A 112,725-nucleotide genomic window follows, 5' to 3' on the forward strand; every position below is an offset into this window, starting at 1 on the left:
GCAGTCGCCGACGGCGTAGACGTCCGGCACCGAGGTGCGCAGGCGGTCGTCGGCCAGGACCTCGCGGTGCGGGCCGAGCTCGACGCCGGAGCCGGCGAGCCAGCCGGTGGCGGGGCGGGCGCCGATGCCGACCACGACGGCGCCCGCGGGCACGTGTGTGCCGTCGTCGAGGACGACCGCGCCGGGCTCGACGCGCGCCACGCGCGCGTGTGTGCGCAGCTCGACGCCGGCGTCGCCGTACCAGGCGGCCATGGGCTCGGCCACCTCGGCGGGCAGCGCGCCCGCGAGGGGCCGGTCCGCGGCCTCGACGACGGTCACGGCGCAGCCCGCCTCGCGCGCGGCCGTGGCGAACTCGGCGCCGATCCAGCCCGCGCCGACGACCACGATGTCGTGCTGCCGGGCGAGCACGGGCCGCAGTCGCTCGGCGTCGTCCAGGGTGCGCAGCAGGTGCACGCCGGGCACGCCCTCGGCGCCCGGCAGCATGACGGGTTCGGCTCCGGTGGCGAGGACCAGGACGTCGTACGGGACGGGCCCGGTCTCGGTGTCCAGCCGGTGCTCCTCGGGGCGCACGCCCAGCACCTCGCGCCCCAGCCGCAGTTCGATGCCGAGTGCCTCGAAGTCGACGTCGAAGGCGGAGCCCTCGGACTTGCCGAGCAGGACGGCCTTGGACAGCGGCGGCCGGTCGTACGGCTGGTGGGGCTCGGCGCCGATCAGCGTGACGGTGCCGGTGAAGCCCTGTTCGCGCAGTGCGACCGCGGTCTGCACACCGGCCATGCCGGCGCCGACCACGACCACCCGCCGCTGCGACTGCGTCGTCTGCTCGCTCACCTGATCACCATAGACACTGACTACTCGTCAGTCAGGGGTCGTGCTCCGTGAGCTGTTCCACACCGTCGGTGAGCGACGGCGGCGGCCGGAGGCTCCCTTACCGAGGCGTGAGGGGTCGGGCTAGGGTGGCCCCCGTACACGCACTCGCGGGAGCCCGGACGCACCGGGCTGAGAGGGAGGCTGGCGGCCTCCGACCGTACGAACCTGATCCGGGTCATGCCGGCGAAGGGAGGGGCTGGACGCCCATGTCGTCACGTACGTCAGACGTCCTCGTCATCGGGGGCGGGATCATCGGCCTGGTCACGGCCTGGCGGGCCGCGCAGCGCGGTCTCGCGACAGCCGTGGTCGATCCGGAGCCGGGCGGCGGCGCCGCCCAGGTGGCCGCCGGGATGCTGGCCGCCGTCACGGAGCTGCACTACGGCGAGCAGACCCTGCTGGGCCTCAACCTGGCCTCGGCCCGCCGCTACCCGGACTTCGCGGCCGAGCTCACCGAGACCACCGGTCACGACCTCGGCTACCGCCGGTGCGGCACGCTCGCCGTCGCGCTCGACGCCGACGACCGCGCCCATCTGCGCGAACTGCACGTTCTGCAGCGGCAGTCGGGCCTGGAGTCCGAGTGGTTGTCCGGGCGCGACTGCCGGCGCCTGGAGCCGATGCTCGCGCCGGGCGTGCGCGGGGGGCTCCGGGTCGACGGCGACCACCAGATCGATCCGCGGCGGCTGGCGCGGGCGCTGGTGGCCGCGTGCGAGCGGGCCGGCGTGGTCTTCCACCGGGTGTGGGCCGAGAGCTTCCGGGTCGTGCGGGACCGGGCCGCCGGCGTCGTCACGGCCGACGGCAGCGAGCTGTCCGCCGGGCAGGTGGTGCTGGCGGCCGGCAGCCTCAGCGGGCGGCTGCCGGGCGTGCCGGACGACGTGCTGCCGCCGGTACGGCCGGTGAAGGGGCAGGTGCTGAGGCTGACCGTGCCGAAGCGGTACGCGCCGTTCCTGAGCCGTACCGTGCGCGCGATGGTGCGCGGCAGCCATGTCTACCTGGTGCCCCGCGAGAACGGCGAGCTGGTCGTCGGCGCCACCAGCGAGGAGCTGGGCTGGGACACGACGGTCACCGCCGGCGGGGTGTACGAGCTGCTGCGCGACGCGCACGAGCTGGTCCCCGGGATCACCGAACTGCCGCTGACGGAGACGCGGGCGGGTCTGCGCCCGGGCTCCCCCGACAACGCGCCGCTGCTCGGCCCGACCGAGCTGCCCGGCCTCCTGCTGGCCACCGGCCACTACCGCAACGGCGTGCTGCTGACGCCGGTCACCGGCGACGCCATGGCGCATGTCCTGGCCACCGGTGAACTCCCCGAAGAGGCCCTCCCGTTCACCCCGAAGCGCTTCGCGCGCGTGGAGCAGCACGCATGAACGTCTCCGTCAACGGGGAGCGGCGCGAGTTCGCTCCCGGTACGGCCCTGGACGCCGTCGTACGCACTCTGACCCCGGCCCCCTCCGGGGTGGCCGCCGCCCTGAACGAGACCGTCGTCCCGCGCGCGCAGTGGCCGTCGACGCCCCTCTCCGAGGGGGACCGCGTCGAGGTCCTCACCGCCGTCCAAGGAGGCTGACCCATGGCCGACGACCCCTTTGTCCTCGGCGGTACGTCCTTCACGTCCCGCCTGATCATGGGCACCGGAGGTGCCCCCAGCCTGGAGGTCCTCGAGCGCGCGCTGGTGGCGTCCGGCACGGAGCTGACGACGGTCGCGATGCGGCGGGTGGACCCGTCGGTGCACGGCTCGGTTCTGTCGGTGCTGAACCGGCTGGGCATCCGCGTCCTGCCGAACACGGCCGGCTGTTTCACGGCGCAGGAGGCCGTGCTGACCGCCCGCCTGGCGCGCGAGGCGCTCGGCACCGACCTGGTCAAGCTCGAGGTGATCGCCGACGAGCGCACTCTCCTGCCCGACCCGATCGAACTGCTGGACGCCGCAGAGACGCTGGTCGACGACGGCTTCACCGTGCTGCCGTACACCAACGACGACCCGGTTCTCGCGCGTCGGCTGGAGGACGTCGGATGCGCGGCGATCATGCCGCTCGGCTCGCCCATCGGCTCCGGGCTCGGCATCCGCAATCCGCACAACTTCCAGCTGATTACCGAGCACGCGCGCGTGCCGGTGATCCTGGACGCGGGCGCCGGTACGGCGTCGGACGCGGCGCTCGCGATGGAGCTGGGGTGCGCGGGCGTGATGCTCGCCTCGGCGGTGACGCGGGCGCAGGAGCCGCAGCTGATGGCCGAGGCGATGCGGCACGCGGTGGAGGCGGGCCGGCTGGCGTTCCGGGCGGGGCGCATTCCGCGCCGGCACTTCGCGGAGGCGTCCTCGCCGCAGGAGGGGCGCGCGCGCCTCGATCCGGAGCGCCCCGCGTTCTGAACGCCTGTTCGATCAGATCCGGACGGCGGTGCGAGGTCCGTCACAGCTCGGCTGCAGTACCGCCCCGATCTCACCCGAACCCACGGCCCTGTCAGTCTCGGCTCGTACACTCACCTGCGTGGATACGACCCTTCAGGACCCTCTGGTCGGGCAGGTGCTCGACGGCCGCTATCGCGTGGACGCGCGGATCGCGGTCGGCGGGATGGCCACGGTCTACCGGGCCCTGGACACCCGCCTCGACCGTGTGCTCGCGCTGAAGGTGATGCACCCCTCGCTCGCGGCCGACGGCTCCTTCGTCGAGCGGTTCATCCGTGAGGCGAAGTCGGTCGCCCGCCTCGCCCACCCGAACGTGGTGCAGGTCTTCGACCAGGGCACCGACGGGTCGTACGTCTACCTCGCCATGGAGTACGTCGCCGGGTGCACCCTGCGCGATGTGCTGCGCGAGCGCGGGGCGCTGCAGCCGCGCGCCGCCCTGGACATCCTGGAACCGGTGCTCGCCGCGCTCGGCGCCGCGCACCGGGCCGGGTTCGTGCACCGGGACATGAAGCCGGAGAACGTCCTGATAGGGGACGACGGCCGGGTGAAGGTGGCGGACTTCGGGCTCGTGCGCTCCGTGGACACGGTCACCAACACCACCGGGACCGTGCTCGGCACCGTCTCCTACCTCGCGCCTGAGCAGATCGAGCTCGGCACGGCCGACCCCCGGGTCGACGTGTACGCGTGCGGTGTCGTCCTGTACGAGATGCTCACCGGCGACCGTCCGCACGAGGGGGACTCCCCCGCCACGGTCCTCTACAAGCACCTCCACGAGGACGTCCCGCCCCCGTCGGCGGTCGTCCCGGGGCTGCCGTACGAGCTGGACGAACTGGTCGCGTCGGCGACCGCCCGGACCCCCGACATCCGCCCGTACGACGCGGTGGCGCTGCTCGCACAGACGCGTCAGGTGCGTGCCGCGCTCGGCGAGGACCAGCTGGACGCGGTGCCGCCGCGGGCGGTCGCGGCGGAGCACCGGGACATCTCCGAGGACCGTACGAGCGTCATCCCGCGCGCGCTGACCACGCCCCGGCCGCTGCCGGTGAACGACGAGCCCGCGCTGCACCGTACCAGCCGGCTGGAGTCTCCCCCGCCGCTGCCGCCGCGCCCGCGCGACGGGCGCTCCCGGCGCGGGCCGCTGGCGATCGTCGTCGCGGTGCTGCTGATCCTCGGTGTCGGCACGGGCGTGTGGTACATCAACTCCGGCCAGTTCACCAAGGTCCCGCCCGTGCTGGCGAAGACCCGGACGCAGGCCGAGAAGCAGCTGAGCGACGCGGGGCTGGACCTGGGGTCGGTCAGGCACGCCTACAGCGACACGGTGGCCCGGGGCACGATCATCAGCTCCGACCCCGAGCCCGGCACCCGGGTCCGGGACAACGCCTCCGTGTCGATCACCCTCTCCGACGGCCCCGAGACCGTGAAGGTGCCCGACGTGCAGGGGGGGACCCTGGCCGAGGCCAGGGCGCAGCTGAAGAAGAGCGGGCTCGAGGCGGGCATGGTGACCCGGGAGTTCTCCGACAGCGTCGAGCGGGGCTCGGTGATCTCCACGGAACCGGGGACGGGCGTGCGGCGGCACGCGGGCTCGGCGGTCGCGCTGACCGTCAGCAAGGGCAGCCCGGTGGACGTCCCGGACGTCACCGGCGAGGATCTCGACTCCGCGAGGTCCGACCTGGAGGACGCCGGCCTCACGGTGAAGGTCGCCGCCGAGCGGATCAACTCCGACTTCGACAAGGGGCAGGTCGCCGCCCAGACCCCGCGGGGCGACGGCCAGGCCGCCGAGGGCGACACGGTGACGCTGACGCTGTCCAAAGGCCCGGTGATGGTCGAGGTGCCGGACGTCACCGGCGACAGCGTCGACGACGCGCACACGGCCCTGGAGGGCGCCGGATTCAAGGTCGACGAGGACCGCGGTCTGCTCGGTCTGTTCGGCGACACGGTCAAGGCGCAGTCCGTGAAGGGCGGCCGGACGGCGCCGAAGGGCTCGACGATCACCATCAAGATCCGGTGACGGAGGGCCGCCACGGGCATGACACCCTGAACGGGTGAAAAGCCGGTACCCCTCCCTCCCCCGCAACCCCGTCGGCGGCCACGTCCCCGTGGCCGGCGGCCTGAACTCCGTCGGTCTGACCTACGCCCGCGACCTCGGGGCCGAGACCGTGCAGGTCTTCGTCGCCAACCCGCGTGGCTGGGCCACGCCCTTCGGCAATCCGCGGCAGGACGAGGAGTTCCGCGCCGCCTGCGCGGCCGAGGCGATTCCGGCGTACGTCCACGCTCCTTACCTGATCAACTTCGGCTCGCACACCGAGGCGACGGTCGAGAGGTCGGTGGAGTCGCTGCGGCATTCGCTGCGGCGCGGGCGGGAGATCGGGGCGCTCGGCGTGGTCGTCCACACGGGCAGCGCGACCGGCGGCCGGGAGCGGTCCGTTGCCCTCAAGCAGGTGCGCGAGCACCTGCTTCCGCTGCTCGACGAGCTGACCGCCGACGACCCGTTCCTGCTCCTGGAGTCGACCGCCGGCCAGGGCGCCTCCCTCTGCTCGCGCACCTGGGACTTCGGCCCGTACTTCGAGGCGCTGGACGCCCATCCGAAGCTCGGGGTCTGCCTGGACACCTGCCACATCTTCGCCGCCGGGCACGACCTGACCGGGCCCAGCGGCATGCACCAGACGCTCGACCTGCTGGTGGACACGGTCGGCGAGGGCCGGCTGAAGCTGATCCACGCCAACGACTCCAAGGACGTCGTCGGCGCCCACAAGGACCGGCACGAGAACATCGGCGCCGGCCACATCGGCGAGGACCCGTTCCGCGCCCTGATGACCCACCCCGCCACCGACGGCGTCCCGCTGATCATCGAGACCCCCGGCGGCAAGGAGGGGCATGCGGCGGACGTGGAGCGGCTGAAGAAACTCCGGGATTCCTGACCCGTTCCGGAATACCCCCAGGGGGTATACGGTTCCTGTCCGGTACAGGAACCGTCATCCGGCATTGGGGGCACTCATGCAGCACGAGGCGCACACCGAACACATCCACCGGCACGAGGGCCACGCCACCGACGGACACGGCCCCGCGAGCTGGTCCATGGCCGCGCAGGCCACCCTCCACTGCCTCACTGGCTGCGCCATCGGCGAGGTGCTGGGCATGGTGATCGGCACCGCGCTCGGCTGGGGCAACCTCCCGACGATGATCCTGGCGATCGCCCTCGCCTTCTTCTTCGGCTACTCGCTCACCCTGCGCGGGGTCCTGAAGGCCGGCGTCGGCTTCCGCACCGCCTTCCGGGTGGCGCTGGCCGCGGACACCCTGTCGATCGCCGTGATGGAGCTCATCGACAACGGCGTGATCGTGCTGTGGCCGGACGCGATGGACGCCGGGCTCGGCGACACGCTCTTCTGGATCTCGCTGGCGATCTCCCTGGTGATCGCGTTCCTGGTCACCACACCCGTCAACAAGTGGATGATCGGGCGGGGCAAGGGGCACGCGGTGGTGCACCAGCACCACTGAGGGGTACCGGGAGTCAGAGCTCGGGGCCCTCCCCGGGCTCCTCCTGGTAGGAGTAGCGCTGCTCCTTCCACGGATCGCCGATGTTGTGGTAGCCGCGCTCCTCCCAGAAGCCGCGGCGGTCGGCGGTCATGTACTCGACGCCGCGCACCCACTTCGGGCCCTTCCAGGCGTACAGGTGCGGGACGACCAGGCGCAGCGGGAAACCGTGTTCCGCCGTCAGCAGCTCGCCGTCCTTGTGGGTGGCGAAGAGGGTGCGGTCGGACGCGAAGTCGTCGAGGCGGAGGTTGGAGCTGAAGCCGTACTCGGCCCAGACCATCACATGGGTGACGGCGGGGGCGGGCGGGGCGATCTCCAGGATCGCGGAGGCGGGGATGCCGCCCCACTCGGCGCCGAGCATGCTGAACTTCGTCACGCAGTGCAGATCGGCGACGACCGAGGTGTAGGGCAGCGCCGTGAACTCCTCGTGGCTCCAGCAGTGCTTCTCACCGTTCGCGGTGGCGCCGAAGACCCTGAACTCCCAGCGCTCGGGCCGGAACTTGGGAACTGGCCCGTAGTGCGTGACCGGCCAGCCGCGCTGCAGGCGCTGGCCGGGGGGAAGCCCCGGGTGCACGGAATCTCCGGTTTCTCCTGATGCGCGTTCCACCGGTTGACCCATGCCTCCATCCTGACAGACCCGCGGCGATGCCCATGACCGGCCTCCGCCCGATTCGGGCAACTCCTACTAAGCGTGAACTTACTGGACGGCCTCGCACGCCGGTGCAATCATGCGGCGCAACCTGCCCGTTCCCCCCGGTCGGAAGGAGCCTCTGCGATGCAGGGCGACCCCGAGGTCATCGAATTCCTCAACGAGCAGCTCACCGGCGAGCTGACCGCGATCAACCAGTACTTCCTGCACGCGAAGATGCAGGAGAACTTCGGCTGGACGAAACTCGCGAAGTACACCCGGCACGAGTCGTTCGACGAGATGAAGCACGCCGAAGTGCTCACCGACCGGATTCTCTTCCTGGAAGGGCTGCCCAACTATCAGCGGCTCTTCCACGTACGGGTGGGCCAGACCGTCCAGGAGATGTTCGAGGCCGACCGGCAGATCGAGGTCGAGGCGATCGACCGTCTCAGGCGCGGGATCAAGGTGATGCGCGACAAGGGCGACATCACGTCCGCGAACATCTTCGAGTCGATCCTCGAGGACGAGGAGCACCACATCGACTACCTCGACACCCAGCTGGAACTGGTGGAGAAGCTCGGCGAGGCGCTGTACATCGCCCAGCTGATCGAACAGCCGGAGAGCTGACTAGGCCGCTTCGTCGAGGTCGGCGATCTCGGCGAGGACCGGTCGGCCCTGGTCCGCCGCCTCCCGCCGCGGGCAGGCGCCCCGGCCGAGGATCGCCTGGATGCGGCGCACGCACCCGCCGCAGTCCGTGCCCGCCTTGCAGGCGGAGGCTATCTGGCGGGGAGTGCAGGCACCGTCGTCCGCATGCTGCTGGACCTGCGCCTCGGTCACGCCGAAGCAGCTGCACACGTACACGCGGACTCACCTCCCACCTAGATCGATAAGGCTAACCTAACCTTACCCGGCGCCCGAAGACCGCAAAAGTGGGATGGGGCGCGGATCGTATGTGATCCGCGCCCCACTTCATGCCCTGGTGACAGGTGCCGCCGTCACTGATCCCGGTACATCTCGGCGACGAGGAAGGCCAGGTCCAGCGACTGGCTGCGGTTCAGCCGCGGGTCGCAGGCCGTCTCGTAGCGCTGGTGCAGGTCGTCGACGAAGATCTCGTCGCCGCCGCCCACGCACTCGGTGACGTCGTCGCCGGTGAGCTCGACGTGGATGCCGCCCGGGTGGGTGCCGAGGGCCTTGTGGACCTCGAAGAAGCCCTTGACCTCGTCGAGCACGTCGTCGAAGCGGCGGGTCTTGTGACCGGAGGCCGCCTCGTAGGTGTTGCCGTGCATCGGGTCGGTGATCCAGGCGACGGTCGCGCCGGAGGCGGTGACCTTCTCGACCAGCTCGGGCAGCTTGTCGCGGACCTTGTCGGCACCCATGCGCACGATGAAGGTCAGCCGGCCCGGCTCACGGTCCGGGTCGAGGCGCTCGATGTACTGCAGCGCCTCCTCGGCCGTGGTCGTCGGGCCCAGCTTGATGCCGATCGGGTTGCGGATCTTCGAGGCGAACTCGATGTGCGCGTGGTCCAGCTGCCGGGTGCGCTCGCCGATCCACACCATGTGCGCGGAGACGTCGTACAGCCGGCCGGTGCGCGAGTCGACGCGGGTCAGCGCCGACTCGTAGTCGAGCAGCAGCGCCTCGTGCGAGGAGTAGAACTCGACGGTCTTGAACTCCTCCGGGTCGGTGCCGCAGGCCCGCATGAAGTTCAGCGCGTTGTCGATCTCCCGCGCGAGCTGCTCGTAGCGCTGACCGGAGGGGGACGACTTCACGAAGTCCTGGTTCCAGGCGTGCACCTGGCGCAGGTCGGCGTAGCCGCCGGTGGTGAAGGCGCGCACCAGGTTCAGCGTCGAGGCCGACGCGTGGTACATCCGCTTCAGCCGCTCGGGGTCCGGGATGCGGGCGGCCTCGGTGAAGTCGAAGCCGTTGACGGAGTCGCCGCGGTAGGTCGGCAGGGTCGCGCCGTCGCGGGTCTCGGTCGGCTTGGAGCGCGGCTTGGAGTACTGGCCGGCGATGCGGCCGACCTTGACGACCGGCACCGAGGCGGCGTACGTCAGGACGGCGCCCATCTGCAGCAGCGTCTTGAGCTTGTTGCGGATGTGGTCCGCGGACACGGCGTCGAAGGCCTCGGCGCAGTCGCCGCCCTGGAGGAGGAACGCCTCTCCCTTGGCGACGGCCGCCATTCGGGCACGCAGCTGATCGCACTCGCCCGCGAAGACGAGCGGCGGATACGACTCGAGGTCCGCAACGACTGCGCGCAGAGCCTCAAGGTCGGGGTACTCGGGCTGCTGCGCCGCGGGCAGATCTCGCCAGGTGTTGCCAGCGCTCGCGCTGGTCTTAGCGTTCACGGTCACCCCCCAAACATTACGGGGTCGTGTCGGGGCTCCAGGACCATGCCCAACAAATGAGACACCCCGTACGCGGTACGGACATGGGGTAGGGTGCGTCGCATGTTCGCGCACTCGATCCAGAACTGGTGGTGGACCGCTCATCCGGCGGCCCACTGACTGCGCGTACGCAAGACTTCGCGAAGGCCGCCCGAGGGGCGGCCTTCGGCGTTTCCCGGGGGTCCGTTCCTCTCCAGCGAGAAGGAAAACGGACTCATGCATCTGGTCGACCTGCTCGACGATCCCCGACCGTTCGCCCTGCTGCGCCGCCGCACGCCGGGCCACGACGAGAACACCGTGGAGGTGCTGCTCGGCCCGGTCCACACGTGCGACCGGCTCGCCGACCTCCCGGACGAGGGCCTCGCGCTCGTCCCCTTCCGGCAGATCCGCGAGCGCGGCTTCGACGTGCGGGACGACGGCACACCGCTGCTGGTGCTGACGCCCGAGGTGGTGTGTGACATGCCACTGGACGAGGCGCTCGCCGCCCTCCCCTCCCACGACGTCCGCGTCGACCGCGGCGGCTTCGACGTGGACGACGAGGAGTACGCCGAGATCGTCGGGCGCGTGCTGCGCGAGGAGATCGGACAGGGCGAGGGCGCCAACTTCGTCGTCCGGCGGACGTACGAGGGGGAGATCGCGGGGTTCTCCCGCGCCGACGCCCTGGCGCTGTTCCGGCGACTGCTGGAGGGCGAGCGGGGCGCGTACTGGACGTTCGTCGTGCACACCGGGGAGCGCACCCTGGTGGGGGCCAGCCCGGAGGTGCACGTCCGGATGTCCGGCGGCACGGTCGTGATGAACCCGATCAGCGGGACGTACCGCTATCCCGCCGAGGGCCCCACCCCGGAGCACCTGCTCGGCTTCCTCGCCGACTCCAAGGAGATCGAGGAGCTGTCGATGGTCGTCGACGAGGAACTCAAGATGATGTGCACCGTCGGTGACATGGGCGGGGTCGTGATCGGGCCGCGGCTGAAGGAGATGGCTCACCTCGCCCACACGGAGTACGAGTTGCGCGGGAAGTCCACGCTGGACGTGCGCGAGGTGCTCAGGGAGACCATGTTCGCGGCGACCGTGACCGGCTCGCCCGTGCAGAACGCATGCCGGGTCATCGAACGGCACGAGGTCGGGGGGCGCGGCTACTACGCGGGCGCGCTGGCCCTGCTCGGCCGTGACTCCGGCGGCGCCCAGACCCTCGACTCCCCCATCCTCATCCGTACCGCCGACATCGGCGCCGACGGCCGGCTGCGGGTGCCGGTCGGCGCCACCCTCGTACGGGGTTCGGACCCGGCGGGCGAGGTGGCGGAGACCCACGCGAAGGCGGCGGGAGTGCTGGCGGCGCTGGGCGTACGTCCCTCCCGGCCGCGTGCGGAGCACACGCGCGTACGTCTCGCCGACGACCCACGCGTGCGTGCCGCGCTCGACGGGCGCCGGGCCTCGCTCGCCCCCTTCTGGCTGCGGATGCAGCAGCAGGCCGACGAGCCGGCCGGGCACGCCCTGGTCGTCGACGCCGAGGACACCTTCACGGCGATGCTCGCGCACATGCTGCGCGCCGGCGGGTTGGACGTGACGGTCCGGCGCTACGACGAGCCGGGGCTGAGGGAGGCCGCTCTCGGGCACGCGGGGCCCGTCGTACTCGGGCCCGGCCCCGGCGACCCCCGCGACCTGGACGACCCGAAGATGCGGTTCCTGCGCGGGCTGACCGCCGAGGTGATCCGCACCCACCCGCACGGTGTGCTCGGCGTCTGCCTCGGGCACGAGCTGATCGCGGCCGAACTGGGGCTGGAGATCGTCCGCAAGGAGGTGCCGTACCAGGGCGCGCAGACGGCGATCGACCTGTTCGGGCGGGAGGAGACGGTCGGCTTCTACAACAGCTTCGTGGCGCACTGTGCCGACGAGGCGGCCGAGGAGCTGGCCGCGCACGGCGTCGAGGTGGCCCGGGCCGGCAACGGCGAGGTGCACGCCCTGCGCGGGCCGGGCTTCGCGGGCGTGCAGTTCCACCCGGAGTCGGTGCTGACGCTGAGCGGCGCCTCGGTCGTGCGTGACCTCGTCGCTCAGGTGCGCGGCACGAGCACGTTCTCCGAGCGGCGGCCCGCCCGGTAGTCGAGGACGTTCTGCACGGTCGCCTCGATGATCTGGCCGACGGCGTCCCGGGTGTAGTACGCCTGGTGCGAGGTGACCAGGACGTTGGGGAAGGTGACCAGGCGGGCCAGGGTGTCGTCCTCGATCGCCTCCAGGGAGCGGTCGACGAAGAACAGGCCCGCCTCCGCCTCGTACACGTCGAGGCCGACGCCCGTGAAGCGGCCCTCGCGCAGTTCGGCGACGAGGGCCGCGGTGTCGATGAGGCCGCCGCGGCTGGAGTTGACCAGGATCGCGTCGTCCTTCATCCCCTTGAGCGCGTCGGCGTCGATGAGGTGCTGCGTCTGCGGCATCAGCGGCACGTGCAGGGTGATCAGGTCCGATTCGGCGAGGAGTTGCTCCTTGGGGACGTACTCCATGCCGAGTGCCACGCAGGCGGGGTTCTCGGCGACGTCCCAGCCCAGCAGCCGCATGCCGAAGCCGTGGGCGATCCGGGCGAACGCCTCGCCGATCTTGCCGGTGCCGAGGACGCCCGCGGTGCGGCCGTGCATGTCGCGGCCCATCAGCCCGTCGAGGCGGAAGTCGAAGTCACGCGTGCGCGTGGAGGCGCGCACGATGCGGCGGTTGACCGCCATGGCGAGCGTCCAGGCGAACTCGGCGACGGCGTAGGGCGAGTAGTAAGAGACGCGGGCCACGGTCATGCCGAGCCGCTCGGCGACCTTGAGGTCGATGTTGTTGAAGCCGGTGGAGCGCTGGGCGATCATCTGCGTGCCGCCGACCGTGAGGGTCTGCAGGACGCGGTTGCCCAGGCCGCAGTTGACGCTGGTGCAGACGATCTCGTAGCCGGCCGCGATCGGGGCGGTGTCCTCGTTGAGGAAGACGTCGAGACACCGGACCTCGTGATGCCCCTCGAAGGCCCGCTCGATCAGGGGCTTCTCGTCCGCCTGGACACCGAAGGCAAGAATCTCCACGATCCGCTCCCGTTTGCGATGGGTTATGGGCCGAATATACGGCCCACAACCCCAGGGTGCCGGTTCAGCCGAAGAAGACGCCGACCTCCTCGTACAGCTTCGGGTCCACCGTCTTCAGCCTGGCCGTGGCGTCCCCGATCGGCACGCGGACGATGTCGGTGCCGCGCAGCGCGACCATCTTGCCGAAGTCGCCGTCGCGGACCGCGTCGATGGCGTGCAGACCGAAGCGGGTGGCGAGCCAGCGGTCGAAGGCGCTCGGGGTGCCGCCGCGCTGGATGTGCCCGAGGACCGTCGTGCGGGCCTCCTTGCCGGTGCGCTTCTCGATCTCCTTGGCGAGCCACTCGCCGACGCCGGACAGCCGGACGTGCCCGAAGGAGTCCAGTGACTCGTCCTTGAGCACCAGGTGGCCGTCCTTGGGCATGGCGCCCTCGGCGACGACCACGATCGGGGCGTAGGAGGACTTGAAGCGGGAGGTGATCCAGGCGCAGACCTGGTCGAGGTCGAAGCGCTGCTCGGGGATGAGGATGACGTTGGCGCCGCCGGCGAGGCCGGAGTGCAGGGCGATCCAGCCGGCGTGACGGCCCATCACCTCGCAGACCAGCACGCGCATGTGGGACTCGGCGGTGGTGTGCAGACGGTCGATGGCCTCCGTGGCGATGCCGACCGCGGTGTCGAAGCCGAAGGTGTAGTCGGTGGCGGACAGATCGTTGTCGATGGTCTTCGGCACGCCGACGCACGGCACGCCGTACTCGTCGGACAGCTTCGCGGCGACACCGAGGGTGTCCTCGCCGCCGATGGTGATGAGCGCCTCGACCTCCTGCTTGGCGAGGTTCTCCTTGATCCGCCGGATGCCGTTGTCCTGCTTGAGCGGATTGGTGCGCGAGGAGCCGAGGACGGTGCCGCCGCGGGGCAGGATGCCGCGCACCGCGGGGATGTCGAGGGGAACGGTGTCGCCTTCGAGCGGACCGCGCCAGCCGTCCCGGTAGCCGACGAAGTCGTAGCCGTACTCCTGTACGCCCTTGCGAACGATGCCCCGGATGACGGCGTTGAGCCCGGGGCAGTCGCCGCCTCCGGTCAGTACTCCGATACGCATGGAAATGTCCCTTCGCCGCGGTTGCCTGGTGCAGCCACGCTAATGGTGATCCAGGTCACACAGGGATGGGTCGGAGCGGCAATTCCGGTGAATCACCGGGCGGTTGGTTTACTCGTCGTCAAGTCCGCGTTCTATGGCGTACCGGACGAGTTCCACCCGGTTGTGCAGTTGCAGCTTGCCGAGGGTGTTCTGCACGTGGTTCTGGACCGTGCGGTGGGAGATCACCAGGCGCTCGGCGACCTGCTTGTAGCTCAGGCCCTTGGCGACCAGGCGCAGCACCTCGGTCTCGCGGTCGGTGAGCTGCGGGGCCCCCGGCTCGTCGGTGCCCGGGGCCGGGCCGGGCTCGGAGGCGAGGCGGCGGTACTCGCCGAGGACGAGTCCGGCCAGGCCCGGTGTGAAGACCGGGTCGCCGACGGCCGTACGCCGGACCGCGTCCAGCAGTTCCTCCGTGGACGCCGACTTCAGCAGATAGCCGGTCGCGCCCGACTTCACGGCCTCCAGCACGTCGGCGTGCTCACCGCTCGCGGACAGGACCAGGACACGCAGGGCGGGGTTGTGGCCGACGAGTTCCTTGCAGACCTGGACGCCGGGCTTGAGCGGCAGGTTGAGGTCCAGGACGAGGACGTCGGGGCCGGCGGCCCTGGCGCGGCGCACGGCCTGCTCGCCGTCGCCCGCGGTGGCGACCACGTCGAAGCCGGACTCGGTCAGGTCGCGGGCGACGGCGTCGCGCCACATGGGGTGGTCGTCGACCACCATGACCCTGATCGGGCCCTGCTGCTCACTCATCTGTGCCCTGCCTTCGCGTTCTTGGGTACCTTCAGCTCGACCTCCGTGCCCTGCCCCGGAGTCGAGATCAGCTCGGCGCTGCCGCCGAGGTCGCGCAGCCGGCCCCGGATCGACAGGGCGACCCCGAGCCGCCCCTCCCCCTCGGCCTGGGCGAGCCGCCCTTCGGGGATGCCGGGCCCGTCGTCCCGTACGGTCACCACGACCTCGTCGGGTTCGTCCTCCACGAGGATCCACGCGCGCGCGTCCTCGCCGGCGTGCCTGCCGACGTTGTCCAGGGCGGCACCGACGGCCGCGGCCAGCTCCTTCGCGGCGGGCGCCGGCAGCAGCACCGGAGCGCCGGGTTCGACGAGGGCGACCTTCGCGGCGGCGTGCGGGGCGAGCAGCGCCCGCAGGTCGACCGGGCCCTCCTCGTCGTACGACGGCTCGTCGACGGCCCGTACGACCGCGCCCTCGGCCGCGTCCTCCGAGACCCGCGACACCGGCAGCAGGCCGCCGGAGACCAGGGTGCGCAGGGCGACCTCCTGCTCGCCGGCCATCCGGCCGAGCTCGGCCGCCTCGCCGCCGAGGACCGCGCCGCGGCGCTGCACCATGGCCAGCACCTGAAGGACGCCGTCGTGGATGTCCCGGGCGAGCCGCTCCCGCTCGCGCGTGGCGGCCTCGATCTCCAGGGCGCGGGCGAGGGTGCGCTCGGAGGCGCGGGCGACCTCGACGACGTAGCCGATGGCGATGGAGGCGACCCAGACGAGGATCACGTTGTGGACGGTGTCGCGGGCCGGGGCGCCGCGCTCGACGAGGTTGGCGACGGCGACCGGCGTGGAGGCGAAGGCCGCCCAGCGCCAGCCGCCCTTGATGGCGTAGGCGAGGACCGACCCGGCGGTCCATATCGACGGCAGGGTGGGGCCGCCGTTGTGGATGTGGTGGTCGTTGACGGCGATCGGGGTCAGCAGGATGCCGGTGAGGGCGATGGCGAGGTCGACGGCGAGGAAACGCTTGGTGCAGGCGGCCGCGTTCTGCACGCGGGGCAGGGTCGCGAGCGTCCAGACGAACAGCACGGCGTAGTAGCCGACGGCGACGCCCGCGTGGTCGTACTCGTCGTAGGCGGTGGCGAACAGGCCGACCGCGTACAGCATCGTCAGCACCCGGTACGCGGTGAGCGCACGCCACAGCGGCTGCTCGACCGACATGCGCATGACGCGCACACGCTTGGTCACGTCCCCACCCCCCTGTAACGACCGAAAGCCTAGGCCCCGGGCTTCTCCTCGTCGGCCGATTCCTTGGGCTGCTCCTTGGCCTGTTCCTTCTCGGCCTTCGCCGCCTCCGCGATCTGCCGCTTGGCGGCCGTCGCGTACATGTCGACGTACTCCTGGCCGGAGAGCTTCATGATCTCGTACATGACCTCGTCGGTCACCGCGCGCAGCACGAACCGGTCGTGCTCCATGCCCTGGTAGCGGCTGAAGTCCAGGGCCTTGCCGATGCGGATGCCGGGCCGCATGAGCTTGGGCATGACCTTGCCCGGCGGCTGGATCTTCTCCGTGTCGATCATGGCGACCGGGATGACCGGGGCGCCGGAGGCGAGCGCCACGCGCGCGAGGCCGCCGGGCTTGCCGCGGTAGAGCCGGCCGTCGGGCGAGCGCGTGCCCTCGGGGTAGATCCCGAACAGCTCACCGCGCTCCAGGACCTCCAGGCCGCTGCGGATCGCCGCCTCGCCCGCGCCGCGCGCGCCGGAGCGGTCCACCGGCAGCTGGCCGACGCCCTTGAAGAAGGCGGCCGTCAGGCGGCCCTTCACACCGGGCGTGGTGAAGTACTCGGCCTTGGCGATGAAGGTGACCTTGCGGTCGAGCACCGCCGGCAGGAAGAACGAGTCCGAGAAGGACAGGTGGTTGCTCGCCAGGATCGCGGCCCCCTCGGCGGGGATGTTCTCCAGGCCTTCCACCCAGGGCCTGAAGGTGACCTTGAGCGGTCCCCCGATAGCGACCTTCATCGCGCCGTACAACACCCGTGTGCCTCCAGTTTCCGTCGATCAGACCTTAACCCGGCCCGCCGTCAAAGGCGCCGACGGCCCTGGTCGGTGTCAGTGCGGTCGCGTACGGTGAAGCACAACCTGGACTTCACGCCACTTCCCTGAACCGTCCCTCTCATGAACAGGAGACCGATGGTGCCGGTCCTTCCTGGAGCCGAGCCGTTCCGCCACGAAGGCGGCGAGGTCGGTGTCCTCCTCTGCCACGGCTTCACCGGTTCACCCCAGTCGCTGCGCCCCTGGGCGGAGTATCTGGCCGAGCGCGGCCTGACGGTCTCGCTGCCTCTGCTGCCGGGCCACGGCACCCGCTGGGAGGACATGCAGCTCACCGGCTGGCAGGACTGGTACGCGGAGGTGGACCGCGAGCTGCGCGCCCTCGTCGAGCGCTGCGAGCAGGTCTTCGTGGCCGGCCTGTCCATGGGCGGCGCGCTGGCGCTGCGGCTGGCCGCGAAGCACGGGGACGCCGTCAGCGGCGTCGTGGTCGTCAACCCGGCGAACAAGGTGCACGGCCTGTCCGCGTACGCCCTTCCGGTGGCCCGGCACCTCGTGCGGACGACGAAGGGGATCGCCAGCGACATCGCCAAGGAGGGCAGCACCGAGCTGGGTTACGACAAGGTGCCCCTGCACGCGGCCCACTCCCTGCGCAACTTCTTCCGGCTGGTCGACTCCGAGCTGCCGCAGGTCACCCAGCCGCTGCTGCTCCTGCACAGCCCGCAGGACCACGTGGTGCCGCCGGCCGACTCCGCGCGCATCCTCGGCCGGGTCTCCTCCCGGGACGTGCGCGAGATCCTGCTGGAACAGAGCTACCACGTCGCGACGTTGGACCATGACGCGGACCGGATCTTCGAGGAGAGCCTCGCGTTCATCGGCCGGCTCGCAACCGGTGTCGGCAAGGAAGGGACGGCCGCAGGTGGCTGAGCACGACTCGGACCGCGAGGACCGCGAGCCGGAGGAGCAGGGCGTCCCCTTCGACGAGGAAGCGGCCTGGGCGGCGATCGTCGCGGGGTACGGCGAGGAGCCGAAGGACCCGCCGGGCACGAAGCCGTTCAAGTCGGTGGAGGACCTGGCGCTGCTGGAGCCCGAGCCGAACGACTCCGGGGCCGCGGCGGCTCCGAAGCCGGAGAAGCCCGTGAAGCCGCTCGGCGGCTCGGTGTCCTTCGCGCCCGGCGTCGGCCCGCGGGACCACTCGGCGCCCGAGCCGTCCGAGGACGACTTCGACGAGGACGACGAGGGCCACTTCGAGCCGCCGGAGCCGCCGCCGCTGCCGACGGCCGACGCGACCGCCAAGTTCGCCTGGCTCGGTGTGGTCGGCGGGCCGGTGCTGCTCCTGCTGGCGGTGGTCCTCGGCTGGGACATGACGTGGTGGCTGGCCACGCTCGGCGTCGGCGGCTTCCTCGGTGGTTTCGCCACGCTGGTGATGAGGATGCGCACGGACGAGGAGGACGACGGCGACCCGGGGCGGGGAGCCGTCGTCTGACGCGGTCCGCACAGGAGGCGACAGGGCCCGTCCGGAGATGCTCCGGACGGGCCCTTTCACGTCCGGACGAGCCACGGGCGCCGAAAGGGAACTCGACCGCGCCGATCGGCGAAGGAGGGGTGAACACCCTGAACGAGCCCAAGCCTTCGAGACGTTCGGACGAACGAAAGGAGCCCCGATGGCCGTCGGACCACCGGGCACCGGCACCCGCGAGAAGGATCGCGAGGACAGCGACGCCCGCGTGATCGCGCGGTCCCGGGACGAGCCCGAGCAGTTCGCCGCGCTCTACGACCGGCACGCCCACGCCGTACACCGTTACGCGGCGCGGCGGCTCGGTCCCGAGGCGGCGGAGGATCTGATGGCGGACACCTTCGTGACCGCCTTCCAGCGACGCCATACGTACGACCTCACGCGTGCCGACGCCCGCCCGTGGCTGTTCGGCATCGCGACCAACCTCGTGGGCCGGCACCGCCGGGCCGAGGCACGCCGCTACAAGGCGCTCGCCCGGCTGCCGGAGCCGGTGGAGCACGAGGAGCCGGTCGCGGATCGCGCGGTCGCCAGGGCCGGTGCCACGGGGGTGCGCCGGGAACTGGCGGCCGCGCTGGCCGGGCTGTCCGCCCGGCACCGCGACGTCGTACTGCTGGTGGCCTGGGCCGGCCTCGACTACGAGGAGGCCGCCGAGGCCCTCGGCGTCCCGGTCGGCACGATCAGATCCCGGCTGCACCGGGCTCGCAGCAGATTGCGCGAAGCACTGGGCGGAACCGATCCCACGGCTTTCCGAGAGGCAGACGCCCATGCGTGACACCGACGAACTGCGCGAACTGCGCGACTTCGACGCGGGGACTCCCCCGCTCGACGAGGAGACCCGGCGCCGGGTGCGCTCGCGCCTGGCCGCCGCGATGAGCGACCCCGCTCCGGCCGTCCGGCCGCGCCGCCGGCCCGTCCTGCGCATCGCCCTGACCGGCGCGCTCGCCATCGCGGTGGCCGCCGGTGTCCTGGTGGCGGTGCGCCACGACGACGGCACCGGCGCGCACCGCACGGCCAACCCGCCGGCCACCAGCGCGCCCGCCACCGACGCGCCGCCCATGCGGAACGTGAGCGCGCAGCTGGTGCTCAACAAGGCCGCCGCGTACGAGCGCGAGCACGAGCGGACGGTCACCCCGCGCGACGACCAGTTCATCTACACCAAGGAGATCATCAAGGAGACGAACCAGAAGACCGGCGCCACGAAGAGCTACGTCGACGAGAACTGGCGCTCGGTGGACGGCTCCCAGCGGTCCTGGATCATGGAGATCGGCAAGGGCTGGTGGTCGCCGCCGCTGAAGGCGGACGAGAGCGTCTGGCCGCCGCAGGACTGGGGCACGCTGCGCAAGCTGCCGACGGACCCGGAGAAGCTGATCCTCGCGATCGAGAACAGGTTCTTCGGCGGACGCGTCAAGTCCCTGGATGACATCGGCGACCAGGAGTGGTCGGAGATCCACTTCAGTCTCGCCGGGCTGCTCAAGCTCGTCCCGGTGATGCCGGAAGGGCTGCGGCCGGCGGCCTATGAGGCGCTCGGCATGGTGCCCGGGGTGAAGGCCGTCCCGCACCAGAAGGACGCCAAGGGCCGCGTCGGCGTGGCCATCACCTACGACGACCCGACACGGCCGAAGGGCGCCGCCGGCTTCGGCGGCTACTTCATCTTCGACCCGGACACCTATCGCTTCCTCGGCTTCCGCGACACCCGTACGTCGGGTGACGGGCCGGCCATGAAGACGTACACCCAGCTGTCGTACCTGGACAGCTGGGCCGTCGTGGACAGGGCGAAGCAGCGGCCGTGACTAGGCGGCGGGGACCCTGAGGGCGGCCAGGACCGGGAGGTGGTCCGTGGCCGCCCTCAGGTCCGTCTCCGTCACGCCGGGGACGCCCAGGGGGACGCCGCAGCCGAGGACCTCGACGCCCTTGGTCGCGAAGATCGCGTCGATGCGCTGGAAGGGCGCGGCGGGCGCGAAGGTGAACTCGCCGCCCCAGGGGGCGGTGGCCCAGCAGTCCTGCAGGCCCTCGGTGAGGCGGGTGAAGGCGCGTCCGGTGGGCCGGTCGTTCACGTCGCCCCCGGCGATCGCGTGGTCGACGCCCAGGCCCGCGAGCCGGTCCAGGAGCATGCCGGCCTGCTCGTGGCGCTCGTCCTGCTGCAGGGAGAGGTGGCAGCTCAGTACGCCGACGCGGGCCGCGCCGAACCGGACGACGGCGGTGGCGAAGCCCCGGCGGTGCTGGCCCGGGGTGAGGGGCAGGAGCACGTCCTCGGTGCGCTCGACAGTGGCGCGCAGATGGCACAGGATCGCCGGTCCCGCGGCCGTGGCACCCCCGGTGAGGACGACCTGCCCGGAGGCGGCCGCGAGGCGGGCCAGCTTCTTGCGCCAGCGGAAGAACCGCGGGGCCTCCTGGACGAGGACCAGGTCGGGGGCGCAGGCGCCGATCACCCGGGCGAGGGCGTCGGTGTCGTCGCGCATCGAGCGGATGTTGTAGCTCAGGACCCTGATGACGGCCGAACCGTCCGGCTCGGTGTGGGAGTTGGGCAGCTGCTCGCTCGTCTCCATGAGATCAACATACGACGATGCCCGCCGTCCCGAGGCGGGGCGCGGCGGGCTCATCACATACGTGGTCCGGTCGGCTACATGATCGGGTCGGGTTCCCGGGCCAGGTCCGCCGCACCCACCAGGCCCGCCTCGTTGCCGAGCCGGGCCGCGATGACGTCGGCCACCGGGCGCCAGTTGCCGCCCACCAGCCAGCGCTTGTAGGACTTGCGGATCGGGTCGAGGACCAGTTCGCCCTCGTCGGAGAGGCCGCCGCCGACGATGAACGCGGAGGGGTCGAACAGGGAGGCGAGGTCGGCGAGGCCGGCGCCGACCCAGCGGGCCAGCTCGCGGTAGGAGTCGACGGCGACCGGGTCGCCCTGGCGGGCGGCGATGGAGATGTGCTTGCCCTCGATGCCGTCGGGGGTGCCGTCGCCGAGGGCGAGGAGGGTGTCGGCGCGTTCGGGGGTGGCGTTGGCGCGCTGCTTGGCGTACCGGACGAGGGCGCGACCGGAGGCGTACTGCTCCCAGCAGCCCTGCGAGCCGCAGCCGCACAGCAGGCCGTCCGGGACCATCCGGATGTGGCCGAACTCGGCGGCCACGCCGAAGTGTCCGCGGCGCAGCTTGTTGCCGATGATGATGCCGCCGCCCAGGCCGGTGCCGAGGGTGATGCAGATGACGTTGCGGTGGCCCTTGCCGGCGCCGAACCTGTACTCGCCCCAGGCGGCCGCGTTGGCGTCGTTCTCGACCACGACGGGCAGGCCGACGCGGGCCTCGACCTTCTCCTTCAGCGGCTCCTGGCGCCAGTCGATGTTCGGTGCGAAGTAGACGGTGGAGCGCTGCCGATTGACGTAACCGGCCGCCCCGATGCCGACACCGACGATCTCGTGCCCGGCGCGCGCGCCCTCCACGGCGGAGGCGATGGCGTCCACGATCGCCTCGGGCGTGCCCGGGGTCGGCACCTTGTGCGTGGAGAGGATGTTGCCTTCCTCGTCGACCACGCCGGCCGCGATCTTGGTACCGCCGATGTCGACGCCGATGGTGAGTCCCATGAATCCCTCAGTTCGGTCGAGCCCCGCTACGGCCAACCGTACCCGAGGCCCCGGTGCCGGGGTTCCAGCCGTCCGCCGGGCGGACAGGCCGTGGGACGCCCGGGGCGTCAGTCCAGGTCGATGCGCTGGCCGGGGCCGGTGCCCTCGTCGCCCCCGCGGTTGTCGTCCAGGTCCTTGTGCAGGTCGGTCGGGCGGCTGGTCCAGCGCCGTTCCTGGGCCTGGACCGCGGAGCGGTAGGCGGCGAGGAGTTCGCCGCCGGCGGCGGCCAGGTGGTCGAAGACGTCGGGGTTGCGCTCCATGACGGGTTCGACGGCGGCCTTGGCCTGCTGGACGACCTGCTTCACCACTTCCTGGGCGGCCGGCCCCGCGACCGCGCCGAGCAGCGGCGACTGGATCGACGACAGCTTCTCCGACACCACGTCGACGAGCTTGCGCAGTTCCTCGGCGGCCGACACCGGCGGCCGGCCGTGCTCGGCCCGGCGGCGGGCCTTCTCCGCGGCGAGGTCCTCGGCGCACGCCGTCGCCCAGGCGTCGGCGTCGGTCGCCCGCACCTCGTCGACGGCATCCTTCTCACCGGCATCCGACGGGGGGAGCTCTTCGCTCATGACGGACTCCTGACTACGGTTCGTCCCTACGACGTTACCCGAACGGGCGTATGTCGTTCACTTCCTCCCGGGCCACAGAGCCGGGTCCGGCGCGAAACGGATCCGCAGCTCGCCCTCGCGCAGCGCGGCCCCGTCGACAGTGCAGCGGCGCAGGGCGGAGGGCAGGGGCACGATGCGGCGGAAGGTGGCCGCGGTGACGACGAGTTCGTCGCCGCGCCGGATCAGGTCCAGGTCACCGCGTATCGCGCCGGGCAGCGGGATGTGCCAGACGAGCACTCCGTCGGCGGCGAGCCGGTCCACGACCGGCCACTCGACGGTGGAGGTCGTGTCGTTGACGCCGGGCACGGGCAGCGCGGCAAGGTCGTCGGTGCCGCGCGGATCGCGGCCGAGGTGGTGGACCGGCCGTACGTCGTACGACTCCCGCCACTCCTCCAGGGCCTTGCGCTGCTGGGCGAGGGGCCCGGCCAGCCAGCCGTCCGCCGCGGACTCGGGCAGCACCCGGTTGGCGACCAGGGCGTCGGCCCGCAGGCCGCGCAGGGCGAGGGCGAGGGTGGCGCTGCGTACGGCGTCGGCACCGGCCGGTCCGGGCTCGGCGACCAGCCGTACGACGGTGCCGCGGTCGGCGAGCACGGCCTCGACGGCGCCCAGCTCCATGTCCCACCGGGCGGCGGTCTCGTACAGCCACTCCGAGGGCATGGGGACACCGGCCAGCCTGCCGAGCATGGGCCGCAGGGCGCGGGCCGCCTGCCGCTCGGGCGGCAGCAGCCGGCGCAGATAGCGGCGCAGTTCCTCCGGCAGGGAGAGCAGGGCGAGGGCCTGCGCGGTGGCGGGGAGGTCGACGACCAGCAGGTCGTGCGCCTCGGCGAGCGCCGCGTCGCGCAGCGCCCGCAGCAGGGTCAGCTCCTCGGCCCCGGGCAGGGGCGTGACCTCCTCGGCGTCCAGCCGGGAGGCGCCGAGCAGGTCCAGGACGTTGGCCGCGCGTTCCTGGAAACCGGTGAGGTCGTCCCGGAACCCGGCGGTGGCGTCGGGACGCCAGGCGGTGAGGTTCGGGGCGACGGTCGTGGGGGCCGGGCCGGTGGTCGCGCCGAGGGCCGTGCCCAGGGCGTCGGTGCGGTCGGCACTGAGCACCAGGGTGCGGGTGCCCTCGCGGGCGGCGGCCAGGGCGGTGGCGGCCGCGATGGTGCTGCGACCGCTGCCGCCAGGGCCGGTGATCAGGATGGTGCGCATGATGGTGAACGGTACCTGCGCGCGCCCCGGGCGAACCGCCGCGCCTACTTCTCCCCGGCCTCGACGCGCTTCTTCAGACCGGCCAGCGCCCGGTCGATGATGACCTTCTCGGCCTTGCGCTTGATCATGCCCAGCATGGGGATCTTCACGTCGACCGTCAGCCGGTAGGTGACCTCGGTCGCGCCGGCGCCCGCCGGCCTGAGGATGTACGAGCCGTCGAGCGAGCGCAGCATCTGGGACTTCACCAGCGTCCAGGAGACCTCGTTCTGCCCGGTCCACGTGTAGGCGAGCACCTGGTCGTCCTTGATGGCGCCCGCGTCCATCACGAGACGGACCTGCTCGGCACGCCCCTGGGCGTCGGTCTGCAGCACCTCCGCCTCCTTCACCTCGCCGGTCCAGTCGGGGTAGCGCGCGAAGTCGGCGATCACCCCCATGACGTCGGCCGGTGCCGCCTCGATCGTGATGCTCGAGCTGGTGTGTTCCGCCATCGCCGTGGCTCCTCCAGATGCGGGCCGGTAAAGAGGTCTTTCGTGCGCACGTGTGTGCAGCGTGAAGGCTACCGCGCACGTGAGCGCCCGAGTTCACCCCCTGCCCGCGTTCACCGGCCATTCCAGCGCCCAGGGCCTGCCGGTCCCCGCGAAGTGCCCTACGTTCACGCACTCGGTGACGCCGATCCGCATGCGCCGCACCAGTGGCTGGTGAACGTGGCCGAACAGGGCGTAGCGGGGCCGGGTCCTCCTGATCGCCTCCAGCAGGGCCACGCTCCCCCGCTCGAAGCGCCGGGCCACCGTGTCGTAGACGAGTTCGGGCACCTCCGGCGGGATGTGCGTGCACAGCACGTCCACCTCGCCGACGGCCTCGATCTTCGCCGCGTACTCCTCGTCGTCGATCTCGTACGGCGTGCGCATCGCGGTGCGCAGGCCGCCGCCGACGAAGCCGAACGTCCAGCCGCCGATCTCGACGCGTTCGCCGTCGAGCACGGTCGTTCCCGGCCGGGCGTACTCCGGCCAGAGGGCCGGCATATCGACATTGCCGTACGTGGCGTACGTCGGCACCGGAAGGGCCGCGAACATCTCGGCGTACTGCTTGCGCACCGCCTTCTCGATCGCGGTGCGCCGGTCCGTGTCGATGCCCGCCCAGAGCCGGGCACCGAACTCGCGCGCCTCCTCGAAGCGGCGGGCGGTGCGCAGTTCGACGATGCGGTCGGCGTTCTCCGTGCCGAACAGGTCGGGGAAGATGCCGCGCGAGTGGTCGGCGTAGTCCAGGAAGAGGACCAGGTCACCGAGGCAGATCAGGGCGTCCGCGCCCTCGCCGGCCCGGGCCAGGTCGCGGGCGTTGCCGTGCACGTCGCTCACCACGTGGACGCGTGTCGTGCGCCTGCCGGCCGGTGTGGATGCCATGACGATCAAGGGTAGGCGTGTGCGGTGTACGTGAACAGTGGCGGGCCGCCCTGCGGTTACTGGCCAGTCAGTTAGCGGGTGGACTACCGTACGCGAAGGAACACCAAACCGTGTGACGCAGCGAACATCTCGTCGGACCCCCCTGTCGAAGAAGCCATACCGGCGGGTAACGTCCGGGCAGTCCACAGTCGTGCCCAGGTTTTCAACCATTGATCGTCTGAGCACCTGCCCGAGCCTTGGACCGACCGTCGCATCACACAACGTCGTGGCGCCGGCGCCCTATGAGGAGCAGCAGTCTTGCGCGAGTTCAGCCTTCCGGCTTTGTACGAGGTCCCTGCGGACGGCAATCTCACCGACATCGTCCGTAGAAACGCCGCGCAGCATCCCGATGTCGCCGTCATCGCCCGCAAGGTGGACGGTGTCTGGCAGGACGTGACGGCCACGGCCTTCCAGGCCGAGGTGCGCGCGGCCGCGAAGGGCCTCATCGCCTCGGGCGTCCAGCCCGGCGACCGGGTGGGCCTGATGTCGCGCACGCGCTACGAGTGGACGCTGCTCGACTTCGCCATCTGGAGCGCGGGCGCCATCACCGTGCCGGTGTACGAGACCAGCTCACCGGAGCAGGTGCAGTGGATCCTGTCGGACTCGGGCGCCACCGCGGTCGTCGTCGAGCTGGACAGCCACGCGGCCGCGGTCGAGTCGGTACACGACCGGCTGCCCGCCCTCAAGCACGTCTGGCAGATCGAGGCCGGCGCGGTCGAGGAGCTGGGCGACCTCGGCAAGGGCGTCACGGACGCGATGGTCGAGGACCGCAGCTCGCTGGCGAGAGCCGACGACCCGGCGACGATCGTCTACACCTCGGGCACCACCGGCCGCCCCAAGGGCTGTGTGCTGACCCACCGCAGTTTCTTCGCCGAGTGCGGCAACATCGTCGAGCGCCTGCGGCCGCTGTTCCGCACCGGCGAGTGCTCGGTGCTGCTGTTCCTGCCCCTCGCGCACGTCTTCGGCCGCCTGGTCCAGATCGCCCCGATGATGGCGCCGATCAAGCTCGGCTGCGTCCCGGACATCAAGAACCTCACCGACGAACTGGCCTCCTTCCGGCCGACGTTGATCCTCGGCGTCCCGCGCGTCTTCGAGAAGGTCTACAACTCGGCGCGCGCCAAGGCGCAGGCGGACGGCAAGGGCAAGATCTTCGACAAGGCCGCGGACACCGCGATCGCGTACAGCAAGGCGCTGGACACCCCGTCGGGTCCGTCGCTCGGTCTGAAGATCAAGCACAAGACGTTCGACAAGCTGGTCTACAGCAAGCTGCGGGCGGTGCTGGGCGGTCGTGGCGAGTACGCGATCTCCGGCGGCGCCCCGCTGGGCGAGCGGCTGGGCCACTTCTTCCGCGGCATCGGCTTCACGGTCCTGGAGGGCTACGGCCTGACCGAGTCCTGTGCGGCGACCGCCTTCAACCCCTGGGACCGTACGAAGATCGGCACCGTCGGGCAGCCGCTGCCGGGCTCGGTGATCCGGATCGCGGACGACGGCGAGGTGCTGCTGCACGGCGAGCACCTGTTCAAGGGGTACTGGAACAACGAGGCCGCCACGGCCGAGGCGCTGACCGACGGCTGGTTCCACACCGGTGACATCGGCACCCTCGACGAGGACGGCTACCTGAGGATCACCGGCCGCAAGAAGGAGATCATCGTGACCGCGGGCGGCAAGAACGTCGCCCCGGCCGTGATCGAGGACCGCATCCGGGCGCACGCGCTGGTCGCGGAGTGCATGGTGGTGGGCGACGGGCGGCCGTTCGTGGGCGCGCTGGTCACCATCGACGAGGAGTTCCTGGGCCGTTGGGCCGCCGAGCACGGCAAGCCCGAGGGGGTGACCGCGGCGTCGCTGCGCGAGGACCCGGATCTGCTCGCGGCGATCCAGGACGCTGTCGACGACGGCAACGCCGCGGTGTCGAAGGCGGAATCGGTGCGGAAGTTCCGCATTCTGTCCTCCCAGTTCACGGAGGAGTCGGGCCACCTGACGCCCTCGCTGAAGCTGAAGCGGAACGTGGTGGCGAAGGACTACGCGGGCGAGATCGAGGCGATCTACGCGAAGTAGAGCGCCGGCCGGTTCAGGTGTCCTCGGCGAGGACCCGTGCCATCGTGCGCTCGGCCAGCGCGGTGATGGTGACGAACGGGTTCACGCCGATGTTGCCCGGCACGAGCGAGCCGTCGGTGACGTACAGTTTCGAATATCCCTTCACCCGCCCGTAGTCGTCGGTGGCCCTGCCGAGCACGCAGCCGCCGAGCGGGTGGTAGCAGAAGTCGTCGGCGAAGACCTTGCTGGTCGAGCCGAACAGGTCGTAGCGGTAGATGGTCGCGTTGGCCGCGTTGATCCGGTCGAACAGCTTCTTGGCCATGGCGACCGAGACGGCGCTCTGTGCCGCCGTCCAGCCCAGCTTCACCCCGCCGCTCGCGGAGTCGTAGGTGAAGCTCGCCCGCTCCGGGTTCTTGGTGATCGCCAGGTAGAGGCTGACCCAGGTCTCCATGCCCGTGGGCAGCGGGGCGATCTCGGCGAAGACGGGATTGTCGGCGTTGGCCCAGTCGTCGATGCCCATGACGGGCATGGTCGACTGGTTGGCGCCGGTGGTGTCCCAGAGGTGGTTGGCGCGGCCCACCATGGTGTTGCCGTTGGGTCCCCAGCCGGCGCCGACGCTCGAGTTCAGCGCGGGCAGCGCCCCGGTGTCCCGGGCCCGGACGAGGAGTTCGGTGGTGCCGAGGCTGCCGCCGCCGAGGAAGAGGTACGTGCAGCCGTACTGCTTGGTCTCCACGACCGCGCCGGTCAGGTCGATGCGGTCGGCGGTCAGCACCCAGCCGCCGTCGCTCGCCCGGCTGATGGAGCGCACCTTCTCCAGGGTGTTGATGGTGACGTTCCCGGTGCCGAGCGCGGCGGCGAGATACGTCTTGTCCAGGCTGCGCTTGCCGTAGTTGTTGCCGTAGATGACCTCCTGTCCGAGCGCGGACTTGGTGGCCGTGCCGGCCGCCTCGCGCTGCATGTAGGCGAAGTCGTAGACGCTGGGCACGAAGGTGGTCCGCAGACCGGTGTTCTGGGCGTGCTTGCGGGACACGCGCGTGAACCGGTACCACTCCGTCGACTCGAACCACGCGGGGTCGACGGTGTTGACGCCGAGCATGGAGTTGGCGCGCGGGTAGTACGTGCGGTACATCTCGTCCGCGTCGACGGTGGGGAACTGCTCCGCGAAGTACGACTTCATGGGCGTCACGGCCATCGAGCCGTTGACCAGGGAGCCGCCGCCGACCCCCCGGCCGACGTAGACGGACATGTTGTCGTAGTGCACGCGGTCCAGGGCGCCGGGGTAGGGGCTGATGTTCTTGTTGACGACGTCCAGCCACAGGAAGGTGGCCAGCGGGGCCTCGGTGCGGCTGCGGAACCACATGGAGCGCTGGTCCGGGTTGGCGGTGGAGCAGAACACCTTGCCGTCGGAGCCGGGGGTGTTCCACAGGCGGCCCATCTCCAGCACCAGGGTGCGGATGCCGGCCTGGGCGAGGCGGAGGGCGGCCACGGCGCCGCCGTAGCCCGAACCGATCACGATGGCGGGCGCGTTGTCGACGGCCGCCGCCTCCTCGGCGGCCTGCGCGGACTGCAGGCCGATGCGGGTGAGTCCGGCCGCGGCGGCGGCCTGCAGGGCTGCCATGCCCAGTATGTGACGTCTCGTCAGCTGACGCTGCATCAGTTTTACTGTCATGCGCGCAGCATGGGCGGATTATGCGGTTCCGGCTAGGCCTCTATAGCAGCGTCTTCAACTTTTCCGCCAGCAGGTCCCAGCGCCACTTCTCCTCCACCCACTCGCGCCCCCGCTCTCCCATCCGGCGCCTGAGTTCCGCGTCCCCGAGCAGGACGACGATCCGCTCGGCCGCCTCCTCCGCGGAGCCGCCGCGCACCACCCAGCCGGTCTCGCCGTCCAGCACGGCGTCGGGGGCGCCGCCCGAGTCGCCGGCGACCACCGGCAGCCCGGTCGCCGACGCCTCCAGGTAGACGATGCCGAGACCCTCGACGTCGAGGCCGCCGCGTCGCGTCCGGCACGGCATGGCGAACACGTCGCCCGCACCGTAGTGCGCGGGCAGCTCGGACCAGGGCACGGCGCCCGTGAACCGTACGGAGCCGGCGACGCCGGTCTCCTCGGCCAGCTTGCGCAGGTCCTTCTCGTAGGGCCCGCCGCCGACGATCAGCAGGACCGCGTCCGGCTCGGCGGCCAGGATGCGCGGCATCGCGAGAATGAGGGTGTCCTGGCCCTTGCGCGGCACCAGCCGGGACACGCACACGACCACCGGCCGGTCGGTCAGCCCCAGCCGCGCCCGCACGGCGTCGCCGCCCGAGGCGGGGTGGAACACCTTCTCGTCGACGCCCGGCGGCAGCTGGACCATCCGCCCGGCCGCCGCGGGCGTCAGGGCGGAGGCGATCCGCGAGCGCGTGTACTCGCCGAGGTAGGTGACGGTGTCCGTCGCCTCGCCGATCCGGCGCAGCAGCTGCCGCGCGGCGGGAAGCTGGGCCCATCCCGCCTCGTGCCCGTGGGTGGTGGCCACCAGCCGCTCGGCACCGGCCTTCCTGAGCGCCGGCGCCATCAGCCCGAGCGGCGCCGCCGCCCCGAACCACACCGACGTACAGCCGTGCTCCCGCAGCAGCCCGACCGCCGTACGCGTCGCCGCCGGCGTCGGCAGCAGCATCGTCGTACGGTCGCGTACGACCGTGAAGGGCTGCTCGGCGTCGAAGGCGGCTGTCGCCTCGACGCCCTCCCTGCCGCGCTTCCAGGTGGAGGCGTGGACGACGAGCCGCTCGGGGTCGAGCCGCAGCGCCATGTTGTGCAGGAACGCCTGGATGCCGCCGGGGCGGGGTGGGAAGTCGTTCGTCACGATCAGGGTCTTGCGCACGCCGACGACCCTATCCAAACGCCACGGCGCCGGCCGGTCCGGGCCGTCCGCACGGCCGGGTCCGGCCACGTTTATGGCAAGCACACAGCCGGGCAGGACATCATGTTCCCCTCAAGACGGTTGCGGACAGGCAGGGGCTCAGGTGGACGGTGCGGGTGCGAGGCGGTCTTTCACGGGCCTGCTGATGACCTGGGGTCTGACCAGGCTGGTGCTGCTGCTGTGGGTGTTCAAGGTGTGGGTCTTCCCGGGCCCCGACGTCACGAGCGATGTCTCGGTGATCTACCAGGGCTGGTACGACGTCCTGCGCACCGGAACGTTCCCGCTGGGCGACGTCACCTGGCAGTACCCGCCCGCCGCCGCCCTGGCCGTCCTCTCCCCGGCGCTGCTGCCGTTCCTGCAGTACGCGCAGGCCTTCTTCGTCCTGGCCTGTCTCGCCGACCTGGTGGTCCTGTCCCTGCTGACGTACGCGGGCGTGCGTACCGGCAGGACGCTGCGCGGGGCCTGGGTGTGGGTGGTGGGCGTGCCGCTCCTCGGGCCGACCGTGTACGCCCGCTACGACGTGATGGTGACCGCGGTGGCCGTGGCCGGGCTGCTCGCCGCGGCCCGGCATCCGCGGGCGGCGGGCGTGCTGGTGGGCGTCGGGGCGATGCTGAAGGTGTGGCCGGCGGTGCTGCTGCTCGGCGTCCGCAGGCGCAGCACCTGGGGCTGGGCCGCGGGGACCGTCGCCGTGGTGGCGGGGCTGTTCGCGATGTTCATGCCGGGCGCGTTCGAGTTCCTGACCTTCCAGAAGAACCGGGGCACCGAGGTCGAGTCGCTCGGCTCGCTGGTCATCCACGTCGCCCGCCACTTCGGTGCCTGGGACGGGCAAGTGCTGCTCAACTACGGCTCCATCGAGTTCCTCGGCCCGTGGGTCACCGCCGTCAGCACGGGCGCGCTGTTCCTCACCGGCGTCGCGTTCGGCTGGCTGGTGCTGTGGCGGCTGATGGCCACCCGCTTCCTGCCGAACACCCTCGCCGACGCGGCCTTCGTAGCGGTGCTGATGTTCACCGTCACCAGCCGGGTGATCAGCCCCCAGTACATGGTGTGGGTGGTCGGCACGGCCGCCGTCTGCCTGTGCTTCCGCGGCAGCCGGATGCGGGCGCCCGCCTGTCTCGCGCTCGCCGCGTGCTTCGTGACGGTGCTGGAGTTCCCGCTGTGGTTCCAGCACGTCGTCGCGAGCGACACCCGGGGCATCACCCTGCTGCTGCTGCGCAACGGCCTGCTGGTCGTGGCCGCCGTGCTGGGCGCGCGGGAGCTGTGGCGCTCCACGGTCTCCCGCGAGCCCGTACCCGCCCTGCCGATTCAGGCGACCCACGCGAAGGAACCGTCGACCCCCGCCTGACGCGCGCCCGGCCGACGGATCGGCGCACGGCCCCGGCACGCTCTCGCGCCGCGGTCACAGCCGCCTCCGTCACGCGGCGGCGCCACGCGAGGGTGCCGTCGGCTCCCCCGCTTCGACCCGGCCGAAAGAGGGCACTCGCAGTCGCCCGGATCCCCCGTCGAGACGCCGTGCGGCCCGTGCGAACAGGGTCCCGGCCACCGCGCACTGCACCGCCATCGCGAGGGCCAGGGCCAGGCACACCCCGGGCAGGCCGAGGCCCGACAGGGCGTAGGCGAGCGGGAGTTGCAGTGCCGTGCCCAGCAGCGTCACGCGCAGGAGCAGCGGTGCTCCCCCGCTGCCCTCGAAGACCCCGCCCAGCGCGATGAAGCAGGCCATCAGCAGCAGGTACGGCCCGACGCAGCGCAGGAACAGCACCCCGGCGTGCGCGACCTCGGGTCCGGCGCCGAAGGCGGCCATGACCCAGGGCCCGGCGACGCCCAGCAGCGCGACGGCCGCCACCGCGACCGCCCCGGACAGCAGCACGGCCTCCCGGCCGATGGCCCGCCGTTCGTCCCGGCCCGCTCCCCGCGTGTGGGCGGTGTGGATCGACGCCGCCTGCCGCACGGAGTAGAACGCCATGGTGGCGACGTACATGATCTTGTACGCGATCGCGTAGGCGGCCACCGCCGTCACCCCGAGCCGGGCGACGATGGCGACCAGCACCAGCGCCCCGCCCTGCCGGACGGTGAAGTCGGCGGACATCGGCAGCCCGGTGGTGAGCGTCCGGCGCAGCGCCCTGCCGGTGCCCTCGGCGGTCCGGGCCGTCACGGACTCGTGCAGCAGGGGGTTGCGCCGCAGCACGACCAGCCCCGCCCCCAGCGCCACGCACCGGCACAGCACCGTCGAGGCGGCGGCGCCCCGCACCCCGTACAGGTGGATCAGGAACGGGTCGCAGACCAGGATCAGCCCGTTGGCGAGCAGCGCGAGCCGCATCGGGGTCCTGGTGTCCCCGGCGCCCTTGAGGATGCCGTCGAGGAGGTTCTGTGCGAAGAAGACGGCGATGCCCGGCAGGGAGATCGCGAAGTAGGCCACGGCGAGCGGGACGGCCGCGCCGTCGCCCCCGCCCAGCACCAGCCGGGCCAGCGGCTCGCGCAGCAGCAGCCCGGCCGCCACGACCGCCGGCGTCACCACCGCGCACAGCGCCCAGCCGCCGCGCACGGCGGCCCGCACCGCCCCCGGGTCCCGGGCTCCCCTGGCGTGGGCGACCAGCACGGTCGTACCGGAGGCGAACACCATCGAGACACCGAGCAGCACGTTCTCGGTGTTGGTCGCGACGGCCACGGCGGCCACGGCCGCGCCGCCGAGCCGGGAGACCCAGACCGTGTTGATGATCCCGGCGGCGACCGTGGCGAGGAGCGAGCAGTAGACCGGGCGGGCGAGCGTGACGAGCTGCCGGCGATGAGCGTTCATGAGACGGACGACCCCCTCGATGCGAGCTACCTCGATTAGAGGTAGCTCGATAAGAGGTACCATGGCGTCATCACGCCCGCAAGGAGGGACAAGACGTTGCTGGAGCTGTCGATCCTCGGCTTCCTGGCCGAACAGCCGCTGCACGGCTACGAGTTGAAGGAGCGCATCAAGGCGCTCAGCGGCCACGTCCGCCCGGTCAGCGACGGCGCCCTCTATCCCGCCCTCACCCGCCTGGTCGCCGCCGGCAAGCTCGACCAGCACACCGAGCCGGGCGCGAGCGCGGCCCCGCGTCGCATGCTCTCCCTCACCGGGAAGGGCCGTGAGGATCTGCTGGAACGCCTGCGCCACCCCAAGCAGGCGGAGATCACCGACCACGTCCGTTTCAACACGGTCCTGGCGTTCCTGCGCCACCTGCCCGACCGGCACGAGCAGGCGGCCGTCCTGCGCCGCCGGCTGGAGTTCCTCGAGACACCGTCCAGCTTCTTCTACGACGGCGACAGACCGGTGCGCGCGGAGGAGTCGGGCGACCTCTTCCGAGAGGGCATGCTGCGGGTGGCGCGGGCCACCGGCGAGGCGGAGCGGGCCTGGCTGCGGGAGGCCATCGGCCGCCTGGAGCAGGGCGGTTGAGGCGGCCCCGGCTCAGCCGAGTTCGACCCGCAGATAGTCCCGCCACTGCTCGGTGAACTTCTCCGGAGTCGTCCCGAGCACCTTCTTCATCGCGCCCTCGACCGACCCCTCCCGCACCTTGTGGTCACCGACCGCCCGGTAGAACTGCCCGAGCCGCGCCTCGCCCCACCGGGCGGCGATCAGCCGGCAGGCCAGCCAGCCGCCCTCGTAGGCCTGGGCGAGCTTCGTCGCGTCGCCGCTGAAGCCGAAGTCCTTGTCGGCCGGCAGCGCCGACGGCAGCCGCCCGTCGTCGACCGCGTGCGCCAGCTCGGGCGCCGCCTGGGCCGGGGTGCGGCCGGTGCCGAGGTAGCCGATCCAGTCGGCGTACCCCTCGGACAGCCACAGCGGCGTGGCGGGGGTGGTGTGGGCGCGGGTGGCCACATGGGTGGTCTCGTGGGTGAGCACGACCTGCTTGCCGAGCGGGCCGAGGAGGGCGTACGCGTCCGGGTTGACGATGACGCGGTCCGCGGGCGCGCTCGGCGGACCGCCCACCTCGCCCGTGGTGACCGCCGCGATCCCCCGGTACTGGGAGGCGGGCGAGCCGAGCAGCCCCGCCATGCCCTGCAGCGACTTCGGCGCCTCGACGACGACGTGCCGGGTCCAGTCGGTGCCCCACGCCCCCGACACCGCCGGTACGGCGTGGTCCGCGAGGTCCGCGTACATGTGCAGTTGCTCGCTGGACCGGCCGGTGCCCAGGACGAGGCTGCGCTTTCCCCGTACGACGGTCACCGCGCCCTGGTCCCACAGCTGCTGGGGGGCCTTCGCGGCGGGCACGTCCGCTCTCACGGACCACTGCCCGCCCGGCCGCCGGGACAGGGTGAGGGTGCGGCCCACGGTGACGGGGGCGTTGTCGTAGCCGAGGATCCGGTAGCGCAACTCGGCGTCGGCGGTGGCGTCGTCGCCACTGCGGTGCAGGCCGGTCACCCGGTACGACCAGGAGGCCAGCGGCACCCCGCGCAGGTTCTCGAACCAGCCGAGCGCGCCGGTCCTGAGGAAGGCCGCGCGGTCGCGGTCCAGGACGGCGGTGGAGCGCCGGTCGAGGACGCGCTGCAGGTCGGCCCGGCCGCTGTCGCCGGCCGACCGCCCCGCGCAGGCCGCCAGCCACACGAGCAGCAGCACGAGCGCCACCGCCCGCCACCTCGACACCCGCCCACGACCAGCCACTTCCCGATCGTAAGGCGGATTCGGCGCCGAGGTCAGACCCTGGTGACGGACGACACCGGCATCATGTTGACGGGGTCGTAGCGCACGGGGGCGCCCGGGTAGGGCGCGTGGATCACCTGGCCGTTGCCCACGTACATCGCCACATGGCTGGCGTCGGACCGGTAGACGACCAGGTCACCGGGCTGTGCCTGGGAGAGCGGGACCTGGTGTCCGGCGTACCGCTGCTCCTGCGAGGTGCGCGGCAGATGGACCCCGGCGTGCGCGTACGACCACTGCATCAAGCCCGAGCAGTCGAACGCTGAGGGGCCGGTGGCGCCCCAGACGTAGGGCTTGCCCAGTGCGGAGCGGGCCGCGGCGATGGCGGCGGCCGCCCGGCCGTCGGGCGGGACGACACCGCTGAGGTCGGGGATGTCGTCACGGCCGGAGCGGGAGGCCCGGTCGTAGGCGGCGCGCTCCGCGTACGGCAGGGAGTTGAGCAGTTCGCGGGCCCTGGCGAGCTTGTGCTCGACCGTCCTCTTGTGCGAGATGACCGCCTTGCGGCCGCGCTCCAGTTCGGCGAGCTTGCCGGCGGCCTCCGCGCGCTCCTGGGCGAGTTCGCGCATCGCGGACTGCAGGTCCTTGAACCGGCCGGCCTGGCGGGCGCCGACCCGGTCGAGGACGGAGGCCTTGTCGAGGTAGTCGGCCGGGTCGTCGGAGAAGAGCAGGGCGACGGTGGGGTCGATGCCGCCGGAGCGGTACTGAGCTCCGGCCAGCGAACCGAGCGTGTCCCGCATGGAGTTGACGCGCAGCTGGCGGCGGGCGATCTGGTCCTGGGCGTCGCGCACCTCGCGGCGCAGGCTGTCGACGGTCTCGTCGGCCTTGTCGTAGGCCTGGGTGGCCTTCTCGGCCTCCTCGTAGAGACGGTCCACCTCGGCCTTGGTGTCGCCGTGCGGCGCGGCGTTCGCCGGCACGGCCCCGAGGGCGGCGGCCGCTGCGGACAGCACAGACAGGGCGGCGCCGGCGCCCCGGTTGAACCCGGACGACGGTGCAAGGCGGCGATGGGACCCCACGCGACCCGCGCTCCTTCCGTTGGCGACAGGAACTGTCTCTCCGCCGTGGCGGGGAAACGCGGCAGACAGTAGCCGTGCGGAAGGGCCCCGGCCAAAGACCTCCACGGCCACACACAGTGACGCCCCGCCTCAGACGCAGGTCATCAGCGGGGCGTGGGGTCAGCGCGAGTTGTCGTAATTCGCCCGTTCGGGGGTCGTGTTGTGACCGGGGCGACCGGGTACCGGCGTCAGATCCGGACGCCGAACTGGAAGGGCATGTTGCCGATCGACTCGTAGCGCACGTTGGTGCCGGTGCGCGGGGCGTGCAGCACCATGCCGTTGCCGGCGTAGAGGCCGACGTGGTGCTGGTCGCTGTAGAAGATCACGAGGTCGCCGACCTTGAGCTGGCTCTGGCTGTAGATCCTCGTGCCCGCGTTCGCCTGTTCCTGGGACGTGCGGGGGATGGTGACGCCGGCCTGGGCGTAGGCCCAGGAGGTCAGGCCCGAGCAGTCGTAGGCGGCGGTACCGGTGGCGCCGTAGGAGTACGGCTTGCCGATCTGGGTCTGGGCGGCGTGGAAGGCGGCGAGGGCCCGGCTGGAGGAGGCCGTCGTGTCGCCGAGGTCCACCCGCTCGCTCGCGCTGCGGCTGGCCCGCTGGTCCGCGGCGGCGAGGGCGGCGCGCTCGGCGGCGGTCAGGGAGTTGAGCAGCTTCTGCGCCTGGGCGAGCTTGCCCTGGACGTCCTTCTTCTGCGCGGCGAACGCGGCACGGGTGGCGGCGAGGTCCTTGAGCTTGTCGGAGGCCTCGGAGCGCTGCTGCGCGAGTTCGCGCTGCTTCTCCTGGATCTTCTTCAGCGCCTCGACCTGCTGGGCGCTGAGCTGGTCCATGGTGGACGCCTTGTCCAGGTAGTCGTCGGGGTTCGACGACAGGAACAGCTGGACGGAGGAGTCGATGGAGCCGGTGCGGTACTGCGCGGCGGCCGCCAGGCCTATGGAGTCGCGGAGCTCGTTGAGCTCCTCCTGGCCGCGTGCCACGTTGTCCTGGATGGTGGAGATCTCCTTCTGGAGCTTCTCCTGCTTCTCCTTGGCGCCGTTCAGCTTCTCGGTGGCCTGCTCGGCCTGCTCGTAGAGCTTGTCGACCTTCGCCTTGACCTCGTCCTTGGAGGGCTTCTCGCTCGGTGCCGCGCTGGCGGCGTTGGCGCTGAAGGCTACGGCTGCAGCGGCTGCGGTAGTGAGCACGGTCACACGTGCTCGGCTCGGCTGCTTGGGTCGACGGTGGGACGCCACGGAGGTGAACTCCTTCTTTTGAGTGATCACCCGCTCGGAGGTTCGAGGCCAGACCCTAGTGACCTACTCGTGATCAGTTCAAATCCTCAGGAGCAAAATCTCGTCACGGCATGCATTCTTTACACACAACTCACATGCAGTGATGCGCGGTTGACACTACGTTGCGTGACGATACCGCCAATTCGGTCATTGAGCCCGCAACTTCGACCTTCAGGACAGCCGCCGCAGAAGCATGGCAGACGCGACCGGCCGGGCGCCCGCCCGGGCCACCCCGTCGGCGACCTCCCGGTCGGTGGAGGCGACGATGACCGGCCGCCCCGGCGGTTCGGCGCGCACCAGCTGCCGGATCAACTCGTCGGCGGTGACGCCCGGTTTGGAGAACAGCACCCGCACGCCCCGCGGCGGCGCGAGCAGCACGGGAGCGGCCAGCTCGGCCCCATCGAAGACGCAGGTCACCTCGGCGCCGGTCTGCGCGGCGAGCTGCGAGAGCTGCCCCAGCAGCCGCAGGCGCTGCTTCTCCAGCGGCATCTGGGGATAGCCGGTCTTGGTCACGTTGTAGCCGTCGACCACCAAGTGCGCCTGCGGCAGGGCCAGCAGCTGGTCGAGAACGGCCGGATCGTGCTCGGACAGGGCGCGCGCGGCGATGTCCTTCGGGGTCATTCGTCCCGGTTCCACCGCATCCACGGTTTCTGCGGGCCTCACGGACACGGGAGGCAGGGCCAGTTCGCGCCTGAGCCCCTGCGCCGCATCGAGAACGGTGTCAAGAAGCAGACGGACGCGCATGTCCCCGACACTGCGCCCCTCCCGCGCTGCTTTGCGCGTGGCCTCCAGGGCCGCCTCCGCCTCCCCGAGCCGCGCCTTGAGCCGCCGGCTCTCGGTCTCGGCGAGGGACACCTGCGCCTGCCCCTCGGCGCGCACGGCCTCGATCTCGCTCTGGACCTTGCGCAGGGCGGCCTCGCCGCGCTTGACGTCGCTGAGGGCGGCGCGCAGCTTGCGGTGAAGCGATTCCGCTTCCTTCTTGGCGGAGTCCAGCTCCAGGCGCAGCCGCTCGGTCTCGGCGCGCGTCTGGTCGCGGGCGGCGGCGAGCTCCTCGCGCAGCCGCTCCAGCTCGGCCCGGCTCTCCTCGTCGGCGCGCTCGGCGTCGGCCCGCTGGGCCTCCTCGCCGGCCGCGGTCACCAGCTTCACCCAGCCCGTGGGGCGCAGAACATAGGCCGCGGCCGCCACGTCGAGCGGATCCGCGGCCGGGGGCGGCGAGCCTGAGTCGAGGGCGCCGGCGAGCTCCGGCTGGACCTCTCTCAGCTTCTCCCCGATGCGCTGCCGGAACAGCGGATCGGTCTCCAGCGCGGCCGCCATGGCGTTGCCCGCGAACTTGGCCCGCCGGTTCGGGGCGAACCGGGCGTACTGCCTGAGCTGGGCGGGCAGTTCCGCGACGGTCAGCGAGCCGAACCCGTCGGAGACGATCTGTACGACTCTGCGGCGCACACCGTCGGGCAGCGGACGGTCGAGCACCTCGGCGGCGCCGTCGCCCGGCCCCCCGCCTTGTGTCTCCACCATCCGTCACACCCCATCACCTGTGCGGGGCCGCTCCGTCAGGAGTCGGCGCCCGGCCTGTCCACGAGTTCCACCTGATCCACGGCGTTGCACCAGCGGCAGCGCACCGACTCGATGGTCTCACTGACCACCTCGCGCTCCTCGACCTTCGGCTCACCGGCGAGGTCGAGGTGGACGTACTCGACGACCTTCGACGAGCGGGTCACGTCGAAACGCGTGAGGTTGCCGCAGAGGGTGCAGCGCCACCGCGTCGTGGCGGTCGGCAGGGGAACCGTCATCGTGACTGTGCTCTTCCTTCTAGTGTCCGTGACGCGCCAGCTTCCCTGGAGCGTGTGGCCGTAACCCTACGGCCTGGCGGCAACCTGCCGCTGGTCCGTCCACGGCGGCGAGGCGGTCTGTGCGGCTGCGTCCGGTTACGTCATGCTCTGTGTTCATGATCGGCACCTGGAGCGCGACCCTCGGCAGATCGATGCGGCGTCCCTCGGCGCCCGTGACATACGCGCTGATCGCGCTGTGCTGCCTGGTCTTCGTGACCGGTCCGGCGGCGGGCCTGAATCCCGCCTACGGCTCCGGCGACGCGCTGCTCGCCGCGCAGCGCGCCTACTTCCACCGCTGGGGCGTGGTGCCCGCCGAGCTCTTCGCGGGCTCTCCGCGGGCCGCGCTGACTCCCGCGACGGCTCTCTTCGTGCACGGCAGCTGGGTGCACCTGCTGGGCAACATGCTCTTCCTGTTCGTCTTCGGAGTGATGACCGAGGAACGCATGGGCCGCGTGCGGTTCACCGTCTTCTACGTCGGCTGCGGCTACCTGGCCCTGCTGGGGTACGCCGCGGCCAATTCCACGTCCGGGCAGTCGCTGGTCGGCGCGTCCGGGGCGGTCTCGGCGGTCCTGGGCGCCTTTCTGTACCTCTTCCCCGGGGCCAGGGTCACAAGCCTGCTCCCGTTCCTCTTCTTCCTCCCCCTGCGCTTCCCCGCGTGGGTCGTGCTGCCGTTCTGGGCGAGCCTGCAGTGGCTGGCGGCGGGGCGGGCGCCGCAGGGGCCGGGAGTGGCCTATCTGGCCCACCTGGTGGGCTTCGGACTGGGCTTCGTCTGCGCGTGGGCGGGTTTGCGCCGTACGACTAAAGTGAAGGCCGCCCCAGCTCCGGCACCCGAGGGAGAGAACCAGCCGTGATCACCGCGATCGTCCTGATCAAGACCAGTGTGGACCGGATCCCCGAGATCGCGGAGCGGATCGCCGCGCTGGACTCCGTCAGCGAGGTCTTCTCCGTGACCGGCACCTACGACCTGATCGCGATGGTCCGGGTGCGGCAGCACGAGGACCTGGCGGAGGTCATCCCGGGTTCGATCAGCAAGATCCCCGGGGTCGAGGCCACGGACACGCACGTGGCGTTCCGCACCTACTCCCAGCACGACCTGGAGGCGGCGTTCGCGATCGGCCTCGACTCCTGACCGCCGCCTCCCGACCCCGTCCGGTCAGACCGCCGGCACGCAGCGGCCGTCCTGCGTGCGGTACGTCCACTTCGCGCCGGCGCTCACCAGTTCCCTGACGGCGCCGACGAAGCGCTCGACGTGCTCGTCCGGGGTGCCCGCGCCGAAGCTGACCCGGATCGCGTTCAGGGACTTCTCGCCGGGCGCGGCCTCAGGGGCGCCGCACTCGCCCTGGGTCTGGGGTGCGGAGCCGAGCAGGGTGCGGACCAGGGGGTGGGCGCAGAAGAGGCCGTCGCGGACGCCGATGCCGTACTCGGCGGAGAGGGCCGCGGCGAAGTGGGAGCTGTTCCAGCCCTCGACGACGAAGGAGATGACGCCGACCCGGTCGGCGTCGTCGCCGAAGAGGGACAGCACCTTCACCTGCGGGACCTCGGCCAGCCCCGCCCGTACCTTGCCGATCAGGTACCGCTCGCGGGCCACCAGGGTGTCGAAGCCGGCCTCCGTGAGGGCCTTGCAGGCCGACGCGACGGCGTAGGCGCCGATGACGTTCGGGGAGCCGGCCTCGTGGCGGGCCGCGCTCTCGTGCCACTCCACGTCCACTCCCCCGTCCTCGCGGCGGGTGACCTTGCGGCTGGCGCCGCCGCCCGCGAGGTAGGGGTCGGCCTCGCGCAGCCAGTCGGCGCGACCGGCCAGCACGCCGGCCCCGAAGGGGGCGTACAGCTTGTGGCCGGAGAAGGCGACCCAGTCGACGTCCAGGTCGCGGACGGAGACGGGGTGGTGCGGGGCGAGCTGGGCGGCGTCCAGGACGATGCGGGCGCCGTGCGCGTGGGCCGCCGCGGCCAGCTCACGCACCGGCCACCGCTCGCCGGTGACGTTCGAGGCGCCGGTGACGCAGACCAGGGCCGGGCCGTAGGGGTCGCGCCCGGCGAGGGCGCGCTCCAGCGTCTCCACGGCCTGTGCCGGGGTGCGCGGGGCGTCGAGGTAGGTGACGTGGGCGTCCTGCCAGGGCAGCAGGCTCGCGTGGTGCTCGGTCTCGAAGACGAAGACCTGGCAGCCGGCCGGCAGGGCGCGGGCGAGGAGGTTGAGGGAGTCCGTCGTCGAGCGGGTGAAGACCAGCTGGTCCTCGGCACGGCAGTCGAGGAACTCGGCGACCGTCCTGCGGGCGTTCTCGAAGAGGTCGGTGGACAGCTGGGAGAGGTAGCCGGCACCGCGGTGGACGCTGCCGTAGTACGGGGCGTAGGCCGCGACGTCGTCCCAGACGCGCTGCAGGGCGGGCGCGCTGGCCGCGCAGTCGAGCGCCGCGTAGGTCACCTCGCCACCGGTGACGAGCGGGACGGTGACATCCCCGCCCAGAACGGGCAGAGGGGCACAAACGGTCTGGGTGGAGGCAGCGGTGGAGACAGACATGGGGGAACTCCCGTGAAAGGGCACGCGCGTGCGGGCCGGAAAGAGAAGAGGGGTGCGCGGAGGGGGGCTCTGCGGCCCTATCGCATTCGCTTGCTCACGGAAGACTCCTCGACGACCAGGATCCCCGGTTCGTGAGGGATCCGCGCTTGCCGCAGACCTCGCTGCCTACGGCCTGGTCTTCACCCGGGGCACCCCGCCACGGACGGAGGGTTGCCGGACAGTCGGCCGGGGCCTCATGACTGTCACTCATGACCTGGTACAGGAACGTACGTGAAGTGATCGCGGTCCCGCAACCCGAGTCCGGATGACGGGACCGCGCGCTGCACACGCCCTACGCGTTGCTGGCGGCCACCCAGCGCTCCAGCGCCCGCTTGGCCGCACCGGAGTCGATGGACTCGGCGGCCTTCGCCATGCCCGCCCCCAACTGATCGGCCAGAGAGGCCTCCGTCGGCTGCAGGGCCACCAGGGCGGCCGCCGAGTTCAGCAGGACGGCGTCCCGCACGGGACCCGTCTCGCCGTCCAGGAGCCGCCGGGCGACCTCCGCGTTGTACGACGGGTCCCCGCCCCGCAGCGCCTCCACCGGCACCAGGTCCAGGCCGACGTCACGGGGGTCGAAGGTCTCCTCGGTGACCTTGCCGTCCCGGACGATCCAGACGCGCGACGTGGCCGTCGTCGTCAGCTCGTCGAGGCCGTCGTCGCCGCGGAAGACCAGGGAGGAGTTGCCGCGCTCGGCGAAGACTCCGGCCACGATCGGCGCCATGCGCGGATCGGCCACACCCACCGCCTGCGCCCGCACCTTGGCGGGGTTGGTCAGCGGGCCGAGCGCGTTGAAGACCGTACGGATGCCCAACTGGCCTCGGGCGGCGCCCACATGACGCAGCGCCGGATGGAACTTGATGGCGAAGCAGAAGGTGATCCCGGCCTCCTGGGCCACCTCGGGGACCCGCTTCACGGGCAGCTCCAGGTTGACGCCCAGCTTCTCCAGGACGTCGGACGCCCCGGACGCCGAGGACGCGGCCCGGTTGCCGTGCTTGACCACCCGCGCACCCGTGCCCGCGACGACGATCGACGACATCGTGGAGATGTTCACCGTCTTCGCGCCGTCGCCCCCGGTGCCGACGATGTCCACGGTCGGGCCCGGCACCTCGATGACGTTCGCGTGCTCGTACATCGTGCGGACCAGGCCGTTGATCTCCTCGACCGTCTCGCCCTTGGCCCGCATCGCCACCACGAAGCCGGCGATCTGGGCGTCGGTCGCCTCGCCGCGCATCATGAGGTCCATCGCCCAGGCCGTGTCGTCGGTGGACAGGTCCTTGCCGCTCAGCAGGCCGTTCAGCAGCAGGGGCCAGGAACGGCCCGCCGCGGTGTCGCCTCCAGCGGGGGTCACAGCGCTCATGGGGCCGCTCCTGATGGTCGTAGACGTGTCGTGGGCGTAACGCAGTGTGTGCCCACCCTATCCAGGCACGGGCATCGCGAAGGGCCCCCGTCCGGAGAACGGACGGGGGCCCTTGGTGCGCGTGGCGAGCGCAGCGATCAGTGGTGGCCGTGGCCGCTCGTGATCTCCTTGTACTCCTCGACGGTCGGCTTCGGGATCTGGGACTCCTCGCCGAAGTACGCCTCGCTGAGCTTGGCGCGCAGCTTGTGGGAGCCCTTCACCTTGCGCTCGACGCCGTTCTCGTCGACCGTCGGGCCGAGTTCGAGCGGCTTGTACTGGTCGTGCGCCGTGAGGGTGTGCAGCGCCTCCTGGCTGAGCGGCTCGTGCACCTCGATGAACTCACCGTGCGGCAGGCGCTTGATGATGCCGGACTCGCGACCGTGCAGCACCTTGTCCTTGTCCCGGCGCTGCAGGCCGAGGCAGATCCGCTTGGTGGCGACGAAGGTGAGCACCGGCACGACGAAGAAGCCGACGCGCACGAACCAGGTGATCGCGTTGATCGACAGCTGGAAGTGCGTGGCCCACAGGTCGTTGCCGCCACCGATCATCAGCACGAAGTACCAGGAGATCCACGCGGCACCGAACGCGGTACGCGTCGGGGCGTTGCGCGGACGGTCCAGGATGTGGTGCTCGCGCTTGTCGCCGGTGACCCAGGACTCGATGAACGGGTAGACCGCGATCGCGACCAGGACGAGCGGGAAGATCACCAGCGGGATGAACACGCCCAGGACGAGCGTGTGGCCCCAGAGGTTGATCTCCCAGCCCGGCATCGTACGGATCAGGCCCTCGGAGAAGCCCATGTACCAGTCGGGCTGGGCGCCGGTGGACACCTGGTCCGGACGGTAGGGGCCCATGGCCCAGATCGGGTTGATCGAGGCGATCGCCGCGATGGCCGTGATGACACCGAAGACCAGGAAGAAGAAGCCGCCGGCCTTCGCCATGTACACCGGCAGCAGCGGCATGCCGACGACGTTGTTGTTCGTCTTTCCGGGACCCGCGAACTGCGTGTGCTTGTGGTAGAAGACCAGGATCAGGTGGCCCACCATCAGGCCCAGCATGAGGCCCGGCAGCAGCAGGATGTGGACCGAGTAGAACCGGGCCACGAAGTCGCCGCCCGGGAACTCGCCGCCGAACAGGAACATCGACAGGTACGTGCCGACGACCGGCACGGACAGGATCGCGCCCTCCATGAAGCGGACACCGGTGCCGGAGAGCAGGTCGTCCGGGAGCGAGTAACCGGTGAAGCCGGTGAACATGCCCAGGACGAGCAGCAGGAAACCGAACAGCCAGTTGACCTCACGCGGCTTGCGGAACGCACCGGTGAAGAACACGCGCATCATGTGCACGAACATGCCGGCGAGGAAGATCAGCGCGGCCCAGTGGTGGATCTGCCGGATCAGCAGACCACCGCGCACGTCGAAGGAGATGTGCAGGGTCGAGTTAAACGCCTCGGACATCATCTGACCCTGCAGCGGGATGTAGCTGCCGTGGTACTCCACCTCGTTCATCGACGGGTGGAAGAACAGCGTCAGGTACACACCCGTGAGGATGAGGATGATGAAGCTGTACATGCACACTTCGCCCAACATGAACGACCAGTGGTCGGGGAAGATCTTGCGCATGTTGGTCTTGGCGAGGGAGTAGATCCCCAGCCGGCCGTCGGCCCAGTCGGCGACGCGCTCGCCGGCCGGCGCTTTGCCGCGCCGGGCCTCGGTGTTGTGGTTGGTGCTCATCCGCGCTCCCAGAAGGCAGGACCGACGGGCTCCTCGAAGTCGCCGAGCGCTTCGAGGTAACCGTCACTGTTCACGCCGATGCGCAGCTGCGGCAGGGCGTGACCGGCGGGGCCGAAGATCACCCGGGCACCGTCGGAGAGGTCGAAGGTGGACTGGTGGCAGGGGCACAGCACGTGGTGCGTCTGCTGCTCGTACAGGGAGATCGGGCAACCGACGTGGGTGCAGATCTTCGAGTACGCGACGATGCCCTGGTAGGACCAGTCGAGCTCCTGCTTGTCCTTGATGTTCTCCGGCTGGAGCCGGACGATCATCAGGGCCGCCTTGGCGATCTCGGTCTGGAAGTTCTCGTCCTTCTCCTCCAGGCCCTCGGGCTTGGCGAAGGTCAGCGAGCCGACCGCGACGTCGGAGGGACGCAGCGGCTCGTTGGTGTTCATGTTGACGAGAAGCTTGCCCTTGGACCAGAGCGTGTGGCGGAGCTTGGTGCCCGGCAGCGGACCGAGGTCGCGCAGCAGCATGACGCCGGAGAGCGGGAACAGGGCCAGCGCGCCGAACATCGTGTTGCGGATCAGCTTGCGGCGACCGAGCGCGGACTCCTTGGCGCCCTGCTTGAAGTCGGCCATGACCTTGGCCTTGACCTCGGGCGAGGCCTCGATCGGGTGCCGCTCGTCCGCGACCTCCACGTCGGACATCAGGGTGCGGGCCCAGTGGACCGCGCCCGCGCCGATCGCGAACAGGGCCAGACCGAGGGTCAGGCCGAGCGCGAAGTTCAGCGCGTTGATGTGGCCGATCGGGAAGACGTAGATGGCCTTGTCGTGCGGGATCGCCACGTAGGAGGCGATGAAGCCGATCGTGGCCAGCATCGAGACCGTGAACAGCATGGCCACCGTGCGCTCGGACCGCCTGGCGGCCCGCTCGTCGATGTCCTGGATCCGGTGCTCGTGGGGCGGCAGACCGGGGTCGGCGAACGGGTCCTTCTCGTCCGCGATCCCTACGGCGCCGTGCACGTCCTGCTCAGCGGGCAGGTTCTCTTCTGGAATGTCTTGGCTACTCATGACTTCTTGGCCTTTGCGGTCCGAGCGGCGACCCAGACGGCGACCGCGATCAGCGCGCCGAGTCCGAAGATCCAGGCGAACAGGCCCTCGGAGACCGGGCCCAGACCGCCCAGCTCAAGGCCGCCGGGGCTCTCGGTGTCGTCTCCGTTGACCGCGTTCAGGTACGCGATGATGTCCTTCTTGTTCTGCTCCGACAGCGTGGTGTCGGGGAACGACGGCATGTTCTGCGGGCCGGTCTGCATGGCCTCGTAGATGTGCTTCGGCGCGACACCCTCGAGGTTCGGCGCGAACTTGCCGTGCGTGAGCGCACCGCCCTTGCCGGTGAAGTTGTGGCACTGCGCGCAGTTGGTGCGGAACAGCTCGCCGCCCTTGGCGATGTCGGCACCGTCGGGGCCGTACTGCGCCTTCGTCGGGACGGACGGGCCGGCGCCCAGGGAGGAGATGTACGCGGCGAGCTGGTCGATCTCGGCCTGCGTGTAGATGACCTTCTTCTTCGGGACCTGCGCGCCCGGCTGCTGGGCCGGCATACGGCCGGTGCCGACCTGGAAGTCGACGGCCGCGGCGCCCACACCCACCAGGCTCGGACCGTCGGTGGTGCCCTGACCGCCGGTTCCGTGGCAGGTTGCGCAGCCCACGGAGTAGAGCTTCTTGCCCTCGTCGATGGCAAGGGACTGGGCGGTGTCATCGGCCTGCGCCTTGCTCGCGGGTGCGAACACGGCGTACAGCCCCCCGGTGCATGCCAGCGCGAGGAGTAGGACGACGAGCGCCGCCATCGGATGGCGTCGTCGTGCGGAGAGCTTTTTCACGGATTACCCCGGTGTCAGGATCTTCTGCGTCGATGCTTTTGGGTTGTGCGCCGCGCGGGCGCACGCGGGACGGGCCCCGCTACTTGATCAGGTAGATCGTGGCGAAGAGGCCGATCCACACGACATCGACGAAGTGCCAGTAGTAGGACACGACGATGGCCGCGGTCGCCTGCTCGTGGGTGAACCTCTTGGCCGCGTAGGTGCGGCCGAGGACGAACAGGAAGGCGATGAGGCCGCCTGTCACGTGCATGCCGTGGAAGCCGGTGGTCAGGTAGAACACCGAGCCGTACGGGTCGGAGGACAGGGAGAGCCCGTCCTTCTTCACCAGCTCCGTGTACTCGTAGATCTGACCGCCGATGAAGATCGCACCCATGACGAAGGTGATGATGAACCAGCCCCGGAGCTTCTTCACGTCCCCGCGCTCGGCGGCGAAGACGCCGAGCTGACAGGTGAGTGAGGAGAGCACCAGGATCGTGGTGTTCGTCGCGGAGAACGGAAGGTTGAGATGGCTCGCCATCTCCTTCCAGTGATCCGGACCGGTCACCGATCGAAGGGTGAAGTACATCGCGAAGAGGGCCGCGAAGAACATCAGCTCGGAACTCAGCCAGATGATGGTTCCGACGCTGGTGAGGTTCGGCCGGTTGACCGACGGGTGCGCGTGCCCGGTTTCTACTGTCGTTGCTGTCGCCACGACCGACATTATGTCGGTCGCTTATCCCGCCCTCACTCCGGGGGGTGCCGTTCGGAGTGTTGCTCCCTTCGATACCGGTGTTGACGTGGTGTTGAACGGAGTAACATCCGCCGCAACGGGCCTTTCCGTACGACGCAGACGTCTCGGAGGAACAATGCAGCCGACCGCCACCGTGCTGGTCTACAGCGACGACTCCAACACTCGCGAGCAGGTTCGGCTGGCGACCGGGCGCAGGCCCGCGCCGGACGTCCCGGTGGTGGAGTTCGTGGAGTGCGCGACTCCGGCCGCCGTCATCAAGGAGCTGGACAAGGGCGGCATCGACGTCTGCGTCCTGGACGGCGAGGCCGTGCCGATGGGCGGCATGGGCCTGTGCCGGCAGCTCAAGGACGAGGTCTTCGACTGCCCGCCGGTGCTGCTGCTGATCGGCCGGCCGCAGGACGCCTGGCTGGCCACGTGGAGCCGTGCGGACGCCGCGGTGACGCTGCCGGTGGATCCCGTGGAGTTCGCCTCGGCCCTGGCCTCCCTGATGCGCGCCAGGAGCCTTCGGCAGAGCGCGTAGGGACCCCGTCCTCCTCAGACGTTCTCCGGCCGCAGCCGGGCCCGCTCGGCCGGGCTCGGCCCGTCCAGTGTCCCGGCGACCAGCGCGCTGCCCTTGCGCCAGTTCGTCCAGGGCAGGTTCCAGTCGCCGAAGCCGTTGCCGAAGGGCTCCATCGTGTTGCCCTGGGAGTTGACGACCTTGACGACGTCGCCCTGGCGGACGTGGTCGAAGAACCACTCGGCGTTGTCGGTGCTCATGCCGGTGCAGCCGTGGGAGACGTTCGCGTAGCCCTGGGAGCCCACCGACCAGGGGGCGGCGTGGACGTACTCACCGCTCCAGGTGACGCGGGTGGCGTAGTACACGGGCAGGTCGTACGAGTCCGCCGAGCCCTCGGCGATGCCCACGGTGGTACCGCGCATACGTACGTACTGTTGCTTCTCCAGTACCACCTTGACGCCGTTGCGGGTGTCGAAGCCGGGCTTGCCGGTGGTGACCGGGATCTGCTTGACCACCTCGTCGTTCTTGTAGAACGTCAGGGAGTGCGACGAGGCGTCCGTGACGGCGATGACGCGGTCGCCGATGGTGAGCTTCAGGGGCTTGGACTTCGCGCCCCACAGCCGGTCGCCGATCTTGACGCCGTCGAGGTCGCTGCGGACCGAGACGGTCGCGTGGGCGGGCCAGTACTCCTTGGGGCGGTAGTGGAGCTCCTTGTCGTCCACCCAGTGCCAGGCGCCCTGCACGGCGGGCACGGAGTCGACCCTGAGGGCCCGTTCGACGACTGCCCGCTGCGCCTTGTCCGCGACCGGGTTGCTCAGCTTGGCGGTGACGGGCTGGCCCACCCCGTACGTGCCCGAGTCCGGGCCGAAGGTGACCGTCAGCCGCTTCTTGGTGGTGGGCTTGCTGGTGTCGAAGGCCAGGACCTTGCGGCCGGGCGCCCCGTCGCCGTCCTCGGTGCTCACGCGGAGCGTGTAGTGGGCGTTGGCGGCCAGCGGGGAGGTGCTGTGCCACCGGGTGCCGTCGGCGGAGAGTTCGCCCGTCACGTAGCGCCCTGTGGCGTCCACGGCGGTGACGTCGGTGATGCGGCCGTCGCCGTCCCGGGCGGTGACCTCCAGGGGCTTGTCCGGGTCGGCCTTCTTCCGGTCGCCGGAGGGCCCGTTGAAGGAGATCTGGTCCGACGCGTCGTACGGCTTCGAGGTCAGCGGGTTGCCGCCGCTGCCGCAAGCGGTGACGCCCGCGCCGAGGGCGATCACCAGCAGCGTGCAGCTGACGACGGTGCGGGTGCGCGGAGATGTGTTCATGACCTCGACGCTAGGGAGCGGGGTCGAGCACGGCGCGCCGGATGAGGCGTACGGGGGAACGGTACTGCTGCAAACGAGGGAGCCCGGACCCTCCTGACGGAGTGTCCGGGCTCCTGACGCGTCCTTCGCGTGCTACTGGGTGCGGTTCTCACCGCGGTAGTACTCGAAGACCCAGCCGTACAGGCCGACCAGGATGACCGGCGCCGAGAAGTACAGCAGCCACCAGCCGATCGCGACCGACAGGAAGGCCAGCGCACCGCCCACGCCGAGAGCCAGCGGCTGCCAGCTGTGCGGGCTGAAGAACCCGACCTCGCCGGCGTCGTCCGCGACGTCGGCATCCCTGTTGTCCTGCGCGCCCACGTCGACCCGCCGGGCGGTGAAGCCCAGGTAGAAGCCGACCATGATGCTCAGACCGAAGGCCAGGAAAAGGGCCGTGGTGCCGGCCGGCTCCTTCGACCACACGCCATAGACGACCGCCATGACGAGCAGGAAGACGCTCAGCCACATGAACATCTTGCCCTGGATCTTCACTTGCCGGCCTCCTTGCCACCAGCCAGAGCCTTCTCACCGTGAGGCGCGTTCTCGAGCTGGTCGAGAGCGGCGATCTCCGGGTGGTGAAGGTCGAACGCCGGGGATTCACTGCGGATCCGCGGCAGCGTGAGGAAGTTGTGCCGCGGGGGCGGGCAAGAGGTCGCCCACTCCAGCGAACGGCCGTAGCCCCACGGGTCGTCGACGCCGACCGGCTTGCCGTACTTGGCGGTCTTCCACACGTTGTAGAGGAACGGCAGGATCGACATGCCGAGCAGGAACGAGCCGATCGTCGAGACCGTGTTCAGGGCCGTGAAGCCGTCGGCCGCCAGATAGTCGGCGTAACGACGGGGCATGCCCTCCGCGCCCAGCCAGTGCTGCACCAGGAACGTGGTGTGGAAGCCGATGAACAGCGTCCAGAACGTGATCTTGCCGAGGCGCTCGTCGAGCATCTTGCCGGTCATCTTCGGCCACCAGAAGTGGAAGCCGGAGAACATGGCGAAGACGACGGTGCCGAAGACGACGTAGTGGAAGTGCGCCACCACGAAGTACGAGTCGGACACGTGGAAGTCCATCGGCGGCGACGCCAGGATGACGCCGGTCAGTCCGCCGAAGGTGAAGGTGATGAGGAAGCCGGTCGCCCACAGCATCGGGGTCTCGAAACTCAGCGACCCCTTCCACATCGTGCCGATCCAGTTGAAGAACTTCACACCGGTCGGAACCGCGATGAGGAACGTCATGAAGGAGAAGAACGGCAGCAGCACACCGCCGGTGACGTACATGTGGTGCGCCCACACCGTCACGGACAGACCCGCGATCGCGATGGTCGCGCCGATCAGGCCCATGTAGCCGAACATCGGCTTGCGGGAGAAGACCGGGATGACCTCGGAGATGATGCCGAAGAACGGCAGCGCGATGATGTACACCTCTGGATGGCCGAAGAACCAGAAGAGGTGCTGCCAGAGCAATGCTCCGCCGTTGGCCGAGTCGAAGACGTGTGCCCCGAATTTCCGATCCGCCTCCAGCGCGAACAGCGCGGCGGCAAGGACGGGGAAGGCGAGCAGGACCAGCACCGCGGTCAGCAGCACGTTCCACACGAAGATCGGCATACGGAACATCGTCATGCCCGGCGCGCGCATGCAGATGATCGTGGTGATGAAGTTGACCGCGCCGAGGATGGTGCCGAAGCCGGAGAAGGCCAGACCCATGATCCACATGTCGGCGCCGACACCCGGGGAGCGGACCGCGTCCGACAGCGGGGAGTAGGCGAACCAGCCGAAGTCGGCCGCGCCCTGCGGGGTCAGGAAGCCGCCCACCGCGATCGTCGAGCCGAACAGGTACAGCCAGTAGGCGAACATGTTCAGCCGGGGGAAGGCCACGTCCGGGGCGCCGATCTGCAGCGGCATGATCCAGTTCGTGAAACCGGCGAACAGCGGCGTCGCGAACATCAGCAGCATGATCGTGCCGTGCATCGTGAACGCCTGGTTGAACTGCTCGTTCGTCATGATCTGCAGACCGGGACGGGCGAGCTCGGCGCGCATCAGCAGCGCCATCACACCGCCGATCAGGAAGAACGCGAACGACGTGACCAGGTACAGCGTGCCGATCGTCTTGTGGTCAGTGGTCGTCAGCCACTTGATCACGACACCGCCGCGGTTCTGGCGCCGGACCGGCAGCTCGTCCGTGTAGTGGGACCCTGCTGCCGCGGCACCCTGGGGTTCGTTGAGGATGCTCACAGGTTGTTCGTCTCCCGGTTCTTCTCGTGGCTCGTCTGCGCGATGCCGGCGGGAACGTAACCGGTCTGCCCCTTCTTGGCGAGTTCCTTGAGGTGCTGCTCGTAGCGGTCCGGGGAGACGACCTTCACGTTGAACAGCATCCGGGAGTGGTCGACGCCGCACAGCTCGGCGCACTTGCCCAGGAAGGTGCCCTCCTTGTTGGGGGTCACCTGGAAGGAGTTGGTGTGGCCGGGGATGACGTCCATCTTCATCAGGAACGGCACCACCCAGAAGGAGTGGATGACGTCACGCGAGGTGAGGACGAAGCGGACCGTCTTGCCCTTGGGCAGCCACAGCGTCGGACCCGGGTTGTTGGTCTGCGGGTTCCGCGTGGCGGGCGTACCGACGTCGTAGACGCCACCCGCGTTCGCCGGGAATTCCTTCTTGAACCGGTCCGGGATGGCGGCCAGGTTCTTGTCGGTCTTCGCGTCGCCGGTGACACCGCTGACGGGCGTGATGTAGTTGAAGCCCCAGCTCCACTGGTAGCCGACGACGTTGACCGTCACGTCGGGCTTCTTGTCCGTGAGGCTGAGGAGCTTCGACTCGTCACGGGCCGTGAAGTAGAAGAGCACCGAGACGATGATGAGCGGGACGACCGTGTACAGCGCCTCGATCGGCATGTTGTACCGGGTCTGCGGGGGAACCTCGACCTTGGTCCGGCTGCGCCGGTGGAAGATCGCGCTCCAGATGATCAGACCCCACACCAGCACGCCGACGGCGAGCGCGGCAGCCCAGGAGCCCTGCCACAGCGAGAGGATCCGCGGAGCCTCTTCGGTGGTCGGGGTGGGCATACCAAGGCGGGGGAAGTCCTTGTATGTGCAACCGGTGGCGGTCGCCAGGACCAGGCCCGCGGTCATTGCCTGCAGCAGCTTCCGCCGCATCGGGCGCCGCGGCGAGCGGTCGGAGCCGTTGGGACTCACGTAGCGCCTTCCCGAGAGTCTCGCCCGCGCGTGTTGGCTGCGGCCTGCCTTCTTCGGTGGTCGGTCGCCGCCCTGCGTCGGGCAGGGGTTTGGATGTTTATGCGGACCAAACCCTAGCCGACGCTCTCCGGGGGTTCGCGGGGAGGGGTGCCTAGTGGGCGGGGCGGTTCGCTGGATTGGCGGCTGCGGGTGGGATTGTGGCTTGTCGCGCAGTTCCCCGCACCCCTGGGACGCTGCTCCGAGGGACGTCTTAGCGTGTGCGTATGCCCTACTTCGACGCCGCTTCCAGTGCTCCGCTCCATCCCGTTGCCCGTCAGGCGCTGTTGGCCTCGCTCGACGAGGGGTGGGCCGACCCCTCCCGGCTCTACCGGGAAGGACGCCGGGCGCGGCTGCTGCTGGACGCGGCGCGGGAGGCCGCCGCCGAGGCCGTGGGGTGCCGGGCGGACGAGCTGGTCTTCACCTCCTCCGGTACGGCGGCCGTACACACCGGCGTCGCGGGCGCGTTGGCGGGCCGGCGGCGGGTCGGACGTCACCTGATCGTGTCCGCCGTCGAACATTCCTCGGTGCTCCACGCCGCCGACACGCACGAGGCCGGCGGCGGGACTGTCACCCACATGGCGGTGGACCGAGCGGGGGCGGTGGATCCGTCGGCCTACCCCGCCGCGCTCCGGCCGGACACCGCGCTGGCCTGTCTGCAGTCGGCCAACCACGAGGTGGGGACCGTGCAGCCGGTGGCGGAGGTGGCCGAGGCGTGCCGGGCGGCCGGGGTGCCACTGCTGGTGGACGCGGCGCAGTCGCTGGGGTGGGGGGCCGTCGAGGGCGACTGGTCGCTGCTGACCGCGAGCGCCCACAAATGGGGCGGGCCGGCCGGAGTCGGACTGCTGGCCGTCCGCAAGGGGGTGCGGTTCGCCGTTCAAGGGCCCGCCGACGAGCGGGAGTCCGGGCGGGCCGCCGGGTTCGAGAACCTTCCGGCGATCGTGGCGGCGGCCGCCTCGCTGCGGGCGGTGCGGGACGAGGCGGCGCAGGAGGCGGTACGGCTGCGGGAGCTGACGGAGCGGATCCGGGTGCGGGTGCCCGAACGGGTCCCGGACGTGGAGGTGGTGGGCGATGCCGTACGGCGCCTGCCGGGGATCGTCACCTTCTCCTGTCTCTATGTCGACGGGGAGACATTGCTGCACGAGCTGGACCGGGAGGGTTTCTCCGTCTCGTCCGGATCGTCCTGCACGAGCAGCACGCTGACGCCCAGCCATGTGCTGAAGGCGATGGGCGTGCTGAGTGAGGGGAATGTGCGGGTTTCCCTGCCGCCGGGGACGGCGGCGGAGGACGTGGAGCGGTTCCTGGAGGTGCTGCCGCGGGCGGTGGCGGCGGTGCGGGAGAAGCTGGGGGCGCCGACGCCCACGACCGTGCGGCACCGGGACGCCCTGGTCGTGGACGCCCTGGGCAAGCTGTGCCCGCTGCCCGTCATCGAGCTGGCCAAGGTCATCGGCGAGGTCCCGGTCGGCGGCACGGTACGGGTCCTGGCCGACGACGAGGCGGCCCGGCTGGACATCCCGGCGTGGTGCGAGATGCGCGGGCAGGAGTATGTCGGCGAGGAGCCGGCGGACCACGGTGCCGCCTATGTGGTCCGCCGGGTGTCGTAGTCAGGCCAGGTGCTTGCGGACCTCGGTGGCGGCGTCGTCGCCGTAGGCCTTGGTGAAGCGGTCCATGAAGTGGGCGCGGCGCAGCTGGTACTCCTGGGTGCCGACCGTCTCGATGACGAGGGTGGCGAGCATGCAGCCGACCTGGGCGGCGCGCTCCAGGGAGACGCCCCAGGCGAGGCCGGAGAGGAAGCCGGCGCGGAAGGCGTCGCCGACGCCCGTGGGGTCGGCCTTGCGCTCCTCGTCCGGGCAGCCGACCTCGATCGGGTCCTCGCCGGCCCGCTCGATACGGACGCCGCGCGCGCCGAGGGTGGTGACGCGGTGGCCGACCTTGCCCAGGATCTCGGCGTCGGACCAGCCCGTCTTGGTCTCGATGAGCCCCTTCTCGTACTCGTTGGAGAAGAGGTACGTGGCGCCGTCCAGCAGTATCCGGATCTCGTCGCCGTTCATGCGGGCGATCTGCTGGGAGAAGTCGGCTGCGAAGGGGATGGACCGGGAGCGGCACTCCTCGGTGTGGCGGAGCATCGCCTCGGGGTCGTCGGCGCCGATCAGCACGAGGTCGAGGCCGCCCACGCGGTCCGCGACGGTCTTCAGCTCGATCTGGCGGGCCTCGCTCATCGCGCCGGTGTAGAAGGAGCCGATCTGGTTGTGGTCGGCGTCCGTGGTGCACACGAAGCGGGCGGTGTGCAGGGTCTCGGAGATGCGGACCGAGTCGGTGTCGACGCCGTGCCGGTCCAGCCAGGCCCGGTACTCGTCGAAGTCGAAGCCGGCGGCGCCGACCAGGATCGGGGTCGTGCCGAGCTGCCCCATGCCGAAGGCGATGTTCGCGCCGACGCCGCCCCGACGTACGTCCAGGTTGTCGACCAGGAAGGAGAGCGAGACCGTGTGCAGCTGGTCCGCGACGAACTGGTCGGCGAAGCGGCCGGGGAAGGTCATGAGGTGGTCGGTGGCGATGGAGCCGGTGACTGCGATGCGCACGGCGTTGACTCTCCTGTGGGGAGACGATTTGACGCTTCACGCTACCGGGTCGTAGCCGAGCTCTCCAGCGGGCCGGGATCCGGCTGCGAAGTGGCCAAATCTACCCGATAGTAGATCTTTCTCGACGGGCGGATCGGTGCTTACGGTTCCGGTATGACGAACCTCAAGGTCCACGCCCCGGCCCCGGTCGACCTCGAAGGCGACATGGCGTCGCTGTGGGGCGACTGCGCCCGGATGGTCCCCCACTGGGCCGCTCCCGACCGGGCCCTTCCGCTTCCGGTCTCCCCCTCCCGCATCCACGGTGTCACCGTGCCCTCCACGTCGGCCAGGCTGCTGGAGGCGATGTCCGACTACGGCGACTGAGCCGGCGCGGCGGGTCCGGATGCCGGCGCGGTGGCCCGGATCGGCGCGCGCGAGGGAACCGTGCGCTCCCCCGGTGCGTCCCATCGCCGTCCCCCGTAGAGGGGATGCGCGATACGACCCTTCTCCGGCCGTTTTGACAGGGTCGGGTCAGGGTTATGGGACAGCACGTGAAGGAGCGATGCGGTGACTAGGGAGCGACCCGACAAGGACGCCGAGGAGCAGGGCGCTGGTACTCCGGACGCCGCTTCTGAGGAAACGGGGGCGGCGGAGCCTGCGGAAGGCGCCACCGAGGCGGCCGAGGAGCAGGAGGCCGCCGAGGAGACCGAGGCCGGCGCGGCTGAGGGAGGCAACGGGGGCGACGACGAGGTGCCGGACGATGAGGTGGTACCGGACGCCACCCCCGATCCCGGTGCCGAGCACCCGCGTCCGTCCCGGCGCCGCTCCCCCGCGCTCGTCGCCTCCGTCGCCGCCGCCGTGCTGCTGGTCGGCGGTGGCGGGGCCTACCTCGCGGCGTCGGCCGCCGGCGGATCCGGTGGCCGTGCGGGCTCCGGGGCCTCCGGGGACGGCACCACTCCCCCGCCGCTCGCCCTCGACGGCTACGGCGACAGCGGCTCGAACGGGATCGCGCCCGGGGAGCCCAACCCGTACGGGGCGACGTACGAAGTCGTCGGCAGCCTGCCCGGCGGGCCGGGCTCGGCGCCCGTGTACCGGGCGGGCGGCGAGGTCACCGAGGCCGAGGTCGCCGAGCTGGCGAAGGCGCTCGGGCTCGACGGGACGCCGGTGGCGCAGGGGCAGGCCTGGCGGGTGGGGCCCGGCAAGGACCCGTCCGGGCCGGGCCTGGTCGTCGACAAGCAGGCGCCCGGAACGTGGACCTACCACCGGTACGCCGCCGGGACCGACGACTGCCGCGACGTCACCGTGTGCCACAAGGACCCGGCCAATCCGGCCGTCGGCACCGTGAGCGAGGCGGCCGCCAAGAAGGCGGCGGCGCCGGTTCTCAAGGCGGCGGGTCAGGACGACGCGAAGGTGGACGCGAGCCAGGTGATGGGCGCCCAGCGGATGGTGAACGCCGATCCGGTGGTCGGCGGACTGCCCACCTACGGCTGGACCACCGCGCTGACGGTGAGCGCGCAGGGCGAGGTGGTCGGCGGCAGTGGCCGGCTGAAGGCCCCGGTGAAGGGGGACACGTACCCGGTCCTGGGCGCGCGCCGGACGCTGGACCTGATGAACTCGGCGCCCGTCACCGATCACCGCATGGGCATCGGCGGCTGCGCCAGTCCCGTACCGCTGAAGGACCGGCTGGAGGCGCCCTGCGGGCAGGGGTCGCCGGGCGCGACGGCGACGCCGGCGAAGCCCACGCTCACCGTGGAGAAGGCGGTCTTCGGGCTGGCCACGCACACCGTGGCCGGGCGGCCGGCGCTGGTGCCGTCCTGGCTGTTCGAGGTGCGGGCGGCGGGCGCGCAGGACCCGTTCACGGTGACGTATCCGGCGATCGACCCGAAGTACCTGGGCTCGGGGGCCTCCTCCGGACAGCCGACCCCGTCCTCGACGTCCGCTCCGGCAACCCGGGACGTGAAGGTCGAGGGCTACATCGCCGAGGGCACGGCGCTGACCGTGTCCTTCATGGGCGGGGTGTGCGGCGACTACGCGGCGACGGCGAGCGAGAGCTCCGACAAGGTGACCGTGACGGTGACCGAGACGCCGTACAAGAACCGGGTCTGCATCCTGATCGCCAAGGAGATGGTGAGGACGGTGCAGCTCAAGGAGCCGCTGGGCGACCGGAAGGTCGTGGGCTCGCACGGCGAGGAGATCCCGCAGGCGAAGCCCGGTGCGCGGCTGCCGCGGACGTCGGGCGGGGTGCGGTAGGGCGGAGCCCTGCGCGGTGGAGCGGAAAAGCGCCGCGGGAGCGCGGACGCGCGAAGGCGGCGGCCCGGTCGGAGGGGGCCGCCGCCTTCGCGGTGTTCGTCTGCCGTGCGCGGCGGCTCAGCTGAAGGAGTCGCCGCAGGCGCAGGAACCCGTCGCGTTCGGGTTGTCGATCGTGAAGCCCTGCTTCTCGATGGTGTCGACGAAATCGATGGACGCGCCGCCCAGGTACGGGGCGCTCATCCGGTCGGTGACGACCTTGACGCCGTCGAAGTCCTTGACGACGTCGCCGTCGAGGGACCGCTCGTCGAAGAACAGCTGGTAACGCAGGCCTGAGCAGCCACCGGGCTGAACGGCGACGCGCAGGGCCAGGTCGTCACGGCCTTCCTGGTCGAGCAGGGCCTTGACCTTCGCCGCGGCGGCGTCGGACAGGATGATGCCGTCGGTGACGGTGCCGGTCTCGTCCGATACGGACATCTACATCTCTCCCGGGTTGTACGGAGACTGCTTGCCGACGGTGTCAACCGCCGGGGCCGCGGATTCATTCCGGGCCGAGCGACTACTTCGTTTTCGCCCTGTCCTTTCATGCTCGCACACCCGCGAGGAAGCGAACAGCGACCCGAAGTCCCCGCGCCGTTGTGGCACCGGGATTCATGTCACATCGACGCAATGACCATCGTCAAAGTGACGTGAACCGGGTTATGATAGATAGCGTCAGTTCGACGAAAAGCACTCCCGCAGAGAACATCCGCAGAACAGAAAGGGTGCGTGTCGTGACCACCGCCCAGACCCCGGAGCTCGACGTACAGCCGACTCCGCTCGCCCTGCTGCTCCTCGGCCGTGAGGCCGACCCGAGGAGCGAGCGGGGCGTCGAGTGCCCCGGCGACCTCCCCTCGCCCTCCGACCCCGACCTGGTGGAGCGCGCCCGCGCGGCCAAGGAGAAGCTCGGCGACAAGGTCTTCGTGCTCGGCCACCACTACCAGCGCGACGAGGTCATCCAGTTCGCGGACGTCACGGGCGACTCCTTCAAGCTGGCCCGGGACGCGGCCGCCCGCCCGGAGGCCGAGTACATCGTCTTCTGCGGTGTGCACTTCATGGCCGAGTCGGCCGACATCCTGACCTCCGACGACCAGAAGGTGGTCCTGCCCGACCTCGCGGCCGGCTGCTCGATGGCCGACATGGCGACCGCCGAGCAGGTCGCCGAGTGCTGGGACGTGCTGACCGAGGCCGGCGTCGCCGAGCAGGTCGTACCGGTGTCGTACATGAACTCCTCCGCGGACATCAAGGCGTTCACCGGCAGGCACGGCGGCACGATCTGCACCTCCTCCAACGCCCAGCGGGCCCTGGAGTGGGCCTTCCAGCAGGGCGAGAAGGTCCTGTTCCTGCCCGACCAGCACCTGGGCCGCAACACCGCCGTCCGGGACATGGGCATGTCCCTGGACGACTGCGTCGTCTACAACCCGCACAAGCCGAACGGCGGGCTGACCGCCGAGGAGCTGCGCGCCGCGAAGATGATCCTGTGGCGCGGGCACTGCTCGGTGCACGGCCGGTTCTCGCTGGACTCGGTGAACGACGTGCGCGAGCGCATCCCGGGCGTGAACGTCCTGGTGCACCCGGAGTGCCGGCACGAGGTCGTCGCCGCCGCCGACTTCGTCGGTTCGACGGAGTACATCATCAAGGCGCTGGAGGCCGCCCCGGCCGGTTCCAAGTGGGCCATCGGCACGGAGCTGAACCTGGTCCGCCGCCTCGCGAACCGTTTCGCCCCCGAGGGCAAGGAGATCGTCTTCCTCGACAGGACGGTCTGCTTCTGCTCGACCATGAACCGCATCGACCTCCCCCACCTGGTCTGGACCCTGGAGTCCCTGGCCGAGGGCAAGCTGGTCAACCGGATCGAGGTCGACAAGGAGACCGAGAAGTTCGCGAAGCTGGCGCTGGAGCGGATGCTGGCGCTGCCGTAGAAAGCACCTTCCGTGTCACCCCGAGACGGGCTTCCGCTCGGGGTGCGCGGGGTCGAGGGTGACGAGGGTGCCGTCGGGGGTCGACACCAGCAGGGCGCCCCGGTGCGGGACCGGGTCAGCGAGCAAGCCGCTCATGCTGTTCACTCGGCCCGCACGCGGGTACGACTCCCACAGCAGCGTCCCCGCGCGGGCGTCCAGGGCGGCGACCCGTCCGCTGGCGCTGGCGACGAACAGGCTGCGGCGCCCGTCGAAGGTCGGCCGACCCGGCTGCTCCAGCGTCGTCGCGGTGCTCCACAGGGGCTTGCCGGTCAGCGGCGAGACGGCCGCCAGCCGGCCGTTGGAGGTGACGAAGCACAGCACCCCCTGCGCCAGACCGACGTCCCCGTCCTGCTGCTGGGTCAGTTCGACGGTACGGGACCGGCCTCCTGCGGGGTCGATCAGCACCACCCGGACGAAGGCGTTGTCCTCCGTGTTCGGATCGGAGCTGCGCCGTTCGACGAACACCGGGCGTCCGTCCAGCGTCCCGGCGTAGGCCGCGGTGACCGAGAGTCCGGAACCGAGCCGTCGTAGCCCGCCGTCGGCGGGGTCGAGGGCGAACAGCCGCCGCTGGGCGCCGGACGGGGTGTGGTAGTCGACGCAGTCCGTGAAGGCCCGGTCCCCGTCGAGGACGAACGTGCAGTTGTAGCCGGAGGGCAGCGGCATGCTCCACCGTGCGGCGCCGTCCCGCGGGGAGCGGGCGGTGACGCCGGAGCCGTCCGGGACGAGGACCAGGCCGCCGACGAGTGCCGTGTCGACGGACTGGTTCGGCACCTGCCTGGACCACAGCCGCCTGCCGCTGTCCGCGGCGAGGGCGGCGACGGTGATCGTCTCGTCGTCGCCGGCGGCGTTCCCGATGGTCTCCCGCACGAGCAGCACGCCGTCGCGCACGCCGAGGACCCGGGCCCCGTAGCGGTCGAGCGGGGTGTTCCCGGGCCGGGCCGCGGCCCGCCAGAGGGTGCGGCCGGTCGCGGCGTCCAGGCGGACCGGCAGGGCGTTCTGACCCGCGCAGTAGAAGGACGTACCGCCAGGCACACACGTCGGATGCGGCCCGGAGCCGAAGCCGCTCATCTCCGGCGCTCGGCTCTTCTTCACTCCCTGGGCGGCGTCCGCGTACACGGTCGTGCGCCAGGGCCGCCAGCCGGCCGGGTAGGCGGCCCAGCGGGTGGCGGAGGGACTGGGCGAGGCACCCTCCTGGACCGTGCCGCCGCCCCCCTTGAACGGTCCCAGCAGATAGGCGGTGAGCGCGACAGCCAGTACACCGGCCACCGCGACCGGCACCCGCAGCCGGCGGTTGCCGGCACTCCGCGAGCGCGGCGCGGCCTGCGCCTCGACGGGAGGCGCGGAGCCGGTTTCCGGCGGCAGCGTCGGCTGCGGATCCGGCCTGCGATGGGGCACCGTGGGCATCTCGCCCGGCGCCACCTCCGGCAGGGCGGTGGTGAAGGCGTGGGAGAGCTCGTCCAGTCCGGGGCGGTCGCCCGGCTCCTTGACCAGACAGCGGGAGACGACCTCGCGCAGCGGCGGGGATACGTCGTCCAGCGCCGGCTCCTCGCTCATCACGCGGTACGCCGTCAGATAGGGGCTGTCGGTGTCGAAGGGGCCGCGGCCGGTGGCGGCGAACACCACGAGGGAGCCGAGCGAGAAGACGTCCGATGCCGGTCCCACCGAGCGCGCGTCCGAGAGCTGTTCGGGGGACATGAAGGGCGGGGTGCCCATCATGTGCCCGGTCTCGGTCAGTGTCTGGTTCTCCGCCGCGCGCGAGATGCCGAAGTCGATGACCCGGGGGCCGTCCTCGGCCATCAGAACGTTGGCCGGTTTCAGATCGCGGTGCACGACCCCGGTGCGGTGGATGTCGCGCAGCGCCTCCACCAGTCCGAGGACCAGGTTCCGCAGCTGCGCGCCGGCCATCGGACCGTGTGCCCGCAGGTGGTCGGCGAGCGAGTGCCCGGGCACGTACTGCGTTGCCATCCAGGGCAGTTCGGCCTCCGGGTCCGCGTCCACGACCGGTGCGGTGAAGGCTCCGCTGACCTTGCGGACGGCCGCGATCTCCTGCCGGAAGCGGGCACGGAACACCGGGTCCGCGGCGTACTGGGCGTGCACCACCTTGACGGCGACCTCGCGTCCGGACCGGGACCTGGCCCGGTAGACGACGCCCATACCACCGGCCCCCAGCCGGTCGACGATCCGGTACTCACCCAGCGCCCCGGGATCGCCCTCGCGCAGTGCCACCGCTCTGTTCCTCTCCCCCGAAGAGCAGTTCGAGGTCACAGGATACGGAAAGGGTCGGAGGCGCCCCGGGGCACCGGCCTGCCGCCGTCCTTGTCCGAAACGCGAAGGCCGGGCATCTCCTGGACCCGACCCACTGGCAGAATCGATCATTCTGGCGATGACCGACTGGCTGTACTACGGGGGCTGAAGTGGAAGCCGACGAACTGCGACCGCGGCCGGCGGATCCGGCGACGCCCCGGCCCGGGGACCTGCGGCGGGCCGTAGGGCGGTTCCGGCGCAGTGAGGTGCTCGTTCCGGTCGTGGACGACTCGGTGCTGTCGGTCGAAGCCGGCGGAATCCGCTGGCTGTTCGCGTTCACCGACGACGCGGCCCTGGAGCGTTTCGCGCGGGCGCGCGGTGAGGCGGTGCCCGAGCGAGTGCCGGTGTTCGGGGCGCGGTTGCTGGATCAGGTGATCCCGCGGGTGGGCGGGCCGGCCGGGATCGCGGTGGACGCGGGCAGCCCGGCGGGGATGGTGCTGCCGCCGGTGCGAGGAATCGTTCCGGACGAGGTGGCCGTGGACGCCGCGGAGGTGACGGCGTGAGCGAGGGCGGCGGCTACCAGGTCGATCCGGAGGCGCTTCAGCGGATCACCAAGGGCATCGACCAGGCGATGGACGAACTGAAGACGCAGGGCTTCGACGTCGAGGCGAATCTCGGGCGCGGCTTCGACGACTTGGAGCTGGACGGTCTGGAAGTGGGGGACGGCAGTCTGCGGCAGGTGTTTGCGGACTTCTGCGAACGATGGAGCTGGGGCGTGCGGTCGCTGATGCAGGACGCCAACGACTTCGCGTACGGCCTGGGCCTGTCGGCGGGGCTCTACCACGACCAGGAGCAGTACGTCTCCGGCCTCCTGAAGAACGTGTGGACGGCTGCCGCGGGCAATCCGAACCTGACCGAGGAGCAGGCCCGACAGCGTTCCTGGTCCCAGACGTTCGAGGACAACAACTACTCCGACGCCGCGAACGCGGACTACAGCATGGGGTCCTTCGTCGAGGGCGACCGGGAGGTGGCGGCGGCCTGGGCGCAGACGGGGAAGGACCTGGACACCTCGACGGTGACACCGGACGCCCTGTTCGATCCGCGCACCGAATGGCAGTGGGGCGGGCCGCCTCCGGCCGGCCCGGAGTCCGGCGAGGGTGAGGGCTGATGGGCATCGGGGGGTTCGTCGACGATCTCGGAGACGGTCTGGAGAGCGCCGCCGGCAGTGTGAAGCGGGGCGTCGGCGAGGCCGTCAACTGGGGCTCGGACCAGGCGGCGGACGGCCTGTCGGCCCTCGGCGCGGACGGCATGGCCGAAGGGGTGCGCGACTTCGGCGAGGGCGTGAACAACCGGCTGGGCGGCGAGGTCGCCGAGCGGCGCCTGGGCGAGACCGAGGATCCCAAGGAGCTGGTCCACGGCAGTCCGGCGGCGCTGGAGGAGCGGGCCGGTCATCTGGGGAAGTTCTCCCGGGCGTTCGAGAACGTCGGGCAGGGGCTGCGGTCCCTGGACGCCGGCAGCTGGCGTGGCCAGGCCGCGGACGCCTTCCGCGCGAAGTTCGAGCCGCACCCCAAGCAGTGGCTGACGGCGGCCGACGCATGCGAGACAGCGGCCAAGGCCCTGGAGGCATACGCGAGCACGGTGCGCTGGGCCCAGCAGCAGGCGCAGCTGGCGATCGACGCCTGGCGGGATGCGCAGAGGCTCAGCAAGCAGGCGGCGGACGCGTACAACGCCGAGGTGAGGGCGTACAACCAGGCGGCCGAGCAGTACAACGCGAAGGCGCTCAACGGGCAGGGCCCCGGGCAGAGGCCGACCGAGCCGGGCGAGTTCGACGACCCCGGAGCGGCGGGCCGCTCGACGGCCGAGAGCATCCTGGCGGAGGCCCGCCGTCAGCGCACCGACGCGGCACGCGACGCGCAGCGGCTGGTCGCGGCCGCTCTGGAACAGGCCCCGGCGAGGCCGGAGTTCACCGACCGGATGGGCGCCGACGCCAAGGACGCCCTGGCCGGCACCGAACTCAACATGCTGCACAGCATGGGAGGTCTCGTCAGGGGCGGCGTGGACGCGGTGAAGCTGGCCCGCTCGGTCAACCCCATGGACCCCTACAACGTCACCCACCCGGCCCAGTTCATGGCGAACAGCAACATGCTGCTGGCCGGCCTGGTGGGCACCGCCGCCCACCCCGAGCGCCTGCCGAAGGCGATCCTGGGCAGCGGCTGGAGCAGCGATCCGGCCGACGCGGGCGGGTACCTGATCTCCAACCTGGTCGGCGGCAAGGGTGCCGGTGGGTTGGAGAGGGGCGCGATCGGGGCCGGCAGCCGAGCGGCCGCGAGGGACGCCATGACGGCGACGGCACGGCGGAGCGTGAGCGAGCGGCTCGCGGACACCGCCCGGAGCATCAAGTGCAAGGTGTTCGGCGGCGACCCCGTCGACATGGCAACCGGCCGTGTGTCGCTGCCCCAGACGGACGTGACGCTCCCCGCCAAGCTGCCTCTGCTGTTCACCCGGCAGTTCGAGTCGTCGTACCGGGCGGGCCGCTGGTTCGGCCCGGCGTGGACCTCGACGGCCGACCAGCGGCTGGAGATCGACGCCGAGGGCGTCGTCTTCGTCCGCGAGGACGGCTCGCTGCTCGCCTACCCGCATCCGGCTCCGGGTGTTCCGGTCCTGCCCCTGGCCGGCGACGGCCACCCGCTGACGGTCGACACCTGGGGCGACTACACCGTCGACGACCCGGCCTCGGGCCGCACTTGGTTCTTCGCCGCACCGGGTGGCGACGGTGACGGCATCGCGCTCCTGGCCCAGATCTCCGACCGGTCGGGCCAGTGGCTCTCCTTCGAGTACGACGACCGGGCCGCCCCGACCGCGATCGTCCACTCGGCCGGCTACCGCCTCGGCATCGAGCACGCCGGGAACCGCATCACCGCTCTGCGCCTGGCGGACCGCGGCCAGGACATCGAGTTGGTCCGCTTCGGCTACGACGCTCACGGCCACCTCGCCACGGTCACGAACTCCTCCGGCATCCCGACCCGGTTCACGAACGACGCCATGGGCCGGATCACCGCCTGGACGGACACCAACGACTCGTCGTACACGTACGTCTACGACGACCAGGACCGCTGCGTCTCCCAGTCGGGCGAGGCCGGCCACCTGCGCAACACCTTCGCCTACGGCGACCCCGGTCCGGACACCGGTGACCGAACCGTCTCGGTCACCAACTCCCTCGGGCAGACCACGCGTTACCAGGTCAACCGTGACCTGCAGGTGGTGGCGGTGACGGCCCCGGACGGCGCCGTCACCCGCACCACGTACGACCGGCACGACCGCCCGCTGACCGAGACGGACCCACTGGGCCGGACGGTGAGCCACGCCTACGACGACGCCGGCCGTGTGGTGATGGCCGTACGCCCGGACGGCGCTTACACCAGCGTCGGCTACGACGATCGCGGCCTGCCCGTCTCGATCCGCGGCGCCGACGGGACGTACACCAGCCAGCGGTTCGACGAGTTCGGCAACCGCATCGCGGTGACGGACACCTCCGGTGCGACGACCCGCTTCGCCTACGACGCCCTGGGCAACCTCGCGGCGATCACGGACGCGCTGGGCGCGACCACCACGGTCCGCTGCAACGCCGCGGGCCTGCCGCTTGAGGTCACGGACCCGCTGGGCGCGGTCACCCGCTACGCACGCGACGCCTTCGGCCGCCCGACGACGATCACCGACCCGCTCGGAGCCGCCACCCGGCTGGTGTGGACGGTCGAGGGCCGGCTGTCCCGCCGTACCGCCCCGGACGGCACGACGGAGGCGTGGACGTACGACGGCGAGGGCAACTGCACCAGCCACACCGACCCGTTGGGCGCGGTCACCCGGTACGAGTACACGCACTTCGACCTGATGTCGGCCCGCACGGGCCCGGACGGCGTGCGGTACGAGTTCGACCACGACACGGAACTGCGCCTGACGAAGGTCAGCAATCCGCAGGGTCTGACGTGGAGTTACGAGTACGACCGGGCCGGCCGGCTGGTCGCGGAGACGGACTTCGACGACCGTGCGGTGACGTACGCCCATGACGCGGCGGGCCAGTTGACCGCCACCACGACGGCTTCCGGCGAGGTCCTCCGCTTCGAGCGGGACGTGCTGGGCCGTGTGGTGCGCAAGGACGCGGCGGGCACGGTCACGACGTACGCGTACGACATGACGGGCGGCCTGGCCCGGGCGGCCAACCCGGACGCGGTCCTGGAACTCCGGCGGGACGCATCGGGACGCCTGATCTCCGAGACGGTCGACGGCCGCACCGTCACCCACGCCTACGACGTTCTGGGCCGCCGCACGAGCCGGACGACGCCGACCGGGGCGAGGAGCGTGTGGTCGTACGACGCGGCGGGCAACCGCACCGCGCTGACCACCGCCGGCCAGACCCTGACCTTCACCCATGACGCGGCCGGCCGCGAAGTGACCCGGCACATCGGCGAACTGGCCACCCTGGAGCACACCTTCGACCCGCTGGGCCGCCTGACGAAACAGGAACTCACCGGCCCGGCCGACCGGCGCCTGCAGCACCGCGCCTACACCTACCGGGCCGACGGCCACCTGATCGGCGTCGACGACGACCTGAACGGCAGCCGCCGTTTCACCCTGGACGCGGCCGGCCGGGTCACGGCGGTCCGGGCGGCCGACTGGACGGAGTCCTACGCCTACGACGCCGCGGGCAACCAGACCCACGCGACCTGGCCGGCCTCCATGCCGGGCCAGGAGGCCACGGGCGAGCGCGCCTACACGGGCACGCGCATCACCCGCGCGGGGAGCGTCCGCTACGAACACGACGCCGCGGGGCGCGTCACTCTGCGCCGGAAGACGCGCCTGTCCCGCAAGCCGGACACGTGGCGCTACACCTGGGACGCCGAGGACCGCCTCACCTCGGTGATCACCCCGGACGGCACGACCTGGCGCTACCGCTACGACCCCCTCGGCCGCCGCACGGCCAAACAACGCGTGGCCGCGGACGGCGAGACGGTCCTGGAACAGGTGGACTTCACCTGGGACGGCACCACACTGGCCGAACAGGCCACGCATGTCCCGGGCACCACCGAGCCCGCCTCGACTCTCACCTGGGACCACGACGGCCTCCGTCCCCTGACGCAGACCGAACGCAATTTCCTCCCGGACGCGCCCCAGGAGGAGATCGACTCCCGCTTCTACGCGATCGTCACCGACCTGATCGGCACCCCCACGGAACTGGTCGACGAGGCCGGCGCGATCGCCGGGCACGCCCGGACCACCCTCTGGGGCACGACGACCTGGCACAACACACCCACCCCCCTCCGCTTCCCGGGCCAGTACGCCGACCCAGAAACAGGCCTCCACTACAACTACTTCCGCCACTACGACCCAGAATCAGCCCGCTACCTCACACAGGACCCGCTGGGACTGGCGCCCAGCCCAAACCCGGCTTCCTATGTACCCAACCCGCACATCCGATCCGATTCGCTCGGCCTTGCTCCAAATTGCCCGCTTGGCAGTAATGCTCGGGGACCCTTCGACTTCAGAGAGCCGAACCCCAATTTCCCTCCAAACGAAAAAGCGGCCGAAGTCATGCGGTCAGCTCCGACCGGCGGAAATATCGACTGTTCAGAGGTAGCCGAATACATCCTGCGACGAACGGGCGGGCAAGGGAAAATTATAAATTTCACCCTACACGACGACCCAATTATCAACATTCCTGAAAGTTCAGGCCAAGTTGTGACGGAATACCGCTACCACGACGTCTACACAGACGGCCGATACGTGTACGATCCGGTAATGGCATCAGACCCGATTCCGTACGGTGACTTCGAGCGAGCCATTCGACTGTTGAACCCGGGCAAGAAGCTCCTCGTCCACGACGGTGGGTACTCAGGTCCGCTCTGGTGATACGTGGAGGATCTCGCCGTGTCGGCACGCAGTGAGCAGGCAATCCAGGCACTCCTCAGGTTCGGGGATCTCGCCTGGTTCTCCTTGCCTGCGGAGACTCATCCTGTGCACGGATATCGTCAGGTGCCATACATGGGGTTCAGATACAAGTCGCCACGGGAAAAGGTTGCACGGCTCATAGAAGAGGTCACGAGGGATTGGCGGACCGAAGTCGCGTGGACGCTCGACAGGACCAGGAGAAATTGGGTCCTGGTGCCGTCCCGCATCCTGAGCGAAGCGCAAGGGCTTGACAATCCCGCGTTCGCCGACGTCGTCCACTCCGTCAACGTGCAGGATCCGCTGTTCTGCGCCAAAGCGCTGTCGGATCTCGAGCTGATCATCCAGCGCCTGCAAGAAGTCCCCGTTCCTGAGGATCTTTCGGATTAGGAGCGAGCGCGGAACTGTGCGCTCACCGCTTCTGATCGGCCATACGCCCGCGAAGGGCACCGCCTTCTGGCTCAGCCTTCCGCCCTCGGGCGTACCAGGCCCGACTCGTAGGCGATGACGACCAGTTGGGCTCTGTCGCGGGCGCCCAGTTTGGACATGGCTCTGTTGACGTGGGTTTTGACCGTCAACGGGCTTACTTCCAGGCGGTCGGCGATCTCGTCGTTGGAGTGGCCGGCGGCGACCTGGACGAGGACCTCGCGTTCGCGGACGGTGAGGGCGTCCAGGCGTTCGGCGCGGGCCGGGTCGTGGTCGTCGTCGCCCGGTTCGCCCTGGGCGAGGAAGCGGGCGATCAGGCCCTTGGTGGCGGCCGGGGAGAGCAGGGCCTCGCCGCCCGCCGCGACGCGGATGGCGGCGAGCAGTTCCTCGGGTTCACTGCCCTTGCCAAGGAACCCGGAGGCCCCGGCGCGCAGCGACTGCACGACGTAGTCGTCGACCTCGAAGGTCGTGAGGATGACGATGCGGACGTGGGCGAGGGAGGGGTCGGTGCTGATCATGCGGGTGGCGGCCAGCCCGTCGGTGCCCGGCATGCGGATGTCCATGAGAACGACGTCGGCGCGCTGCTCCTTCGCCAGCCGTACCGCCTCCGCGCCGTCGGACGCCTCGCCGACGACCTCCATGTCGGGCTCGGAGTCGACGAGCACCCGGAAGGCGCTGCGCAGCAGGGCCTGGTCGTCGGCGAGCAGGACACGGATCGTCATGCACTTCCCCCGGTGGCGGCGGTACGGGTCTTGACCGGCAGGATCGCATGGACGCGGAAGCCGCCGCCGTAGCGGGGGCCGGTGGTGAGGGTGCCGCGCAGGGCGGTGACGCGTTCGCGCATGCCGAGCAGTCCGTGGCCGCCGCCGTCGGCGGGGTCCTGGTCCTCTCCGCTGCCGTTGTCGAGGACCGTGATCTCGATGTTCGGGCCCACGCGGACCACGCTGACCTCGGCCTTCGCCTCGCCACCCGCGTGCTTGCGGACGTTGGTGAGGGCTTCCTGGATGACGCGGTAGGCGGCGAGGTCGACGGCCGCGGGAAGGGTGGTGCCGTGGTCGGCGCGGGCGACCTCGACGTGCAGCCCCGCGCTGCGGAAGGTGCCGACGAGTTCGTCGAGGCGGTCCAGGCCCGGGGCCGGTTCGGTGGGGGCCTCGGGGTCGCCGGACTGCCGCAGCAGGCCGACGGTGGCGCGGAGTTCGTTGAGCGCGGAGCGGCTCGCCTCGCGTACGTGGGCCAGGGCCTCCTTGGCCTGGTCGGGCCGTTTGTCCATGACGTGCGCGGCGACGCCCGCCTGGACGTTGACCAGGGCGATGTGGTGGGCGACGACGTCGTGCAGGTCGCGGGCGATACGGAGGCGTTCCTCGGCGACCCGGCGGCGGGCCTCCTCCTCGCGGGTGCGTTCGGCCCGCTCGGCGCGGTCGCGGATGGCCTGGACGACGGCTCTGCGGCTGCGTACGGCGTCGCCGGCGGTCGCGCCGATGCCGGTCCAGGCGAAGATCGCGAGGTTCTCCTGGGCGTACCAGGGCAGCGGGCCGCCGAGCATCGCGGCGCCGGTCAGGACGGTCATGGTGAGCAGGCCCAGGCGCCAGGTGGTGGGGCGGTCGGTGGTGGAGGCGACGGTGTACAGGGCGATGACCGCGGACATGGCGACGGGGGCGCGGGGGTCGTCGACGACGCACTCGATCACGGAGACGGTGCCCGTGAGGGCGAGGACCGTCCTGGGGGCGCGGCGGCGGAAGACCAGGGCGAGGGCGCCGAGGGTCATCAGGACCAGGGCGAGCGGGTCGGGGGTGCGCACGCCCCAGGTGACGCCGTTCTCGCCGTGCGGGTCGACGAAGGAGCCGACGACCATGCAGGCCAGTACGCCGGCCGCGAGGGCCGCGTCCAGCGCGAGGGGGTGCGCCGCCAGCCGGCATCGGGTTCGTTCCAGGGTGCCCACGTCTTGAACAGTACGGGTGCGTGCTCTGGGCCGGAACCGAAGGTGGCCGTAGCTCCGGGGGGCCTGCGGCCCCAGGCCCCCGCTGTCGGTTCTTCGGGCCTCGTCCTCGAACGCCGGACGGTCTGAGTCGGGGAACCCTCAGCCGGGAATCAACCCGTCGTCGCTCAGCAACTCCCGCACTTCCTCCAGCGTCGCGTCCGGGGAAGGGAGGATCAGTTCGGAGGGTTCCAGGGAGTCGTCGGGCAGGGGGGTGCCCAGCTCCCTGACCTTGGACAGCAGAGCCTGCAGGGTGGCGCGGAAGCCCGGGCCGTCGCCGTTCTGCATTTCCCGCAGGAGTTCGTCGTCCAGTTTGTCGAGCTCGGTGAGGTGGCTGTCCGCCAGCCTCACCTGGCCCTCCCCCATGATCCGTACGACCATGTCGCCCATGTAGGCCTCCTGGATGTGGCCCCTACTGCTTGTCGAAGCGCGGGGTGTCCTGCGGCTGCTGCTGGGACTGCGGCTGGCCCGTGCCGCCCTCGATCGCCTGCTGGGGCGAACCTCCGGCGAGCTCGGCCTTCATGCGCTGCAGTTCCAGCTCTACATCCGTACCACCGGAGATCCGGTCCAGCTCGGCGGCGATGTCGTCCTTGTGCATCCCGGACTGGTCGTCCAGTGCGCCGGAGGCGAGGAGTTCGTCGATGGCGCCGGCGCGTGCCTGGAGCTGTGCCGTCTTGTCCTCGGCGCGCTGGATGGCCAGGCCGACGTCGCCCATCTCCTCCGAGATGCCGGAGAAGGCCTCGCCGATGCGGGTCTGGGCCTGGGCGGCCGTGTAGGTGGCCTTGATGGTCTCCTTCTTCGTACGGAAGGCGTCGACCTTGGCCTGCAGCCGCTGGGCCGCCAGAGTGAGCTTCTCCTCCTCGCCCTGGAGCGTCGCGTGCTGCGTCTCCAGGTCCGTCACCTGCTGCTGGAGGGCGGCCTTGCGGGACAGCGCCTCGCGGGCCAGGTCCTCACGGCCCAGCGCGAGCGCCTTGCGGCCCTGGTCCTCCAGCTTGGACGACTGCTGCTGCAGCTGGTTCAGCTGGAGTTCGAGGCGCTTGCGGGAGGTCGCCACGTCGGCGACGCCACGGCGGACCTTCTGAAGCAGCTCCAGCTGCTTCTGGTACGAGTAATCGAGGGTTTCGCGCGGGTCCTCGGCCCGGTCAAGGGCCTTGTTCGCCTTCGCGCGGAAGATCATCCCCATACGCTTCATGACACCGCTCATGGGCTTCGCGCGCCCCCTTCTGACGGACTTCCAGCTCCAGCTCTGCGACAGAACCCACAGTACGGGCCCTGCATCCATTGACGCACTGTTCGGGGACGGATGCGCTCATCCCCAAGGACGACTGCTTCCCCTCCCGCTCCGGCGTAGGGAGTAGGTGTCCCCCTGGGGAAACTGCCCCCTCTGTCCCTTACATGACGACTGGTGTTGCCGGATCGTTCCCCACGGGGCTGGGGTCCAACCCCGGGCACCCCGTACCCTTGGGTTTTGTGTTCCGTAGCCGCGCCAAGGAAGAGAAGGCCCCCGCCGACAAGGTGGGCTTGACCGACTCCAAGCAGACCCGTGATCCGCAGGCCCCGAAGGGCCGCCCCACGCCCAAGCGCAGTGAGGCCCAGTCCCAGCGCCGCAGCGTGGCCAACACGTCGACGTCGCGCAAGGACGCCACCAAGCGCCAGCGCGAGGACCGTCGTGCCGCGCTGGAGCGGCAGCGCCAGGCGCTGGCCGGCGGCGACGAGCGGTACCTGCCGGCCCGTGACAAGGGCCCGGTCCGCAAGTTCGCGCGCGACTGGATCGACTCGCGGTTCAACGTGGCGGAGTTCTTCCTGCCCATGGCCGTGGTCATCCTCGTGCTGAGCGTGGTGCGGGTTGCCTCGCTGCAGAACATCGCGCTGCTGCTGTGGCTGGTCGTGATCGTGCTCATCGTGCTCGACTCCTTCGTCAGCGGCTTCCGGCTGCGCAAGGCGCTCGGCGAGCGGTTCCCGGACCACAACCGCAGGGGCGCCGTCGCCTACGGCCTCATGCGCTCCCTGCAGATGCGCCGGCTCCGGCTGCCCAAGCCGCAGGTCAAGCGCGGAGAGCGGCCCTGAGCACGGAGGCGTTCACCGGCGGTGCGGCGGATGCCTGGCTGAGCAGGCTGGGCGGGCTGCGTGACGTGGTACGGCAGGAGCTGGTGGCCCGGCAGCTCGACGAGCAGATAGCCGGGCGGTTCCCGGTCGGGCAGCGGCTGCGGGTGCTCGACGTCGGGATGGGCCAGGGCACCCAGGCGCTGCGGCTGGCCCGGGCCGGGCACCAGGTGACCGGTCTGGAGCAGGACCCCACGATGGTCGCCGCCGCCCGTGCGGCGCTGGCCGCCGAGCCGGAGGGCATCCGGGAACGGGTGCGGATCATCGAGGGTGACGGCCGGGACACCGGGGTGCACTTCCTGCCGGGCAGCTTCGACGTGGTGCTGTGCCACGGCGTGCTCATGTACGTGGAGGAGCCGGACGCGCTGCTGGCGGGGGTGGCGCGGATGCTGGCCCACGGCGGACTGCTGTCGCTGCTCGTGCGCAACGGCGACGCGCTGGCGATGCGGCCGGGGCTGTACGGCGACTGGGGCGGGGCGCTGGCCGCCTTCGACACCGTGGCGTACCGCAACCGGCTGGGGCTGGATGTGCGGGCCGACCGGCTTCAGACCCTGACCGCGACGCTCGCCGGGATCGGGGCGCCGCTGCACACCTGGTACGGGGTGCGGGTGTTCACCGACACGGCGGCGGACGACGCGGAAGCGCCGGCGGACCTGGAGACGCTGCTGGCGGTGGAGGAGCGGGCCGGCCGGACGGACCCCTATCGCCGGGTGGCGGCGCTGCTGCACCTGTGCGGAGTGCGTGACTGAACGCGTCCGCGGCCATCAACCCCGGCAACAGCGGCGGCGCACTGGTGGACCTGAACAGCAAGGTCATCGGCATCCCGACGCTGGCCGCGGTCGACCCGAGCTTCGGCAACAGCGCGGCGCCCGGCATCGGGTTCGCCATCCCCGCCTCGATGGTGAAGACGGTCGCCGACCAGATCATCGAGAGCGGCAAGGTCACCGACTCGGGCCGGGCCGCGCTCGGCATCACGGGCCGAACGGTCGTGAACGACGATCTGCAGCCCGCGGGGGTCGCCGTGGTCGACGTGAAGAGCGGTGGGGCGGCCGACAAGGCCGGGATCGAGCCGGGCGACGTCATCACCCGGTTCGGTGACACGGACATCACCACCATCGCGTCCCTGACCGAGGCGCTGGCGGCACAGAAACCGGGCGACAGGACGTCGGTGACCTTCACCCGGAACGGAAGTGAGAAGAAGGCCGACGTGACCCTGGGCGAGCAGTGACGGCAGGGGGCGGCCGTCGGCGAGGAGCGGGCCGCCCCCTGCCCGCGGAGGCCTAGGCCTCCGCGGAGTGCAGGCTCATCGGGCCGTAGATCTCCGTCGAGTCCTCGAACAGCCGGACCTGGTCCGCGCCGCCCTCCAGGAGCGCCTTCCAGTGCTCCCCGATCCAGGACTCGGCGTCTCCCTGCGTGGTGAACTCCTCGGGCTGCACCGCGGGCTGGACCTCCCCGCCGTCGGCCTTCTCGAACCGCCACGTCCATGCCACCATGTACGCCTCCGTCTCCGATCACCTGCAAAGCAGGAGCCGGATCTTGGTCCGGCTCCAGCCAGAAGCCTAGTCGGACGGGCAGCACCTGCGCAGACACGCGAAAATCACTTCTGTGGAAGTGACTTTGCTCGGTACCGGCGCCCCCGCGGGACTCCCCCGCCCGAACTGCCCTTGTGCCGCCTGCGCGGTGGCCCTCGGCGAGAACGCGCGGGCGGCCACCGCCGTGCTGGTGGACGGCGCCCTGCTGCTCGACCTGACGCCCGGCGCCGCGTTCGCCGCGGCACGGGCCGGGCATTCGCTCGGCGGGGTACGGCAGGTCCTGCTGTCGCATCCGCACGACGGGCCGCCCGTGGAGGTGCCCGCGGGGCTGCCGCAGCCGGGGCGGGTGCCGGACGGGCGGGAGTCGACGCTGCCGACCGGGCACCGGGTGCGGGCGGTGGCGCTGGACGCGCCGGGGACCGGGTACGCGGTGACCGGGCCGCAGGGGCAGCGGCTGCTGTACCTGCCGCCCGGGGGGTCACCGGCCGGGCTGGAGAACGGGACGGCGGAGTCGTACGACATGGTGCTCGCCGATGTCGTGGGCCGGCCGGACGCGCTGGCCAGGCTGCGCGCGGTCGGCGCCGTCGGGCCGACCACCGACGTCGTGGCCGTGCACCTCGACCACGACGTGCCGCCCGGCGCCGAGTCGGTGCGGCGGCTGGCGGCGGCGGGGGCGCGGGCCGTGCCGGACGGGGCGACGCTGACGGTGGGGGTGTACGAGGACGTGCCCGACGTGCCGCGGCGGACGCTGGTGCTGGGCGGGGCGCGCTCGGGCAAGTCGGTGGAGGCCGAGCGGCGACTGGAGGCCTTCCCGGACGTGCTGTACGTGGCGACCGGCGGGACGCGCGGCGGGGACTCCGAGTGGGCGTCGCGGGTCGCCGCGCACCGGGAGCGGCGGCCGGGTTCGTGGCGTACGGCGGAGACGTGCGACCTGGTGCCGCTGCTGGCCGGGGACGGGGCGCCGTTGCTGATCGACTGTCTGTCGCTGTGGCTGACGGACGCGATGGACTCCGTCGGGGCGTGGGACGACGCGGTGTGGTCGGACGCCGGTGAGCGGGATCTGCGGGAGCGGGTGCGGGAGTTGGTGGAGGCGGTGCGGGGGACCCGGCGGACGGTGGTCGCCGTGTCCAACGAGGTGGGGTCCGGGATCGTGCCCGCCACGGCGTCGGGGCGGCGGTACCGGGACGAGCTCGGGCGGCTGAACGCGGCGTTCGCGGGCGAGTGCGAGCAGGTGGTGCTGGTGGTGGCCGGGCAGGCTGTGGTGCTCCGCGGGTGAGGACCGGCCCTGCGGAGCGGCGTTCAGGGTCTCCCGGAGGGGCGGCGGGCGATCAGGCGGTGGGCGTTGGTGGCGAAGCGGTCCAGGACCAGGCGGGTCGACGCGGCGATCTCGCAGCCGTACGACTCCAGTTCGGCGCGCAGGGCCTCGCTCAGCGGGTGCGGGACCTCCAGGAGGAGCAGGCCCGCGGGGCGCAGGAGGGTGAGGGCCGCGTGGAGTTCCTCGCGGGAGTCGGGGGCGCGGAGCAGGGTGACGACGTCGTAGCGGGAACGCAGGGGCACCGCGACATGAGGGTCCGTCAGGGTGCCGACGTACGCCTCCTCCAGGCGCTCGACCGCGCGGGCCCACAGGACGCGGGGGTCGGGGTCGACGCCGTCGAAGGCGGTGTACGGGAACAGTTCCCGCGCGGTGCCGGGGAAGTGCGCCTCGCCCGTCCCGACGTCCAGCCAGCTCTCCGGTTCGGGGTGCAGGCGGAAGACGGCGCGGGCGGTGGAGCGGTGGCGTCGATGTCGGTCGAGGTCGCTGACGCGGGTACGCAGGCGGTTCACGGCGGCTCCCGAAGACGTGCGGCAATTCCCCATAAAAGGGACACAACAGGGAACGTAGGGGATCCCGTTCCGGGGGGCAACGACGTCGGGGGCTCGTGGTGGCCATGTGGCGCCGTCCTGTTCGAGCGGTGCCGGTACTGTTCGGCGAATGAGCTCGCTTAATCTCGACGACTTCACCGATCTGATCGAGCGCCCCGACGGCGGGGTGCGCCGCGACGCCGAGGCGCGCCGGGAGCGTCAGATCGTGCCGCCCGGGTCGCTGGGCCGCCTCGACGACCTGGGTGAGTGGCTGTCCGCGGCGCAGTCCGCGGTGCCGGTGCGGCCGATCGAACGGCCGCGGGTGGTGCTCTTCGCCGGTGACCACGGGATCGCCGAGCTGGGCGTGTCGGCGCGGCCCGCGGGCGGTGCCGAGCGGCTGGTGCGGGACGTCCTGGAGGGCGGCCGGCCGGTGTCGGTGCTGGCCCGGCGGCTCGGCGTGCCGGTGCGGATCGTCGACATGGCGCTGGACTGCGACCCCAAGTCCCTTCCCGACGAGGTGGTCGGGCACCGGGTGCGGCGCGGCAGCGGACGTATCGACATCGAGGACGCGCTGACCCTGGAGGAGGCCGAGGCGGCCTTCCGCGCGGGGATCGCGGTGGCCGACGAGGAGGCCGACTCCGGTACGGACCTGGTGGTGCTCGGCGACGTGAGCGTCGGCGGGACGACGGTGGCGGGCGTGCTGGTCGCGGCGCTGTGCGGGACCGACGCCTCGGTGGTGACCGGGCGGGGCGGCGAGGCGATCGACGACCTGGCGTGGATGCGCAAGTGCGCCGCGATCCGGGACGCGCTGCGGCGGGCCCGGCCGGTGCTGGGCGACCAGTTGCAGCTGCTGGCGACGGTGGGTGGGGCCGACCTCGCCGCGATCACCGGGTTCCTGCTGCAGAGCGCGGTGCGCAAGCTGCCGGTGATCCTGGACGGGGTCGTGGTGGCCGCGTGCGCGCTGGTGGCGCAGCGGGTCGCGTTCCGGGCGCCGGACTGGTGGCTGGCCGCGCACGACAGCGGGGAGCCGGGACAGGCGAAGGCGCTGGACCGGATGGCCCTGGAGCCGCTGCTGAAGCACGGGGTGACGGTGGGCGAGGGAACGGGCGCGCTGCTGGCACTGCCCCTGGTCCAGGCCGCGGCGGCGCTGGCCGCCGAACTGCCGGAGAAGCCGGAGGGCTTGGAGACGGCGGAGGAAAAGCCGGAGTAGCGGGTTGGGTCCGGCCCGGTTACGAAAGTGGGTTCGGGAGCAGTCGAAAGTTGTGCCGTCGCAGACCAAGGTTGGACGATTGTGGCGGACATCGCCCATATGATCCTCGTCCATGGGAGATGCCCGAATTGCCTCGCGGCGGGCAGCCGCTTTCGCCGTCTGGTACCTGCGGGCCGTCGCGTTCGTCAATTTCCTCAGTGCCGTATGGGTCTCCCTGGGGCAGGACGTGCGGCGGCACAACCAGGAGAACTTCTTCACGCCCTACCTGCTGACCGCCGGCTTCGCCTCCGGTGTCTTCACGGCGTTCCTCGCCATCACCATGCGGCGCCGCAAGCGCGCCGCGTGGATCCTCAACCTGGCGCTGGCCGGGCCGTTCCTGGCGCTGTTCTCGTTCGCCCTGACCTTCGCGGAGATCCGCCAGTACGCCCAGAACTGGATCTCCCTGGCCCTCACCGCCGCCTTCGTGGCCGCGCTGCTGGTGGGGCGCGGGGAGTTCTACGCCAAGGGCGACCGGTCGAACCCGAGGCTCGCCGTCGCCGTGGCCGTGGGCGGCACCCTGGTCGCCTCGCTGCTCGCCGGGCTGCTGGTGACGGTCACCAACCAGGCACCGGACGCGGCGCGTTCGACGTTCCTGGAGCGCTGGCACTACGGCACGTTCCGGCTGATCTCCGTCGCCGTGGACGAGTCCCGCTTCCCCGGCGTCGACGTCCCGAACTGGGTGAACGTCGCCATCAACGTGCTCAGCACGGTCCTCGTCCTCGCCGTGCTCTACGCCGCCTTCCGCTCCCGGCGCGCCGTCGACCCGCTCACCGAGGACGACGAGAAGCGGCTGCGGGAACTGCTCGACCGGCACGGCGAGCGGGACTCGCTCGGGTACTTCGCGCTGCGCCGGGAGAAGAGCGTGGTCTGGTCGCCGAGCGGGAAGGCGGCCGTGGCCTACCGGGTGGTGGGCGGCGTCTCACTGGCCTCCGGGGACCCGATCGGCGATCCCGAGGCGTGGCCCGGCGCCATCGAGCCCTGGCTCGCCGAGGCCCGCGCGCACGGGTGGATCCCGGCGGTGATGGGCGCGAGCGAGGAGGCCGGGTGCGTGTACGCGCGGCACGGGCTGGACGCGCTGGAGCTCGGGGACGAGGCCCTGGTCGAGGTCGCCGACTTCACCCTGGAGGGGCGGGCCATGCGGACGGTGCGGCAGGCCTACAACCGGGTGAAGCGGGCCGGGTACAGCGTCCGCGTCCGGCGGCACGAGGAGATTCCCGCCGACGAGATGACGTACCTGCTCAAGCGGGCCGACGACTGGCGTGACGGGGCGACCGAGCGCGGTTTCAGCATGGCGCTGGGGCGGCTCGGGGACCCCGAGGACGGGCGCTGCGTGATGCTCGAGTGCACCGACGGCGACGGGGAGCTGCGGGCCCTGCTCTCCTTCGTGCCGTGGGGGCCGCACGGGCTCTCCCTGGACCTGATGCGGCGCGACCGGGACTCCGACAACGGGCTGATGGAGTTCATGGTGCTCGAACTCCTGCGCCGCGCCGGGGAGATCGGGGTTACCCAGGTCTCGCTGAACTTCGCGATGTTCCGCTCGGTCTTCGAACGCGGCGCGCGCCTGGGCGCCGGGCCGGTGCTGCGGCTGTGGCGGTCGCTGCTCAGCTTCTTCTCTCGCTGGTGGCAGATCGAGTCGCTGTACCGCGCCAACGCCAAGTACCGGCCGATCTGGGAGCCGCGCTTCCTGCTCTTCGAGAAGAGCGCCGACCTGCTCCGCATCGGTGTCGCGTCGGCACGGGCCGAGGGCTTCCTGGAGGCGCCGGGGCTGCCGAAGTGGATGCATCGCAAACATCTGGAAACACATAGATAAGCACCGGTAACCGCACAGATGAGGACCATCCGGATGAACAGGCTCGCCCGCTGGGCCCGTGCCGAATGGGGGCTCCTGTACGTCACGGTGCGCGACGCGCTGGTCGGGCGGCGCCTGCGGGCGATCCCGATGACCCTCGGGGCGGTGGCGCTGACGGCGGTCGTGCAGGTCGTGCAGAACCAGTCCTGGGGCTATGGGCCGGTGCAGTACCTCGGGGGCGTGCGGGCCGAGGATCCGCTCCTGCCCGCGCTGCTGCGCACTCCGCTGTCGCTGTTCGTGCCGGCGCTGGATCTGCCCGTGTGGGGCGCCCTGATCCAGATCCTCTTCGTGTTCGGCATCGCGGAGATCTGCCTCGGCCGTCCGCTCACCCTCGTCATCGCCTACGTCGCGACCCTCACCGGGACGCTGTACGCGCGCGCGGGCACCGGGCTGGGCTTCGACAGTCCGCTCGGGCTGCCCGCCTCGGACGCCGGCGTCGTGGACACCGGCCCGTCGGCGGCCGTGGTGGGCCTCGCCGTGTTCCTCGGCTGGCGCTACGGCGCCCGCCGCACGGCCGGTGCGGTGGCCGCGGCGATGGCGGTGGAGGTGATGCTCAAGGGCAACCTCGCGGGCAAGGAGCACCTCGCGGCGATCGCGGCGGTGGCCGCGCTGATCGCCGTCTCGCGCCTACGACGGTCCCGTCGCCGTCGCCCGAGCCCACTGGCGGTTCCGGGTGGTTGCTCCTCCGCCCCCGACCCGCACCGTTCGGCGCCGGTCCCGGTGACCGCTCGCGCCAGGCGCTGACGCGTCCCGGCCTCAGTGCGGCGGCAGCGCCTGGGGGTCGGGTTTTCCGCCGATCAGGTCCTGGAACCTGCGGCGGGGGCCCGCCCAGCGGCGGTCGTGGCGGTAGGCGCGCAGGGTGGCTCTGGCCCGGGCCTTGGGGCGACGCCGGTAGAAGCGGCGAGCCCAGGGGGAACCGGGGCGGGCCAGGCGGACGAGGCCGATCAGGCCGACGAGCGGCACGATCACGCTGAAGATCGCCATGCGGGCCTTGCCCTTGCTCAGGACGGCGAGCGCGAACAGGAAGTTGACGGCGACCGTCGAGATGACGCCGCCGCGGTCGTGCAGTTCCTGCCGGCTCATGTCGTTGACCCCGAACGGCGAGAAGCCGGCGAGGACCAGTCCGACCAGGGCCGCCGTGAGGGCCACGATCTCGACGCTCTTGCGGCCCTCCTCGGTCCAGTAGACGTCGTCGAGGTGCAGGATCAGCGCGAACTCGTCGAGGACCAGCCCGGCGCCGACGCCGAACAGCACCGCGCAGACGGCCGTGCCGAACCCGTGCCGGTCGCTGGCGACCGCGCCGAAGCCGCCGACGATGGTGAGCACGACCCCGGGGACGACGTGGTGGATGTGCACCCCGCCCGCCTTGACGTTGCCGAAAGGGCCCTTGCCCGCCCGGATGAGGCGGGTGATGACGCGGGTGACGAGGAACGTCAGCACGAAAGCCGTGAGCGCGAGAAGCAGCGGCAGTTTGCCCGGCTCGATGATGTTGCGCTGCAACCAATGTCCCATATGTGCACTTTATTCGCAGGTGCCTCGGCCGCCCTCCCGACCGCCGGGTAACCTGCGCCGGTGCCCAAGACCCCACCCCTCGACGGCCTCCGCTTCGCCTTCGGCACCCTCACCGTGCTCCCGGTGAAGGTGACCCGCTGGGACCGCGAGGCGGCCCGCGCCGGCATGCTGTGCGCCCCGGTGGCCGGCCTGGTCGTCGGCGGCTGCGCGGCCCTGGCCGGCCTCCTGCTGCTGGTGCTCGGCGCGGGGGCGCTGCTCGCCGCCGTCGCCTCCGCCGCCGTACCCGCCGTACTGACCCGGGGGCTGCACCTCGACGGGCTCGCGGACACCGCGGACGGCCTCGGCAGCGGCAAGCCGGCGGAGGACGCGCTGCGCATCATGAAGCAGTCCGACATCGGGCCCTTCGGGGTCATCACCCTCGTCTTCGTGCTGCTCGCCCAAGTGGCCGCGCTGGCCCAGGCCTACGGCGGTTCGTGGGGGCGGGGCGCGCTGGCCGCCGTCGTCTCGGCGGCCGCGGCCCGGCTGGCGCTCACCCTGGCGGCGCGGACCGGGGTGCCGGCCGCGCGCCCGGAGGGGCTGGGCGCGGCGGTCGCGGGCGTGGTGCCGGTGCGGGGCGCGGCGGCGGTGGCGGCGGCCGTGACCGTGGCGGCGGCCGCGGGGGCGCTGCTCGGGTCGTACGACGCGGTGCGCGCGGCGGCCGCGGTGCTCGCCGCGCTCGCCGTCGCCGAAGTCCTCCTGCGGCACTGCACGCGCCGCTTCGGCGGTGTGACCGGCGATGTGTTCGGAGGGCTGGCCGAGACGGCGGCGACGGTGTCGCTGCTGGTGCTGTCGCTGGGGCAGTAGTCTCTTCCGCCGTACACGGACAAGAGATCGTGATCGGGGGGCGTTCGTGCCGAAGCTTCGTCGTGCCGTGGCCTGGTTCATCGACTTTTCGCTGGTGCTGGCGCTGGCGACCGGGCTGGCGGTCCTCACCTTCCACCGTTTGACCGCGCTCGTCACCGACGTGCCCGATCTGGCCACCCACGGCGGCCTCGACCTGCTGACCTCGCGCGGCGACGTCATCGGCGCCTCGGAGCACCTCGGTCTGTCGCTGTGGAACCAGGCGGTCCTCGACGTGGAGGAGGCCTTCGGGGCGCTGATCCTGGCGACCTTCCTCTACCAGTGGGGCTGTCTCGCACTGGCCGGCCGGACCGTCGGCAAGGGACTGCTCGGGCTGCGGATCGCCCCGGTCGCCGCGCGGCACGCCGCGGTCCGCGCCGCCGTCACCACGGCCGCGGACATCGCGATCTACGCCGTGGCCTGCGTGCTGCTGGTCGAGGGGTACTTCGTGGCCTCGGTAATGGTGTGGGCGCTCGCGGTCATCGTGTTCCTCCTCAACGCCCTTCCCGTGCTCGCCCCCACGCGGCGCTCCATCGCCGACCGCGTCGCCGGCACGACGGTGACCGGGCTGGGGATCAGCACGCCCGCCGCCACACCCCCAGTTCGTACTTCTTGAGCATCGAGCTCAGTCGCAGGCGGCGGGACTGCGCGCAGAACCGGCTGGTCGGCAGTTCGTACTCCACGTGGAAGACGGCCTTGTCCGCCTCGACGAAGGGCTTGAGGGCCGCGCACTCGCCGTACTGGGCGCACTGTTCGTTGACCGCGAAGTCGAAGTCCTTCACCAGCCGCGGGATCTGGTCGAGGTCGTTCTTCAACCCGACGGCCATGCCCCGGTCGTGGGCCAGCCTCGCGAGCAGCCGGTTGTAGCGGAGCTGGTCGGCGGCGGTGAGGCGGAAGCCGGTGGTGTTGCGGTAGCCGTCCATGTTGTCCGGCTCCACCGCGTCGAAGCCCTTGTCGCGGCACATGTCGAGACGGGCCGCAATGAGCGGCTCCAGGACCTTCGTGCGGCGGATGTCGAGCCAGCGCTCGCCCTTCCAGCCGTTGCCCCTGCCGATCACCGAGCGGGGGAACTTCTTCGCGTCGGGCCGCCAGTCCTCCCAGGCGCCGGTGGACAGGTAGCAGATGACCTTGCGGCCCTTGCGGTGCAGGGCGGCGACCGTGGCCGCGGACTGGTCGAAGCCGTCGATGTCGTAGACCGGGGCGTCGACGGAGGTGTCGATCCGGCCGCTGAGCTGCCACTGCCAGGCCACCCCGGGGTGCGGCCGCCAACGCGGGGCGGACGCCACGGAGTCGGAGTCGGTGGTGCAGCCCGCCAGCAGCAGGAGCAGGGCGAGCAGCAGGGTCGGTCGTCTCAACGGACTGGCTCCAGGGTGGGGGACGGCGTCCCCCAAGGATGAACACCCCAGGAATGACGCGGGCGATGGGGTGCCAGGACCGGGAAATGACCACGGCGCGGCCCACAGGTGAATGCGCCCGGGCATGAGCGAACGCGCGCCACGCGCGTAGGCTCGTCCGCAGTGTTCGACGCACCGGGGAAGGCCCCGCGGAAACCGCACCCTGCCGCCGCATCTAGGGTCGGCTGTCGGGCCCGGTCGACCCACACGTATCGGCCACTGGAACTTCACATCGGAAGCGAGATTTCACCACCGTGACTGCTCTCACTCTCAGCACCGCCGCGGCGCCCGGCCTGCGGGCCGACGCGATCGTCGTCGGTGTCGCCAAGGGCGCCGCCTCCAGGTCCGGGGACCTCGTCGTCGCACCCGGCGCCGAGGCCGTGGACAAGGCCTACGACGGCAGGCTCGCCGGCGTCCTGGAAACCCTCGGTGCCTCCGGCGCCGAGGGCGAGGTGACGAAGCTGCCCGCACCGTCCGGCTTCAAGGCCCCGCTGGTCGTGGCGGTCGGCCTGGGCGCCGAGCCCGAGAAGGACGCCGGCTACGACGGGGAGGCCCTGCGCAAGGCCGCCGGCGCCGCCGCCCGTGCGCTGGCCGGCACCAAGAAGGCCGCCTTCGCGCTGCCGGTCGGCGACGCATCCGACCTCGGCGCGATCGGCGAGGGCGTACTGCTGGGCGCGTACTCCTTCGACTCCTACAAGGAGAACGGCAAGCCCGCCAAGGACAAGAACGGCAAGGCGCCGCTCGCCGAGGCCACACTGCTCGGCGGCAAGCCGCGGGACGCCGCGCACAAGGCGGCGCTCGCCCGTGCCGTCGCCGTCTCCGAGGAGCTCAACCGCGCCCGTGACCTGATCAACACCCCGCCCAACGACCTCAACCCCGAGTCGTTCGCCGCGATCGCGCAGGCGGCGGCCAAGGAGCACGGCATCAAGGTGCAGGTGCTCGACGTGAAGGCGCTGGAGAAGGGCGGCTACGGCGGCATCCTCGGCGTCGGCGTCGGCTCCGCCGCGGGGCCGCGGCTGGTGAAGCTGTCGTACACCTCCTCCAAGGCGAAGAAGCACCTGGCGCTCGTCGGCAAGGGCATCACCTACGACTCGGGCGGCATCTCGCTGAAGCCGGCCGGTCACAACGAGACCATGAAGTGCGACATGAGCGGTGCGGCTGCGGTCTTCGCGGCCGTGGTCGCGGCCGCGCGTCTGGGCCTCGAGGTGAACGTCACCGGCTGGCTGGCGCTGGCCGAGAACATGCCTTCGGGTTCCGCCACCCGCCCCGGTGACGTGCTGCGCATGTTCAGCGGCAAGACGGTGGAGGTCCTCAACACCGACGCCGAGGGCCGCCTGGTCCTCGCCGACGCGCTGTGGGCGGCCTCGCAGGAGAAGCCGGACGCCATCGTGGACGTCGCGACCCTCACCGGCGCGATGGTGCTGGCGCTGGGCAGCCGGACCTTCGGGATCATGGCGAACGACGACGCCTTCCGCACGGCGGTGCACGAGGCCGCCGAGGAGGTCGGCGAGCCGGCGTGGCCGATGCCGCTGCCCGAGCACCTGCGCAAGGGCATGGACTCCCCCACCGCCGACATCGCCAACATGGGCGAGCGGATGGGCGGCGGCCTGGTCGCCGGTCTGTTCCTGCGCGAGTTCGTGGGCGAGGGCATCACCTGGGCCCACCTGGACATCGCGGGCCCGGCCTTCAACGAGGGCGGCCCGTTCGGGTACACGCCGAAGGGCGGTACGGGTACGGCGGTTCGCACGCTGGTCCGGCTCGCGGAGCTGACGGCCTCCGGCGACCTGGGCTGATGTCGCGGTGAGGGAAGGGGGCTCCGCGCGCGGGTAGGGCGGAGCCCCCTTTTCCACGGTTGCTCAAACGAACGTGGGACGTCTCACACACCGGCCCGGCGTCTCGTTCACCTCCGACAAGTGCGAAGATGGGCCACGGCAGGACAGGGCCCCCACCACAGGGCCGAAGAAAGAGCGGCCGGACACCAGCCGCCGCCCGGTCAGGGTTGACCGGCGTACGGCGCACATGCATGGAGGACGTGACGTGGCGAACGACGCCAGCACCGTTTTCGACCTAGTGATCCTCGGCGGTGGTAGTGGCGGTTACGCCGCGGCCCTGCGCGGGGCGCAGCTGGGCCTGGACGTCGCCCTGATCGAGAAGGACAAGGTCGGCGGTACCTGCCTGCACCGGGGTTGCATCCCCACCAAGGCCCTGCTGCACGCGGGCGAGATCGCCGACCAGGCCCGCGAGAGCGAGCAGTTCGGCGTCAAGGCCACCTTCGAGGGCATCGACGTCCCCGCCGTCCACAAGTACAAGGACGGTGTCGTCGCCGGCCTGTACAAGGGCCTGCAGGGACTCATCGCCTCCCGGAAGGTGACGTACATCGAGGGCGAGGGCCGCCTGTCCTCCCCCACCTCCGTCGACGTCAACGGCCGGCGCGTCCAGGGCCGCCACGTCCTGCTGGCGACCGGCTCCGTGCCGAAGTCGCTGCCGGGTCTGGAGATCGACGGCAACCGGATCATCTCCTCCGACCACGCCCTCGTCCTGGACCGCGTGCCGAAGTCCGCGATCATCCTGGGCGGCGGTGTCATCGGCGTCGAGTTCGCCTCCGCGTGGAAGTCCTTCGGGGCTGACGTCACCGTCATCGAGGGCCTCAAGCACCTCGTCCCGGTCGAGGACGAGAACTCTTCGAAGCTTCTTGAGCGCGCGTTCCGCAAGCGCGGCATCAAGTTCAACCTCGGCACCTTCTTCCAGAAGGCCGAGTACACCCAGGACGGCGTCAAGGTCACCCTCGCCGACGGCAAGGAGTTCGAGGCCGAGTACCTGCTCGTCGCCGTCGGCCGCGGCCCGGTCTCGCAGGGCCTCGGCTACGAGGAGCAGGGCGTCGCGATGGACCGCGGCTACGTCCTGGTCGACGAGTACATGCGCACCAACGTCCCGACGATCTCCGCCGTCGGTGACCTCGTCCCGACGCTCCAGCTCGCGCACGTGGGCTTCGCCGAGGGCATCCTGGTGGCGGAGCGTCTGGCCGGTCTGAAGACCGTCCCGATCGACTACGACGGTGTCCCTCGCGTCACCTACTGCCACCCGGAGGTCGCCTCCGTGGGCATCACCGAGGCCAAGGCCAAGGAGATCTACGGTGCGGACAAGGTCGTCGCTCTGAAGTACAACCTGGCGGGCAACGGCAAGAGCAAGATCCTGAACACCGCGGGCGAGATCAAGCTCGTCCAGGTCAAGGACGGTGCCGTGGTCGGCGTCCACATGGTCGGCGACCGCATGGGCGAGCAGGTCGGCGAGGCCCAGCTGATCTACAACTGGGAGGCGCTGCCGGCCGAGGTCGCGCAGCTCATCCACGCCCACCCGACGCAGAACGAGGCGATGGGCGAGGCCCACCTGGCCCTGGCCGGCAAGCCCCTGCACTCGCACGACTGACCCTCGGTCGACGAAGCGACGACTCAGACTTCCGCAATTCGTAAGGAGCAACCGAAACCATGGCGGTTTCCGTAACCCTTCCGGCGCTCGGCGAGAGCGTCACCGAGGGCACTGTCACCCGGTGGCTGAAGGCCGAGGGTGAGCGTGTCGAGGCCGACGAGCCGCTGCTCGAGGTCTCGACCGACAAGGTCGACACCGAGATCCCCTCGCCCGCCGCCGGTGTGCTGGCCTCCATCAAGGTCGCCGAGGACGAGACCGTCGAGGTCGGCGCCGAGCTGGCCGTCATCGACGACGGCACCGGCGCACCCGCCGCCGCCCCGGCCCCGGCCGCCGAGCCCGCCGCGGCTCCGGAGCCGGCCGCTGCCGCCCCGTCCACCGAGCAGGCCGCCCCGGCTCCGGCGCCCACCGCCGAGGCCGCGTCCGGCGGCGGTTCCGCCGAGGGCACGGACGTCGTCCTGCCCGCGCTCGGCGAGTCCGTCACCGAGGGCACCGTCACCCGCTGGCTGAAGTCGGTCGGCGACTCCGTCGAGGCCGACGAGCCGCTGCTCGAGGTCTCCACGGACAAGGTCGACACCGAGATCCCGGCGCCCACCTCCGGTGTGCTGCTGGAGATCGTGGTCGGCGAGGACGAGACCGCCGAGGTCGGCGCCAAGCTCGCCGTCATCGGCGCCCCGGGTGCGGCTCCGGCCGCTGCCCCGGCCCCCGCCGCACCGGCTCCCGCCGCCGCTCCGGCTCCGGCCGCCCCCGCGGCTCCGGCGCCCGCTCCGGCCGCCCCGGCGCCGCAGGCCCCGACGGCTCCGGCTCCGCAGCAGGTCACGACCCCGGCCCCCGAGCCGGTCCCGGCCGCTCCGGCGCCCGCCCCGGCTCCGGCTCCCGCCCCGGCCGCGGCGTCCGCCGCCGCTCCGGCCGCCGCCCAGGCGACCGACGAGGGCGCCTACGTCACCCCGCTGGTGCGCAAGCTCGCGTCCGAGCACGGCGTCGACCTGGCCGGCGTCAAGGGCACCGGCGTCGGCGGCCGCATCCGCAAGCAGGACGTCATGGCCGCAGCCGAGGCCGCCAAGGCCGCCGCCGCGGCTCCGGCGCCCGCCGCCGCTGCCGCCCCGGCCGCCGCCAAGAAGGCGCCGTCCCTGGAGGCCTCCCCCCTGCGTGGCCAGACCGTCAAGATGCCGCGCATCCGCAAGGTCATCGGCGACAACATGGTCAAGGCGCTGCACGAGCAGGCGCAGCTGTCCTCGGTCGTCGAGGTCGACGTCACGCGTCTGATGAAGCTGCGCGCCCGGGCCAAGGACGCGTTCGCGGCTCGCGAGGGCGTCAAGCTCTCCCCGATGCCGTTCTTCGTCAAGGCCGCGGCCCAGGCGCTGAAGGCACACGCCCCGATCAACGCCAAGATCAACGAGGCCGAGGGCACGATCACCTACTTCGACACCGAGAACATCGGTATCGCGGTGGACTCCGAGAAGGGCCTGATGACCCCGGTCATCAAGCACGCCGGCGACCTCAACATCGCGGGCATCGCCAAGGCCACGGCGGAGCTGGCGGGCAAGGTCCGCGGCAACAAGATCACCCCGGACGAGCTGTCCGGCGCGACCTTCACCATCTCCAACACCGGTTCGCGCGGCGCGCTCTTCGACACGATCATCGTGCCGCCGGGCCAGGTCGCGATTCTCGGCATCGGTGCCACGGTCAAGCGCCCGGCGGTCATCGAGACCGAGGAGGGCACGGTCATCGGCGTCCGCGACATGACCTACCTGACCCTCTCCTACGACCACCGTCTGGTGGACGGCGCCGACGCGGCCCGTTACCTGACCGCGGTCAAGGCGATCCTGGAGGCCGGCGAGTTCGAGGTCGAGCTCGGGCTGTAAGGCACAGGGTTCGTACGACGGCGCCCCCGCCCGGAGCTCTCCGGGCGGGGGCGCCGTCGTACCGGCGGAGCGCCACCGCGCGACAGCCCTTCCGGCAAGGCGTGTAAGTCTCGTCTCACCTGCACGAAAGCGCCCCCGTGCGCCTCTCCCGAAAGCGCTCACGGCCTTATTGTCTAAACGTCGAACGCCCTTAAGGAGCTCTCATGACCGCGCCCGTCGTCCACTCGCTGCGCGAACAGATCCGCGAGCACATCGTGGAGGGGATCGTCAGCGGGCGCTGGAAGCCGGGCGAGCGGATCGTGGAACGCCGTATCGCCACCGAGCTGGAGGTCAGCCAGACGCCGGTGCGGGAGGCGCTGCGCGAGCTGGAGTCGCTGCGGCTGATCGAGTCCGCGCCGAACAAGGGCGTCCGGGTGCGGAATCTGACGGCGGCCGACCTGGAGGAGAGCTACCCGGTCCGGGCCGGCCTGGAGGCGATCGCGGCGGAGCTGGCGGCGGAGAAGCTGGCGCAGGACTGCTCGGCGCTGGAGCCACACGTGGCCGCGCTGTACGAGGCGGACCGCGCGGCGGACGGCACGGGCCAGGTGCGGCACACGGTGGCCTTCCACCGCGAGCTGGTGCGGGCGGCGGGCAACTCCGTGCTGCTGCACACCTGGGAGGGCCTGGGCATCGAGGTCTTCACGGCACTGTCGATCCGCTGGCTGGGGACCGTTCAGCAGTCGTACGCGGAGGAGCACGAGGAGCTGGTGCAGGCGTTCCGCAGGCGGGACCCGAGGATCGCGGAACTCGTCAAGGCACACGTGCTGGGCTGCGCTCCGCGAGCCTGAGCGCAGCACCGCTCACCTGCGAAAACCCGGGAAATGCGCGGCACCGGGTGCCTGCCCGAAAGACACCCCGTGCCTACTTTCTCGGAATCGAGAAGTTTTGCCCCTGAACCCTTTGATCGATCATCGATCAGGGAGTTATTGTCGCCGACGGGCCTGAACCGAGGCCCCGCGCCCTGTCCTGCCAAAGACAAAGGGCACCCCCGAACCCTTACCGATGAGGGAACCCCCTTCGACTGAGGAAGGCGGCGACATGACCGACCCCAACGCCATCCAGCCGAGCGAGCTCGACCAGCTCCCCGACCGGGACCCGGAGGAGACCGCCGAATGGCAGGCCTCCCTGGACGCGGTCGCCAAGGCGGCCGGCCCGCACCGCGCCGCGTACCTGATGCGCCGCACGCTGGAGAGGGCCGAGGGCACCGGCATCGCGCTGCCCAAGCTCCTCGAGACCGACTACGTCAACACCATCCCCACCGCCGCCGAGCCGGCCGTGCCCGGTGACGAGGCGATGGAGCGCCGTATCACCGCGTGGAACCGCTGGAACGCGGCCGCGATGGTGACCCGGGGCAGCAAGTACGGCGTCGGCGGCCACATCGCCACCTTCGCCTCCGCGGCCTGGCTCTACGAGACCGGCTTCAACCACTTCTTCCGCGGCAAGGAGGCCGACGGGTCGGGCGACCAGCTCTACATCCAGGGCCACGCCTCCCCCGGCATCTACGCCCGCGCCTTCCTCGACGGCCGACTGAACGAGTCGCACCTGGACAACTTCCGCCGCGAGTCCGGCGGCGACGGCCTGCCGTCCTACCCGCACCCCCGCCGCCTGCCCTGGCTGTGGGAGTTCCCGACGGTGAGCATGGGCCTCGGCCCCCTCTCCGCCATCTACCAGGCCCGCTTCAACCGGTACCTGACCGCGCGCGGCATCAAGGACGTCTCCGACTCCCACGTGTGGGCCTTCCTCGGCGACGGCGAGATGGACGAGCCCGAGTCGACGGCGGCGCTCGCGCTCGCCTCCCGCGAGGGCCTGGACAACCTGACCTTCGTCATCAACTGCAACCTGCAGCGCCTCGACGGCCCGGTCCGCGCCAACTTCAAGATCGTGCAGGAGCTGGAGGCCCAGTTCCGCGGCGCCGGCTGGAACGTCGTGAAGTCGCTGTGGGGCTCGGCCTGGGACGAGCTGTTCCAGCTCGACACCACCGGCGCGCTCGTACGCCGGCTGCGCGAGGTACCGGACGCCCAGGTGCAGACGTACCAGACGCGGGACGCGGCCTACATCCGCGAGGACTTCTTCGGCAAGGACCCGGCGCTCGCCGAGATGGCGAAGCTGCTGAGCGACGACAAGATCCTCGAGTGCTTCCACCTCTCCCGCGGCGGCCACGAGTCCCGCAAGGTCTACGCGGCGTACAAGGCGGCCGTCGAGTTCAAGGGCGCCCCGACCGTGATCCTGGCCCAGACCGTCAAGGGGCACACCCTCGGTGAGGGCTTCGCGTCGAAGAACGCCAACCACCAGATGAAGAAGCTGTCGGTGGACGAGTTCAAGGCGATGCGGGACCTGCTCGAACTGCCCATCTCCGACAGCCAGTTCGTCGACGGCGTGGTCCCCTACGGCCACCCCGGCGCCGACTCCCCCGAGGTGCGCTACCTCCAGGAGCGCCGCGCGGCCCTCGGCGGTCCCGCCCCGGCCCGCCGGGTGCACCCGGTGGCCCCGTTGCCGGCCCCCGCCGAGAAGGCCTTCGCCGCCTTCGACAAGGGCTCCGGCTCCCAGAACGTGGCCACCACCATGGCCTTCGTCCGTCTGGTCAAGGACCTGGTCCGCGACAAGGAGACCGGCAGGCGCTGGGTGCCGATCGTGCCCGACGAGGCGCGCACCTTCGGCATGGAGAGCCTGTTCCCGTCCCTCGGGATCTACTCCCCCAAGGGCCAGACGTACGAGCCGGTCGACCGCGACCAGCTGATGTACTACAAGGAGGCCAAGAACGGCCAGATCCTCAACGAGGGGATCACCGAGGCCGGTTCGATGGCCGACTTCATCGCCGCGTCCACCGCGTACGCGACGCACGGCGAGGCGATGATCCCGTTCTACATCTTCTACTCGATGTTCGGCTGGCAGCGCACCGCCGACCAGATGTGGCAGCTCGGCGACCAGCTCGGCCGCGGCTTCCTGGTCGGCGCCACGGCGGGCCGCACCACGCTGACGGGCGAGGGCCTGCAGCACGCCGACGGCCACTCCCCGGTGATCGCGGCGACCAACCCGGCCGCCCTCACCTACGACCCGGCATTCGCGTACGAGGTGGCGACGATCGTCAAGGACGGTCTGCGCCGCATGTACGGCGAGGCGGCCCCGGGCGAGGACCAGAACGTCTTCTACTACCTGACCGTCTACAACGAGCCGCTGCCCCAGCCGGCCAAGCCCGCCGTCGCAGGTGTCGACGAGGGCATCGTCAAGGGCCTGTACCGCTTCAACACGGCGGAGTCGGCGGGCCTGTCGCCGGTGGCCAACGCCCCGCGCATCCAGCTGCTGGGCTCCGGCACGGCGATCCACTGGACGCTCCAGGCGCAGAAGCTGCTGGCCCAGGAGTGGGGCGTCGCCGCCGACGTCTGGTCCGCCACCTCCTGGACCGAGCTGCGGCGTGACGCGCTGGAGGCCGACGAGGCACTTCTGCGCGGCGAGGAGCGCGTCCCCTATGTCCGCCAGGTGCTGCACGGCGCCGAGGGCCCGGTCCTCGCGGTGTCCGACTACATGCGCCAGGTCCCGGACCAGATCGCGCAGTGGGTCGAGCAGGACTGGTCCTCGCTGGGCGCGGACGGCTTCGGCCTCTCCGACACCCGCGAGGGCGCCCGCCGGCACTTCGGCGTCGACGCCGAGTCGATCGTCGTGGCGGCGCTGGCCCAGCTGGCGCGGCGCGGCGAGGTGAAGGCCACGGCCGTGAAGGAAGCCCGGGAGAAGTACGGGCTGTAGTTCGGCCGCGGATGAGTGGAGGCTGGTCGCGCGGTTCCCCGCGCCCCCGAAAGGGGCGCGGGGAACCGCGCGACCAGCCGTGTAAGGCCCGCACCCGGCGACGCACGATGATGACCCCATGCGCGCTGCCCGCCTCATCAAGATGGTGCTGCTCCTGCAGTCCCGCCCGTCCATGACCGCCGCCGAGCTCGCGCGGGAGCTGGAGGTGTCCGAGCGGACCGTGACGCGGGACGCGCAGGCGCTGTCGGAGGCGGGGGTGCCGGTGTACGCGGACCGGGGGCGCGCGGGCGGCTACCGGCTGATCGGCGGGTACCGGACCCGGCTGACCGGGCTGGCCCGCTCGGAGGCCGAGGCGCTGTTCCTGTCCGGGGTGCCGGGCGCGCTGCGCGAGATGGGGCTGGAGGACGCCGCCTCCGCCGCCCGGCTGAAGGTCTCGGCGGCCCTCCTGCCGTCGCTGCGGGATGCCTCCCGCACCGCGGCCCAGCGCTTCCACCTGGACGCCCCGAACTGGTTCACCGAGCCCGAGACGCCCGCCCTGCTGCCCGCCGTGGCGGACGCGGTGTGGGACGACCGGAGGATCACCGCGCGCTACCGCGGCCGGGACGCCGAGGTGGAGCGGACACTGGAGCCGTACGGGCTCGTGCTCAAGGCGGGGGTCTGGTACCTGTGCGCGCGGGTCGCGGAGCGGGGCACCTACCGGGTGTACCGGATCGACCGCTTCACGGCCGTCGACGGCGGCGGGGAGCGCTTCCAGCGTGACGAGGAGTTCGACCTGCCGGCCTTCTGGGACGAGCGGGCGGAGCAGTTCGCGCGGTCGATCCTGCGCGCCGAGGTCGTCGTACGGCTGACGGAAGCAGGGGCGCGAGCGCTTCCGTACGTCGTCGACCCCGCGTCCGCGCGGGAGGCGCTGGCGGCCGCCGGCACCCCCGGCGCGGACGGCTGGGTCACGGTGACCCTGCCGGTGGAGTCCGAGGAGGTCGCCCACTCGCAGCTCGCGGGGCTGGGACCGGAGGTGGAGGTGCTGGCGCCGCCGCGCCTGCGGGAGCGGTTCGCGGGCGACGCCGCACGACTCGCCGCCCTGTACGGGACATAACAATCCGCCGCACTCCACGTGCGCCCCACCCGCCCAGGGCCGATGCTGTACCCGTGATGGACGAGACGGAGTTCTGGGAGCTGGTGGACGCCACCCGCGAGGCCGCCGAGGGCGACCCCGAGGAGCAGGCGGACCTGCTCGTGGACCGGCTTCTCCAGCTGGAGCCCGAGATGGTCCTCGACTTCGCCCGTCACTTCGAGGCCCGCTACAACCGCGCCTACACCTGGGACCTGTGGGGCGCGGCCGCCGTGCTGCTGAACGGGGCAGGCGACGACACCTTCGACTTCTTCCGCTGCTGGCTGATCGGCCAGGGCCGGGAGGTGTACGAGAGCGCCGTGCACCACCCCGAGGCGCTGGCCGACCTCCTGGACGATTTCGACGAGGAGCTGGACGGCGACGGGGAGGAGCTGGGGTACGCGGCCGATGAGGCGTACGAGCAGCTCACCGGGACGGTGGCGCCCGACCTCGGCATCGCGCCGGCGCCTCCCGAGCCGGAGGGGACGCCGGTCGACCTGGAGGACGACCGGGCGCTGGCGGAGCGGTATCCGAAACTGTGGGAACGGTTCAAGGACTGACGAACTGTGGCGAGGTTCCGGGGACCGCCCTCCGGCACCTGCCATCCGTAGCGAGGGGGACCATGGCACGCATCCCGTACCCGGAACGTCCGGCCGACGGCGTCGCGAAACTGCCCGTGCCGCTGAACGCCTTCCGCATGCTCTCGCACGCCCCGCCGCTGACGGACACGGCGATCGAGATGGGCCTGGCCGTACTGCGCGAGTCGACCCTGCCGGTCCGGCTGCGTGAGTTGGTGGTGCTGGCCGTGGCGGCCGGCACGGAGTGCGAGTACGAGGCCGTCCAGCACGGTCCGGTCGCGCTCGCCTCGGGTGTGACGCCCGAGCAGCTGGCGGCGATCTCCGAACGGCGCTCGGCGGGCCGGGAGTTCGACGAGACGGAGTCGGCGGCGCTGACCGCGGCCTTCGAGCTGGTGTCCCGGTACACCCTGTCCGAGGCCACGCTGACCGCGCTGCGCGCCCGCTTCACCGACCGGCAGGTCGTCGAGATCGTCACGACCACCGGCTACTACGTCATGCTCGCGGGCCTGATGAACGGGCTCGGGGTGGACGTCGACCCGTCCGGGGAGCGGTTTCTGGGACTGGTCGGGGACGACCGCCCGCGGTAGCGGCTCAGAGCGCGGCGGTACGCCTGCGGGATGAGTCCGAGGGGATGTAGGCGTGCGTCTGGTCCGCGACCGCGTGGTGCAGCGGGGCCGCGTTGGCCTGGTCGAGCGCGGACGCGGTGACGGCCGCCGGGCCGAGGACGACGGCGGCGGCCGCGCAGAGCGCGGCCCACGGGCCGAACATGCCCTTGGTCCGGCCTTCGGTCTTGTGCGTGGCGATGCTGTGACTGTTCACTTCTTCCCCACCTTCAGTCAGTGCGTGTGCATGACGATAGGGACGGTGCCTCAGGACGATCCGTGAGGCGGCTGGGAGAAACCTGTGAGGCCATGAGCAGCCCGTACGTGAGGGAGTTGACGCGCGAGGAGCATCTCGCGCACCTGCGGCTGCACCCGGACGCGAGCCATCTGCAGATCCCCGAGTGGGGCGACGTGAAGCCCGACTGGGTGGCGGAGAGCGTCGGCTGGTTCGAGGGGAAGCTGCTCGTCGCGGCGGCGCTGGTGCTGTACCGGCCGCTGCCCGGGACGCGCCGTTTCCTCGCCTACCTCCCCGACGGGCCCGCGATCGACTGGTCGGACCCGCGGCTGGAACGCTGGCTGGATCCGCTCGTCGCCCACCTGGAGGAGCGCGGGGCGTTCGCGGTGCGGATCGGGCCGCCGCTCGTCGTACGGCACTGGGAGGCGGGCACCGTCACCGCGGGGATCGCCGACCCCGGGGTACGGCATCTGCGCGATCTGCCGGCCGCCGGCATCGACGGGTTCGCGCTGGACGCCGCCGAGCGGCTGGGGCGGCTGGGGTGGCGGCGGTGCGAGGAGGGCGACGGCAGCGGGTTCGGGCTGGGGCAGCCCCGCTACGGCTTCCGGATCCCGCTCGCCGGGCGGTCGGCGCAGGACCTGCGGCAGGGCCTCGCCCCGCACTTCGAGCAGGCGTTGGGCACGGCGGAGCGGGCGGGCGTGCGGGTCTCCTGGGGCACGGGCGCCGACCTGTCCGACTTCCACCGCCTGTACGTCGCGACTGCCGCCCGCGACGGCTTCCGGGCCCGTCCGCCGGAGTACTTCCGGCGCATGTGGAAGGCGCTCAACGCCGAGGACGACGACCGGCTGCGCATCTACCTCGCCGAGTACGACGGTTTCGTGCTCTCCGCGGCCCTCATGATCAACGTCGGTCCCCGGTCCTGGCACTCCTACCCCGCCTCCGGTCGCCAGGGGCGTGAACTGCGGCCCAGCAGCGCCCTGTTGTGGCGCATGCTGTGCGACGCGCGGGCGGCGGGCGCCGACGTCTACGACCTGCGCTCCATCACCCCCGTCCTCACCGACGGCCGGCTGCTGGGGCGGCTGCGCTTCAAGGCGGGCACCGGCGGGCGGGCCGTGGAGTACCTCGGCGAGTGGGAACGGCCGGTGGGCGGCCAGGGGAAGGTGCTGCAGCGGGCGGTGCGGGTGTATCTCGGGCGGCGGTGACGCTACGGCGTCCGGCCCTGGAGCCGGGCCGCCAGGTCCCTGATCGCCGGGAGGCGGGCGGTGAGGGCGACGCCGGGGCAGGAGGTCATGTAGCCGTCGTTGTGGCCCGCCAGGGCGGGGAGGCTGGCCGTGGTGCCCGCTCTGTAGCGGCTGAGGCTGTTGCTGGAGGTCAGCCGGACCCGGGAGCGGGGGTCGATGTCGGCCAGGCCGAGTTTCCAGGCGGCGAGCGCGGCGATCGCGTCGGTCATGGCCTTGGGGACGGGGACGCCCGCGGTGAACGTGCCGAGGGCAGCGATTCCTGCGGTGCGGTGGTTGAAGCCCTGGGTGTGGGCACCGGTGACGGGGCGGTCGACGCCGCCCGCGCGGCCCTCGTAGATGGTGCCGCAGCGGTCGACGAGGAAGTTGTAGCCGATGTCGTCCCAGCGGCGGGCGCCGGTCTGGCCGGCGTAGAGGTAGCGGATGATGCGGGGCGCGTCGGCGCAGGCGTAGCCGTTGGGCGAGTCGGTGTGGTGGATGAAGACGGAGACGACCTTGTCGTCGTAGCGCGGGGGCGGCTGCACGTGCCGGGCGAGGTCGTCGAGCCAGACGGAGCGCGGCACGATGCGGGGCCTGGCGGCGGTGTGCGCGGTGGGCACCGGGCGGGGCGGGGCGGGCCGGAGGGGGCGTCCGGCGTTCGCGTGCTGGACCCCGTCCACACAGAGCACCAGCCCGAGCACCCCGGAGAGCCCGATGAAACAGGCGGCCCCCACCCGAGCGACCCGCGGCACCCGACCCCCCCTCCGCACCCCACGACACCCGACCGGCGCCCCGCGTCCACCCGACAGCCCCGGCACAACCACACCCCCGACCACCCCGGCCCCGCCCGACACCTCGCTCCCGACCACCCCGGCCCCGCCGGACACCTCGCTCCCGACCGCCCCGGCCGCCCCGGCCTCCGCCGCCGGACCGCCGCTTGCGGCCACCGGGGCATCCACCACCGGCTCCTCCCTCCCGGCAGACCCGGCCGCCTCAGCCACCGGACCAGCGTGCGGTCCGTCCTTCCCGGCAGGGCCGGCCGCCCCAGCCACCGGGACAGCGTGCGGTCCGTCCTTCCCGGCAGGCCCGGCCGCCCCAGCCACCGGGCCGGCGTGCAGCCCGTCCCTCCCAGCTGACCTGGCCGTCTCCGCCGCCGGGCCGGCGGGCGGTCCTTCCGTTCCCGGCGGGGTGGCTGTCTCCGCCGGTAACGGGGTGTCGGGCGGCGTGTTGCTGTCGCGTCGTGCCGCTTCCCGTGCCGTCGTTCTGCTTGCGCGCAGCGCCGTCGTGCCGGTGTGCAGGGCCTGCAGCAGGCGCTGCAGCCGCGGTGGGCGCGGCGCCCGGGTTCGGGGCAGCGTGGCGCGTATGCGCGCTGTGCGTCGGCTTCGAGGTGCCCGCGATCTTCGGACCCGCATGGGTCCACTCTCGGCCGGAAAGGCTTCGCCCGCGATGTGTGCTGTGCCACCCGGTGGAACCATCCTCCTGGTCCGTGACGTTTTTCCGGGTGGAGGGGACGGGGGAGGGACACGCACACGCACGACTGATCATCGGGACCGTCCCGCGCGTACTAAGGGGTCTGAGAGAAAGGCGGCTCTGTGGACCTGCTCGACATCCTGCTGATGCTGGTGGTTCTGGCCTACGCGGCATCCGGCTACCGGCGGGGCCTGGTCGCCGGTTGTGTCTCGCTCGCCGGTTTCGTCGGCGGAGCCGTCGTCGGCGTGTGGGTGCTGCCCTGGATGATGGACCTGGTGACGGCGGGGACGACCCGGGCGACGGTCACCGCGGTGCTGACCGTGCTGGTCCCGGCGGTGGTGGGACACGAGCTGGCCGGGCGGCTGGCGCTCAGGCTGCGGCGGGAGCTGGACCGGGGGTCGCTGCGGGTGGCCGACGGCATCGGCGGCGCCGCGGCCAACTCGGTCGCCGTGTTGATCGTGGCCTGGGTCGCCGCGAGCGTGGTCGGCGTCTCCTCGTCGCCGCTGGTCACGACCGCGATCCGGGACTCCACCCTGCTCGGCGCCGTGCAGAACCTGATGCCCGACACCACTCCGACCTGGTTCTCCCGGGCCACCTCAGCGCTGACCCAGGCGGGCTTCCCGCAGGTCTTCAACCCGTTCGAGAACGAGTCGACGGCCCGGGTGGCCAAGCCGACCGGCGACAGCGTCACGGCCGCCGCCACCAGCGCGGCCAAGCTCAGCACGGTGAAGATCGAGGGTGTCTCCGGCAACCAGGGCCGCGAGGGCAGCGGGTTCGTGTACGCGCGCGAGCACGTGATGACGAACGCGCACGTGGTGGCCGGCATCGACCACCCGACCGTGCGCATCGGCGGGGTCGGGCAGTCGTACGACGCCCAGGTGGTGCTGTTCGATCCCGACAAGGACGTGGCCGTGCTGTACGTGCCCGGTCTCAGGGCGCCGGTGCTGAGGTTCGACGGCGGTGCCGAGCGGGGCGACTCGGCGGTGGTCGCCGGCTATCCGCAGGACGGCGACCTCGACCTGCAGGCGGCGACGGTCGCGAGCCGTGTCGACGCCACCGGTCAGAACATCTACGGCGACGCCACGGTGACCCGCGAGATCTACTCGATCCGCTCCACGGTCCGCCCCGGCAACTCCGGTGGGCCCCTGCTGACCACGGACGGCCGGGTGTTCGGCGTCGTCTTCGCCCGTTCGACCTCCGACGGCGAGACCGGCTACGTGCTGACGGCGGGCGAGGTCTCCTCCGACGCCCGGCGCGCGGCGGGGTCGACGGCGGCGGTGGACACGGGCGATCTGGTGACGTCGTAGCGCGGTCCGCTGCCCGATGATGGAGGGCCGGTCCCCCACCCCCGCCGGAGGCTGCCGTGCCCGTCTTCTTCCTGATCTCCCTGCTGGTGGCGGGAGGCGCGCTCTTCCTGGTCGTCCGCAGGCGCCGCGAGGCGGCCAACCGCGATCAGGTCAGAGACTGCACCCCATGAGGACGTCGTCCACGTACGCGCCCTCCAGCAGGAACTCGCCGGGCAGTACGCCCTCCACCACGAAGCCCTCGGTCTCGTAGAGCCTGCGGGCCGGGGTGTTGTGCCCGAGGACGCGCAGGGTGAGCCGGCGGGCGCCCTGTCTGCGGGCCTCCTCCCGCACGGCGCGCAGCAGCGCCCGCCCGACGCCGGTGCCGCGCGCCTCCTCGGCGACGGCGAGTCCCTGGATCTGCCGGACGTGGGAGTTGCAGGCCAGCGGGGTCGGATAGGCCAGCCGGACGTAGCCGACGACCGTGCCGTCGAGTTCGGCGACCAGGTGGTCGCGGGGGCCGAACCGCTCGTTGTAGAAGGGCTCGTACGGCGGCCGGGGCCGTGGCTGTACGGAGTGCAGCGGGGACCAGGTGACGCGGTCGAGGCGGCCCAGTGTCTCCTCGTCGTCGAGCGTGGCATGACGTATGTGCGGAACGGCCATGACGGCCACCTTATGAGCCTCCTGGGGAGAATGAGCGCATGGAACGATCCCGAATCGCTGTGGCCGGTGCGTCCGGACTGATCGGCGGCGCCCTGGCGCGGTCCCTGAAGGCGGACGGGCACGAGGTGGTGCGGCTGGTGCGCCGCGCGGCCCGTGCCGAGGACGAGGTGTGCTGGGACCCCGAGGGGCGGTATGTGGACGCGGCCGGGCTGGCCGGGTGCGACGTCGTGGTCAACCTCGCCGGGGCCGGGGTCGGCGACCGGCGCTGGACGGACGCGTACAAGGAGCGGATCCGCAACGGCCGGGTGCTCGGCACGGCGGCGCTGGCCGAGGCGATCGCGGGGCTGGAGAACGGGCCGCGGGTGTTCGTGAACGGCAGCGCGATGGGGATCTACGGCGAGACCGGCGACCGGGCCGTCGACGAGAGCGCGCCGCCCGGCCGGGGGTTCCTGCCGGAGCTGTGCGTGGAGTGGGAGGCGGCGGCGGCGCCCGCGCAGGAGGCGGGCGTGCGGACCGTGTTCACGCGGACGGGTCTGGTGGTGTCCGGGCAGGGCGGCGCCTGGGGGCGTCTGTTCCCGCTGTTCAAGGCGGGACTCGGGGGGCGGATGGGCGACGGGCGGCAGTACTGGTCGTACATCTCGCTGCACGACGAGGTGGCCGCGATCCGGTATCTCATCGACACCGACGGGCTGTCCGGGCCGTTCAACCTGACGGCCCCGAACCCGCTGACGAACCGTGAGATCACCGCGGCCATGGGGCGCGTGCTGCACCGGCCGACGTTGTTCCCGGTGCCGGCGCAGGTGTTGCGGACCGTGCTCGGCGAGATGGCCGGGGACGTGCTGGGCAGTGCGCGGGTGCTGCCGAAGCGGCTGCTGGAGTCGGGCTTCACGTTCACGTATCCGGAGATCGAGCAGGCGATCCGCGCCGCCCTGTGAGCGCCACCCTGCGCAGCCACGACGTGACCGCATGCGACCGTTGTGCGACCGTGCCCTGTTCATGCGCGACTGCCCTTGACCGATCGCGGCCCTAACCTCGACCCGAACTCGGGTATTCCTGGAGCCCGTTGGGGGCATGACGTCTCCACCGGCCGCGCAACCTCGAGGAGGGGCACGTGCTTGAGCCCGCGTACCAGGCTGACGTCGTGATCGTGGGGGCCGGGGTGGCCGGCCTCTCCGCGGCGCATCGGCTGACCAGCGCAGGAGTGACGACCGCGGTCCTGGAGGCCGCCCCGTGTGCGGGGGGCCGGATGTCGACCGAGAAGGTCGACGGATTCCGGCTCGACCGCATCGGGCAACTGCTGTCGACGGCGTATCCGGAACTACGGCTGACCCCCGGCCTCGACGCCCTCGTGCTGCGCCCGTTCGCGCCGGGCGTCCTGCTGCACAGCGACGGGCGGCACCACCGCGCCGGGGCGGTGGCGAGCGCGGGGGGCGCACGGGGCGCACTTCATGCCGTACGCGCCCTGGCGAGCGCCCCTCGCACTACGGGCACGCCACGGGCGAGCGCCCCGCTGGGCACCGCCGTCGACCAGGCCCGGCTCGGCGCGGCGCTCACCCGGCTCGCGGCCATGCCGGTGGAACGGCTGCTGTCCCGGCCCGAGTTGCCCGCCCGCCAGGCCCTGGCCGCGCGCGGTGTGCCCGTCCGTACCGTGGACGGCTTCCTGCGTCCGCTGCTCGCGGCCCTGCTGTGCGACCCGGAGCTGACGACGTCCAGCCGGTGCGCGGATCTCGCGCTGCGCTCGTTCGCGGCCGGGCGGCTGTGCGTGCCCGAGGGCGGCGCCGAGATGCTGCCGGAGCTGCTGCGCCGGGCGCTGCCGCCGGGCACCGTGCACACCGGGGTCCGGGTGACCTCGGTCTCCACCAACGCGGTGACCACCGCCGAGCACGGCGAGATCCGCTGCCGGGCGGTGCTGCTGGCGACGGACGCGCGGGCCGCCGCCGACCTGCTGCCGGGCCTGCGCGTCCCGGACTTCCACCGGCTGACGGTGGTCCACCACTCGGCGGACGAGGCGCCGGCGACGGGCGCCTCGCTGCTGCTGGACGCCGACCGCGGCGGACCGGTCGCGCACACTGCGGTGGTCAGCGCGGTGGACCCGAGCCGGGCCCCGGCGGGCCGGGCCCTGATCTCCTCCACGATCCTGGGGCCGCCCCCGGCCGACCTCGACACCGCCGTCCGTATGCACCTGTCGCGGCTCTACGGCACCTCGACCCGCCGCTGGGAGACCCTCGCCGTCCACCACACCGCCGAGGCCGTCCCGGCCATGCGCCCGCCGCACGACCTGCGCCGCCCGGTGCGCCTGCTGGCCGGCCTGTACGTGTGCGGCGACCACCGGGACACCAGCACCGTCCAGGGAGCCCTGCACTCGGCCCACCGGGCGACGACGGCGATCCTGACGGACCTGGGAGCGGCGACCCCGATGCACAGGTCCGACCCCCTCCCGACAACCCAGGCCGCGTAGGGCGCCCCGAAAAGGGGCGCGGGGAACTGCGCGACCAACCCACACGACGCCGCACCCGGCACACCACACCCGCCGTCACCGCGCGACCCCCGCCCCCCTCCCGACCACACAAGCCGCGCAGGGCACCCCCCAAAGGGGCGCGGGGAACTGCGCGATCAACCCAGACGGCGCCGCACCCGGCACACCACACCCGCCGTCACGGCGCGCCCCCGCCCCCCTCAGCCCAGCGCAGCGACCTTGTCGCGATACCCCCGCACCGGCGCCGAGTCCTTGTACGGCTCCAGCCTGCGCTCGAAGTCCCGCACGTACTCCGTCGCCCGCACCGACCGCATCTCCGCCGCCGCGCCCGCCGCCTCCGCCCCCAGCGCGCAGGCCTGGTCCAGCTCCCCCAGGCCCAGCCGGGCGGAGGCCAGCACCACACGGCAGAACAGCCGGCTGCGGGCGTACGCCGGCGCCCGCAGCTGCAGCGAGCGTTCGGCGTGCTGCGCCGCCGCCCGGAACTGCTGCAGGTCCCGGTGCGCGTGCCCGAACTCGTCGGCGAGCTGCGCCTCGTCGAAGAACCGCGCCCAGGGCGGCACTTCGTCTCCCGCTCGCGCCGCCTCCATCGCGCGCTCGGCCCGTACCAGGGAGGCCGTGCAGTTGCGCACCTCGCCGAGCACGCCGTGCCCGCGCGCCTCGGCCGCGTGCAGCAGCGCCTGCACGACCGGCGGGGCGTTGGTGCCCACGCCCTGCTGGGCCACCCGCGCCAGTTGCACGGCCTCGCGCCCGTGCCCGAGGTAGACGGCCTGCCGGCTCATCGTGACCAGCACGTACGCCCCGTACGCCCGGTCCCCCGCCGCCTGCGCGAGCCGCAGCGACTGCACGAAGTACCGCTGGGCCAGCCCGTGCGCGGCGATGTCGTACGAGGTCCAGCCGGCGAGCCGGGTCAGGTCGGCGGCGGCCGCGAACAGCTTGCGGCCGGTCTGCTCGCCGTATGCGCCGCGCAGCATCGGCTCGCACTCGTGCTCCAGGTAGCGCACGAGGGCCTGGCGGGCGTGCCCGCCGCCGTACATGTTGTCGAGGGTGCGGAACAGCTCGCCCACCGAGCGCAGCGCGGCGATGTCGCCGCCGGTGACCCGCTGGCCGGGCCCGCGCTCGCCCTGCCCGCGCTGGCGCGGGACGCCAGGGCGGCCCTGCACCGGGATCTTGGCGACGGCCCCGGTCCGCGCCACGCCGGACGCGGGGGGCGCCGGCTCACCGCGGGCGACGCGGTCGTCGGCCCGGCCGATCAGCCAGTCCCGGCTGGGCACCACCAGCCCGGCCGGCGTGAACGCGATCTTGCGCAGTTCGGCGTGCGAGCCGGAGTCCTTGCGCCACAGGCCGCTGACGATGTCGACGGCCTCCTCGGGGGTCGAGGCGAACTCGAGCCCGGCGTACACCGGCGCACAGGCGTCGAGTCCGAGGTCCTGGGCGGTGAGCCGGCGCCCCAGTCGCCGGGTGAAGACCTCGGCGATGAGGGCGGGGGTGGTGCCGCGGGGCTGCTGTCCGCGCAGCCACCTGGTCACGGACGTCTTGTCGTATCTCAGGTCAAGCCCGTGTTCGAGACCGAGCTGGTCCACGCGTCGGGCGAGCCCCGCGTTGGAGAACCCCGCTTCTGCGATGAGCGCGGCGAGCTGTCGGTTGGGAGTGCGCTGCGCGGGTCGTTCCGTCATCTGCGGTGCGGTCTCCTGCCTTTCGGGCCTACCCCGGGGCCGACCTGGCCGCCGAGGTGCCCGGATTGCCTGTGAGCAGCCCTTATGGCCTCTGTGAACGGCGCGAATGTAGCGGAGAGTGAGCATGTGGTCGCACGCTTCCACGTTCGTTCATCCGATCGTGTGAGGATTGGCCACGCGGCTGACGCGGGACGGCCAGTCGTACAGTGGCGTAGGCACGTTTAGTGCCTTACGACTTCCAGGGAGGCGCTTGCCGTGAGTGAGCTGCGGTTCGTCCGCATGGGGTTCGGTACCGAGGCCGTGGACTACCAGGTGGCGTGGGACGAACAGCGCCGGGTGCACGCGGCGCGGTTCGCGGACGAGGTCCCCGACACCGTGATCCTGCTGGAGCACCCGCCGGTCTACACGGCGGGCCGGCGTACGGCGGACAACGAGCGGCCCCTCGACGGCACCCCCGTCATCGACGTAGACCGCGGCGGCAAGATCACCTGGCACGGACCCGGCCAGCTGGTCGGCTACCCCATCCAGAAGCTGCCGCGCCCGGTGGACGTCGTGGCGCATGTACGACGCCTGGAAGAGGCACTGATCCGCACCTGCGCCGAGTTCGGCGTGCGGACCACGCGGGTCGAGGGCCGCAGCGGGGTGTGGGTGCTCGGCGACCCCGTCGAGCAGCGGCCGGCGCTCGGCGGGCTGTCCCTCGACTTCGACCCCCGCCTGACCGACGAGGAGTTCGACCCGCGCCTGAACGGCCCCGAGTACGCCCCGTCCAACGCCGGGCAGCGCCGCGAGGACCGCAAGATCGCCGCGATCGGCATCCGGGTGGCCAAGGGCGTCACGATGCACGGCTTCGCGCTGAACGTGAACCCCGACAACAAGTGGTTCGACCGGATCATCCCGTGCGGCATCCGCGACGCGGGCGTCGCCTCGCTGGCGGACGAACTGGGCCGGGACGTCACCATCGCCGAGGTACTGCCCGTGGTGGAGCGGCACCTGAAGGACGTACTGGAGAACGCGGAGCTCAAGCCGCGCCTCATCGAGAAGACGCCCGCATAACTCAGCCCGTCCGGCGTTTGAGGACGAGGCCGTTCAGGCCGAAGCGGGGGCTGGGGGCGGCAGCCCCCAGGGGCCGCCACCGACGCCGGACATTCAAATCAACGGGCGTACGCTTGAGGACGCCAAAGAATCAATCGCTAGGGAGCCCATCGTGTCCGCAGTCGCACCCGACGGACGCAAGATGCTGCGCCTGGAGGTCCGCAACAGCCAGACCCCCATCGAGCGCAAGCCCGAGTGGATCAAGACCCGGGCGAAAATGGGCCCCGAGTACACGAAGATGCAGAACCTCGTGAAGAGCGAAGGCCTGCACACGGTCTGCCAGGAAGCCGGCTGCCCCAACATCTACGAGTGCTGGGAGGACCGCGAGGCGACCTTCCTCATCGGCGGCGACCAGTGCACCCGGCGCTGCGACTTCTGCCAGATCGACACCGGCAAGCCCGAGGCCCTCGACCGCGACGAGCCGCGCCGCGTCGGCGAGTCCGTGGTCACCATGGACCTGAACTACGCCACCATCACCGGCGTCGCCCGCGACGACTTGGAGGACGGCGGCGCCTGGCTGTACGCGGAGACGGTCCGTCAGATCCACGCGCAGACCGCGAACCGCGAGGGCGGGCACACCAAGGTCGAGCTGCTCGCCCCCGACTTCAACGCGGTCCCCGAGCAGCTGGCCGAGGTCTTCTCCGCCCGCCCCGAGGTCTTCGCGCACAACGTCGAGACCGTGCCGCGGATCTTCAAGCGCATCCGCCCCGGCTTCCGCTACGAGCGCTCGCTGAAGGTCATCACCGAGGCCCGCGACTTCGGCCTGGTCACCAAGTCGAACCTCATCCTCGGCATGGGCGAGACCCGCGAAGAGGTCAGCGACGCGCTGCGGCAGCTGCACGACGCCGGCTGCGAGCTGGTCACCATCACGCAGTACCTGCGGCCGTCGGTGCGCCACCACCCCGTGGAACGCTGGGTCAAGCCGCAGGAGTTCGTGGAGCTGAAGGAGGAGGCCGAGCAGATCGGCTTCTCCGGTGTGATGTCCGGCCCGCTGGTCCGGTCCTCCTACCGCGCCGGGCGGCTCTACCGGATGGCCGTCGAGAAGCGTGGCGCCTACATCGCCTCGCAGGCGGTGTGATGGCACGCAGTGTCACGCTAAACGTGTGAATCTGCGCACAAGCAACTACCGCTGAGTAGTGGCCGATTGACGCGGTCCCGGACGTCCTCGCAGATGAGGACGGCATCGGGGCCGCGTCGGCGTTTAACTGGCGCGAATCGGGGTTTCATCGGTGTTTGACCGGTCGGTCACGCCCTGGTAACACCAATCAGTGACCCTGGCTGTACACCCCGTGCACCACTCACCTGAGCCGTCAGTCTCGAGGGGGACCTCCATCATGCAGGCCGCGCCCGTTCGCGCCACCGCCATCCCGTCCTTCACCGATGCACTGCGTGCCGTCGAGTCGCTGCTCATGAGCAGCGGCCAGCGCACCGCCCGGCGCAACGCCTGGACCTCCGTCCTGGAGGACCGCCGCCGCGCCAAGGACCGCGTCGAGGCGCAGCGCGTCCTCGACCAGACCCTCGCCGTCCGTCCCTGACACCTCGCGATCCCTTCCCGCCGGGCACTGCCGTCGTCGGCGCTCCTGGGGCCACGTAGACTTCGTGGCATGGCGAGGAAGGACACGGCAGCAGACGCTGCGAACTCCGGGCGACTGAAGCAGATCGCCCTGACCTACAAGATGACCCGCAAGGCCGACAAGAAGATCGGTCTTGTACTCGCGGCTGTCGGCATCAGCATCCTCGGTGTCTTCCTCGCGATCGGTTTCTTGATCGGTCACCCCATCTATCTCGGCATCCTGGGTCTGTTCCTCGCCCTCCTCACGATGGCCATCGTGTTCGGGCGACGGGCCGAGCGTGCCGCCTTCGGGCAGATGGAGGGCCAGCCGGGCGCCGCAGCGGCCGTGCTGGACAACATCGGCCGGGGCTGGACGACGACTCCGGCGGTGGCGATGAACCGCAGCCAGGACGTCGTGCACCGGGCCGTCGGCAAGGCCGGCATCGTCCTGGTCGCCGAGGGCAACCCGAACCGGGTCAAGACCCTGCTGGCCGCCGAGAAGCGGAAGATGAACCGCATCGTCGCGGACGTGCCGGTGCACGATCTCATCGTCGGCACGGGCGAGGGCCAGGTCGAGCTGAAGAAGCTGCGCACGGCCATGCTGAAGCTGCCGCGCGTGCTGACCGGCCCGCAGGTGACGGCCACCAACGACCGGCTGCGCGCGATGGGCGACCTGATGAGCAACATGCCGCTGCCGAAGGGACCGATGCCGAAGGGCATGAAGCTGCCGAAGGGCGGGCCCAAGGCCCGTTGATCTCCTCCTACGTCGAAGGGGCGCCCGCGGATGCCGCGGGCGCCCCTTCGTATATGTACGGGGGTTCAGGTGCGGACCTCGACCGTGCGGGCCAGCTTGTCGTGCAGGCCCCGGCCGTCGCGGTCCCAGATCAGGGCCGGGATCGCGACGCACAGCAGGGCCGTGCGCAGGAGGCCGCGCGGGAAGCTGGGGCGGCCCGTGCCGAGGGCGACCACGCGCAGGCCGAACAGGCGCTTGCCGGGCGTGAAGCCGATGGTGCCGACGGTCAGCACGCCGAGAGCGAAGAAGACCAGCAGGGCCCAGTTCCCGGTCGACTGGGGGTGGTAGCCGTGCGTGATGAGACCGTATGCGATCAAGAGGCACAGACCCCAGTCGACAGCCAGGGCGGCGAACCTGCGGCCGGGGCGGGCGATCGAGCCGGGCCCCTCCTCCGGCAGGCCCAGCTGCTCACCGCGGTATCCGAAGTCCACACCGGCTTCCTCGGCGGCCGCGCGGGGGCCGGAGAGCCACGATCCAACTGCTTCCCTCTTGTCCACGCGTCCACGGTACTGCCAGCGTTTCGGGATACGGACAGGTGGGGTCAACCGGACGGGGTCCGGTTAACTTGTGCGAAACAAATGGGTCACGCCCGAGAAATCACCCATCCCTAGTGTCGAGGGCAGCGTGTGCCACCGCACTGGCCGCACGAACGAACTACCACCCCGGCAGGCGGTCGGGAGTAGGAGGAGCTGGATGTTCCAGAACGCCGACGAGGCCAAGAAGTTCATCGCGGACGAGGACGTCAAGTTCGTCGACGTCCGCTTCTGCGACCTGCCGGGCGTCATGCAGCACTTCACGGTGCCCGTCGAGGCGTTCGACCCGGACGAGGAGCTCGCCTTCGACGGATCGTCGATCCGTGGTTTCCAGGCGATCCACGAGTCCGACATGGCGCTGCGCGCGGACCTGTCGACCGCCCGGGTCGACCCCTTCCGCCGTGACAAGACGCTCAACATCAACTTCTTCATCCACGACCCGATCACGGGCGAGCAGTACTCCCGTGACCCGCGCAACGTGGCGAAGAAGGCCGAGGCCTACCTCGCCTCCACCGGTATCGCGGACACCGCGTACTTCGGCCCCGAGGCCGAGTTCTACGTCTTCGACAGCGTGCGCTTCGCCACCTCGGCGAACGAGAGCTTCTACCACATCGACTCCGAGGCGGGCGCCTGGAACACCGGCGCCGTCGAGAACAACCGTGGTTACAAGGTCCGCTACAAGGGCGGTTACTTCCCGGTCGCCCCGGTCGACCACTTCGCCGACCTGCGTGCCGAGATCTCCCTGGAGCTGGAGCGGTCCGGCCTGAAGGTCGAGCGCCAGCACCACGAGGTGGGCACCGCCGGCCAGGCCGAGATCAACTACAAGTTCAACACGCTGCTCGCCGCCGCCGACGACCTCCAGCTCTTCAAGTACATCGTGAAGAACGTGGCCTGGCGCAACGGCAAGACCGCGACCTTCATGCCGAAGCCGATCTTCGGTGACAACGGCTCGGGCATGCACGTGCACCAGTCGCTGTGGAGCAACGGCGACCCGCTGTTCTACGACGAGGCCGGTTACGCGGGCCTGTCGGACACCGCCCGCTACTACATCGGCGGCATCCTCAAGCACGCGCCGTCGCTGCTCGCCTTCACCAACCCGACGGTGAACTCGTACCACCGTCTGGTGCCGGGCTTCGAGGCGCCGATCAACCTGGTGTACTCGCAGCGCAACCGCTCCGCGGCCATGCGTATCCCGATCACCGGCTCCAACCCGAAGGCCAAGCGCGTCGAGTTCCGCGCGCCCGACTCCTCCGGCAACCCGTACCTGGCCTTCTCCGCGCTGCTGCTCGCGGGCCTGGACGGCATCAAGAACAAGATCGAGCCGGCCGAGCCGATCGACAAGGACCTCTACGAGCTGGCTCCCGAGGAGCACGCCAACGTCGCGCAGGTCCCGACCTCGCTCCCGGCCGTCCTCGACTCCCTGGAGCGCGACCACGAGTTCCTGCTCGCCGGTGACGTCTTCACGGCCGACCTGATCGAGACCTGGATCGACTTCAAGCGCGCGAACGAGATCGCCCCGCTGCAGCTGCGTCCGCACCCGCACGAGTTCGAGCTCTACTTCGACGTGTGATATCGCCCCAGGTCAGGGCGGGAAACCGCTCCCCTGGGCCGTCCATGGGCCGTGGGCCGGTGCTCCCAGCGCGGGAGCGCCGGCCCACGGCTTTTCGGCTCAGCCGCTTGAAGAACCCTGCGGGTCGACGTTCGCCCTGGTGAGGAACCAAGCCAACACGGCCACGCCGACGGGCAACCCTACAAGGTAGCCGACGAGGACACCGACGCCCGGATCGGCCAGCGCGGGAAAGGCCCAGTTCACTCCTGCGGCCACGAGCAGTCTCACGGTTGCCAGCGCGAGGAGAGCGGCAACTACGGCAAGCCGACGCGGCGGCTCCGCCCCGCTGTACAACTCGGCCGCAGGCCCGATCGCGATCAGGCCCGTCACGAGGCCGACGAAACCGACGTCGGGCAGCCATCCGAAAGGCCACCCCACCAGAGCGACCAACCCGGAGACGGCGAGGCCGCCGAGTTCCAGCGCGACGGTGAACACTACCGGTTCCCACAAGCGGCGTCGGACCGAGCCGCTCCCCCTGTCCTTCGCATCGGCCACCTCGTCAGAGTAGCCATCGACCCCCGTCCCGTTCCGCGGGGCGGGGGCGTCGTCGTATGGTTTCTGCACAGCTGTTCGACAGTGGTCGCGGAACCGACGGGGAGATACGGGGATGTCCCAAACGGGGGATGACGAGCGGGAGTTCGACATCAAGTGGGCCGACCGGGCGGAGTTCAAGGAGCCCTCGGCGCGGGCCCGGATGCTGGCCGCGCGATGGCGGGAGAACCCGCCCGAGCCGCAGCCGTTCCGCGCCGACCCGGGGCCGGTGGAACCGCGCCGCTCCTCCTGGGTGTCGACGGCGATCGTGTTCGGGTGCGTGGCGGCCGTGATCGTGCTGCTGGGGTGGGTGCGGTTCCGGGCTCCGTACTAGGGCGGGCGCCGGAGAGGGCTCTCACAGGGACCTTTTGCAGCACCTAGGGCCGTTCGGGACCACTTCATGGGAGTGGGCGGGTGCACACTGGACAGCGGGACGAGTGCCTGACTGCGGGGTGAGGCAGATGCAGAGCCGCTTCCGGAGCGACCGGCGACTGACCGTGCGGATGACGGTCACGATGTTCATGCTCGGACTGCTGTACGTGGGCTTCGTGGCCGCGCTGATCGTGCTGCTCAAGTCCTGGCTGCTCGTCGTGGTGCTGGTCGCGGCGATGTTCGTCGCACAGTTCTGGTTCTCCGACCGCATCGCGATGTTCGCCATGCGCGGGCGGGTCGTGGAGCGGGAGGAGTATCCCGAACTGCACGCCGTCGTGGACCGGCTGTGTGCGATCGCCGACATGCCCAAGCCGGTGGTCGCCGTGTCCGAGATGGACATGCCCAACGCGTTCGCGACCGGCCGGAATCCGGATCACGCGGTGGTCTGCGTGACCACCGGGCTGCTGCGGCGGCTGGAACCCGCCGAGCTCGAGGGCGTCCTCGCGCACGAGTTGTCGCACGTGGCGCACAAGGACGTCGCCGTGATCACGATCGCCTCGTTCCTCGGCGTGATCGCCGGGCTGATCGTGCGGTTCGCCTTCTACTCGCAGCTGTTCGGCGGAGGGCGCCGGGACCAGAACACCGCCGCCGTCTTCGCCGCCGTGATGGCGGTGTCGGCCGCGGTGTACGCGATCAGCTTCCTGCTGATCAGGGCGCTCTCCAGGTACCGGGAGCTGGCCGCGGACCGGGCGGCGGCGCTGCTCACCGGGCGGCCCTCGGTGCTGGCGTCGGCGCTGACCAAGGTCTCCGGGGACATCGCCCGGATCCCGACGAAGGACCTGCGCACCGCACAGGCCTTCAACGCCTTCTACTTCACGCCGGCCACCGGCAAGGAGCCGGGCTTCGAGCGGTTCTTCTCCACCCACCCGTCGCTGGAACAGCGTCTCGACCAACTGGGCCGGATCTCCGCCGAGCTGGGCGAGGCGGCGACCCCCGGAACCTCCGAAACCCCCGGAAAGGCGTGATGCATGGGGCTCCTGGACATCCTCCTCGGCCGCACGAAGCCGGTCCTGCCCGATCTGGACCGGCTCTTCGCGCTGCCGTCGGCCGCCGTGACCCTGGAGGCCGCGGCCGGTTTCACGCCGACCGGCACCGGGGCGGTGTGCTTCGCGACGGTCGAGGGCGCCGCCTTCGAGCAGACGCACCGGGAGGTCCAGGCTTTGCTGGAGGCGGACGCCGACCGATGGGGGTCCCGCTCGAGCGAAGCCGAAAGCGGGGGAGGCACCCCGGTGGAGCTGAGCCAGGACGAGTTCGGTTACTCCTGGCTGGTCTCGCGCCGCTCCCCCGACCAGCTGTCCGACCTGGTCAACGACCTGCACGCGGTGAACAGTTCGATGGAGGTCAACGGCTTTGGGCCGCAACTGCTGTGCTCCCTGGCCTCGTTCGAGGGCGAGGGCGGCAAGCGGCTCGCGCTGGTCTACCTCTACAAGCGCGGCACGTTCTACCCGTTCGCGCCGCTGCCCGGCGGCGGACAGCGGCGCGACAACGCGCTGGAGCTGCAGGTGAAGGCGGCGCTCGCCGACGACCTGCGGATGGAGCAGGATCTGAGCCGGTGGTTCCCGGTGTGGGGCGCGCCCGGCCTGTAGGTCCCCGCCCGTCGCAGCTCCGTGCCTGTAGCGCCGGGCCCGGGGGCATCTGCTTGTTACTGGTTGCGCTCCTGACGGCGCGCCTGAAGGGGGCGCTCGCGGCGGTAGCGGCGCTCCCACTTGGCCTGCTGGTCACGGCGCTTGCGGTAGGCCTGGTAGGTCGCCGGCGCGGAGCCGGACGAGCCGCCCCCGCCCGACGACGTCGACGCGTCGCGGCCGTACTGCAGGTACACCAACAGCACGCCGGCCGCGGCCAGCCACCAGACGTGGTTTCCGAATCCTAAGAGGACCAGTACAACGGTCCCGGCGATCAAGATGGTGCCCATGACGGGCCTCCGTGAACGTGGGTCGATTGAGCGATCTGGATGCCGACGGGGCGCAGGGGGACGGGCGCCCGGCCGTCGGTGCGTAGAGAGTAGCCCCGAGTCCGCAGGGGGATGCCTGTCCTGCGGGAACCGGTGGTGAGCAGCTCCGCTCCGCGTGTCCAGCGTAGGAAACCGGTCACTGTGCGTGCATCCCGTTTTCGCCCGCCTACTCCTCCGAAGGCAGCCTCAGACGGCGGTCCACGACGTCCTGGGCCACGTCCGTCAGACGGCGGCGCCGGGAGCGGGCGTAGGAGCGCAGGAGGTGGAAGGCCTCGTCCACGGAGACGGACAGGCTGGCCGCGAGGGTGCCCTTGGCCTGTTCGATGACGATGCGGCTGGTGAGCGCCTGGCCGAGCTGGTCGGCCAGGGCACGGCTCTCGGCCAGGCGGCGCTCACGGTCCAGGGTCCAGCCGACGACATCGGTGAGGGACTGGCCGAGTTCCAGCAGCTCGCCGGGGAGTGCGGTACCGCCGGGCCCCAGCAGCACCAGGGCCCCCGGGGTGTCGGCGCCGACATGGAGAGGTACGGCGGCGGCACGGCCGTAGCCGAGTTCCCGGGCCCGGTGTGCGTAGCGCGGCCAGTCGTGGCGGGCCCGGTCGCCGCTCAGGTCGGTGTCCGGCACCGAGGTGCCGGTGCGGCGGGCCTCCGGGCCGGGTCCCTCGTCCCAGGCGATGGCGTCGCGGGCCAGTTCCATCAGGCTCTCGTCGGTGCCGGCCACCTGCGCCGGCGCTCGGCCGTCGGGGAAGTACAGGACGATCGCGGCGCAGTCGTCGAACAACTCGGTGCCGTGCTCGGCCAGGGCCAGGAGCAGCCCGGTGGGGTCGGCGGGGTCCGCGACCGGGCTCGCGGCCAGCTCGACGAACGCCTTCGCCAGCCGCTGCTGTGACACGGGCTTGGTCATCGGTCTCCCACCTCTTGGCCCTTCGCCCTGGGGGCGGCGGCCTCGCCGGCCGCGCGCTGTGTTCCGCAGTCTTACGTGTTCCCGCTCGAGTGCCCGGTTCCCCAGCCGAGCAGCAGTTCTCCCTCCAGGATGCGTTCCGCCACCCGGTGGGCCGGGATGCCCTCGCCGAAGGCGTACGCCCTGATCAGCTCCAGCGCGTCGGCCACCGGCCGGTCGAGCTGTACCGAGACCATTCCCGCGGCCTGGTGCACCTTGGCCCGCAGCTCGATGCCGTCGTGCAGGTCGAGCACGCCGGCCGGGGTCAGGATCACCGAGCGGGTGAGAGCCTCGGCGATCTCGGCGAAGGCGGTCGAGCGGGCCACCCCGGGTGCGGGGTCGTATACGGCGAGCGCGCCGACGCAGTTGCCGTCCAGGGTCAGCGGTACGGCGGCCACCTCGGTGATGCCCAGTTCACCGACGGCGGGGCCGTAACCGGGCCAGCGCACGGCCAGTGCGGCGCCGTTCGCCGCCACCGGTGCGGCCGTGCTCGTCGCGTCCCGGGCGGGGCCCTCGCCGAGCAGGAACTCCAGTTCCTGGGCGGCACGCGAGGGTTCGTCGGAGGCGGCCAGGGCCAGTTCGTCGAAGGTGTGGCCGACCAGCGTGAGGGCGGCGCCGCCGCTGCCGCAGGCCTCGGCGACACCGGTCATGAACAGCTGCCAGGGGACGCCCGGCCGGCCGGCCCAGGCGCCGAGCCGCACGGCGAAGGCGTCCTGAAGCCGGGCCGCGGTGCGGTGGCGCGCGGACGTCGACCGGTGGTCGGCGGCGATGCGCAGGTGGAGGTCCCTGAGGTGTGCGTCGGCGCACTCACCGGCGAGGCGTTCGTGCCGCTCGGCGCGGCCGGCCTCCTGCACCGAACGCGCACGCGCCTCAGCCGCTCTCCGCTCCGCGGAGGCCAGGGGGTCCGAGGCGTCGCCTCCGGTGGCCATACGGGGATCCTACGCCTCGGCTTCGGCCACGGAGCCCGTCGTCCGGTGGCAGGCGTGGGCCCGGTTGTCACACGTCGGGTGCCGCCCTGACCACCCCGGCGGCGAT

At 71.4% G+C, this 112,725-nt stretch carries 110 protein-coding genes, 1 pseudogene and 2 riboswitches (2 of these 113 only partly in view); of the genes and pseudogenes, 57 read left to right on the forward strand and 54 right to left on the reverse strand.

The genetic code is table 11. From position 1 onward, the window contains the following. Nucleotides 1-828, reverse strand: partial view of an NAD(P)/FAD-dependent oxidoreductase gene (locus FBY22_RS31690; protein ID WP_142151407.1) — the 5' portion only. It extends 402 nt beyond the left edge of the window; only the first 828 of its 1,230 coding nucleotides appear in the window; the start codon lies at nt 826-828; its stop codon lies off the left edge, out of view. A gap of 136 nt (nt 829-964) precedes the next feature. Continuing rightward, a riboswitch (TPP riboswitch) is annotated at nt 965-1,076 on the forward strand. Between FBY22_RS31690 and thiO the strand changes: the two genes are divergently transcribed. The 6 genes from thiO (at nt 1,074) to FBY22_RS31720 (ending at nt 6,751) form a co-directional block, all read left to right on the forward strand. Beyond that, nucleotides 1,074-2,228 (forward strand): glycine oxidase ThiO, encoded by a 1,155-nt coding sequence (gene thiO / locus FBY22_RS31695; protein ID WP_142151408.1) that lies wholly within the window; start codon nt 1,074-1,076, stop codon nt 2,226-2,228. (Overlaps the previous riboswitch by 3 nt.) Continuing rightward, a complete protein-coding gene (gene thiS, locus FBY22_RS31700; RefSeq protein ID WP_142151409.1) occupies nt 2,225-2,425 on the forward strand; it encodes a sulfur carrier protein ThiS in 201 nt (66 codons plus the stop codon). Before thiO ends, thiS begins: the two co-directional genes overlap by 4 nt. A 3-nt stretch (nt 2,426-2,428) precedes the next feature. After that, the gene (locus FBY22_RS31705) at nt 2,429-3,223 is read left to right on the forward strand and encodes a thiazole synthase (protein WP_142151410.1); all 795 of its coding nucleotides are present in this window, start codon (nt 2,429-2,431) and stop codon (nt 3,221-3,223) included. 118 nt (nt 3,224-3,341) lie between these two features. Beyond that, nucleotides 3,342-5,264, forward strand: coding sequence for a Stk1 family PASTA domain-containing Ser/Thr kinase (pknB, locus tag FBY22_RS31710; RefSeq protein ID WP_174267310.1), 1,923 nt, complete (start codon nt 3,342-3,344; stop codon nt 5,262-5,264). 34 nt (nt 5,265-5,298) lie between these two features. Continuing rightward, entirely contained in the window at nt 5,299-6,174 is an 876-nt protein-coding gene (locus FBY22_RS31715) for a deoxyribonuclease IV (protein ID WP_142151411.1), read from the forward strand. 76 nt (nt 6,175-6,250) lie between these two features. Next, nucleotides 6,251-6,751, forward strand: a complete 501-nt coding sequence (locus FBY22_RS31720; RefSeq protein ID WP_142151412.1) for a DUF4396 domain-containing protein — start codon at nt 6,251-6,253, stop codon at nt 6,749-6,751. A gap of 13 nt (nt 6,752-6,764) precedes the next feature. Here FBY22_RS31720 and FBY22_RS31725 read toward each other — a convergent pair whose 3' ends face one another. Continuing rightward, nucleotides 6,765-7,406, reverse strand: a complete 642-nt coding sequence (locus tag FBY22_RS31725) for a sulfite oxidase-like oxidoreductase (protein ID WP_142151413.1) — start codon at nt 7,404-7,406, stop codon at nt 6,765-6,767. Between the two features lie 156 nt (nt 7,407-7,562). Here FBY22_RS31725 and bfr point away from each other — a divergent pair, with 156 nt between their 5' ends. Next, entirely contained in the window at nt 7,563-8,042 is a 480-nt protein-coding gene (gene bfr, locus FBY22_RS31730; RefSeq protein ID WP_142151414.1) for a bacterioferritin, read from the forward strand. Here the strand turns inward: bfr and FBY22_RS31735 are convergent, their stop codons facing one another. Beyond that, entirely contained in the window at nt 8,043-8,276 is a 234-nt protein-coding gene (locus FBY22_RS31735; RefSeq protein ID WP_142151415.1) for a bacterioferritin-associated ferredoxin, read from the reverse strand. Between the two features lie 134 nt (nt 8,277-8,410). Then, a complete protein-coding gene (locus FBY22_RS31740) occupies nt 8,411-9,763 on the reverse strand; it encodes a class II 3-deoxy-7-phosphoheptulonate synthase (RefSeq protein ID WP_142151416.1) in 1,353 nt (450 codons plus the stop codon). Nucleotides 9,764-9,859: 96 nt separating this feature from the next. On the opposite strand from FBY22_RS31740, the gene FBY22_RS46080 reads away from it, so the two are divergent. Together FBY22_RS46080 and FBY22_RS31750 are read left to right on the forward strand one after the other, a co-directional pair. Next, on the forward strand, nt 9,860-9,916 hold the full coding sequence (locus tag FBY22_RS46080) for a trp operon leader peptide (protein ID WP_076973970.1): 57 nt from the start codon (nt 9,860-9,862) through the stop codon (nt 9,914-9,916). A 96-nt stretch (nt 9,917-10,012) separates the two neighbouring features. Then, nucleotides 10,013-11,893 (forward strand): anthranilate synthase family protein, encoded by a 1,881-nt coding sequence (locus FBY22_RS31750; RefSeq protein ID WP_142151417.1) that lies wholly within the window; start codon nt 10,013-10,015, stop codon nt 11,891-11,893. Here the strand turns inward: FBY22_RS31750 and FBY22_RS31755 are convergent. The 5 genes from FBY22_RS31755 to FBY22_RS31775 form a co-directional block, all read right to left on the reverse strand. After that, complete coding sequence (locus FBY22_RS31755) at nt 11,845-12,840, reverse strand: 2-hydroxyacid dehydrogenase (protein ID WP_142151418.1); 996 nt, start codon at nt 12,838-12,840, stop codon at nt 11,845-11,847. The two genes, FBY22_RS31750 and FBY22_RS31755, sit on opposite strands and share 49 nt — an antisense overlap. A 64-nt stretch (nt 12,841-12,904) precedes the next feature. Then, complete coding sequence (locus FBY22_RS31760) at nt 12,905-13,933, reverse strand: 6-phosphofructokinase (protein ID WP_142151419.1); 1,029 nt, start codon at nt 13,931-13,933, stop codon at nt 12,905-12,907. A 108-nt stretch (nt 13,934-14,041) separates the two neighbouring features. Further along, nucleotides 14,042-14,719, reverse strand: coding sequence for a response regulator transcription factor (locus tag FBY22_RS31765; RefSeq protein WP_142151420.1), 678 nt, complete (start codon nt 14,717-14,719; stop codon nt 14,042-14,044). After that, nucleotides 14,716-15,930: a MacS family sensor histidine kinase gene (macS, locus tag FBY22_RS31770; RefSeq protein WP_142151421.1), complete on the reverse strand. Its 1,215-nt coding sequence runs from the start codon at nt 15,928-15,930 to the stop codon at nt 14,716-14,718. Before macS ends, FBY22_RS31765 begins: the two co-directional genes overlap by 4 nt. Before the next feature lie 29 nt (nt 15,931-15,959). Continuing rightward, the gene (locus FBY22_RS31775) at nt 15,960-16,700 is read right to left on the reverse strand and encodes a 1-acyl-sn-glycerol-3-phosphate acyltransferase (protein ID WP_260845216.1); all 741 of its coding nucleotides are present in this window, start codon (nt 16,698-16,700) and stop codon (nt 15,960-15,962) included. 174 nt (nt 16,701-16,874) lie between these two features. On the opposite strand from FBY22_RS31775, the gene FBY22_RS31780 reads away from it, so the two are divergent. The 4 genes from FBY22_RS31780 to FBY22_RS31795 all read left to right on the forward strand — a co-directional run bounded on the left by FBY22_RS31780 (nt 16,875) and on the right by FBY22_RS31795 (nt 20,033). Then, entirely contained in the window at nt 16,875-17,654 is a 780-nt protein-coding gene (locus FBY22_RS31780; protein WP_142152579.1) for a carboxylesterase, read from the forward strand. Further along, the gene (locus tag FBY22_RS31785; protein WP_142151423.1) at nt 17,647-18,213 is read left to right on the forward strand and encodes a hypothetical protein; all 567 of its coding nucleotides are present in this window, start codon (nt 17,647-17,649) and stop codon (nt 18,211-18,213) included. The genes FBY22_RS31780 and FBY22_RS31785 overlap by 8 nt, the downstream gene beginning before the upstream one ends. Nucleotides 18,214-18,391: 178 nt before the next feature. Continuing rightward, nucleotides 18,392-19,015, forward strand: a complete 624-nt coding sequence (locus tag FBY22_RS31790; protein WP_142151424.1) for an RNA polymerase sigma factor — start codon at nt 18,392-18,394, stop codon at nt 19,013-19,015. After that, a complete protein-coding gene (locus FBY22_RS31795; protein WP_142151425.1) occupies nt 19,008-20,033 on the forward strand; it encodes a CU044_5270 family protein in 1,026 nt (341 codons plus the stop codon). The genes FBY22_RS31790 and FBY22_RS31795 overlap by 8 nt, the downstream gene beginning before the upstream one ends. Here the strand turns inward: FBY22_RS31795 and FBY22_RS31800 are convergent, their stop codons facing one another. The 6 genes from FBY22_RS31800 to FBY22_RS31825 form a co-directional block, all read right to left on the reverse strand. Beyond that, the gene (locus FBY22_RS31800) at nt 20,034-20,789 is read right to left on the reverse strand and encodes an endonuclease/exonuclease/phosphatase family protein (protein ID WP_142151426.1); all 756 of its coding nucleotides are present in this window, start codon (nt 20,787-20,789) and stop codon (nt 20,034-20,036) included. Nucleotides 20,790-20,863: 74 nt separating this feature from the next. Beyond that, a complete protein-coding gene (locus tag FBY22_RS31805) occupies nt 20,864-21,817 on the reverse strand; it encodes an ROK family glucokinase (protein ID WP_058925802.1) in 954 nt (317 codons plus the stop codon). Between the two features lie 107 nt (nt 21,818-21,924). After that, nucleotides 21,925-22,422, reverse strand: a complete 498-nt coding sequence (locus FBY22_RS31810) for a DUF5304 domain-containing protein (protein ID WP_142151427.1) — start codon at nt 22,420-22,422, stop codon at nt 21,925-21,927. Nucleotides 22,423-22,479: 57 nt separating this feature from the next. Next, nucleotides 22,480-23,649, reverse strand: coding sequence for an ArsA family ATPase (locus FBY22_RS31815; protein ID WP_142151428.1), 1,170 nt, complete (start codon nt 23,647-23,649; stop codon nt 22,480-22,482). 44 nt (nt 23,650-23,693) lie between these two features. After that, complete coding sequence (locus FBY22_RS31820) at nt 23,694-24,137, reverse strand: SRPBCC family protein (RefSeq protein WP_142151429.1); 444 nt, start codon at nt 24,135-24,137, stop codon at nt 23,694-23,696. A 93-nt stretch (nt 24,138-24,230) separates the two neighbouring features. Beyond that, nucleotides 24,231-25,049: a metallophosphoesterase gene (locus FBY22_RS31825; RefSeq protein ID WP_142151430.1), complete on the reverse strand. Its 819-nt coding sequence runs from the start codon at nt 25,047-25,049 to the stop codon at nt 24,231-24,233. A 297-nt stretch (nt 25,050-25,346) separates the two neighbouring features. On the opposite strand from FBY22_RS31825, the gene FBY22_RS31830 reads away from it, so the two are divergent. After that, a complete protein-coding gene (locus tag FBY22_RS31830) occupies nt 25,347-27,143 on the forward strand; it encodes a long-chain fatty acid--CoA ligase (RefSeq protein WP_142151431.1) in 1,797 nt (598 codons plus the stop codon). 13 nt (nt 27,144-27,156) lie between these two features. On the opposite strand, the gene FBY22_RS31835 is transcribed toward FBY22_RS31830, so the two are convergent. Together FBY22_RS31835 and FBY22_RS31840 are read right to left on the reverse strand one after the other, a co-directional pair. After that, nucleotides 27,157-28,740, reverse strand: coding sequence for a GMC oxidoreductase (locus FBY22_RS31835; RefSeq protein WP_142151432.1), 1,584 nt, complete (start codon nt 28,738-28,740; stop codon nt 27,157-27,159). Between the two features lie 91 nt (nt 28,741-28,831). Further along, nucleotides 28,832-29,974 carry a glycosyltransferase family 4 protein gene (locus tag FBY22_RS31840; RefSeq protein WP_142151433.1) on the reverse strand — a complete coding sequence of 381 codons (1,143 nt, stop codon included), beginning with the start codon at nt 29,972-29,974 and terminating at the stop codon, nt 28,832-28,834. A gap of 184 nt (nt 29,975-30,158) precedes the next feature. On the opposite strand from FBY22_RS31840, the gene FBY22_RS31845 reads away from it, so the two are divergent. Continuing rightward, complete coding sequence (locus FBY22_RS31845) at nt 30,159-31,355, forward strand: glycosyltransferase family 87 protein (RefSeq protein ID WP_260845217.1); 1,197 nt, start codon at nt 30,159-30,161, stop codon at nt 31,353-31,355. Between the two features lie 69 nt (nt 31,356-31,424). Here FBY22_RS31845 and FBY22_RS31850 read toward each other — a convergent pair whose 3' ends face one another. Beyond that, nucleotides 31,425-32,804, reverse strand: coding sequence for an MATE family efflux transporter (locus FBY22_RS31850; RefSeq protein WP_142151435.1), 1,380 nt, complete (start codon nt 32,802-32,804; stop codon nt 31,425-31,427). A 96-nt stretch (nt 32,805-32,900) separates the two neighbouring features. Here FBY22_RS31850 and FBY22_RS31855 point away from each other — a divergent pair, with 96 nt between their 5' ends. Further along, complete coding sequence (locus FBY22_RS31855; RefSeq protein ID WP_142151436.1) at nt 32,901-33,431, forward strand: PadR family transcriptional regulator; 531 nt, start codon at nt 32,901-32,903, stop codon at nt 33,429-33,431. 12 nt (nt 33,432-33,443) lie between these two features. Here the strand turns inward: FBY22_RS31855 and FBY22_RS31860 are convergent, their stop codons facing one another. The 5 genes from FBY22_RS31860 to FBY22_RS31880 all read right to left on the reverse strand — a co-directional run bounded on the left by FBY22_RS31860 (nt 33,444) and on the right by FBY22_RS31880 (nt 38,774). Next, nucleotides 33,444-34,634, reverse strand: coding sequence for a hypothetical protein (locus FBY22_RS31860; protein WP_142151437.1), 1,191 nt, complete (start codon nt 34,632-34,634; stop codon nt 33,444-33,446). Between the two features lie 32 nt (nt 34,635-34,666). After that, nucleotides 34,667-35,683, reverse strand: coding sequence for an NlpC/P60 family protein (locus FBY22_RS31865; protein ID WP_142151438.1), 1,017 nt, complete (start codon nt 35,681-35,683; stop codon nt 34,667-34,669). A 227-nt stretch (nt 35,684-35,910) separates the two neighbouring features. Continuing rightward, a complete protein-coding gene (locus FBY22_RS31870; RefSeq protein WP_142151439.1) occupies nt 35,911-36,945 on the reverse strand; it encodes an NlpC/P60 family protein in 1,035 nt (344 codons plus the stop codon). A 210-nt stretch (nt 36,946-37,155) separates the two neighbouring features. Next, the gene (locus tag FBY22_RS31875) at nt 37,156-38,499 is read right to left on the reverse strand and encodes an NYN domain-containing protein (RefSeq protein ID WP_142151440.1); all 1,344 of its coding nucleotides are present in this window, start codon (nt 38,497-38,499) and stop codon (nt 37,156-37,158) included. 35 nt (nt 38,500-38,534) lie between these two features. Continuing rightward, nucleotides 38,535-38,774, reverse strand: a complete 240-nt coding sequence (locus FBY22_RS31880; RefSeq protein WP_009309707.1) for a hypothetical protein — start codon at nt 38,772-38,774, stop codon at nt 38,535-38,537. Between the two features lie 155 nt (nt 38,775-38,929). Here FBY22_RS31880 and FBY22_RS31885 point away from each other — a divergent pair, with 155 nt between their 5' ends. Then, nucleotides 38,930-39,664 (forward strand): rhomboid family intramembrane serine protease, encoded by a 735-nt coding sequence (locus FBY22_RS31885; protein ID WP_142151441.1) that lies wholly within the window; start codon nt 38,930-38,932, stop codon nt 39,662-39,664. Continuing rightward, nucleotides 39,661-39,942 carry an Lrp/AsnC family transcriptional regulator gene (locus FBY22_RS31890; RefSeq protein WP_142151442.1) on the forward strand — a complete coding sequence of 94 codons (282 nt, stop codon included), beginning with the start codon at nt 39,661-39,663 and terminating at the stop codon, nt 39,940-39,942. The genes FBY22_RS31885 and FBY22_RS31890 overlap by 4 nt, the downstream gene beginning before the upstream one ends. A 24-nt stretch (nt 39,943-39,966) precedes the next feature. Here the strand turns inward: FBY22_RS31890 and FBY22_RS31895 are convergent, their stop codons facing one another. From FBY22_RS31895 to FBY22_RS31920, 6 genes are all read right to left on the reverse strand, one after another. Continuing rightward, on the reverse strand, nt 39,967-41,328 hold the full coding sequence (locus tag FBY22_RS31895; protein WP_142151443.1) for an aminotransferase class V-fold PLP-dependent enzyme: 1,362 nt from the start codon (nt 41,326-41,328) through the stop codon (nt 39,967-39,969). Nucleotides 41,329-41,465: 137 nt separating this feature from the next. Further along, nucleotides 41,466-41,582: riboswitch (SAM riboswitch) on the reverse strand. Nucleotides 41,583-41,659: 77 nt separating this feature from the next. Beyond that, a complete protein-coding gene (gene trpD, locus FBY22_RS31900; protein ID WP_142151444.1) occupies nt 41,660-42,724 on the reverse strand; it encodes an anthranilate phosphoribosyltransferase in 1,065 nt (354 codons plus the stop codon). A 137-nt stretch (nt 42,725-42,861) separates the two neighbouring features. Further along, nucleotides 42,862-44,496, reverse strand: a complete 1,635-nt coding sequence (locus tag FBY22_RS31905; RefSeq protein ID WP_142151445.1) for a cytochrome bc complex cytochrome b subunit — start codon at nt 44,494-44,496, stop codon at nt 42,862-42,864. Then, entirely contained in the window at nt 44,493-45,548 is a 1,056-nt protein-coding gene (locus FBY22_RS31910) for a ubiquinol-cytochrome c reductase iron-sulfur subunit (RefSeq protein WP_142151446.1), read from the reverse strand. The genes FBY22_RS31905 and FBY22_RS31910 overlap by 4 nt, the downstream gene beginning before the upstream one ends. Continuing rightward, nucleotides 45,545-46,354 (reverse strand): c-type cytochrome, encoded by an 810-nt coding sequence (locus FBY22_RS31915; protein ID WP_142151447.1) that lies wholly within the window; start codon nt 46,352-46,354, stop codon nt 45,545-45,547. The genes FBY22_RS31910 and FBY22_RS31915 overlap by 4 nt, the downstream gene beginning before the upstream one ends. Before the next feature lie 79 nt (nt 46,355-46,433). After that, nucleotides 46,434-47,054 carry a heme-copper oxidase subunit III gene (locus tag FBY22_RS31920; protein WP_142151448.1) on the reverse strand — a complete coding sequence of 207 codons (621 nt, stop codon included), beginning with the start codon at nt 47,052-47,054 and terminating at the stop codon, nt 46,434-46,436. Nucleotides 47,055-47,199: 145 nt separating this feature from the next. Between FBY22_RS31920 and FBY22_RS31925 the strand changes: the two genes are divergently transcribed. Continuing rightward, nucleotides 47,200-47,604, forward strand: a complete 405-nt coding sequence (locus tag FBY22_RS31925) for a hypothetical protein (protein WP_142151449.1) — start codon at nt 47,200-47,202, stop codon at nt 47,602-47,604. A 14-nt stretch (nt 47,605-47,618) separates the two neighbouring features. Here the strand turns inward: FBY22_RS31925 and FBY22_RS31930 are convergent, their stop codons facing one another. The 4 genes from FBY22_RS31930 to coxB all read right to left on the reverse strand — a co-directional run bounded on the left by FBY22_RS31930 (nt 47,619) and on the right by coxB (nt 52,104). Continuing rightward, entirely contained in the window at nt 47,619-48,881 is a 1,263-nt protein-coding gene (locus tag FBY22_RS31930) for an Ig-like domain-containing protein (protein WP_142151450.1), read from the reverse strand. Nucleotides 48,882-49,013: 132 nt separating this feature from the next. After that, entirely contained in the window at nt 49,014-49,412 is a 399-nt protein-coding gene (locus FBY22_RS31935; RefSeq protein WP_142151451.1) for a cytochrome c oxidase subunit 4, read from the reverse strand. Further along, nucleotides 49,409-51,145: a cytochrome c oxidase subunit I gene (gene ctaD, locus FBY22_RS31940; protein WP_142151452.1), complete on the reverse strand. Its 1,737-nt coding sequence runs from the start codon at nt 51,143-51,145 to the stop codon at nt 49,409-49,411. The genes FBY22_RS31935 and ctaD overlap by 4 nt, the downstream gene beginning before the upstream one ends. Beyond that, nucleotides 51,142-52,104 (reverse strand): cytochrome c oxidase subunit II, encoded by a 963-nt coding sequence (coxB, locus tag FBY22_RS31945; RefSeq protein WP_142151453.1) that lies wholly within the window; start codon nt 52,102-52,104, stop codon nt 51,142-51,144. Before coxB ends, ctaD begins: the two co-directional genes overlap by 4 nt. Before the next feature lie 263 nt (nt 52,105-52,367). On the opposite strand from coxB, the gene FBY22_RS31950 reads away from it, so the two are divergent. Continuing rightward, on the forward strand, nt 52,368-53,744 hold the full coding sequence (locus tag FBY22_RS31950) for a cysteine desulfurase/sulfurtransferase TusA family protein (RefSeq protein ID WP_142151454.1): 1,377 nt from the start codon (nt 52,368-52,370) through the stop codon (nt 53,742-53,744). Here FBY22_RS31950 and FBY22_RS31955 read toward each other — a convergent pair whose 3' ends face one another. After that, nucleotides 53,745-54,719, reverse strand: coding sequence for a carbohydrate kinase family protein (locus FBY22_RS31955; RefSeq protein WP_142151455.1), 975 nt, complete (start codon nt 54,717-54,719; stop codon nt 53,745-53,747). It lies immediately after the preceding gene. 153 nt (nt 54,720-54,872) lie between these two features. Between FBY22_RS31955 and FBY22_RS31960 the strand changes: the two genes are divergently transcribed. Continuing rightward, entirely contained in the window at nt 54,873-55,082 is a 210-nt protein-coding gene (locus FBY22_RS31960; RefSeq protein ID WP_142151456.1) for a hypothetical protein, read from the forward strand. A gap of 183 nt (nt 55,083-55,265) precedes the next feature. Beyond that, entirely contained in the window at nt 55,266-56,948 is a 1,683-nt protein-coding gene (locus FBY22_RS31965) for a hypothetical protein (RefSeq protein ID WP_260845218.1), read from the forward strand. A gap of 117 nt (nt 56,949-57,065) precedes the next feature. On the opposite strand, the gene FBY22_RS31970 is transcribed toward FBY22_RS31965, so the two are convergent. Then, nucleotides 57,066-57,422 carry an iron-sulfur cluster assembly accessory protein gene (locus FBY22_RS31970; RefSeq protein WP_007381494.1) on the reverse strand — a complete coding sequence of 119 codons (357 nt, stop codon included), beginning with the start codon at nt 57,420-57,422 and terminating at the stop codon, nt 57,066-57,068. Between the two features lie 296 nt (nt 57,423-57,718). On the opposite strand from FBY22_RS31970, the gene nadA reads away from it, so the two are divergent. Further along, nucleotides 57,719-58,903 (forward strand): quinolinate synthase NadA, encoded by a 1,185-nt coding sequence (gene nadA / locus FBY22_RS31980; RefSeq protein WP_142151458.1) that lies wholly within the window; start codon nt 57,719-57,721, stop codon nt 58,901-58,903. Between the two features lie 15 nt (nt 58,904-58,918). Here nadA and FBY22_RS31985 read toward each other — a convergent pair whose 3' ends face one another. Continuing rightward, complete coding sequence (locus tag FBY22_RS31985) at nt 58,919-61,168, reverse strand: protein kinase domain-containing protein (RefSeq protein ID WP_142151459.1); 2,250 nt, start codon at nt 61,166-61,168, stop codon at nt 58,919-58,921. 188 nt (nt 61,169-61,356) lie between these two features. Between FBY22_RS31985 and FBY22_RS31990 the strand changes: the two genes are divergently transcribed. The 4 genes from FBY22_RS31990 to FBY22_RS32005 are packed head-to-tail and all read left to right on the forward strand — an operon-like array spanning nt 61,357 to nt 67,516. After that, a complete protein-coding gene (locus FBY22_RS31990; protein ID WP_260845219.1) occupies nt 61,357-61,749 on the forward strand; it encodes an SseB family protein in 393 nt (130 codons plus the stop codon). Beyond that, the gene (locus FBY22_RS31995) at nt 61,746-62,354 is read left to right on the forward strand and encodes a hypothetical protein (protein ID WP_142151460.1); all 609 of its coding nucleotides are present in this window, start codon (nt 61,746-61,748) and stop codon (nt 62,352-62,354) included. Before FBY22_RS31990 ends, FBY22_RS31995 begins: the two co-directional genes overlap by 4 nt. Further along, the gene (locus FBY22_RS32000; RefSeq protein ID WP_142151461.1) at nt 62,354-67,090 is read left to right on the forward strand and encodes a putative T7SS-secreted protein; all 4,737 of its coding nucleotides are present in this window, start codon (nt 62,354-62,356) and stop codon (nt 67,088-67,090) included. The genes FBY22_RS31995 and FBY22_RS32000 overlap by 1 nt, the downstream gene beginning before the upstream one ends. A 3-nt stretch (nt 67,091-67,093) precedes the next feature. Next, entirely contained in the window at nt 67,094-67,516 is a 423-nt protein-coding gene (locus FBY22_RS32005) for a hypothetical protein (RefSeq protein ID WP_142151462.1), read from the forward strand. Nucleotides 67,517-67,587: 71 nt separating this feature from the next. Here the strand turns inward: FBY22_RS32005 and FBY22_RS32010 are convergent, their stop codons facing one another. The 4 genes from FBY22_RS32010 to FBY22_RS32025 all read right to left on the reverse strand — a co-directional run bounded on the left by FBY22_RS32010 (nt 67,588) and on the right by FBY22_RS32025 (nt 70,704). Next, the gene (locus FBY22_RS32010; RefSeq protein ID WP_142151463.1) at nt 67,588-68,274 is read right to left on the reverse strand and encodes a response regulator transcription factor; all 687 of its coding nucleotides are present in this window, start codon (nt 68,272-68,274) and stop codon (nt 67,588-67,590) included. After that, nucleotides 68,271-69,491: a sensor histidine kinase gene (locus tag FBY22_RS32015; protein ID WP_142151464.1), complete on the reverse strand. Its 1,221-nt coding sequence runs from the start codon at nt 69,489-69,491 to the stop codon at nt 68,271-68,273. The genes FBY22_RS32010 and FBY22_RS32015 overlap by 4 nt, the downstream gene beginning before the upstream one ends. Nucleotides 69,492-69,629: 138 nt before the next feature. Next, nucleotides 69,630-69,908, reverse strand: a complete 279-nt coding sequence (locus FBY22_RS32020) for a PspA-associated protein PspAA (RefSeq protein WP_142152582.1) — start codon at nt 69,906-69,908, stop codon at nt 69,630-69,632. Nucleotides 69,909-69,939: 31 nt separating this feature from the next. Beyond that, nucleotides 69,940-70,704 carry a PspA/IM30 family protein gene (locus FBY22_RS32025; RefSeq protein WP_399212570.1) on the reverse strand — a complete coding sequence of 255 codons (765 nt, stop codon included), beginning with the start codon at nt 70,702-70,704 and terminating at the stop codon, nt 69,940-69,942. Nucleotides 70,705-70,922: 218 nt separating this feature from the next. Between FBY22_RS32025 and FBY22_RS32030 the strand changes: the two genes are divergently transcribed. The 3 genes and pseudogenes from FBY22_RS32030 to FBY22_RS32040 form a co-directional block, all read left to right on the forward strand. Continuing rightward, the gene (locus FBY22_RS32030; protein ID WP_142151466.1) at nt 70,923-71,594 is read left to right on the forward strand and encodes a DUF3043 domain-containing protein; all 672 of its coding nucleotides are present in this window, start codon (nt 70,923-70,925) and stop codon (nt 71,592-71,594) included. Between the two features lie 83 nt (nt 71,595-71,677). Continuing rightward, on the forward strand, nt 71,678-72,379 hold the full coding sequence (locus tag FBY22_RS32035; RefSeq protein ID WP_142152583.1) for a bifunctional 2-polyprenyl-6-hydroxyphenol methylase/3-demethylubiquinol 3-O-methyltransferase UbiG: 702 nt from the start codon (nt 71,678-71,680) through the stop codon (nt 72,377-72,379). Then, nucleotides 72,376-72,858, forward strand: a pseudogene (locus tag FBY22_RS32040) (S1C family serine protease); the annotation flags it as partial. The gene FBY22_RS32035 and the pseudogene FBY22_RS32040, both read left to right, overlap by 4 nt. A 52-nt stretch (nt 72,859-72,910) precedes the next feature. On the opposite strand, the gene FBY22_RS32045 reads toward FBY22_RS32040, so the two are convergent. Continuing rightward, nucleotides 72,911-73,123 (reverse strand): hypothetical protein, encoded by a 213-nt coding sequence (locus FBY22_RS32045; protein WP_142151467.1) that lies wholly within the window; start codon nt 73,121-73,123, stop codon nt 72,911-72,913. Nucleotides 73,124-73,235: 112 nt separating this feature from the next. On the opposite strand from FBY22_RS32045, the gene FBY22_RS32050 reads away from it, so the two are divergent. Continuing rightward, nucleotides 73,236-74,438, forward strand: a complete 1,203-nt coding sequence (locus FBY22_RS32050) for a bifunctional adenosylcobinamide kinase/adenosylcobinamide-phosphate guanylyltransferase (protein ID WP_174267311.1) — start codon at nt 73,236-73,238, stop codon at nt 74,436-74,438. 23 nt (nt 74,439-74,461) lie between these two features. Here FBY22_RS32050 and FBY22_RS32055 read toward each other — a convergent pair whose 3' ends face one another. Beyond that, complete coding sequence (locus FBY22_RS32055) at nt 74,462-74,986, reverse strand: methyltransferase domain-containing protein (protein WP_313905470.1); 525 nt, start codon at nt 74,984-74,986, stop codon at nt 74,462-74,464. A gap of 148 nt (nt 74,987-75,134) precedes the next feature. Between FBY22_RS32055 and cobT the strand changes: the two genes are divergently transcribed. The 3 genes from cobT (at nt 75,135) to FBY22_RS44030 (ending at nt 78,846) form a co-directional block, all read left to right on the forward strand. After that, nucleotides 75,135-76,214, forward strand: coding sequence for a nicotinate-nucleotide--dimethylbenzimidazole phosphoribosyltransferase (cobT, locus tag FBY22_RS32060; protein ID WP_142151469.1), 1,080 nt, complete (start codon nt 75,135-75,137; stop codon nt 76,212-76,214). Between the two features lie 112 nt (nt 76,215-76,326). Next, entirely contained in the window at nt 76,327-78,063 is a 1,737-nt protein-coding gene (locus tag FBY22_RS32065) for a phosphatidylglycerol lysyltransferase domain-containing protein (protein WP_142151470.1), read from the forward strand. Between the two features lie 33 nt (nt 78,064-78,096). Continuing rightward, a complete protein-coding gene (locus tag FBY22_RS44030; RefSeq protein ID WP_160159943.1) occupies nt 78,097-78,846 on the forward strand; it encodes a hypothetical protein in 750 nt (249 codons plus the stop codon). Between the two features lie 12 nt (nt 78,847-78,858). On the opposite strand, the gene FBY22_RS32075 is transcribed toward FBY22_RS44030, so the two are convergent. Further along, nucleotides 78,859-79,614, reverse strand: coding sequence for a hypothetical protein (locus FBY22_RS32075; protein WP_142151471.1), 756 nt, complete (start codon nt 79,612-79,614; stop codon nt 78,859-78,861). Nucleotides 79,615-79,674: 60 nt separating this feature from the next. Between FBY22_RS32075 and FBY22_RS32080 the strand changes: the two genes are divergently transcribed. Further along, nucleotides 79,675-80,457, forward strand: a complete 783-nt coding sequence (locus FBY22_RS32080; RefSeq protein ID WP_142151472.1) for an adenosylcobinamide-GDP ribazoletransferase — start codon at nt 79,675-79,677, stop codon at nt 80,455-80,457. A 46-nt stretch (nt 80,458-80,503) separates the two neighbouring features. Continuing rightward, nucleotides 80,504-81,109: an RDD family protein gene (locus tag FBY22_RS32085; RefSeq protein ID WP_260845220.1), complete on the forward strand. Its 606-nt coding sequence runs from the start codon at nt 80,504-80,506 to the stop codon at nt 81,107-81,109. Here the strand turns inward: FBY22_RS32085 and FBY22_RS32090 are convergent. Continuing rightward, complete coding sequence (locus tag FBY22_RS32090; protein WP_142151473.1) at nt 81,069-81,848, reverse strand: endo alpha-1,4 polygalactosaminidase; 780 nt, start codon at nt 81,846-81,848, stop codon at nt 81,069-81,071. The genes FBY22_RS32085 and FBY22_RS32090 overlap by 41 nt on opposite strands. 293 nt (nt 81,849-82,141) lie before the next feature. Here FBY22_RS32090 and FBY22_RS32095 point away from each other — a divergent pair, with 293 nt between their 5' ends. The 8 genes from FBY22_RS32095 to FBY22_RS32130 all read left to right on the forward strand — a co-directional run bounded on the left by FBY22_RS32095 (nt 82,142) and on the right by FBY22_RS32130 (nt 93,228). Then, the gene (locus tag FBY22_RS32095; protein ID WP_142151474.1) at nt 82,142-83,680 is read left to right on the forward strand and encodes a leucyl aminopeptidase; all 1,539 of its coding nucleotides are present in this window, start codon (nt 82,142-82,144) and stop codon (nt 83,678-83,680) included. A 244-nt stretch (nt 83,681-83,924) separates the two neighbouring features. After that, the gene (lpdA, locus tag FBY22_RS32100) at nt 83,925-85,313 is read left to right on the forward strand and encodes a dihydrolipoyl dehydrogenase (RefSeq protein ID WP_142151475.1); all 1,389 of its coding nucleotides are present in this window, start codon (nt 83,925-83,927) and stop codon (nt 85,311-85,313) included. Nucleotides 85,314-85,372: 59 nt separating this feature from the next. Beyond that, entirely contained in the window at nt 85,373-87,175 is a 1,803-nt protein-coding gene (gene sucB / locus FBY22_RS32105; protein WP_142151476.1) for a 2-oxoglutarate dehydrogenase, E2 component, dihydrolipoamide succinyltransferase, read from the forward strand. A 203-nt stretch (nt 87,176-87,378) separates the two neighbouring features. After that, nucleotides 87,379-88,002, forward strand: a complete 624-nt coding sequence (locus FBY22_RS32110) for a GntR family transcriptional regulator (RefSeq protein ID WP_142151477.1) — start codon at nt 87,379-87,381, stop codon at nt 88,000-88,002. A 250-nt stretch (nt 88,003-88,252) separates the two neighbouring features. Next, the gene (gene aceE / locus FBY22_RS32115; RefSeq protein WP_142151478.1) at nt 88,253-90,955 is read left to right on the forward strand and encodes a pyruvate dehydrogenase (acetyl-transferring), homodimeric type; all 2,703 of its coding nucleotides are present in this window, start codon (nt 88,253-88,255) and stop codon (nt 90,953-90,955) included. Between the two features lie 118 nt (nt 90,956-91,073). Further along, entirely contained in the window at nt 91,074-92,048 is a 975-nt protein-coding gene (locus tag FBY22_RS32120) for a YafY family protein (protein WP_142151479.1), read from the forward strand. Between the two features lie 56 nt (nt 92,049-92,104). After that, entirely contained in the window at nt 92,105-92,623 is a 519-nt protein-coding gene (locus FBY22_RS32125; RefSeq protein WP_174267387.1) for a DUF4240 domain-containing protein, read from the forward strand. Nucleotides 92,624-92,685: 62 nt separating this feature from the next. Beyond that, nucleotides 92,686-93,228 carry a carboxymuconolactone decarboxylase family protein gene (locus FBY22_RS32130; RefSeq protein ID WP_142151481.1) on the forward strand — a complete coding sequence of 181 codons (543 nt, stop codon included), beginning with the start codon at nt 92,686-92,688 and terminating at the stop codon, nt 93,226-93,228. Nucleotides 93,229-93,232: 4 nt separating this feature from the next. Here the strand turns inward: FBY22_RS32130 and FBY22_RS32135 are convergent, their stop codons facing one another. Beyond that, a complete protein-coding gene (locus tag FBY22_RS32135; RefSeq protein WP_142151482.1) occupies nt 93,233-93,460 on the reverse strand; it encodes a hypothetical protein in 228 nt (75 codons plus the stop codon). 92 nt (nt 93,461-93,552) lie between these two features. Between FBY22_RS32135 and FBY22_RS32140 the strand changes: the two genes are divergently transcribed. Next, entirely contained in the window at nt 93,553-94,680 is a 1,128-nt protein-coding gene (locus tag FBY22_RS32140) for a peptidoglycan bridge formation glycyltransferase FemA/FemB family protein (RefSeq protein WP_142151483.1), read from the forward strand. A gap of 2 nt (nt 94,681-94,682) precedes the next feature. On the opposite strand, the gene FBY22_RS32145 is transcribed toward FBY22_RS32140, so the two are convergent. Then, a complete protein-coding gene (locus tag FBY22_RS32145) occupies nt 94,683-95,447 on the reverse strand; it encodes a peptidoglycan recognition protein (RefSeq protein ID WP_260845221.1) in 765 nt (254 codons plus the stop codon). An 840-nt stretch (nt 95,448-96,287) separates the two neighbouring features. Here FBY22_RS32145 and FBY22_RS32150 point away from each other — a divergent pair. Next, complete coding sequence (locus FBY22_RS32150; protein ID WP_142151484.1) at nt 96,288-97,472, forward strand: MarP family serine protease; 1,185 nt, start codon at nt 96,288-96,290, stop codon at nt 97,470-97,472. A gap of 56 nt (nt 97,473-97,528) precedes the next feature. Further along, a complete protein-coding gene (locus FBY22_RS32155; RefSeq protein WP_107416168.1) occupies nt 97,529-97,642 on the forward strand; it encodes an LPXTG cell wall anchor domain-containing protein in 114 nt (37 codons plus the stop codon). On the opposite strand, the gene FBY22_RS32160 is transcribed toward FBY22_RS32155, so the two are convergent. After that, on the reverse strand, nt 97,623-98,111 hold the full coding sequence (locus tag FBY22_RS32160) for a GNAT family N-acetyltransferase (protein ID WP_142151485.1): 489 nt from the start codon (nt 98,109-98,111) through the stop codon (nt 97,623-97,625). The genes FBY22_RS32155 and FBY22_RS32160 overlap by 20 nt on opposite strands. 38 nt (nt 98,112-98,149) lie before the next feature. Between FBY22_RS32160 and FBY22_RS32165 the strand changes: the two genes are divergently transcribed. Continuing rightward, on the forward strand, nt 98,150-99,046 hold the full coding sequence (locus FBY22_RS32165; protein ID WP_142151486.1) for a TIGR01777 family oxidoreductase: 897 nt from the start codon (nt 98,150-98,152) through the stop codon (nt 99,044-99,046). A gap of 176 nt (nt 99,047-99,222) precedes the next feature. Next, the gene (locus tag FBY22_RS32170) at nt 99,223-100,569 is read left to right on the forward strand and encodes an NAD(P)/FAD-dependent oxidoreductase (protein ID WP_142151487.1); all 1,347 of its coding nucleotides are present in this window, start codon (nt 99,223-99,225) and stop codon (nt 100,567-100,569) included. 218 nt (nt 100,570-100,787) lie between these two features. On the opposite strand, the gene FBY22_RS32175 is transcribed toward FBY22_RS32170, so the two are convergent. Next, nucleotides 100,788-102,260 (reverse strand): regulator, encoded by a 1,473-nt coding sequence (locus tag FBY22_RS32175; protein ID WP_142151488.1) that lies wholly within the window; start codon nt 102,258-102,260, stop codon nt 100,788-100,790. 255 nt (nt 102,261-102,515) lie between these two features. On the opposite strand from FBY22_RS32175, the gene lipB reads away from it, so the two are divergent. The 4 genes from lipB to FBY22_RS32195 all read left to right on the forward strand — a co-directional run bounded on the left by lipB (nt 102,516) and on the right by FBY22_RS32195 (nt 105,658). Continuing rightward, a complete protein-coding gene (gene lipB, locus FBY22_RS32180; protein ID WP_142151489.1) occupies nt 102,516-103,313 on the forward strand; it encodes a lipoyl(octanoyl) transferase LipB in 798 nt (265 codons plus the stop codon). A 151-nt stretch (nt 103,314-103,464) separates the two neighbouring features. Then, a complete protein-coding gene (gene lipA, locus FBY22_RS32185) occupies nt 103,465-104,430 on the forward strand; it encodes a lipoyl synthase (RefSeq protein WP_142151490.1) in 966 nt (321 codons plus the stop codon). A 256-nt stretch (nt 104,431-104,686) separates the two neighbouring features. Then, nucleotides 104,687-104,887: a hypothetical protein gene (locus tag FBY22_RS32190; protein ID WP_142151491.1), complete on the forward strand. Its 201-nt coding sequence runs from the start codon at nt 104,687-104,689 to the stop codon at nt 104,885-104,887. A 69-nt stretch (nt 104,888-104,956) separates the two neighbouring features. Beyond that, the gene (locus FBY22_RS32195; protein WP_142151492.1) at nt 104,957-105,658 is read left to right on the forward strand and encodes a DUF4191 domain-containing protein; all 702 of its coding nucleotides are present in this window, start codon (nt 104,957-104,959) and stop codon (nt 105,656-105,658) included. Between the two features lie 65 nt (nt 105,659-105,723). Here the strand turns inward: FBY22_RS32195 and FBY22_RS32200 are convergent, their stop codons facing one another. Further along, on the reverse strand, nt 105,724-106,194 hold the full coding sequence (locus tag FBY22_RS32200) for an RDD family protein (RefSeq protein ID WP_142151493.1): 471 nt from the start codon (nt 106,192-106,194) through the stop codon (nt 105,724-105,726). Nucleotides 106,195-106,390: 196 nt separating this feature from the next. On the opposite strand from FBY22_RS32200, the gene glnA reads away from it, so the two are divergent. Then, nucleotides 106,391-107,800, forward strand: coding sequence for a type I glutamate--ammonia ligase (glnA, locus tag FBY22_RS32205; RefSeq protein WP_142151494.1), 1,410 nt, complete (start codon nt 106,391-106,393; stop codon nt 107,798-107,800). A gap of 99 nt (nt 107,801-107,899) precedes the next feature. On the opposite strand, the gene FBY22_RS32210 is transcribed toward glnA, so the two are convergent. Further along, on the reverse strand, nt 107,900-108,334 hold the full coding sequence (locus FBY22_RS32210; RefSeq protein WP_260845222.1) for a hypothetical protein: 435 nt from the start codon (nt 108,332-108,334) through the stop codon (nt 107,900-107,902). Between the two features lie 112 nt (nt 108,335-108,446). On the opposite strand from FBY22_RS32210, the gene FBY22_RS32215 reads away from it, so the two are divergent. The 3 genes from FBY22_RS32215 (at nt 108,447) to FBY22_RS32225 (ending at nt 110,388) form a co-directional block, all read left to right on the forward strand. Beyond that, entirely contained in the window at nt 108,447-108,704 is a 258-nt protein-coding gene (locus tag FBY22_RS32215; protein ID WP_142151495.1) for a hypothetical protein, read from the forward strand. Between the two features lie 127 nt (nt 108,705-108,831). After that, nucleotides 108,832-109,767 (forward strand): zinc metalloprotease HtpX, encoded by a 936-nt coding sequence (htpX, locus tag FBY22_RS32220; protein ID WP_142151496.1) that lies wholly within the window; start codon nt 108,832-108,834, stop codon nt 109,765-109,767. Nucleotides 109,768-109,770: 3 nt separating this feature from the next. Beyond that, complete coding sequence (locus FBY22_RS32225) at nt 109,771-110,388, forward strand: PspA-associated protein PspAB (protein WP_142151497.1); 618 nt, start codon at nt 109,771-109,773, stop codon at nt 110,386-110,388. A gap of 56 nt (nt 110,389-110,444) precedes the next feature. On the opposite strand, the gene FBY22_RS32230 is transcribed toward FBY22_RS32225, so the two are convergent. From FBY22_RS32230 to FBY22_RS32245, 4 genes are all read right to left on the reverse strand, one after another. Beyond that, a complete protein-coding gene (locus FBY22_RS32230) occupies nt 110,445-110,714 on the reverse strand; it encodes a hypothetical protein (RefSeq protein WP_142151498.1) in 270 nt (89 codons plus the stop codon). Nucleotides 110,715-110,919: 205 nt separating this feature from the next. After that, complete coding sequence (locus FBY22_RS32235) at nt 110,920-111,654, reverse strand: GAF and ANTAR domain-containing protein (RefSeq protein ID WP_142151499.1); 735 nt, start codon at nt 111,652-111,654, stop codon at nt 110,920-110,922. Between the two features lie 71 nt (nt 111,655-111,725). Further along, nucleotides 111,726-112,619 (reverse strand): ANTAR domain-containing protein, encoded by an 894-nt coding sequence (locus tag FBY22_RS32240; protein WP_142151500.1) that lies wholly within the window; start codon nt 112,617-112,619, stop codon nt 111,726-111,728. Nucleotides 112,620-112,686: 67 nt separating this feature from the next. Further along, on the reverse strand, nt 112,687-112,725 hold the end of the coding sequence (locus FBY22_RS32245; protein WP_142151501.1) for a DUF2252 domain-containing protein. 1,320 nt of this gene lie beyond the right edge of the window; only the last 39 of its 1,359 coding nucleotides appear in the window; its start codon lies beyond the right edge, outside the window; the stop codon is at nt 112,687-112,689.

It is taken from the genome of Streptomyces sp. SLBN-31 (genome assembly GCF_006715395.1).
Lineage (GTDB): Bacteria > Actinomycetota > Actinomycetes > Streptomycetales > Streptomycetaceae > Streptomyces.

Coding starts and splice junctions, on each gene's coding strand:
- FBY22_RS31925 (WP_142151449.1), top strand. CDS start 47,200: ATGCAGCCGACCGCCACCGTGCTGGTCTACAGCGACGACTCCAACACT.
- FBY22_RS44030 (WP_160159943.1), top strand. CDS start 78,097: ATGAACAGGCTCGCCCGCTGGGCCCGTGCCGAATGGGGGCTCCTGTAC.
- FBY22_RS32230 (WP_142151498.1), bottom strand. CDS start 110,714: ATGGGCACCATCTTGATCGCCGGGACCGTTGTACTGGTCCTCTTAGGA.
- FBY22_RS31790 (WP_142151424.1), top strand. CDS start 18,392: ATGGCCGTCGGACCACCGGGCACCGGCACCCGCGAGAAGGATCGCGAG.
- FBY22_RS31895 (WP_142151443.1), bottom strand. CDS start 41,328: ATGTCTGTCTCCACCGCTGCCTCCACCCAGACCGTTTGTGCCCCTCTG.
- FBY22_RS32010 (WP_142151463.1), bottom strand. CDS start 68,274: ATGACGATCCGTGTCCTGCTCGCCGACGACCAGGCCCTGCTGCGCAGC.
- glnA (WP_142151494.1), top strand. CDS start 106,391: ATGTTCCAGAACGCCGACGAGGCCAAGAAGTTCATCGCGGACGAGGAC.
- FBY22_RS32075 (WP_142151471.1), bottom strand. CDS start 79,614: ATGGGACATTGGTTGCAGCGCAACATCATCGAGCCGGGCAAACTGCCG.
- FBY22_RS31880 (WP_009309707.1), bottom strand. CDS start 38,774: ATGACGGTTCCCCTGCCGACCGCCACGACGCGGTGGCGCTGCACCCTC.
- FBY22_RS31810 (WP_142151427.1), bottom strand. CDS start 22,422: ATGAGCGAAGAGCTCCCCCCGTCGGATGCCGGTGAGAAGGATGCCGTC.
- FBY22_RS31805 (WP_058925802.1), bottom strand. CDS start 21,817: ATGGGACTCACCATCGGCGTCGACATCGGCGGTACCAAGATCGCGGCC.
- FBY22_RS31750 (WP_142151417.1), top strand. CDS start 10,013: ATGCATCTGGTCGACCTGCTCGACGATCCCCGACCGTTCGCCCTGCTG.
- FBY22_RS31970 (WP_007381494.1), bottom strand. CDS start 57,422: ATGTCCGTATCGGACGAGACCGGCACCGTCACCGACGGCATCATCCTG.
- FBY22_RS32215 (WP_142151495.1), top strand. CDS start 108,447: ATGTCCCAAACGGGGGATGACGAGCGGGAGTTCGACATCAAGTGGGCC.
- FBY22_RS31825 (WP_142151430.1), bottom strand. CDS start 25,049: ATGGCATCCACACCGGCCGGCAGGCGCACGACACGCGTCCACGTGGTG.
- FBY22_RS31930 (WP_142151450.1), bottom strand. CDS start 48,881: ATGAACACATCTCCGCGCACCCGCACCGTCGTCAGCTGCACGCTGCTG.
- FBY22_RS31910 (WP_142151446.1), bottom strand. CDS start 45,548: ATGAGTAGCCAAGACATTCCAGAAGAGAACCTGCCCGCTGAGCAGGAC.
- FBY22_RS32225 (WP_142151497.1), top strand. CDS start 109,771: ATGGGGCTCCTGGACATCCTCCTCGGCCGCACGAAGCCGGTCCTGCCC.
- FBY22_RS31800 (WP_142151426.1), bottom strand. CDS start 20,789: ATGGAGACGAGCGAGCAGCTGCCCAACTCCCACACCGAGCCGGACGGT.
- FBY22_RS31705 (WP_142151410.1), top strand. CDS start 2,429: ATGGCCGACGACCCCTTTGTCCTCGGCGGTACGTCCTTCACGTCCCGC.
- FBY22_RS31885 (WP_142151441.1), top strand. CDS start 38,930: ATGATCGGCACCTGGAGCGCGACCCTCGGCAGATCGATGCGGCGTCCC.
- FBY22_RS32020 (WP_142152582.1), bottom strand. CDS start 69,908: ATGGTCGTACGGATCATGGGGGAGGGCCAGGTGAGGCTGGCGGACAGC.
- FBY22_RS32165 (WP_142151486.1), top strand. CDS start 98,150: ATGGAACGATCCCGAATCGCTGTGGCCGGTGCGTCCGGACTGATCGGC.
- FBY22_RS32125 (WP_174267387.1), top strand. CDS start 92,105: ATGGACGAGACGGAGTTCTGGGAGCTGGTGGACGCCACCCGCGAGGCC.
- thiS (WP_142151409.1), top strand. CDS start 2,225: ATGAACGTCTCCGTCAACGGGGAGCGGCGCGAGTTCGCTCCCGGTACG.
- FBY22_RS31845 (WP_260845217.1), top strand. CDS start 30,159: ATGACCTGGGGTCTGACCAGGCTGGTGCTGCTGCTGTGGGTGTTCAAG.
- FBY22_RS31950 (WP_142151454.1), top strand. CDS start 52,368: ATGCCCTACTTCGACGCCGCTTCCAGTGCTCCGCTCCATCCCGTTGCC.
- FBY22_RS31835 (WP_142151432.1), bottom strand. CDS start 28,740: ATGGCAGCCCTGCAGGCCGCCGCCGCGGCCGGACTCACCCGCATCGGC.
- FBY22_RS31760 (WP_142151419.1), bottom strand. CDS start 13,933: ATGCGTATCGGAGTACTGACCGGAGGCGGCGACTGCCCCGGGCTCAAC.
- sucB (WP_142151476.1), top strand. CDS start 85,373: ATGGCGGTTTCCGTAACCCTTCCGGCGCTCGGCGAGAGCGTCACCGAG.
- FBY22_RS31815 (WP_142151428.1), bottom strand. CDS start 23,649: ATGCGCACCATCCTGATCACCGGCCCTGGCGGCAGCGGTCGCAGCACC.
- cobT (WP_142151469.1), top strand. CDS start 75,135: ATGAGCTCGCTTAATCTCGACGACTTCACCGATCTGATCGAGCGCCCC.
- FBY22_RS31905 (WP_142151445.1), bottom strand. CDS start 44,496: ATGAGCACCAACCACAACACCGAGGCCCGGCGCGGCAAAGCGCCGGCC.
- htpX (WP_142151496.1), top strand. CDS start 108,832: ATGCAGAGCCGCTTCCGGAGCGACCGGCGACTGACCGTGCGGATGACG.
- FBY22_RS32140 (WP_142151483.1), top strand. CDS start 93,553: ATGAGCAGCCCGTACGTGAGGGAGTTGACGCGCGAGGAGCATCTCGCG.
- FBY22_RS32025 (WP_399212570.1), bottom strand. CDS start 70,704: ATGATCTTCCGCGCGAAGGCGAACAAGGCCCTTGACCGGGCCGAGGAC.
- FBY22_RS31820 (WP_142151429.1), bottom strand. CDS start 24,137: ATGGCGGAACACACCAGCTCGAGCATCACGATCGAGGCGGCACCGGCC.
- FBY22_RS32190 (WP_142151491.1), top strand. CDS start 104,687: ATGCAGGCCGCGCCCGTTCGCGCCACCGCCATCCCGTCCTTCACCGAT.
- FBY22_RS32235 (WP_142151499.1), bottom strand. CDS start 111,654: ATGACCAAGCCCGTGTCACAGCAGCGGCTGGCGAAGGCGTTCGTCGAG.
- FBY22_RS32000 (WP_142151461.1), top strand. CDS start 62,354: ATGGGCATCGGGGGGTTCGTCGACGATCTCGGAGACGGTCTGGAGAGC.
- FBY22_RS32130 (WP_142151481.1), top strand. CDS start 92,686: ATGGCACGCATCCCGTACCCGGAACGTCCGGCCGACGGCGTCGCGAAA.
- FBY22_RS32065 (WP_142151470.1), top strand. CDS start 76,327: ATGGGAGATGCCCGAATTGCCTCGCGGCGGGCAGCCGCTTTCGCCGTC.
- FBY22_RS31725 (WP_142151413.1), bottom strand. CDS start 7,406: ATGGGTCAACCGGTGGAACGCGCATCAGGAGAAACCGGAGATTCCGTG.
- trpD (WP_142151444.1), bottom strand. CDS start 42,724: ATGAGCGCTGTGACCCCCGCTGGAGGCGACACCGCGGCGGGCCGTTCC.
- FBY22_RS32175 (WP_142151488.1), bottom strand. CDS start 102,260: ATGACGGAACGACCCGCGCAGCGCACTCCCAACCGACAGCTCGCCGCG.
- FBY22_RS32030 (WP_142151466.1), top strand. CDS start 70,923: ATGACGACTGGTGTTGCCGGATCGTTCCCCACGGGGCTGGGGTCCAAC.
- FBY22_RS32240 (WP_142151500.1), bottom strand. CDS start 112,619: ATGGCCACCGGAGGCGACGCCTCGGACCCCCTGGCCTCCGCGGAGCGG.
- FBY22_RS31765 (WP_142151420.1), bottom strand. CDS start 14,719: ATGAGTGAGCAGCAGGGCCCGATCAGGGTCATGGTGGTCGACGACCAC.
- FBY22_RS31920 (WP_142151448.1), bottom strand. CDS start 47,054: ATGTCGGTCGTGGCGACAGCAACGACAGTAGAAACCGGGCACGCGCAC.
- FBY22_RS31720 (WP_142151412.1), top strand. CDS start 6,251: ATGCAGCACGAGGCGCACACCGAACACATCCACCGGCACGAGGGCCAC.
- bfr (WP_142151414.1), top strand. CDS start 7,563: ATGCAGGGCGACCCCGAGGTCATCGAATTCCTCAACGAGCAGCTCACC.
- FBY22_RS31795 (WP_142151425.1), top strand. CDS start 19,008: ATGCGTGACACCGACGAACTGCGCGAACTGCGCGACTTCGACGCGGGG.
- FBY22_RS31775 (WP_260845216.1), bottom strand. CDS start 16,700: ATGAAGGTCGCTATCGGGGGACCGCTCAAGGTCACCTTCAGGCCCTGG.
- aceE (WP_142151478.1), top strand. CDS start 88,253: ATGACCGACCCCAACGCCATCCAGCCGAGCGAGCTCGACCAGCTCCCC.
- FBY22_RS32110 (WP_142151477.1), top strand. CDS start 87,379: ATGACCGCGCCCGTCGTCCACTCGCTGCGCGAACAGATCCGCGAGCAC.
- FBY22_RS32045 (WP_142151467.1), bottom strand. CDS start 73,123: ATGGTGGCATGGACGTGGCGGTTCGAGAAGGCCGACGGCGGGGAGGTC.
- FBY22_RS32195 (WP_142151492.1), top strand. CDS start 104,957: ATGGCGAGGAAGGACACGGCAGCAGACGCTGCGAACTCCGGGCGACTG.
- FBY22_RS31850 (WP_142151435.1), bottom strand. CDS start 32,804: ATGAACGCTCATCGCCGGCAGCTCGTCACGCTCGCCCGCCCGGTCTAC.
- thiO (WP_142151408.1), top strand. CDS start 1,074: ATGTCGTCACGTACGTCAGACGTCCTCGTCATCGGGGGCGGGATCATC.
- FBY22_RS31960 (WP_142151456.1), top strand. CDS start 54,873: ATGACGAACCTCAAGGTCCACGCCCCGGCCCCGGTCGACCTCGAAGGC.
- FBY22_RS31875 (WP_142151440.1), bottom strand. CDS start 38,499: ATGGTGGAGACACAAGGCGGGGGGCCGGGCGACGGCGCCGCCGAGGTG.
- FBY22_RS32160 (WP_142151485.1), bottom strand. CDS start 98,111: ATGGCCGTTCCGCACATACGTCATGCCACGCTCGACGACGAGGAGACA.
- FBY22_RS32120 (WP_142151479.1), top strand. CDS start 91,074: ATGCGCGCTGCCCGCCTCATCAAGATGGTGCTGCTCCTGCAGTCCCGC.